General features: G+C 66.6%; 94 protein-coding genes and 3 pseudogenes (2 of these 97 only partly in view). 46 read left to right on the top strand and 51 right to left on the bottom strand.

What is annotated here, in order from left to right; genetic code table 11:
• The 3 genes in view from prsK to prsT are tightly spaced (at most 34 nt apart) and all read left to right on the top strand, a layout consistent with a single transcriptional unit that may run on beyond the window.
• Positions 1-1,138 carry the 3' portion of an XrtA/PEP-CTERM system histidine kinase PrsK gene (prsK, locus tag F791_RS0106240; RefSeq protein WP_018174993.1) on the top strand. Its footprint begins 929 nt before the window's first position, so 1,138 of the gene's 2,067 nt are visible here — the last part of the coding sequence; its start codon lies off the left edge, out of view; it ends in the stop codon at positions 1,136-1,138.
• A gap of 26 nt (positions 1,139-1,164) precedes the next feature.
• A complete protein-coding gene (prsR, locus tag F791_RS0106235; protein WP_018174994.1) occupies positions 1,165-2,502 on the top strand; it encodes a PEP-CTERM-box response regulator transcription factor in 1,338 nt (445 codons plus the stop codon).
• Between the two features lie 34 nt (positions 2,503-2,536).
• Positions 2,537-5,317 carry an XrtA/PEP-CTERM system TPR-repeat protein PrsT gene (gene prsT, locus F791_RS0106230; RefSeq protein ID WP_019592350.1) on the top strand — a complete coding sequence of 927 codons (2,781 nt, stop codon included), beginning with the start codon at positions 2,537-2,539 and terminating at the stop codon, positions 5,315-5,317.
• 90 nt (positions 5,318-5,407) lie between these two features.
• Here the strand turns inward: prsT and F791_RS0106225 are convergent, their stop codons facing one another.
• Positions 5,408-6,076, bottom strand: a complete 669-nt coding sequence (locus F791_RS0106225) for a class I SAM-dependent methyltransferase (protein ID WP_018174996.1) — start codon at positions 6,074-6,076, stop codon at positions 5,408-5,410.
• A 236-nt stretch (positions 6,077-6,312) separates the two neighbouring features.
• Here F791_RS0106225 and pepA point away from each other — a divergent pair, with 236 nt between their 5' ends.
• Positions 6,313-7,143, top strand: coding sequence for a flocculation-associated PEP-CTERM protein PepA (gene pepA, locus F791_RS0106220; RefSeq protein ID WP_019592349.1), 831 nt, complete (start codon positions 6,313-6,315; stop codon positions 7,141-7,143).
• Between the two features lie 123 nt (positions 7,144-7,266).
• On the opposite strand, the gene F791_RS0106215 is transcribed toward pepA, so the two are convergent.
• From F791_RS0106215 to F791_RS0106200, 4 genes are read right to left on the bottom strand one after another with little or no spacing between them, the layout of a single operon-like run.
• The gene (locus tag F791_RS0106215) at positions 7,267-8,142 is read right to left on the bottom strand and encodes a ThiF family adenylyltransferase (RefSeq protein WP_018174998.1); all 876 of its coding nucleotides are present in this window, start codon (positions 8,140-8,142) and stop codon (positions 7,267-7,269) included.
• The gene (locus tag F791_RS0106210; protein WP_018174999.1) at positions 8,142-8,918 is read right to left on the bottom strand and encodes a PEP-CTERM/exosortase system-associated acyltransferase; all 777 of its coding nucleotides are present in this window, start codon (positions 8,916-8,918) and stop codon (positions 8,142-8,144) included. The genes F791_RS0106215 and F791_RS0106210 overlap by 1 nt, the downstream gene beginning before the upstream one ends.
• Positions 8,908-9,726 carry an acyl-homoserine-lactone synthase gene (locus tag F791_RS0106205; protein ID WP_018175000.1) on the bottom strand — a complete coding sequence of 273 codons (819 nt, stop codon included), beginning with the start codon at positions 9,724-9,726 and terminating at the stop codon, positions 8,908-8,910. Before F791_RS0106205 ends, F791_RS0106210 begins: the two co-directional genes overlap by 11 nt.
• Positions 9,727-9,769: 43 nt before the next feature.
• Entirely contained in the window at positions 9,770-10,363 is a 594-nt protein-coding gene (locus F791_RS0106200; protein ID WP_018139497.1) for a PilZ domain-containing protein, read from the bottom strand.
• Positions 10,364-10,717: 354 nt separating this feature from the next.
• Here F791_RS0106200 and F791_RS0106195 point away from each other — a divergent pair, with 354 nt between their 5' ends.
• The 14 genes from F791_RS0106195 (at position 10,718) to F791_RS0106130 (ending at position 28,635) form a co-directional block, all read left to right on the top strand.
• On the top strand, positions 10,718-12,274 hold the full coding sequence (locus tag F791_RS0106195) for an XrtA system polysaccharide chain length determinant (protein ID WP_018139498.1): 1,557 nt from the start codon (positions 10,718-10,720) through the stop codon (positions 12,272-12,274).
• Positions 12,275-12,391: 117 nt separating this feature from the next.
• Positions 12,392-13,285, top strand: coding sequence for an XrtA-associated tyrosine autokinase (locus tag F791_RS0106190; protein WP_018139499.1), 894 nt, complete (start codon positions 12,392-12,394; stop codon positions 13,283-13,285).
• A 73-nt stretch (positions 13,286-13,358) separates the two neighbouring features.
• A complete protein-coding gene (locus tag F791_RS0106185; RefSeq protein WP_018139500.1) occupies positions 13,359-14,816 on the top strand; it encodes a TIGR03016 family PEP-CTERM system-associated outer membrane protein in 1,458 nt (485 codons plus the stop codon).
• A gap of 2 nt (positions 14,817-14,818) precedes the next feature.
• On the top strand, positions 14,819-15,880 hold the full coding sequence (locus tag F791_RS0106180; protein ID WP_019592348.1) for an XrtA/PEP-CTERM system-associated ATPase: 1,062 nt from the start codon (positions 14,819-14,821) through the stop codon (positions 15,878-15,880).
• A gap of 16 nt (positions 15,881-15,896) precedes the next feature.
• The gene (locus tag F791_RS0106175; protein WP_019592347.1) at positions 15,897-16,805 is read left to right on the top strand and encodes an XrtA system polysaccharide deacetylase; all 909 of its coding nucleotides are present in this window, start codon (positions 15,897-15,899) and stop codon (positions 16,803-16,805) included.
• Positions 16,789-17,859, top strand: a complete 1,071-nt coding sequence (locus tag F791_RS0106170) for a FemAB family XrtA/PEP-CTERM system-associated protein (protein ID WP_019592346.1) — start codon at positions 16,789-16,791, stop codon at positions 17,857-17,859. The genes F791_RS0106175 and F791_RS0106170 overlap by 17 nt, the downstream gene beginning before the upstream one ends.
• Positions 17,860-17,949: 90 nt before the next feature.
• Positions 17,950-19,191 (top strand): TIGR03087 family PEP-CTERM/XrtA system glycosyltransferase, encoded by a 1,242-nt coding sequence (locus F791_RS0106165; protein ID WP_019592345.1) that lies wholly within the window; start codon positions 17,950-17,952, stop codon positions 19,189-19,191.
• On the top strand, positions 19,188-20,732 hold the full coding sequence (gene xrtA, locus F791_RS0106160; protein WP_019592344.1) for an exosortase A: 1,545 nt from the start codon (positions 19,188-19,190) through the stop codon (positions 20,730-20,732). Before F791_RS0106165 ends, xrtA begins: the two co-directional genes overlap by 4 nt.
• A complete protein-coding gene (locus F791_RS0106155; protein WP_019592343.1) occupies positions 20,729-21,964 on the top strand; it encodes a TIGR03088 family PEP-CTERM/XrtA system glycosyltransferase in 1,236 nt (411 codons plus the stop codon). The genes xrtA and F791_RS0106155 overlap by 4 nt, the downstream gene beginning before the upstream one ends.
• Before the next feature lies 1 nt (position 21,965).
• Positions 21,966-23,897 (top strand): XrtA/PEP-CTERM system amidotransferase, encoded by a 1,932-nt coding sequence (locus F791_RS0106150; protein WP_019592342.1) that lies wholly within the window; start codon positions 21,966-21,968, stop codon positions 23,895-23,897.
• Positions 23,898-23,899: 2 nt separating this feature from the next.
• Positions 23,900-24,847, top strand: coding sequence for a methyltransferase domain-containing protein (locus F791_RS0106145; protein ID WP_019592341.1), 948 nt, complete (start codon positions 23,900-23,902; stop codon positions 24,845-24,847).
• Positions 24,844-26,061, top strand: coding sequence for a TIGR04063 family PEP-CTERM/XrtA system glycosyltransferase (locus F791_RS0106140; RefSeq protein WP_018175010.1), 1,218 nt, complete (start codon positions 24,844-24,846; stop codon positions 26,059-26,061). The genes F791_RS0106145 and F791_RS0106140 overlap by 4 nt, the downstream gene beginning before the upstream one ends.
• Positions 26,051-27,286, top strand: coding sequence for a glycosyltransferase (locus tag F791_RS0106135; RefSeq protein WP_019592340.1), 1,236 nt, complete (start codon positions 26,051-26,053; stop codon positions 27,284-27,286). The genes F791_RS0106140 and F791_RS0106135 overlap by 11 nt, the downstream gene beginning before the upstream one ends.
• 2 nt (positions 27,287-27,288) lie before the next feature.
• Positions 27,289-28,635, top strand: a complete 1,347-nt coding sequence (locus F791_RS0106130; RefSeq protein WP_019592339.1) for a phenylacetate--CoA ligase family protein — start codon at positions 27,289-27,291, stop codon at positions 28,633-28,635.
• Here the strand turns inward: F791_RS0106130 and F791_RS0106125 are convergent.
• The gene (locus F791_RS0106125; protein ID WP_018994395.1) at positions 28,629-30,341 is read right to left on the bottom strand and encodes an asparagine synthetase B; all 1,713 of its coding nucleotides are present in this window, start codon (positions 30,339-30,341) and stop codon (positions 28,629-28,631) included. The genes F791_RS0106130 and F791_RS0106125 overlap by 7 nt on opposite strands.
• 430 nt (positions 30,342-30,771) lie before the next feature.
• Here F791_RS0106125 and F791_RS0106120 point away from each other — a divergent pair, with 430 nt between their 5' ends.
• From F791_RS0106120 to F791_RS0106105, 4 genes are read left to right on the top strand one after another with little or no spacing between them, the layout of a single operon-like run.
• Positions 30,772-31,023: an acyl carrier protein gene (locus tag F791_RS0106120; protein ID WP_012983883.1), complete on the top strand. Its 252-nt coding sequence runs from the start codon at positions 30,772-30,774 to the stop codon at positions 31,021-31,023.
• Positions 31,024-31,851: a hydrolase 2, exosortase A system-associated gene (locus tag F791_RS0106115; RefSeq protein WP_019592338.1), complete on the top strand. Its 828-nt coding sequence runs from the start codon at positions 31,024-31,026 to the stop codon at positions 31,849-31,851.
• Positions 31,848-32,732, top strand: a complete 885-nt coding sequence (locus tag F791_RS0106110; RefSeq protein WP_019592337.1) for a hydrolase 1, exosortase A system-associated — start codon at positions 31,848-31,850, stop codon at positions 32,730-32,732. The genes F791_RS0106115 and F791_RS0106110 overlap by 4 nt, the downstream gene beginning before the upstream one ends.
• A gap of 8 nt (positions 32,733-32,740) precedes the next feature.
• Positions 32,741-33,742, top strand: coding sequence for a glycosyltransferase (locus F791_RS0106105; protein ID WP_019592336.1), 1,002 nt, complete (start codon positions 32,741-32,743; stop codon positions 33,740-33,742).
• Here the strand turns inward: F791_RS0106105 and F791_RS0106100 are convergent.
• On the bottom strand, positions 33,739-34,440 hold the full coding sequence (locus tag F791_RS0106100; protein ID WP_018139516.1) for a class I SAM-dependent methyltransferase: 702 nt from the start codon (positions 34,438-34,440) through the stop codon (positions 33,739-33,741). The two genes, F791_RS0106105 and F791_RS0106100, sit on opposite strands and share 4 nt — an antisense overlap.
• 43 nt (positions 34,441-34,483) lie before the next feature.
• Positions 34,484-36,091, bottom strand: a complete 1,608-nt coding sequence (locus F791_RS0106095; protein ID WP_019592335.1) for an amino acid adenylation domain-containing protein — start codon at positions 36,089-36,091, stop codon at positions 34,484-34,486.
• 298 nt (positions 36,092-36,389) lie between these two features.
• On the opposite strand from F791_RS0106095, the gene F791_RS0106090 reads away from it, so the two are divergent.
• On the top strand, positions 36,390-38,189 hold the full coding sequence (locus F791_RS0106090) for an ABC transporter ATP-binding protein (RefSeq protein WP_026333007.1): 1,800 nt from the start codon (positions 36,390-36,392) through the stop codon (positions 38,187-38,189).
• 16 nt (positions 38,190-38,205) lie between these two features.
• Here F791_RS0106090 and F791_RS0106085 read toward each other — a convergent pair whose 3' ends face one another.
• Both F791_RS0106085 and F791_RS0106080 read right to left on the bottom strand, forming a co-directional pair.
• Entirely contained in the window at positions 38,206-39,411 is a 1,206-nt protein-coding gene (locus F791_RS0106085; protein WP_019592333.1) for a pyridoxal-dependent decarboxylase, exosortase A system-associated, read from the bottom strand.
• Between the two features lie 41 nt (positions 39,412-39,452).
• Entirely contained in the window at positions 39,453-41,051 is a 1,599-nt protein-coding gene (locus F791_RS0106080; protein WP_018175021.1) for an acyl-CoA ligase (AMP-forming), exosortase A system-associated, read from the bottom strand.
• 181 nt (positions 41,052-41,232) lie between these two features.
• Here F791_RS0106080 and F791_RS0106075 point away from each other — a divergent pair, with 181 nt between their 5' ends.
• A complete protein-coding gene (locus tag F791_RS0106075; RefSeq protein WP_018175022.1) occupies positions 41,233-42,624 on the top strand; it encodes a putative O-glycosylation ligase, exosortase A system-associated in 1,392 nt (463 codons plus the stop codon).
• 30 nt (positions 42,625-42,654) lie between these two features.
• Positions 42,655-44,496 carry a hypothetical protein gene (locus F791_RS0106070; protein WP_019592332.1) on the top strand — a complete coding sequence of 614 codons (1,842 nt, stop codon included), beginning with the start codon at positions 42,655-42,657 and terminating at the stop codon, positions 44,494-44,496.
• A 49-nt stretch (positions 44,497-44,545) separates the two neighbouring features.
• Here F791_RS0106070 and F791_RS0106065 read toward each other — a convergent pair whose 3' ends face one another.
• The 3 genes from F791_RS0106065 to F791_RS0106055 all read right to left on the bottom strand — a co-directional run bounded on the left by F791_RS0106065 (position 44,546) and on the right by F791_RS0106055 (position 49,432).
• Positions 44,546-46,768: a hypothetical protein gene (locus F791_RS0106065; RefSeq protein ID WP_019592331.1), complete on the bottom strand. Its 2,223-nt coding sequence runs from the start codon at positions 46,766-46,768 to the stop codon at positions 44,546-44,548.
• Positions 46,768-48,234 carry an asparagine synthase-related protein gene (locus F791_RS0106060; protein WP_018175025.1) on the bottom strand — a complete coding sequence of 489 codons (1,467 nt, stop codon included), beginning with the start codon at positions 48,232-48,234 and terminating at the stop codon, positions 46,768-46,770. Before F791_RS0106060 ends, F791_RS0106065 begins: the two co-directional genes overlap by 1 nt.
• 82 nt (positions 48,235-48,316) lie before the next feature.
• Positions 48,317-49,432 carry a sugar-transfer associated ATP-grasp domain-containing protein gene (locus F791_RS0106055; protein WP_026333005.1) on the bottom strand — a complete coding sequence of 372 codons (1,116 nt, stop codon included), beginning with the start codon at positions 49,430-49,432 and terminating at the stop codon, positions 48,317-48,319.
• Positions 49,433-49,879: 447 nt separating this feature from the next.
• On the opposite strand from F791_RS0106055, the gene F791_RS0106050 reads away from it, so the two are divergent.
• Both F791_RS0106050 and F791_RS0106045 read left to right on the top strand, forming a co-directional pair.
• Positions 49,880-50,455, top strand: coding sequence for a GNAT family N-acetyltransferase (locus tag F791_RS0106050; protein ID WP_019592329.1), 576 nt, complete (start codon positions 49,880-49,882; stop codon positions 50,453-50,455).
• 11 nt (positions 50,456-50,466) lie between these two features.
• Positions 50,467-51,531 carry an ATP-grasp domain-containing protein gene (locus F791_RS0106045; RefSeq protein ID WP_019592328.1) on the top strand — a complete coding sequence of 355 codons (1,065 nt, stop codon included), beginning with the start codon at positions 50,467-50,469 and terminating at the stop codon, positions 51,529-51,531.
• 18 nt (positions 51,532-51,549) lie between these two features.
• On the opposite strand, the gene F791_RS0106040 is transcribed toward F791_RS0106045, so the two are convergent.
• Genes F791_RS0106040 through wecB form a run of 6 tightly spaced genes read right to left on the bottom strand, consistent with a single transcriptional unit; the run spans position 51,550 to position 57,977 of the window.
• Positions 51,550-52,671, bottom strand: a complete 1,122-nt coding sequence (locus F791_RS0106040) for a sugar-transfer associated ATP-grasp domain-containing protein (protein ID WP_018993318.1) — start codon at positions 52,669-52,671, stop codon at positions 51,550-51,552.
• Positions 52,672-52,710: 39 nt separating this feature from the next.
• Positions 52,711-53,829, bottom strand: coding sequence for a sugar-transfer associated ATP-grasp domain-containing protein (locus tag F791_RS0106035; protein ID WP_018175030.1), 1,119 nt, complete (start codon positions 53,827-53,829; stop codon positions 52,711-52,713).
• Complete coding sequence (locus F791_RS0106030; protein ID WP_026333004.1) at positions 53,826-54,824, bottom strand: GNAT family N-acetyltransferase; 999 nt, start codon at positions 54,822-54,824, stop codon at positions 53,826-53,828. Before F791_RS0106030 ends, F791_RS0106035 begins: the two co-directional genes overlap by 4 nt.
• A complete protein-coding gene (locus tag F791_RS0106025) occupies positions 54,821-55,816 on the bottom strand; it encodes a polysaccharide deacetylase family protein (RefSeq protein ID WP_019592326.1) in 996 nt (331 codons plus the stop codon). Before F791_RS0106025 ends, F791_RS0106030 begins: the two co-directional genes overlap by 4 nt.
• Positions 55,817-55,829: 13 nt before the next feature.
• Positions 55,830-56,777, bottom strand: coding sequence for a polysaccharide deacetylase family protein (locus F791_RS0106020; RefSeq protein WP_019592325.1), 948 nt, complete (start codon positions 56,775-56,777; stop codon positions 55,830-55,832).
• A 57-nt stretch (positions 56,778-56,834) separates the two neighbouring features.
• Complete coding sequence (wecB, locus tag F791_RS0106015) at positions 56,835-57,977, bottom strand: non-hydrolyzing UDP-N-acetylglucosamine 2-epimerase (protein ID WP_018139533.1); 1,143 nt, start codon at positions 57,975-57,977, stop codon at positions 56,835-56,837.
• Between the two features lie 239 nt (positions 57,978-58,216).
• Between wecB and tviB the strand changes: the two genes are divergently transcribed.
• Positions 58,217-59,506 (top strand): Vi polysaccharide biosynthesis UDP-N-acetylglucosamine C-6 dehydrogenase TviB, encoded by a 1,290-nt coding sequence (tviB, locus tag F791_RS0106010; protein WP_018139534.1) that lies wholly within the window; start codon positions 58,217-58,219, stop codon positions 59,504-59,506.
• 12 nt (positions 59,507-59,518) lie between these two features.
• Here the strand turns inward: tviB and F791_RS0106005 are convergent, their stop codons facing one another.
• On the bottom strand, positions 59,519-60,898 hold the full coding sequence (locus tag F791_RS0106005; RefSeq protein ID WP_019592324.1) for a hypothetical protein: 1,380 nt from the start codon (positions 60,896-60,898) through the stop codon (positions 59,519-59,521).
• A 133-nt stretch (positions 60,899-61,031) separates the two neighbouring features.
• Here F791_RS0106005 and F791_RS0106000 point away from each other — a divergent pair, with 133 nt between their 5' ends.
• The 6 genes from F791_RS0106000 (at position 61,032) to F791_RS0105975 (ending at position 66,609) form a co-directional block, all read left to right on the top strand.
• Entirely contained in the window at positions 61,032-62,480 is a 1,449-nt protein-coding gene (locus tag F791_RS0106000; RefSeq protein ID WP_019592323.1) for a VanZ family protein, read from the top strand.
• Positions 62,473-63,213 carry a class I SAM-dependent methyltransferase gene (locus F791_RS0105995; RefSeq protein ID WP_018139537.1) on the top strand — a complete coding sequence of 247 codons (741 nt, stop codon included), beginning with the start codon at positions 62,473-62,475 and terminating at the stop codon, positions 63,211-63,213. The genes F791_RS0106000 and F791_RS0105995 overlap by 8 nt, the downstream gene beginning before the upstream one ends.
• Positions 63,214-63,560: 347 nt before the next feature.
• A complete protein-coding gene (locus F791_RS0105990; RefSeq protein WP_019592322.1) occupies positions 63,561-64,271 on the top strand; it encodes a hypothetical protein in 711 nt (236 codons plus the stop codon).
• Positions 64,272-64,323: 52 nt separating this feature from the next.
• Positions 64,324-64,590, top strand: a complete 267-nt coding sequence (locus F791_RS0105985) for an HPr-rel-A system PqqD family peptide chaperone (protein ID WP_019592321.1) — start codon at positions 64,324-64,326, stop codon at positions 64,588-64,590.
• Positions 64,590-65,501, top strand: a complete 912-nt coding sequence (locus tag F791_RS0105980; RefSeq protein ID WP_019592320.1) for an HprK-related kinase A — start codon at positions 64,590-64,592, stop codon at positions 65,499-65,501. The genes F791_RS0105985 and F791_RS0105980 overlap by 1 nt, the downstream gene beginning before the upstream one ends.
• Entirely contained in the window at positions 65,491-66,609 is a 1,119-nt protein-coding gene (locus F791_RS0105975; protein ID WP_019592319.1) for a nucleotidyltransferase family protein, read from the top strand. Before F791_RS0105980 ends, F791_RS0105975 begins: the two co-directional genes overlap by 11 nt.
• Before the next feature lie 11 nt (positions 66,610-66,620).
• On the opposite strand, the gene F791_RS0105970 is transcribed toward F791_RS0105975, so the two are convergent.
• Both F791_RS0105970 and F791_RS13680 read right to left on the bottom strand, forming a co-directional pair.
• A complete protein-coding gene (locus F791_RS0105970; protein WP_018139542.1) occupies positions 66,621-67,391 on the bottom strand; it encodes a S1C family serine protease in 771 nt (256 codons plus the stop codon).
• A gap of 210 nt (positions 67,392-67,601) precedes the next feature.
• A pseudogene (locus F791_RS13680) lies at positions 67,602-67,700 on the bottom strand (formyltetrahydrofolate deformylase); the annotation flags it as partial.
• Between the two features lie 496 nt (positions 67,701-68,196).
• Between F791_RS13680 and F791_RS0105955 the strand changes: the two are divergent.
• Together F791_RS0105955 and F791_RS0105950 are read left to right on the top strand one after the other, a co-directional pair.
• A complete protein-coding gene (locus tag F791_RS0105955; RefSeq protein WP_019592318.1) occupies positions 68,197-70,494 on the top strand; it encodes a hypothetical protein in 2,298 nt (765 codons plus the stop codon).
• The gene (locus F791_RS0105950) at positions 70,491-71,468 is read left to right on the top strand and encodes a hypothetical protein (RefSeq protein WP_019592317.1); all 978 of its coding nucleotides are present in this window, start codon (positions 70,491-70,493) and stop codon (positions 71,466-71,468) included. The genes F791_RS0105955 and F791_RS0105950 overlap by 4 nt, the downstream gene beginning before the upstream one ends.
• A gap of 773 nt (positions 71,469-72,241) precedes the next feature.
• Here F791_RS0105950 and purU read toward each other — a convergent pair.
• The 22 genes and pseudogenes from purU to F791_RS0105845 form a co-directional block, all read right to left on the bottom strand.
• Complete coding sequence (gene purU / locus F791_RS0105945) at positions 72,242-73,096, bottom strand: formyltetrahydrofolate deformylase (protein WP_018175042.1); 855 nt, start codon at positions 73,094-73,096, stop codon at positions 72,242-72,244.
• Positions 73,097-73,213: 117 nt separating this feature from the next.
• The gene (ispH, locus tag F791_RS0105940; RefSeq protein ID WP_018993332.1) at positions 73,214-74,164 is read right to left on the bottom strand and encodes a 4-hydroxy-3-methylbut-2-enyl diphosphate reductase; all 951 of its coding nucleotides are present in this window, start codon (positions 74,162-74,164) and stop codon (positions 73,214-73,216) included.
• 15 nt (positions 74,165-74,179) lie between these two features.
• Positions 74,180-74,614, bottom strand: coding sequence for a peptidylprolyl isomerase (locus F791_RS0105935; RefSeq protein WP_018139548.1), 435 nt, complete (start codon positions 74,612-74,614; stop codon positions 74,180-74,182).
• Between the two features lie 3 nt (positions 74,615-74,617).
• On the bottom strand, positions 74,618-75,127 hold the full coding sequence (gene lspA / locus F791_RS0105930; protein ID WP_019592315.1) for a signal peptidase II: 510 nt from the start codon (positions 75,125-75,127) through the stop codon (positions 74,618-74,620).
• On the bottom strand, positions 75,127-77,973 hold the full coding sequence (gene ileS, locus F791_RS0105925) for an isoleucine--tRNA ligase (protein ID WP_019592314.1): 2,847 nt from the start codon (positions 77,971-77,973) through the stop codon (positions 75,127-75,129). Before ileS ends, lspA begins: the two co-directional genes overlap by 1 nt.
• A 32-nt stretch (positions 77,974-78,005) precedes the next feature.
• Positions 78,006-78,968, bottom strand: a complete 963-nt coding sequence (locus F791_RS0105920) for a bifunctional riboflavin kinase/FAD synthetase (RefSeq protein WP_018175044.1) — start codon at positions 78,966-78,968, stop codon at positions 78,006-78,008.
• A gap of 54 nt (positions 78,969-79,022) precedes the next feature.
• Entirely contained in the window at positions 79,023-80,591 is a 1,569-nt protein-coding gene (murJ, locus tag F791_RS0105915) for a murein biosynthesis integral membrane protein MurJ (protein WP_026333003.1), read from the bottom strand.
• A gap of 212 nt (positions 80,592-80,803) precedes the next feature.
• Positions 80,804-81,007, bottom strand: coding sequence for a cold-shock protein (locus F791_RS0105910; protein WP_012983920.1), 204 nt, complete (start codon positions 81,005-81,007; stop codon positions 80,804-80,806).
• A 255-nt stretch (positions 81,008-81,262) separates the two neighbouring features.
• Positions 81,263-81,988: an SDR family NAD(P)-dependent oxidoreductase gene (locus F791_RS0105905; RefSeq protein WP_019592312.1), complete on the bottom strand. Its 726-nt coding sequence runs from the start codon at positions 81,986-81,988 to the stop codon at positions 81,263-81,265.
• A 72-nt stretch (positions 81,989-82,060) separates the two neighbouring features.
• The gene (locus F791_RS0105900; protein ID WP_018993336.1) at positions 82,061-83,788 is read right to left on the bottom strand and encodes a SpoIIE family protein phosphatase; all 1,728 of its coding nucleotides are present in this window, start codon (positions 83,786-83,788) and stop codon (positions 82,061-82,063) included.
• A complete protein-coding gene (locus F791_RS0105895; protein WP_018139555.1) occupies positions 83,785-84,090 on the bottom strand; it encodes an STAS domain-containing protein in 306 nt (101 codons plus the stop codon). Before F791_RS0105895 ends, F791_RS0105900 begins: the two co-directional genes overlap by 4 nt.
• 43 nt (positions 84,091-84,133) lie before the next feature.
• Entirely contained in the window at positions 84,134-85,333 is a 1,200-nt protein-coding gene (locus tag F791_RS0105890) for a methyl-accepting chemotaxis protein (protein WP_019592311.1), read from the bottom strand.
• 13 nt (positions 85,334-85,346) lie between these two features.
• Positions 85,347-86,420, bottom strand: coding sequence for a chemotaxis response regulator protein-glutamate methylesterase (locus F791_RS0105885; protein ID WP_019592310.1), 1,074 nt, complete (start codon positions 86,418-86,420; stop codon positions 85,347-85,349).
• Positions 86,421-87,044: a chemoreceptor glutamine deamidase CheD gene (cheD, locus tag F791_RS0105880; protein ID WP_018139558.1), complete on the bottom strand. Its 624-nt coding sequence runs from the start codon at positions 87,042-87,044 to the stop codon at positions 86,421-86,423.
• The gene (locus F791_RS0105875) at positions 87,044-87,865 is read right to left on the bottom strand and encodes a protein-glutamate O-methyltransferase CheR (protein ID WP_019592309.1); all 822 of its coding nucleotides are present in this window, start codon (positions 87,863-87,865) and stop codon (positions 87,044-87,046) included. Before F791_RS0105875 ends, cheD begins: the two co-directional genes overlap by 1 nt.
• 20 nt (positions 87,866-87,885) lie before the next feature.
• On the bottom strand, positions 87,886-90,120 hold the full coding sequence (locus F791_RS0105870) for a methyl-accepting chemotaxis protein (RefSeq protein WP_019592308.1): 2,235 nt from the start codon (positions 90,118-90,120) through the stop codon (positions 87,886-87,888).
• 17 nt (positions 90,121-90,137) lie between these two features.
• Positions 90,138-90,917 carry a ParA family protein gene (locus tag F791_RS0105865; RefSeq protein WP_019592307.1) on the bottom strand — a complete coding sequence of 260 codons (780 nt, stop codon included), beginning with the start codon at positions 90,915-90,917 and terminating at the stop codon, positions 90,138-90,140.
• Between the two features lie 19 nt (positions 90,918-90,936).
• Complete coding sequence (locus F791_RS0105860; protein ID WP_018139562.1) at positions 90,937-91,458, bottom strand: chemotaxis protein CheW; 522 nt, start codon at positions 91,456-91,458, stop codon at positions 90,937-90,939.
• A 20-nt stretch (positions 91,459-91,478) separates the two neighbouring features.
• Positions 91,479-92,690, bottom strand: a pseudogene (locus tag F791_RS13885) (chemotaxis protein CheA); the annotation flags it as partial.
• 92 nt (positions 92,691-92,782) lie between these two features.
• Positions 92,783-93,500, bottom strand: a pseudogene (locus F791_RS13880) (Hpt domain-containing protein); the annotation flags it as partial.
• Between the two features lie 2 nt (positions 93,501-93,502).
• Complete coding sequence (locus F791_RS0105850; RefSeq protein ID WP_018139564.1) at positions 93,503-93,865, bottom strand: response regulator; 363 nt, start codon at positions 93,863-93,865, stop codon at positions 93,503-93,505.
• 11 nt (positions 93,866-93,876) lie between these two features.
• Positions 93,877-94,176 (bottom strand): STAS domain-containing protein, encoded by a 300-nt coding sequence (locus F791_RS0105845; RefSeq protein ID WP_018993343.1) that lies wholly within the window; start codon positions 94,174-94,176, stop codon positions 93,877-93,879.
• A 224-nt stretch (positions 94,177-94,400) separates the two neighbouring features.
• On the opposite strand from F791_RS0105845, the gene F791_RS0105840 reads away from it, so the two are divergent.
• On the top strand, positions 94,401-96,368 hold the full coding sequence (locus tag F791_RS0105840) for a GNAT family N-acetyltransferase (protein ID WP_019592305.1): 1,968 nt from the start codon (positions 94,401-94,403) through the stop codon (positions 96,366-96,368).
• Between the two features lie 11 nt (positions 96,369-96,379).
• Here F791_RS0105840 and F791_RS0105835 read toward each other — a convergent pair whose 3' ends face one another.
• From F791_RS0105835 to F791_RS0105825, 3 genes are all read right to left on the bottom strand, one after another.
• A complete protein-coding gene (locus F791_RS0105835) occupies positions 96,380-98,395 on the bottom strand; it encodes a methyl-accepting chemotaxis protein (protein WP_018139567.1) in 2,016 nt (671 codons plus the stop codon).
• Between the two features lie 167 nt (positions 98,396-98,562).
• The gene (locus tag F791_RS0105830; RefSeq protein WP_019592304.1) at positions 98,563-100,476 is read right to left on the bottom strand and encodes an ATP-binding cassette domain-containing protein; all 1,914 of its coding nucleotides are present in this window, start codon (positions 100,474-100,476) and stop codon (positions 98,563-98,565) included.
• A 104-nt stretch (positions 100,477-100,580) separates the two neighbouring features.
• Positions 100,581-101,429 carry a universal stress protein gene (locus F791_RS0105825; protein ID WP_018175057.1) on the bottom strand — a complete coding sequence of 283 codons (849 nt, stop codon included), beginning with the start codon at positions 101,427-101,429 and terminating at the stop codon, positions 100,581-100,583.
• Positions 101,430-101,679: 250 nt separating this feature from the next.
• On the opposite strand from F791_RS0105825, the gene F791_RS0105820 reads away from it, so the two are divergent.
• The 7 genes from F791_RS0105820 to F791_RS0105790 all read left to right on the top strand — a co-directional run bounded on the left by F791_RS0105820 (position 101,680) and on the right by F791_RS0105790 (position 109,012).
• Complete coding sequence (locus F791_RS0105820; protein ID WP_018137576.1) at positions 101,680-103,518, top strand: SLC13 family permease; 1,839 nt, start codon at positions 101,680-101,682, stop codon at positions 103,516-103,518.
• A gap of 49 nt (positions 103,519-103,567) precedes the next feature.
• Entirely contained in the window at positions 103,568-104,458 is an 891-nt protein-coding gene (locus F791_RS0105815) for a phosphoribulokinase (protein ID WP_018137575.1), read from the top strand.
• Positions 104,459-104,567: 109 nt separating this feature from the next.
• Positions 104,568-105,029 (top strand): hypothetical protein, encoded by a 462-nt coding sequence (locus tag F791_RS0105810; RefSeq protein ID WP_019592303.1) that lies wholly within the window; start codon positions 104,568-104,570, stop codon positions 105,027-105,029.
• Between the two features lie 284 nt (positions 105,030-105,313).
• Positions 105,314-106,441, top strand: a complete 1,128-nt coding sequence (locus tag F791_RS0105805) for an FIST C-terminal domain-containing protein (RefSeq protein WP_019592302.1) — start codon at positions 105,314-105,316, stop codon at positions 106,439-106,441.
• Positions 106,442-106,455: 14 nt separating this feature from the next.
• A complete protein-coding gene (locus F791_RS0105800; protein ID WP_018139718.1) occupies positions 106,456-107,490 on the top strand; it encodes an NADP(H)-dependent aldo-keto reductase in 1,035 nt (344 codons plus the stop codon).
• Between the two features lie 11 nt (positions 107,491-107,501).
• Entirely contained in the window at positions 107,502-108,284 is a 783-nt protein-coding gene (locus F791_RS0105795) for a TatD family hydrolase (protein ID WP_018175060.1), read from the top strand.
• Positions 108,281-109,012 carry a ThiF family adenylyltransferase gene (locus F791_RS0105790; RefSeq protein WP_018139720.1) on the top strand — a complete coding sequence of 244 codons (732 nt, stop codon included), beginning with the start codon at positions 108,281-108,283 and terminating at the stop codon, positions 109,010-109,012. The genes F791_RS0105795 and F791_RS0105790 overlap by 4 nt, the downstream gene beginning before the upstream one ends.
• A 71-nt stretch (positions 109,013-109,083) precedes the next feature.
• Here the strand turns inward: F791_RS0105790 and F791_RS0105785 are convergent, their stop codons facing one another.
• The 4 genes from F791_RS0105785 to glyQ are packed head-to-tail and all read right to left on the bottom strand — an operon-like array spanning position 109,084 to position 113,565.
• Positions 109,084-109,725 (bottom strand): hypothetical protein, encoded by a 642-nt coding sequence (locus F791_RS0105785; RefSeq protein WP_019592301.1) that lies wholly within the window; start codon positions 109,723-109,725, stop codon positions 109,084-109,086.
• Positions 109,715-110,470 (bottom strand): 1-acyl-sn-glycerol-3-phosphate acyltransferase, encoded by a 756-nt coding sequence (locus tag F791_RS0105780; protein WP_018175061.1) that lies wholly within the window; start codon positions 110,468-110,470, stop codon positions 109,715-109,717. Before F791_RS0105780 ends, F791_RS0105785 begins: the two co-directional genes overlap by 11 nt.
• Positions 110,471-110,479: 9 nt before the next feature.
• Entirely contained in the window at positions 110,480-112,561 is a 2,082-nt protein-coding gene (glyS, locus tag F791_RS0105775; protein ID WP_019592300.1) for a glycine--tRNA ligase subunit beta, read from the bottom strand.
• A gap of 59 nt (positions 112,562-112,620) precedes the next feature.
• A complete protein-coding gene (glyQ, locus tag F791_RS0105770; RefSeq protein ID WP_019592299.1) occupies positions 112,621-113,565 on the bottom strand; it encodes a glycine--tRNA ligase subunit alpha in 945 nt (314 codons plus the stop codon).
• An 86-nt stretch (positions 113,566-113,651) separates the two neighbouring features.
• Here glyQ and F791_RS0105765 point away from each other — a divergent pair, with 86 nt between their 5' ends.
• Both F791_RS0105765 and glnA read left to right on the top strand, forming a co-directional pair.
• Complete coding sequence (locus F791_RS0105765) at positions 113,652-114,926, top strand: cation diffusion facilitator family transporter (RefSeq protein WP_019592298.1); 1,275 nt, start codon at positions 113,652-113,654, stop codon at positions 114,924-114,926.
• A gap of 196 nt (positions 114,927-115,122) precedes the next feature.
• Positions 115,123-115,343, top strand: partial view of a glutamate--ammonia ligase gene (gene glnA, locus F791_RS0105760; RefSeq protein ID WP_018139726.1) — the 5' end (the start) only. The gene runs 1,189 nt beyond the window's last position; 221 of the gene's 1,410 nt are visible here — the first part of the coding sequence; the start codon lies at positions 115,123-115,125; its stop codon lies off the right edge, out of view.

Genomic DNA, 115,343 nt, shown 5'->3' with positions numbered 1-115,343 from the left:
GGCCGAGGATGACGAGATCCCGTTCCGCCAACGCGCCATCCAGGCGATCGGCGAACTGGTGGACAGCCCTGGGGGGCTGCTTTGGGTGCGCGACCGCAACGGCCCCTACGCCCTGGAGGGGGTACTGAACCTGGGCGATCCGAGTTATCCCCCGGAGGAGCCCGACGGGGCACTGGTGGAGTTCGTCGCGCGCACCGGCTGGGTGATCGACCTCAACGAATACCGCCGAGACCCCGAGCTGTATCAGGGCCTGCAACTGCCCGAATGGCTGGCGCAGAACACGCGCCTGTGGGTGGTGGTGCCGCTGCTCAAGGGCGAGCGTCTGCAGGGGTTCGTCGTGCTCGCCCAGCCCCGCGCGCCGCGCAAGATCGACTGGGAGGAACGCGACCTCCTGAAGACCGCCGGGCGCCAGCTCGCGGTGTATGTCGCGCTGGTGCAGACCGACGAGGCCCTGCTGGAGGCCCGCCAGTTCGAGGCCTTTCACCGACTGGCGGCGTTTCTGGTGCACGACCTCAAGAACGTCTCGGCCCAGCTGTCCCTGGTGTGCTCCAACGCGGAGCGTCACCTGTCCAACCCGGACTTTGTCCGCGATGCCCTGAACACGGTGAGCAATGCCCGCGACCGGCTGGAGCGGACCCTGGCCCAGTTGCGCCACGCCCAGGCCACGCCCGACACACCGAGCCGCATCATCCCGCTGGATCGGCTTCTCGCCGAGGTCTCCGAGGCCAGCAGCCACCGCTCGCCCCTGCCGCGGCTCGACCTGCGCGAACCCGCGGCCGTCATCGGGGACCAGGAGGGACTTAAAAATGTACTACTCAATCTTGTAAGAAATGCTCAAGAAGCTACGCCGGATGACGGCTCAATCAATCTCAATCTTTACACCGAAGGGGGTTGGGCTATTGTTCAAATTGAAGACACGGGGAGCGGTATGGAGCCGGCTTTTCTAAAAAATCGGCTCTTCAAGCCCTTTCAAACCACCAAGGGAAATGCAGGGATGGGGATTGGTTTATATGAGGCGCGGGATCGAGTTTTGCGCATGGGAGGACGCATCACCGTCGACAGCGAGGCCGGCGTCGGAACGATCTTTACCCTGAAGCTCCCCTTGCAGATGGCACCGGCCATGGCTGAACCGTCATGAAGGCCGCAGGTGATTGCGAGGGTTCCATGCTGAAGCTTCTCATCGTCGAAGACGATCAGGGTCTGCGCAACCAGCTGAGCTGGTGTTTTGAGGGATACGAGATCCTGGAGGCCGAGGACCGCGAAAGCGCCATGTCCAGGATGCGGCGCCATCAGCCGGAGCTGGTGACACTGGACCTGGGCCTTCCGCCAGACCCGGCCAATGCTTCCGAGGGCCTGGCCCTGCTGCAGGACATCCTGGCGATGGACCCGGAGACCAAGGTCATCGTTGTCACCGGGAATGACGATCGCGAGAACGCGCTCAAGGCCGTGGCCCTGGGCGCCTACGACTACTACATCAAGCCGGTCGAATCCGACCTGCTGCGGATGATCGTCGATCGCGCTGCCCACCTGTACGGCCTCGAGGCGGAGAACCGCAAGCTGGCGCGCAAGCCCGGGGCGTCCCTGAGCGGGGTCATCACCGCCGACCCGGGAATGCTGGATGTCTGCCGGGTAGTCGAGCGTGTCGCACCTTCGGACGCCACCGTGCTGCTGCTGGGCGAGAGTGGCACCGGGAAGGAGGTGCTGGCACGCGCGCTGCACGACCTGAGCGGGCGCGCGGATGAACGCTTCGTGGCGATCAACTGCGCGGCGATCCCGGAGAACCTGCTGGAAAGCGAACTGTTCGGGTACGAGAAAGGCGCCTTTACCGGGGCCACACGGCAGACCATCGGGCGCATCGAACACGCCAACAACGGGACCCTGTTCCTGGACGAGATTGGTGACCTGCCGCACAGCCTGCAGGCCAAGCTGCTGCGCTTTTTGCAGGAGCGCAAGATCGAACGCCTCGGCGGTCGCAGCGAGATCCCGGTCAACGTGCGCATCATCGGCGCCACGAACCAGGACCTGAAGGCGCTGATCCAGCAGGGCGAGTTCCGCGAAGACCTGTATTACCGCATCAGCGAGATCTCGGTCTCGATTCCTCCCCTGCGCGAGCGCAAGGGGGATGCAACGCTGATCGCGCACTACCTGCTCGACCGCTTCACCCAGGATCAGCGGCGGCCGCGCCGCGGCTTTACCCAGGACGCCACCCACGCGATCGAGTCCTACGACTGGCCGGGCAACGTGCGCGAGATGGAAAACCTGATCCGCCGCGCCGTGATCATGGCCGACAGCCAGTTGATTACCGCAAAGGACCTGGGCCTGGAGCCGCCCGAGGGCGAGGCCCCGGCGGTACGACTACGCGATATCCGCGACAGCGCAGAACACGAGGCCATCCTGAAGGCGATGGCCCGCAGCAAGAACAACATTGCCCAGGCCGCCGACCAGCTCGGAATCACACGGCCGACGCTCTACAGCCTGCTCGACAAATTTGGCCTGAGGTAAACCCGCCATGAAGACTCCCCGTTCTGTATCCCGTGTGGTGGGCGCGCCCCGCCGCACCCTCCCGCGCCTGGCTCCGTTGCTGATGGCGCTGACCCTGGTCGGTTGCGATGCCCTGGGCACCCCGACCGAGGCCGAGCACCGCGAACGTGCCGAGCGCCACATGGAAGCAGGCGAATATGCCGCGGCCACCATCGAGTATCGCAACGTGCTGCAGCGCAATCCGGACCCCGAGGTGCGCGGCCGCCTGGGCCTCGCCTATCTGCGCGACCAGCAGCCGGAACCGGCCGTGCGCCACCTGCAACGAGCCCTGGAGACGGGCGCGGACCCGAACGAGTACGCCCTGCCCCTGGCGCGGCTGCTGTTCATGCTGGGTGGCAGTGGGGCAATCGCCGAGATCCCCGAGGCCGATGGCCTGGAAGGCGAGGATGCCGCGCGCCTGCTGGCCTATCGGTCGCTGGCGGCCTATCAGGCGGGAGACGCCACTGCCGGATCGGATTATCTTGAGGCCGCCCGCGAGGCGCATGACGATCTGGTCGAGATTCATCTGGCGCGCGCCTACAAGGCGATGTCCGATGGCGACGCCGAGCAGGCCATGAAGATGACCGATGCGGCCCTGGAAACGGACGCCGAATTTTCGCCTGCCTGGTCCCTCAAGGGAGACCTGGAACGGGTGCAGGGCGACCCCGAGGCTGCACTCAAGGCCTTTAGCCGCGCCGTCGAGTTGCGCCCGGATGCGATCGCCGAACGCCTGAAGCGCGGGCTGATGCACGTCGAACTGGGGCAGTTCGACGAGGCCCGGGCCGATGGCAAATTCCTCAAGGATGGCGCACCCAACCACGCCGGCGGCCACTTCCTGATGGGGCTGATCGAGTTCGAGACGGGCGAACCCCTGCAGGCTCGCCCCCACCTGGAAGAGGCGCTGGCGGCCTCGGCCAACTACCGCCTCGCGATGCCCTATCTGGCGGCCATCCAGCTGGAAGAAGGCAACTGGTCCCAGGCGGAACGCCTGCTGGAGCGCCACCATGCGCTGGGCCCGGCCAACGCGATGAGCTATCGGCTGCTGGCCCAGCTGCGCATTGAACAGGGCCGCACCCAGGATGCACGACGGATCCTGGCCGAGGCACTGAGCGAGCGGCCCGACCTGATCGAAGCCCTGGGCGATCAGCTGGCCGCGCTCTATATCGGCGAGGGCGACACTGAAAGCGGGATCGAGGTCCTGCGCGAGGCCCTGGCCAACCGCGCGGACCGCCCGGAACTGCAGGAGATGCTGGGGATTGCCCTGGTGCGGCACGGCGACCACGAGCAAGGCATGGCGCTGCTGCACCGAGTCGCCAGCGAAAGCGCGGATGTACGCCTGGCCGACTACTCGGTGGCCCTGACGCATATCCGGGATGGGCAGTACGAGCAGGCCCTGGAGGCCACCCAGCGTCTGCGCGACAAGGACCCGGAAAACCCGCAGGGCTTCAACCTGATGGGCGCCGCCCTGCTGGGGATGGGCGAAACCCACGAGGCCCGCCTGATCTATCAGGAAGGACTGTCGCTCCATCCGGACAACAGCACCCTGGCCCTGAACCTGAGCTCGCTCGAGGTCCGCCAGGGCAACCTGGAGACGGCCCGCGAGATCCTCGAGGACCTGCAGGAACGCGACCCCGGGCATCCCACCTCGGCGATTCGGCTGGCGACACTGCATTTCCAGCAGGGCGAGATGGAGGCCGGCAAGCGCTGGCTGCAGGACGCAATCGAGGCGCACCGGGATCGGATCGAGCCCTACCTGATGCTGGCACGCGCCCAGAACCAGCAGGAGGATCACGCCGCCGCCCGATCCACCCTGGAAAAAGCCCGTGAACATCACCCCAACGACACCCGAGTGCTGGGCCTGCTGGTCGATCAGCAGGAGCGCGAGGGGGACTTCGCGGGCGCGGCACAGACGCTTGGGCACCTGGCCGTACTGCGGCCGGATGCCGCGGAGCTGCGCTTCCGGCAGGCGCGCAATCTCGCCGCGCTGGGCGAGACCGAGCAGGCCGTCACGGCCCTGCGCGAGACGCTGTCGATCGACTCCAGCCACATGAGCGCGCGCATGGTGCTGACCCGCCACCTGAGTCTGGCCGGCGAGGTCGACGAGGCGCGTCAGGTCTTCGAGCCCGTCGCGGAGCGCGCCCCGGAGGCGGCGCAGGTGATCGCGCAACAGGCCTGGTTCGACGCACAAGCCGGCGAGCTCGACAAGGCGATCGAGGGCTACGAACGCGCCCTTGAGCGTGAGTCCCGACGCGACTGGCTGGTGGAGAAATACCAGGTTCAGCAGCGGGCCGGCCATTCCGACGCGGCCCTGGAGACGCTGCAGGGCTGGCTGCAGGACCACCCCGCTGATCTCGCCTCGCGCCACCTGCTCGGCTCGGCGCAGATCAACGCCGGCCACGAGGCCGAAGCCCTGGAAACCTACGAAACCGTGCTGGAACAGCGGCCCAACGATGTCATCGCGCTGAACAATGCGGCATGGCTGGCCCGCGAGACCGACAACCCCCGCGCCCGCGAGTATGCCCAGCGGGCTGTCGAACTGGCCCCGGATCAGCCCGCGATTCTCGACACCCTGGGCGTGGTCTTGCTGGAGGGCGGCGACACCGAGAACGCGCTGGAGACCCTTCAGCGGGCCTACCGGATGAGCCCGCAGGCACCGGATATCGGGTTCCATCTGGCGCAGGCCTACCAGGCCAGCGGCGAAACCGAACAGGCGCGCGACCTGCTGACGGAGCTGCTGGAGGCCCACGAAGATTTCCCGGAACGCGAACGGGCGCAGTCGCTGCACGAGTCGCTGTAAAACCGGAAAAGCGAAAAAGACCCGCCGAGCTGAAGCCCACGTCCGCGTGGGCTTCAGCTTTTCCGGCCAGCGTCGAAACTGGCGCCAGGACTACTGCGATTTCTTCAACAGCAGGTTGTAGCAATTGCCCGAGATCGAGGAGTCGACCACCTGGAACCCGGCGCTGGTGAAGCGACTCAGGATATCGCGGGCCTCGTACGGGGTATGCAGGATGCCTTTGCGCATGCCCCAGCGGTTGATGCGTTCGGCAATCAATTTGAGTGGCTGCGGCGTGCGCGGATACAGCAGGACGTTCGCGGCCAGGGTGCCCCCCGGCTTGAGCACCCGAAAGGCCTCGTGGATGGCGCCGTCCACATCCGGAAAGCAGTGTACCGAGTTGGCGATGTTGGCCGTATCGAACTCGCCGTCGGCGAACGGCAGCTCCGCGGCGTCGGCGTGTTTGACAGTCACGTGCTCGTCCTTTGCGAAGCGGTGGCGCGCGCCCGCCAGCATGGATTCGGCGTAATCCACGCCAACGATTTCGCTCTCCGGCAGTTTGCGCCGGCGCCGCCACTTGATCGCCATCTCCAGCAACGTCCCCGTACCGCAGCCGATCTCCAGATGCCGGGCCCCCATGTTGCGGCCAAAAAACCGGATCTGGGCGCCCAGGGTGCTGTTGTAGGCAAAGGTCAGGATGAAAAACCCCCGCGCGTCGTACCACCAGGGTGGCGACTTGTAGGCCTCGGCAATCTCGTCGCGGGTCTTGGCACGCTTGGACATGTGGCATCTCCTTCACGGAAAGAACGGCCGAGCCCCCAACTCCGCCGTCCGTTTTTTTTACAAAGCCCTTTTCCAGGACCAAGGAAAAACAAAACAAACGCCTTGAAAATCCGATAGTTAGCACTTTTGGCACGCAGCCTGCTTTACTTCACTCGCAAGACAGGACGACTAGCAAATTGAAGTGGAAGTAAGCGTTAACCCAAACAAATTGATGCTAACTGGTGGAGGATTACAACATGGAAAGGTTCAAGCAAACAGCGCTGGGGGCGGTACTGGCAGTGGCCAGTCTGGGGCTTGCGAGCACCGCACATGCCGGCGTCTTCACGATTGATGATTCGCAGCTCGATCTCTCGACGATCGCGGTCGGCGAACGTCAGGTTGACCGTATTACCGGCGGGTATGAGGAGCTGCTGACCCTCGATACCGACGGTTCCTTCGACGCGGCGGCCTACTGGAACGTAGGTCAGTACTTCCTTGGGGGTACAAGCGTCAGCAATCGTCTGGGCGCCGGCGGGGACGACGGTGATCTGTTCTATGGCCTGTATGCCGTGTTCGAGTCCTCCGGGACTTTCGACGCGGGTTCGGGCGAGTTCACCGGCACCACCGGCTCGATCGCGCTCTACCTGGATCCGAATCTGGATACCACCTTCGGGTTTAACTCGGGCGATGCGGCCGACGGTGTGGCCCTTGGCGGCACGGGTGATGACATCCTCGTAGGCTGGTCCGACATCTTCGAGCGGGGCGCGGGTCGCTTTGAACCCGGCTCGGACGATATCGGCAGCTTCGCGCTCATCTTCAACGAGTGGATGCTGACGGATGAAGGCAAGCAATTCTTCACCAGTCCGGACCCGTTCTACATGAATGTCCGAGTATCGGGCCAGTTCGACTTTATCGAGGGTTTCGAGGAAGTCGATCAGCGCACTACCTTTGATGTGGTCGGCTCGGCCGACGCCCGGTGGTTCGGGGTACCCGAGCCGGGCATGCTGCTTCTGCTGGGAACCGGGCTGGTAATGCTCGGCTTCGTCGCCACGCGACGCCGCCGCCGCGAGACTGGCCTGGCTGCCTAGCAGCCCTTGTGGTTGGGCCTTCTGCTCCCCCCTGGGTGGAAAGCCTCTCCCGGCCCCTCGTCTTCGGACGAGGGGTTTTTTTTATGTCCGAACATACGAAACGCGAGGCTGGATGGCTGCTGTTCAGACCTGAGCCCGGAGACGTGCGAGTCGACGTCGTCCGATCGCCAGCAGCAGGCGCTGCAGGGGATTGCGGTTGCCACCGGGGCGCCAGGTGCGGGCGAGGCGCTGGCGATAGGCATCGAAGTGAACGCCGCGCGGGGCCCAGACGACACGGCCACGCCCCAGCAGGATCTTCAGGGCCTCGGTACCCATCACCCCGGCGCACAGCTCGCAGGCCATCACGGTGGACGGGCCATGCTGCGCCCTCAGGTCGACGGCGGCAGGATCGGCCAGATAGCCCATCTGCATCATCGACGGGGCCAGGCCCATCATGAAACGCAGCGCCAGCTCCTCGTCGGGCAACCCGTCACGCAGGTCGAAGTAGTCATCGAACGACAGACCACCCGGGCGGAAATTGAGCAATGCGGCCCCCATGCCGAGCGGGGCCACGGTGATCGCCGGGATCCCCCGCTCCGCGCACGCGGCGAAGACCTCGCGGCGGACCTGAAACACGAAAAAGTCGAGCCCGTCGACGTAGAGATCCACACCCTGCAGGAAGGCCTCCAGATTGTGCTGGTACACCCCCTCCGGGAATGTGGTGATCTCGAGCTCCGGATTGATGTCCAGCGCCATCTCGCGCAGGACCTCGACCTTGGGTCGGCCCAAACGGGACATGCCGGCCCCCGCCTGGCGGTTCATGTTGTGCAGCTCGAAGCAGTCGAAATCCGCGATATGAAAGCGCCCCACCCCCAGGCGGGCGAGCGTCAGCAGATGGCTCCCGCCGACACCCCCAAGACCGGCGATCGCCACCCGCGCACCGCGCAGGCGTTCCATCTCCGGCCAGGTCACCCAGCCATGGGTGCGCCGGAACGCCGCGTGATAGTCGAATTCAGGCATCAGGCCGCGCTGGCAATCGCGTCCCAGAGAGAGTCGGAGGGATGGGGGTCGGAGAGATTGGCATAGGAGTGTGCATACAGCTGGCTCAGCGACGGTGAACGGTGAATCCCGGCCAGGGCTGTAAGCAGACTAATATGAAACGGCGCGCGGCGACCATGGTAGTTCTGAAGCGTGCCGATCTGCTTCACCTTCAGGCCGTGGCGACGCAGGATGCGCGCCAGCGACGGCTCCATCATGGCGAAGGCATGCGAGCGGCCCTCGATCTCCATCATGGCGACCGCACTCATGAACAGACTCAACGCCAGCAGCGGGAAGGTACGCGCCTGTTCCAGAGGCACATTCAGCAGATGAAGGTCCCCGACAGGAGTGACCGACTCCCCCAGACGTCGCCGGAACAGGCCATTGACGGCCAGTCGGGAGACCTCGCAGATCGCGTCCCGCTCCAGCCGGTCCGGGCGAAATTCGGTCTCGTAAAAGCAGTTATCGCAGTGGCGCTCCATCGGGAGTTCGTGGATCTTCTGACGCGCGTCGACATGCACGACCCGGACGCAGCCCGCGTGGGTACCGCTCACCACATGCTCCAGCAGGCAATGCGTGGACTGGGCGTCATATTCGTCGATCTCGCGCTCGCCCGGGCAGTTCTCCGGAGACTCGTAACGAAACTCTCGGCAGTAGACCTCGTAGCGCAGTCGGTACACCGCCTCCAGCTGCTCCTTGTCCGGCTTCACCAGAGAAAAATAGCGGCAGAATGCCGTGATGAGCGGGTCATCCTGCACAGGGCACTTCCATAGCCCTTGGGGCGTGATACACACGCGGGCGCCAGCAACGCTTGTACCCCGGCGCCGCGCGGTACGGGAACGGTGGGTGCCCGGCCAGCTGCGCATAGTGGGGACGCGCCGGTGCGTCGCCCAGCCCCAGCCGGCGGCGCCAGGCGGACAGCGCCAGGCCGGACTCGGCAGTCAATGCACGAAACGGCAGCCGCAGCCCCCGGTGATCACAGGCCTCGCCACACAGCTCGATGGGGATATGGTGGCGCTGGAGCAGACGCGCGAGGGCTGGTCGAATCATGAACAGCAGAAAGTCATACCCGTGGTCTTCGGCATAGGCCTGGGCGGCCTGGCAAAGGTGATACAGCAAACGCGGCGATCCGCGTTCCGGTGAACCACGAGCAATCAGACGGGAAACCTCGAGCACCCGCGGGGACTCGACCCTGGGCGTCGCGAAGGCATCCTCAAACAGATGCCCGGCGGCCATCGTCGGGAGGAGACCCGCCTCCGGCCGGATCAGACGCATGGCGCCAACCCAGTGCCCGCCGTCGTACAGCCCGCCCATCCGCACCAGAAAATGAGCGGCGTGCTCGTCGTGGATGTCGCGCTCGAAACCTTCCGGGTAACGCTCGGCCGCTTCGAAACCAGTCTCCAGACAGTACACCGCGTAGCGCATCCGATAGTGGATGCGACGCGCCCGGGCGCCCGTGGCGAGATACACCTGATAGGACGGGGAGTGCCCATCCGGCAGGCAACGATCTGAGGTGGGGCGTCCCGGTTCGACGCCAGCATGGGTATACAAACGTTCGTCCTCCATTGCGTAATTCAATACGGATTTCCCCGGCCAGAGGCGCATGCCTTCAAGCCGTCGTGTCGATGCGTTGACCCGGACCATTGCGCCTGAGAAAACGCAGGCCCAGACCCACTCGGCGATCGGATACCACGACGGCATCGAAGGTCCCGGCGGTCGGGAGCATTAGCTGCAAGGCGGTATCCGGCGGCAAATACGGGTACTGCCCGACCAGCGCAATCCGCGCGCCACCCCGCGAAAGATCCATCAGGCGGCACTTGCGCCACTCCTTTCGGATGCCGATCTCGGTCAGCAGGTTGACCGCATACCGAGGCCAGCAGCGCTGCTCGGGCCGGCCGGGTGTCTTGCGGCCGTAGCGCCAGGCGAATGCGGCCGACCAGTGCCTCGGGTTCGGCGAACAGGCGTAGAGATCGGCCTGAGCCGGATCCGTAATCGGGGGTTCCCCGAGCCGGTCGATTACGGCCTCCACCAGCTGTCCGGCCCAGGACTCGTACTCTTCGTCACTGGCACTGAACCGATGGAGCTGTCGGTAGATGTCGTTCATCAGTGCGAGGCGCTCGCTCCAGTTCCGCTTGAGCATGGCGGGATGCCAGAACTCCGCCAGATTCTGCGCGAGACTTCTCTGGCCCAGATCGTCGTGCATTTGAGAATCCCTCCCAACCGCCAGGCCACCCCCCTGCCGCAGCCGTTTCGAGCCTAATCGAACAAAGCCCAGCAAACTGCGTACCAGTTAACGTAAATCCCTGATCCGTTATAAAACCGCGAAAATTTATTAGAAAACTCAGCTTCAAAATTTTTTCAGGTGTAAACATTCTCGACACGTGTAGACAAGGGAAAACAAACGATCTTCAATAGCCCTAGACGTCTCCCGAGGTGGGGCTCAAGCAAGGTGCCAATCGACCTTGCGGGGAACCCTTTTACCGGAGAACTGTTACTCCGTTCGAAGACCCACAAGGCGTCATTGAACGTCAAAGGGTTTAACAGGGGGCAACAAGAAATGGAAAAGATTGTTCAGGATTTTGTTCAGCGGGCGCGCGCCACCTGGCGCCGACGCTGGTGGATTCTGCCGATTGCCTGGATTGTGTGTCTGGGCGGATGGGCTTACATCCAGAGCCTCCCGGATACCTATCAGGCTAATGCGCAGGTATTCGTCAACACTCAGTCCGTCCTGAACCCGCTGCTGCGCGGGATGACGGTGCGCCCGGATACAGAAGAGCGGCTGCGGATGGTGACGCGCACCCTGCTCAGCCGCGACAACCTGGAGACCATCGCCCGGCAAAGCGACCTGGACGTCTACATGGGTAGTGCCGACCTCGACGCGCAGGTCAGCCTGCTGCGCAGCAGGCTGACCCTGGACGGCGAACGGCGCGAAAACATCTTCACTGTGCGTTTTCGCCACAGCAATCCTGATGTGGCCGAGCGCGTGGTCCGCGAGACGGTGAATCTGTTCATGGAGCGCGGCCTGGGCGACTCGCGCCTGGATCTGAGCACCTCGCAGCGATTCATCGAGCGCCAGATCGAGATCTACGAGCGCCAGCTGCAGGCCAGGGAAGCCGAGATCGAAGACTTCAAGCGGCAGAATGCGCGCTTTATCAGCGGCGACGGCAACTTCTATTCGCGCCTGGAACGCGGCCGCGAACAGGTGGCCCAGGCAGAGCTGCAACTGCGCGAGGCCCACAGCCGCCTGGCCGCATTGCAGCGCCGTGCCGAGGAGAGCCGGTCGGGTGGCGGCACGGTGAGGGCGCAGTACCGCAACCCGGAGCTGGACCGCCGGATCAACGACCTGCAGGAAAACATCGATGCCATGCGGCATCGCTACACCGACGACCACCCCGACATCGTCGCCGCAAGGCGCATCCTCTCGGAGCTGGAAGAGCGCCGCTCGCGCGAAGCCGCCGACTACGCGCGCAACCCGGCGGTCGTACCCATTGGGGCTACCGGGGGTGGCGACGCGCTGCAGGCCGCGATCACCGACGCCGAGAGCGAGATCGCGATGCTGGAGACCCGGATCGAAGAGTTCCAAGCGCGGGTCGCGCGGCTGGAACAGGACGTCGACCGCGCTCCGGCCGTGGAGTCGGAGCTGACCGCGCTGACCCGCAACTACGACGTACTGCGCGACTCCTACCGCCAGCTCCAGAGCCGCCGCGAACAGGCGATCATGTCGGGCGCGGTGGAGTCGGAAACCGACTCGGTCGATTTCCGCGTCCTCGAGCCGCCGCGCCGACCGACAGCCCCCTCGGCACCCGACCGCCCACTGATGGCCACCGGCATCTTGCTGGTCGGTCTGGGCGCGGGCACGGGCTTCGCCTTCCTGCTTTCACAGCTGCGGCGGACGGTCAGCAATCGGCGGCAGCTCGCGGAGATCGCCGGTCGCCCGGTTCTGGGCACCATCTCGGCCGTACGCACACCCCAGATACGGCGCCGCCGCAGGCTGGAGCTGTCGGCCTTTTCAATCGCCCTGGCCACCCTCCTTCTGGTGTATGCCGTGGTCATGGGTCTTTACCTCACCGGATCGGCCGGTGTTCTCGACGAACTGCTGAGCCTGTTGCGATGAACGGCCGCGGCCATCGGCCCGGTGTATCGCACGCAACGCATCAGGGACCGGGATGCATTTGTTCCATGGAGGCGCGGGCCCTGCGGGCCGGCGCACGGCAAGGGGAGCCAGACGCTCATGAGCATCATTGAAAAAGCCCTCGACAAGAGCCGGTCGGCTCCCATACAGCCCCTGCCCGCCGACGCAGCATCCGGACACACGGACCGGGAAGCGGGGGGCACGGAGGCCCCGGCATCCGGGCACGGCGAGCACTCGGCGGCAGCTCGCATCGACTTCGGACACCTGCGGCGGCAGGGGCTGATCGTGCCTGGCGACCAGCGCTCCACCCTGGCCGAAGAGATCCGCATGATGAAGCGGCCGCTCTTGAACAACGCGTTCGGGCGCCACTCCGCAATGCGGATACCCCGCGGGCGGCTGATCATGGTGACCAGCTCGCTGCCACGCGAGGGCAAGACCTTTCTGACCACCAACCTGGCGATCAGCATGGCGATGGAGGTCGACCGCACGGTATTGCTGGTCGACGCCGATGTGGCCCAGCCGACCGTTCCGAGGGTCCTCGGGTTCGAGGCCGAGCGCGGGCTGATGGATGTCCTCACGGAGCCGGACCTTGGCATCCCCGATGTCCTGATGCGGACCAACATCGAGAACCTCTCGGTGCTGCCCGCCGGGCGCCCGCACGGGCGATCCACCGAGATCCTGGCCAGTGACGGGATGCGGGCCTTGCTGGACGAACTTCACGATCGCTATCAGGACCGCATCATCCTGTTCGATTCCCCCCCGCTACTGGCCACCAGCGAGCCGGGCGTGCTGGCCGCCGGGATGGGACAGGTCGTGATGGTGGTCGACGCCGAGCGCACCCCGGCCGCCTCCGTGGAGAACGCGATGCAGCAGCTCGCCGGCTGCGATGTGGTCCTGACTGCACTCAACCGAGCGCCCTCCACCCCGGGGCTTGGCTATGGCACGGGCTACTATCACGAGCGCCCGTACGGGGAGGTGAGCCATGAGCACTAACCAGGGACGGGTGCGGGTCACACACCGCAGGGAGGCCCCGGTACGGAACGGCCGGGCGATCTGTCTGATCGCCGTGCTGGGCGGCGGCACGCTGGCGCTGCCCGCCTCGGGCCTGGCCACCGAGTGGGACTTCACCCCGCGAGTCACGGTGGGGGTGGAGGCGACCGACAACGTCCGCCTGGCCCCCCGCGGGCAGGAGGATGCGGACCTGATCGGGCATGCGCGCCCCGGCTTCACCCTGCGCCGGGACGGCGTGCGCAATGACACCCGCGTGGACTACCAGCTCAACCATCGCACCCACCTGTCCGAGTCGAGCGAAGACCGCACGACCCACATGCTGCGCGCCCGCAACCAGACCGAGGTCATCGAGGACACGTTCTTTGTCGACGTGACCGCCTCGCGCCGGGAACAGGCCACCTCGCTGCTGGACCCGGTCGGCATCGGCGGCAGCACGCCACGCAGCAACATCGAGGAGACCTCGTATTACAGCGTGTCGCCCAACCTGCAGAACGAGTTCGGCACCTTTGCCCGCCAGGACATTCGCTACACCTACGACGAGCGGCACTACCACCGCAGCAACCGGGCCAGCAGCACGGGCAACCGCGCGGAATACACCCTGGACAGCGGCCCGGCTTTTGATCGCGTGTTCTGGCAGCTGGCGGGCTTCTACGACCGGCTGAAGTACGAAGACGGGCTGGAGGGCGAGTTCAGCGAGATCAGCGCAACCCTCGGGTACAACATTGGCCGCACCCTGCGCGTATTTGGCGTCGTGGGCGAGGAGTTCAACGACTACGAAACCCTGCGCGACGACGACGATGGCAGCTTCTGGGAGGTCGGTGTCGGCTGGACCCCGACACCGGTGACCTCCGTCGAGGCACGTTATGGCGAACGCTTCTTCGGCACAACACGAGCCCTCAGCGCGACGCACCGCAGCCGCCGCGCCAGCTACGGCGTCAGCTATTCCGAGGGCATCAGCTCGACCCGCGATCGGCGCGAATTCATGTTCCTTGACGTGTCCCAACTGGCCGAACTGGAGGGCATGACGTTCGAGGAGATCTTCGACCAGTACACCTTCGAAGAGCTCCAGTTACTGTTCACGAGCGCGCTGGTTACGCAAGAAGCGCTGATCGAGGGGTTCTATCTGACACGCAGTGCCCGTGCGAACTGGCGCTACGATACCGGGCGCAGCGTGTTCGGGGTTACCGGCTACCAGACCCGACGCGAGGCCGAGTTCGACACCGGTGCCGGCATTTTCGAGGACGACAATCGCCGCACCGGCGTGATCGCCTTCTGGGAGCTGACACTGGGGCCGCGCACCACCACGGAGCTGAGCTCCGGGGTCTCGCGCACGGAGTTTCTGGGCAGCGACCGCGAAGACGACTTCTTCTACTTCCGCGCCAGCCTGAACCGCCAGTTCGCCCCGGACCTGCGGGGCAGCCTGGCCTATCGCTATCAGCAGCGGGATTCGAACAGCCGGGTCAACGAATACCGGGAAAACTCGATCATCGCGCTGATCACCAAGGAGTTCTGAGCATGTACGAGAACTTCTATGGGCTGCAGGGCAAGCCCTTCGCCCTCAGCCCGGACCCGAAATTCTTCTACGCCAGCAAGGGCCATCGGCGGGCCATGGCCTACCTCGAATACGGCGTGCAGCAGCAGGAGGGTTTCATCGTCATCACCGGCGAGGTCGGGGCCGGCAAGACGACCCTGGTGCGCAGCCTGTTCGAGACACTCGGCACCAAGCGGGTACTCGCGGCACAACTGGTCAGCACTCAGCTGGATGCCGAGAACCTGCTGCGCTCGGTGTGCCTGGCCTTCGGCCTGGAAGGAACCGGCGACGACAAGGCCAGCCAGCTGCGCCACATGGAGCGCTTCCTGCTGAACACGCGTTCACGCGGGCAGCGCGCGCTGCTGGTCGTGGACGAGGCGCAGAACCTGAGCATGGATGCGGTGGAAGAGCTGCGCATGCTGTCCAATTTTCAGGGCGTTGACGGGCCGCTGTTGCAGAGCTTCCTGCTGGGCCAGCCCGAATTTCGCGACATCCTGCGCAGCGAAAACATGCAGCAGTTGCGCCAGCGGGTGATCGCCACCTATCACCTGGGCCCGATGGACGAGGACGACACCCGGGCCTACGTCGAGCACCGCCTGTCGCGCGTGGGCTGGGAGGGAACGCCCCACTTCGCCACCGATATCTGGCCCGTGATCCATGAATTCACCGGCGGCATCCCGCGCAAGGTGAACACCCTGTGCGACCGCCTGCTGCTGATGGGCTATCTCGAGGAGCGCTACGACCTCGACGCCGACGAGGCCCGCCGGGTGATCGACGAGATCGAGGAGGACTTTGGCGCGCAGCAGGAGACGGCCGAGCCGACACCCAGGAACGCCGTCAATAGCGTGATCGATACCGAACGCGCCGTTGCCAACGAGCTGACCCTGATCCGTCTGGAGGACAGCTACGAGGCGATGGAAAAACGCCTGGACCGGATCGAGCACGCCCTGGCGATCAACTACCGACAGTCGCAGCGCATCCTCGACGCCCTGGACTCGCTGGACAAGTTTTCGGGCTTCGACCACAAGGAGCTCGCCCGGCACTAGTGCCGGGGAAACCGCCATGCCGTCCGCACCGCCCACCGTAGCCAATGCCCTGACCGTCGATGTCGAAGACTATTTTCAGGTCTCGGCCCTGGCGCCGCATTTCCCGAGCCATTGCTGGGAGAGCCAGGAGTGCCGCGTGGAGTACAACCTCGAGCGGATCCTGGCGCTGTTCGATCATCACCGCGTGCGCGCGACCTTCTTTACCCTTGGCTGGATCGCCGAGCGCTATCCCCAGGCGGTGCGGCGAGTCGTCGACGCCGGGCACGAGCTGGCCAGCCACGGTTACGGGCACCAGCGGGTGACCGAACTGGAGCCTCAGGCATTTCGCGCGGACATCGTCCGCGCCAAGGCCATCCTGGAAGACATCGCCGGTGTCGAGGTGCGCGGCTATCGCGCCCCCAGCTTCTCGATCGGCGAGGGCAACCTGTGGGCGCTCGACCTGCTGGCCGAAACGGGCCACACCTACAGCTCGAGCATCTATCCGGTCCAGCACGATCACTACGGCACGCCGAGCGCGCCGCGCCACCCCTATCGCCCGCGTGGGCCCCAGGGCGTGCTGGAACTGCCCCCGGCCACCCTGCGCGTTGCTGGCCGCAATCTGCCGGCGGCCGGTGGCGGCTACTTTCGGCTGCTGCCCTATGCGGTCTCCCGCCAGGCGTTACGGAGGATCAATAACAAAGACGGTTTGTCCGGGGTGTTCTATTTCCACCCCTGGGAGATCGATCCCGGACAACCGCGTGTCCCCGGCGTGAGCGCCAGGACGCGTTTTCGTCACTACCTCAACCTCGGGCGTACGGAACGTCGACTGCAGCGGCTGCTGCAGGACTTCCGCTGGGGCCGCATGGACCAGGTCTTTGCCCACCTCCTCGCCAGCCCGGCGCCGCCAACCCCGACGACAGCGAACAGCCATGCTCAAGTCCACTGACCAGCGACCCACGACCACGCGCGCGACCGCGTTGCGGGTCCAGGACCTCACGCCTGCCGATGTTGCCCGGTGGGATGCCTTTGTCGAGACCTGCCCGGTGGCGACGTTCTTCCATCGCGCGGGCTGGCAGACGGTTATCGAACAGGCCTTCGGGCACTCGACCCATTTCCTGTTTGCCGAAGGCCCGAACGGGATCGAGGGTGTCCTGCCCCTGGCGCGCGTGCGCAGCTTTCTGTTCGGCCATTCCCTGGTTTCGCTGCCGTTCTGTGTGTACGGCGGCATCGCCGCGCGCACCGAAGAGGCCTTCGTGGCCCTGGACAACCGGGCCCGGGAGCTCGCGCAGCAATACAAGGTGGATTATCTCGAGTACCGCCATATGGCGCCCTACCACCCGGACCGACCGACCAAGCACCTGTATGTGACCTTTCGCAAGGAGATGGCGAAAGAGGTCGAAGAGAACCTGGAGGCGATCCCGCGCAAACAGCGGCGCATGGTGCGCAAGGGCATCAAGGCCGGCCTGGTCAGCGAGATCGACCGGGACATCGAGCGATTCTTCCCGATCTATGCGGCCAACGTGCATCGCATGGGGACGCCCGTGTTCAGCCGGCGCTACTTCCGCATCCTGCGCACCGTGTTCGGCGACGACTGCCGGATCCTGACCGTCACCGACGCGGGGACCCCTGTGGCCAGCGTGCTCAACTTCTACTTCCGCGACCAGGTCCTGCCCTACTACGGCGGCGGCACGCCGCGCGCCCGCGAGGTGGCCGGGTATGACTTCATGTACTGGGAGGTGATGCGCCGGGCCTGCGAGTCGGGTCTGCGCCTCTTCGATTTTGGCCGCAGCAAGCGCGATACCGGGTCATTCAGCTTCAAGAAAAACTGGGGCTTCGAGCCCCAGCCCCTGTACTACGAGTACGACCTGGTGCGTGCCCGGGCCATGCCCGACGTGAACCCGCTCAACCCGAAGTACCGCTACTTCATCCAGGCGTGGCAGCGACTGCCGTTGGGCGTGGCCAACCGCGTGGGGCCCTGGCTGTCCCGCAATCTCGGGTAGTGCTCGTGACCGTTATTCAACACCCCAGCACACCCGGGGACGGGTCGCACTGGGGCTTCCGTTTCGACCGCAGCAGCGGGTGAGCTTGCAATGGATGCCGTACTTTATCTGACCCATCGAATCCCGTGGCCGCCCAACAAGGGCGACAAGATTCGCTCGTACCATATCCTGCGCGATCTGACGCGGCGCTACCGGGTCTACCTCGGTACCTTTATCGACGACCCGGCCGACGCGGCCTACGTCAAAGAGCTGGAGCGCTGCTGCGCGGGCGTCTGCGTGCGCCCGCTCTCGCCGGGACGCGCAAAATGGCGCGCCCTGCGCGGCCTGCTGACACAGGAGCCGCTGACCCTCCCCTGGTATCGCGATTCGGAACTGCAGCGCTGGGTCGACCGGGTACTGGAGCAGCAGGAGATCTCGCGCGCGCTGGTGTTCTCCTCGGCCATGGCGCAATACCTCCCGCCCCGGGCCCGCCTGACGCGGGTGGTGGACTTCGTCGATGTCGACTCCGACAAGTGGACCCAGTACGCCGCCAGCAAGCCCTGGCCGATGAGCGCGATCTACCGCCGCGAAGGACGCCAGCTGTTGCGCTATGAACGACAGGTCGCGGCGCGCAGCGAGGCCAGCCTGTTCGTATCACCGGACGAGGCCGCGGCATTTCGGGCCCTGGCGCCGGAGAGTGCCGAGCGGGTGCATGCACTGAACAACGGCGTCGATGCGGCGTACTTCGACCCGCAGCACCTCCCGAAGAAAGGCCCCTATCCGGACCGGGTCCAGCCGATCGTGTTCAGCGGGGCCATGGACTACTGGCCGAACGTGGAGGCGGTGGTCTGGTTCGCGGAATCCGTCCTGCCACACATTCGCCAGGTTCACCCGGATGTGCGCTTCTATATTGTCGGCAGCCGGCCCGCGCCGGAGGTCCGCGAACTGGAGCGCCAGCCGGGCGTCGAGGTCGTGGGACCAGTGGAAGACATGCGCCCCTGGGTCGGCGGTGCCGCGGTTTCGGTGGCGCCCCTGCGGATCGCGCGCGGAGTCCAGAACAAGGTGCTCGAGGCCATGGCGCTGGCGCGACCGGTCGTGGCCTCCCCGCAGGCGCTCGAGGGGATCACCGCCGTGCGCAACGACGAGGTGATCGAGGCCGCGACCAACCCCGAGGTGTTTGCCCGCGCGGTCCTGCAGTGTCTGGAACAGCCCGATCCCGGGATGGCCGCCCGCGCCCGCCGACGCATCACTACGGACTACGACTGGGGCCGCAACCTCGCGTGCCTGCACGACTATCTCGAGAGCGGGCTGGCGCACGAGGGCGAGGCGATCGTCTCCCGGGGGGATGCATGAGCACGCCGGCCAACGTGATGTCCCAGCCGCTGGTGCAACGGTGGTGGGCGCCCGTACTGGCACTGGCCGCCCTGATTGCGACCACGCTGGTTGTGTTCGCGCCCACATTCGTCTCGATGGTGGATACCTGGGCGCGTTCGGATACCTTCGCGCATGGATTCCTGGTCGTACCGATCGTCCTGTTTCTGGTCTATCTCAAGCGTGACGAGCTGGCGGCTGTATCGCCGCGCCCCTATCCCCTGGCGCTGGTCCCGATCGTGCTGCTGGGGCTCGCCTGGGTCATGGGCGAGCTGGTGGATGTCATCTCGGTGCGCCAGTTCGCCGCAACCCTGATGATCCCCTTCCTGGTGTGGCTGGTCATGGGCACCACAGTCGTGCGCGTCCTGCAGTTCCCGCTGGCCTACCTGCTGTTCGCCGTCCCGCTGGGCGAATTCCTGGTACCTCCGCTGATGGATTTCACCGCGGAGTTCACCGTCGCGGCGGTTCAGCTGTCCGGGATACCGATCTACCGCGACGGCCTGCACTTCGAACTGCCGACCGGACGCTGGTCGGTGATCGAGGCCTGCAGCGGTGTGCGCTATCTGATTGCGTCGGTCGCGCTGGGGACGCTGTACGCCTATCTGATGTACCGCAGCCTCTGGCGGCGGCTGGCCTTTGTCGGTGTCGCGATCATCGTGCCGATCATCGCCAATGGCCTGCGCGCCTACATGATCGTGATGATCGGACACCTGAGCGACATGGAGTATGCCGCGGGCGTCGACCACCTGATCTACGGGTGGGTCTTCTTCGGTGTCGTGATCTTTCTGATGTTCTGGATCGGCGCCTTCTGGCGCGAGGATGGGGCAGCCGGGGAGCCCGCCCGCCGAGTCCCGGCACGAGCCCAGCAAACCGGGGCCATGGGCTTTGCTCATATGGCCGTGATCGCCGCGCTGGTGGTCACACTGGGTCCCGTCTATGCCCACTGGATGGACACCCGGGATCTCGGCCCGATACAGGGCCTGGGCACCGGACCGATCGTTCCTTCCGGCTGGACCGCCGTGCCCGCTCGGGAGCGGCCCGGCTGGCAGCCCGGCTACCAGTTCATGCGTGCGGAGCGCGGGGGCTGGGTCGTAAACGATTCACAGGTGGAGGTCGGCATGCACGTAGGCTTCTACCGCGAACAGGCGCGCCACGGAAACATGCTCGGCTGGCACAACACGCTGGCGGGCCGGGAGCGGGCCGAGTGGAGCCAGGCCCGGCGCGGCCAGGCGGAGGTCGCGGGCTATCCCGATCCGCAGCGGGTCCTGCTGCGCGGGCGCCAGCAGCAGATGGTGGCCTGGCAGTGGTACTGGGCGAACGGGCATCTCACCACCCGGCCCTTCGAGGTCAAGGCCCGCGAGGCCATTAGCCGACTGCTGGGCGGGCGCGACGACGCCGCGCTGATCGTAATCTACGCCGAATACCACGACGAACCGCAGCAGGCCGAGGATGCGATACGCGCCTATGTGGAGGCCGCGATGCCGCAGGTGCTGGAACGGCTGCAGGACGTGAACCAGCGATGAGCGCCCTGGCATCCAAGGGGAGTGCCGCCGACCCGCGCCCATGCGTGGCCCATGTCATCCATCGCCTGGATGTCGGCGGCATGGAGAACGGACTGGTCAACCTGCTCAACCACATGCCCGCCGAGCGCTACCGGCACGCGATCATCTGCATGACCGACTACACGCGGTTCAGCGAGCGCCTGCAGCGGGAGGACATCAGCCTGCATGCCCTGCACAAGCGCGAGGGCAAGGACCTGGGCGTACACCGGCGCCTGTGGCGGCTGCTGCGCGAACTGCGCCCCGCGATCGTCCACACCCGCAATCTGGCAACACTGGAGGGGCAGGTCACCGCCGCCCTGGCCGGCGTGCGCGCCCGGGTACATGGCGAGCACGGCTGGGATATCGCCGACCTCGATGGCTCCCGCGACAAGCATCGATACATGCGACGGTTGGTGCGCCCCCTGGTCGGCCGGTACATCGCCCTGTCGCGCCATCAGATGGACTACCTGCAGCAACGGGTTGGTGTCGGAACCGAGCGGCTGACGCACATCTGTAACGGGGTGGATACCGGGCGCTTCCACCCCTGCGAGGGCACCCGCACAGGCCCCTGGCCCCCGGGCTTTGCCGGCCCGGAGGACATCGTGATCGGGAGTGTGATGCGGATGCAGGCGGTGAAGGCCCCGCTGGACCTGGTGGAGGCGTTCATTGCCTTGCGCGAACACGCGCCGGTGTCCTTCGAGCGTCTTCGCCTGGTGATCGTGGGTGACGGCCCGCTGAGGGAACAGGCCCGCCAGCGCCTGGAGGCCGCCGGAGTCGCGCAACAGGCATGGCTTCCGGGGGCCCGCGAGGACATCCCGCAGTGCCTGCGGGCGATGGACCTCTTTGCTCTCCCCTCGCTGGCCGAGGGGATCTGCAACACCATCCTCGAGGCCATGGCCTCCGGGCTTCCGGTGATCGCGACCGACGTTGGCGGCAATCCTGACCTGGTGACCCCCGGAAACACGGGGGCCCTGGTCCCCGCAGGGGCGCCCGCTGCCCTCGCCGAGGCCATCCGCAATGCACTCGCCAGTCCGGATACCCGCAAGCGCATGGGACAGGCGGCCCGCATTCGCGCCGAGGCCGCATTCAGCATGGACGCCATGGTGGCCGGCTACCTCGGGGTCTACGACAGCCTGCTGGACAGGGCCAACGCCCGAACCCCCTCGGTTCGGGCGGGGCGCCGTCGGCGACAACACGAAACAATGGGACGCTGACATGTGCGGTATCGCCGGTATTTTCGATCTGAACGGACGGCGCCCGATCGATCGCGCCTGCCTGGAAGGCATGAACGCCACTCAGTTCCACCGGGGCCCGGACGAAGGCGGAATCCACCTGGAGCCGGGGGTCGGGCTGGCGCATCGACGCCTGTCCATCATCGATCTCAAAGGTGGCCAGCAGCCGCTGTTCAACGAGGACGGCAGCGTCGTCGTCACCTACAACGGCGAGATCTACAACTTCCCGGAGCTGACCCACGAACTCCAGCGGGCGGGCCATCGCTTTCGTACCCACTGCGATACGGAGGTCATCGTGCACGCCTGGGAGGAATGGGGCGAGGACTGCGTCCAGCGCTTTCGCGGGATGTTCGCCTTCGCCCTCTGGGACCGCCACACCCAGACCCTGTTTCTGGCCCGCGATCGCCTGGGCATCAAGCCGCTTTACTACAGCACGCTGCCGGATGGCCAGCTGATCTTTGGCTCCGAACTCAAGGTCCTGCTGGCCCATCCCGGGCAGACACGCGAGCTCGATCCCTGTGCGGTAGAGGAATACTTCGCCTATGGCTATGTGCCCGAGCCGCGCAGCATTCTGGCCGGCGTCCACAAGCTGCCGCCGGGACATACGCTGACCGTACGGCGCAACCAGCGCTCCGCCGCCAGCCCGCGCGCGTACTGGGATGTCCCCTTTGCGGCAGCCGCCCCCATCGGCATGTCGGCCGCGGCGGAGGAGTTGACCGAACGCCTGCGCGAGGCCGTGCGCATCCGCATGGTCGCCGACGTACCGCTGGGGGCGTTCCTGTCGGGGGGCGTGGATTCCAGCGCAGTGGTGGCGATGATGGCCGGGCTCTCCAACGAGCCCGTGCGCACCTGCTCCATCGGCTTTGCCGATCCCGCATATGACGAGTCGCGCTATGCCCGGGAGGTTGCCGAGCGTTACGCGACAGAGCATCACAACCGCGAGGTCGACCCCGATGACTTTGCGCTGCTGGAACGCCTGGGCGATCTCTACGATGAACCCTTTGCCGACAGCTCGGCCCTGCCGACCTACCGCGTCTGCGAGCAGGCCCGCCGACAGGTCGTGGTCGCGCTGTCCGGTGACGGGGGCGACGAAAACCTGGCGGGCTATCGCCGGTATCGGCACCACCTGGCCGAGGAACGCCTGCGCAACCCGCTGCCCCTGGGCCTGCGGCGCGTGCTGTTTGGCAGCCTGGCCCAGGTCTACCCCAAGGCGGACTGGGCCCCGCGCCCGCTGCGCGCCCGTGCCACCTTCCAGGCACTGGCGCGGGATGCGGTCGAGGGATACTTCCAGGGTGTGTCGGTGCTGCGCGACGAGCAGCGCAGCACCCTGTTCTCATCCGCATTCCGCCGCGAGTTGCAGGGCTACGGGGCGGTCGAGGTGCTGCGCGCCCATGCCGGGCGGGCCCCGACCGATGACCCGCTCTCGCTGGTGCAGTACCTGGACCTCAAGACCTACCTCCCGGGCGACATCCTGACCAAGGTCGACCGCGCCAGCATGGCGCACTCGCTGGAGGTCCGCGTGCCGCTACTGGATCACCCGCTGGTGGAGTGGGCCTCCACGCTCGCACCGGAACTGAAGCTGCGCGACGGCGAAGGCAAGGCGGTCCTGAAAAAGGCGATGGAACCCTACCTGCCCCACTCGATTCTCTATCGGCGCAAACGGGGCTTCGCCGTACCCCTGGCCAACTGGTTCCGGGGGCCATTGCGCGAGGCGATGCACGAACGGGTGCTGGGCGAGCAGATGCGTGATTCCGGTCTGTTCGACGAACGCACCCTCAGGCGTCTGGTCGACGAGCACGGCCGGGGCGCGCGCGATCACAGCGCGGCATTGTGGTCGCTGATGATGTTCCAGACCTTTCTGGACAAGGTGCAACCGACCAGCCCGCGCAGCGGCTGCGTCCTGCCTGGAGCCTAGCCATGTATGGACGCCACCCGGTTGCCGATGCCTCGCGTGCCACTCGTGCCATCCTCAGCAACCTACTGGCCCAGGGAGCTCCGAGGCTCTACGTACGCCTGACCCACGAGACCGGCCGTGGCCGTGGCGCGGAGACGGCGGAATCCGTGGCGCAGTACTTCACCACCTGTTTCTTCGACTACTTCGATCAGCTGGGGGTCCCGCCCGAGGCGATCGAGGACGCCCTTCGCGACAAGCACCTGCTGGAGTACGGGCCCGGCGACGTGCCCGGCGTGGCGCTGCTAATGCTGGCCCATGGCGCGGCCCGGGTAACCTGCGTTGACCGCTTTGCGCTGTCGCAGCGCAGCCCCTTTCAGCTGGAGGTCCTGCAGTGCCTGCTGGACGGCCTGGGCCCCGAGGCCCACGAACGGGCGGCCGCGTGCTTCGAGCGCCCCGGCGATCCGGCCTCGGGGTTTCGCAGCGAGCGGCTGGAATACCGCGTGACCCGGGATGGGCTGTCGGGCCTGAACGCCGAGGTCGACCTGATCTATTCGCGCGCGGTGCTGGAACACGTCAATGACCTGGAAGCGACCTTTCGCGACATGGCGACGGCCCTGAAACCAGGGGCGCTGGCGGTCCATCAGGTGGACCTCAAGAGCCATGGCCTGCACCGCGAAAACCCGCTCGACTTTCTCACCTGGCCGGTGGGCCTGTGGCACTGGATGTATGCCGGCAAGGGTGTCCCGAACCGCTGGCGTCTGGACCGCTACCGGCAGGCAATCAAGCGTGCAGGACTCGTGGTTCGGCATCTCGAGTCCACGGCCGAGGCACTGGACGAGGATGTGGCTGCAGTGGCCCCTTATCTGGCCGAACCATTTCGCGGGCTCGACAAGGCCACGCTGCGCTGCCTGGGATTCTGGCTCGTGGTGACCCGCCCGGCGCCCGACGACGAAACGAGGGCTGCGGCATGAAGATCCTCCACGTCCTCGACCATTCCATCCCGCTGCACAGCGGGTACACCTTCCGCACTGCGGCCATCCTGCGCGAGCAGCGCCGCAGGGGCTGGCAGACCTGTCATCTGACCAGCCCCAAGCATACCGGCGCGAACGCGGACGAGGAGACGATCGACGGCCTGCATTTCTACCGCACGGCCTACAACCCGAGCGCGATCCCGGGGATCGAGCAATGGGGGTTGATGCAAGCACTGACCCAGCGGCTGACCCGCGTCGCCTGCCAGGTCGCGCCCGACATCATCCATGCGCACTCGCCCGCGCTGAATGCCCTGCCGGCCCTGCGTGCCGGTCGCCGGCTGGGCATCCCGGTGGTCTACGAGGTGCGGGCATTCTGGGAGGACGCCGCGGTCGACCATGGCACCGCCCGCGAATATGGCCTGCGCTACCGCCTGACGCGGGAGCTGGAGACCTATGCCCTTAAGCGCGTGGGACATGTCACCACCATCTGCGAGGGACTGCGCCGCGACATCATCGCGCGCGGCATCCCGGCCGAGCGGGTCACCGTGATCCCCAATGCGGTGGACGCGGATGACTTCCACCTGGGCGGCCAGCCCGATCCCGCCCTGAAGGCCGAACTGGGTCTGGGTGACGCCCGTGTGCTCGGCTTTCTCGGGTCTTTTTATGCCTACGAGGGACTGGATACCCTGCTCGAGGCCTTTCCGCTTATCCAGGCCCGGGCGCCCGACGTGCGCATCCTGCTGGTCGGGGGCGGCCCGCAAGCCGAGCGCCTGAAGGCCCAGGCCGAACGCCTCGGCATCCAGGACCGCGTCATCTTCACCGGGCGCGTCCCGCATCACCAGGTGCAGCGCTACTACGACCTGGTCGACCTGCTCGTGTATCCACGCCATTCGATGCGCCTGACCGACCTGGTCACGCCGCTGAAACCACTGGAGGCAATGGCCCAGGGGCGCCTGCTGGTGGCATCGGACGTGGGCGGGCACCGGGAGCTGATCCGGGATGGCGAGACCGGCTGGCTGTTCCCGGCCGACAACCCCGAGGCCCTGGCCACCCGGGTGCTGGAGACGCTCGAGCACCCCGAACACTGGCCACGGGTGCGGGAGAACGGACGGCGTTTCGTGGAACAGGAGCGCACCTGGGCGGCGAGTGTCGCACGCTACCAGTCGGTCTACGACGGGCTGCGGGCCCGGCCGGAGGTGCTGCGTGCCGGATGACGGGCGCCCACGTCTGGTGGTCTTCACGCGCGTGTACCCGAACGCGGCGCAACCCAATCTGGGACTGTTCGTGCGCGAGCGCATGCGCCGTGTCGCCGAACATCTCGACCTGGTCGTCGTGGCCCCGGCGCCCTGGTTCCCGTTCCAGAACTGGCTGGGGCGCCTGCGTCCGCACGCCCGACCACCGCTGCCGGCCTTCGAGAGACAGGGTTCGATTCGCGTCTACCACCCCCGTTTCCTGTGTATCCCGGGCCTGTTCAAGTGGACCGACGGCTTCTTTCAGGCGCTCGGCAGTCTGCGCCTGATGCGTCGGCTGCAGCGCGAGTTCGGCTTCGACGTGATCGATGCCCATTTCATCTATCCCGACGGGGTCGCCGCGCGCTGGCTGTCACGCTGGTTGAACCGCCCCTGCACCATCACCCTGCGCGGCAGCCTGAACCGTTTCCGCGACCGGCCGCTGCACCGGACGCAGATTCGCCGGGCGCTGGAGGATGCGGCGCGGGTGTTCTCGGTGGCCGGCGCGCTGCGCGACGAGGCGCTGGACTGGGGCATCGAGCCCGACCATGTGCAGGTCGTGGGGAACGGGGCCGATCTCGACCGCTTCAAGCCGGAGGACCGGGCCGAGGCCCGGCAGCGCCTGGGCCTGCCCGCCGAGGGGCGGTTCCTGATCTCCGTCGGGGGGCTGTCCGAGCGCAAGGGCTTCCACCGCGTGATCGCGACCCTGCCGGAACTACTGCAACAGCACCCGGATCTGCACCTGGTGATTGCCGGAGGCGGCACCCCCGAGGGCAACAACGAGGCCGAGCTGCGCCAGCAGGTCCAGTCACTGGGGCTGCAGGACCGGGTGTGGTTCCTCGGGCCCGTCCCACCCGACGAGCTGCGGTTTGTGTACTCCGCGGGGGACTTGTTCGTGCTGGCCACGCGCTTTGAAGGCTGGGCGAATGTCTTCCTGGAGGCCTCGGCCTGCGGGCTGCCCATCGTCACCACGGATGTGGGGGGCAACGCCGAGGTCGTCGCCTCGGAGCAGGTGGGGCTGATCGTCCCCTATGGGGACCATGACGCACTGCGCGCGACGATCCACGAGGCCCTGGGTCGCGAATGGGACCGCGCGGCGATCCTGGCCCATGCACGGGCGAATGACTGGCGGGTGCGGATCCCCGAACTGGTCGCGGCCTTCGAGACGATCGCCGGGCCCGTCGGACATCGCCTGCCACGGCGCGCCTGAAGATGGGGCTGTACACCTCGCTGGTCGCGCATGGCGCGTTTCCCGTGCACGAGCGGTTGAAAGGGCACTCGACGGTGCGCCTGCGCAAGGCGCTGGAGGCGACCCAGTGGTGGGCACCCGAGGCACTGGAGAACCTGCAGCTGACCCGCCTGCAGCTCCTGCTCGAACGCGTGGCCCAACAGATACCGTTCTACCGCCAGTGGTTCGCCGACCAGGGCTGGTCACCCCGCGCACTGACGAGCCTTGCGGATCTTGAACGCCTGCCGATCATCGACAAGGCCGTGCTGCGCCAGGCAGGCCATGAGTGGCGAGCGGACGGGGCACAACACCTGGTCGCGCAACGTACCAGCGGTTCGACCGGCGAACCGCTGGCCTTCTGGCTGGGGCGCGAGCGCATTGCGATGGACATCGCCGCCAAGTGGCGCGCGACCCGCTGGTGGGGCGTCGACATTGGCGATCGCGAGCTGGTCCTGTGGGGCGCACCGAACGAGACCGACGTACAGAATCGCCTGCGGTCCTGGCGCGACCGCGTGCTGCGGTCGCGCCTGGTCCCGGCCCGCGACCTCGACCGGGCACGGGTCGATGCCATCATTGACCAGACTCGCGAGTTCCGCCCGCGCATGATCTTCGGCTACCCCTCCGTACTGGCACGGGTCTGCGCACACGCGCGGGAACAGGGCCGGCGCCTGGATGATCTGGGTATTCGGGTGGCCTTTACCACGTCGGAGGTCCTGCGCCCGGAGTGGCGGGCGATCATCACCGACGTACTGGGCTGTGGGGTCGCGAACGAGTATGGCGGCCGGGATGCCGGCCTGATCGCACGCGAGTGCCCGCATGGCGGGCTGCACCTGACGGCCGAGGCGCTGATCGTCGAGATCCTGGACGATGCCGGGCGACCGCTTCCGGCCGGCGAGACCGGGCAGATCGTGGTCACCAACCTGATGGGCCCGGAGTATCCCTTCATCCGCTACCGCACCGGTGATCGTGGCGCGCTGGACCCGGCGCCCTGCCCCTGCGGGCGCGGCCTGCCGCTGCTGCGGGAGATCGAGGGGCGGGCCAACGACGGCCTGATCGCGCTCGATGGCCGCTGGGTGCACGGCAGTCATTTCAACTACTGCCTGCGCGAGATCGCGGGCCTGCGCTCGTACAAGATCATCCAGCACGCGCCGGACCGGGTCGAGCTGTTGCTGGTCCTCGACGAGCCCCTGGCCGAGACCGTGGAGCAGCGCCTGCGGCGTGCCTTCACACAGGCCCTGGGGGAATCCTTGACGGTGGAAATCCGCCAGGTCGAGGCGATCGCCCCGGAAGCCGGCGGCAAGCACCGGCACGTGGTCTGCCGGGTTCAGTAACCGCCCGCCTGGGCGCGCGCTTCGGCTGGCATCTCGCTCGGCGGGGCGTGCAGCCAGAGATCCAGCATCATCAGCACCCACACCATGTCGCCGTAATAGGCCGCGTGTCCGTCGCGGTGCAGCGCTATCAGTTCGTCGATGAACTGCGGCCGCAGAAAGCCCTGCCCCTTGAGCCGCAGCAGGCTGTCATAGGCCAGTTCGCGCAGCGGCGCGTGGTCGTGCATCCACACCCCGAAGGGCAGGCCAAAGCCATGTTTCTTCTTGTCGATGATGGCGTCGGGCAGAAAGCCCTGCATCGCCTCCTTGTAGAAGTGGCGCAGCCGCTGCCCGCGCAGTTTCTGGTCGGACGGGATGCCCAGGGAGAACTCCACCACGTCGTCGTCCAGCATCGGAAAGACGACATCCACGCCGGCCAGCTCGCACATGCGGGTCACCTTGCGCAGATCGTTGTCGGCCAGGGTCTGCTGCCAGTCCAGGTACATCATGCGATTGAGCGGCGAGGCGTGTGCCGGCTGGTCGTGGATCTCGCGCATCAGATCCCACGGGGCCTGGGTATCCACCGCCGAGAGAAAGTCCGGCTCGAACATCGCCGTGGGCGAGAGGTGATACAGGTAGTTGTAGGTCTGCAGCCGATCGGGCAGCGGGATGCGCGCCTGCTCCACGTAGCGGCGCGCCTTGCTCAACCAGCCGGCCCCCTGCGGGATGCGGGTCGCCAGGGGTTCCAGCATGCCCTGGCGCAAGGGGCGTGGCAGGCGCTGCCAGTGCTCGAACAGGCCCTGCTTGGCATAGCGTGCGTTGCCGGCAAACAGCTCGTCGCCACCATCGCCGGCCAGCATCCGTGTCACGCCCGCCTGTGCCGCCATGCGTGCACAGAAATAGGCAGGCAGCGCCGAGGAGTTGCCAAAGGGCTCGTCGTAACTGCCGGCAATCAGGGGGACAGCGGCGACGACATCGTCCGGCGTCACGTAGTACTCGTTCGCCTGGGTCGCAAAGTGCCGGGCCGCGATGCGGGCGTACTCCATCTCGTCGTAACCCGGGGCATCGAAACCGATGCTGAAGGTCGGCGGCGGCTCGGGGGTCGTCTCGGCCAGGAGCCCGGCCACGGTCGAGCTGTCCAGCCCACCGCTGAGAAAGGCCCCCGGCTTCGGCGTCTCCCGCTGCTGCTTGACGGCATTGCGCAGCTGATCCCGCAGGGCCGTCCCCATCTCGGCGGCATCGCCCATGCGCGCCTCGCGGAAATGCGGGAGCCAGTAGGGCTTCACGCGGATTGTGTCCGCCTGACCGTCCAGGTAATGCGCGGCGCGCAGCTTCTCGACGCCCGCGAACACACTGACCGGTGCGGGCAGCATGTGAAAGAAGAGATAGTGATAAAGCCCCGAGGGGGTCGGATCGCGGCTCAGACCGGGATAGCGAACTACACTGCCGGCCGTTGTCCCGAAGGCCACCCCGCCCGGCACCGCCGCCCAGTGCAGCGAGGCCTGCCCCATGCGGTCCACGCCCGCGAGCAGGCGCGGCCGCTGCGGGTCCAGGATCGCCACCACGAAATCCCCCGCCACCTGGCTGAACAGGGCATCGCCGAAACGCCGGTAGGCGTCGAGCAAGGCATGGGCGGGCGACTGCTCCAGCGCCAGGCGCTGCAGGCCGCGCTCCCGCCACCGGGGGTGGCCGGCGATGGCCGCGATCAGCCCATCCGGGGCCTGGGCCACCCAGCCGCCCTGGACCAGACACCCGCCCCGGGGGCCATCGCAGCGCGCGCTGGACTCACGCGGGACCGAAGGGAGCCCCGCCTCCTGCAGGCCGAGGATATCGCCCGCCGCCCCCCTGGGCGCTCCAAACCATCCACATAGTCCCGCCATTGGCCTTCCTGTCGCCTGAAGCGGCGTTCAAGGAAACAGCAGCAAGTGCCCGCCTGTGATGGCTCCCGTGGGCATGCCGATATTCAAGTTTCCGCGTTTACCTTCCAGCAAACCAAAAATGCCGGCAAAAGGTAAAACTCAATGATGGAGGGACTGCCGACCACTTTAAAGTATTGATTATTTGGTACCCGCAAGGTCTCCAGTTGTCGGCCACAAACTTTCACAATAGGGCTTCTGGAAGTATGTGGAATGCGCCACCAGGGAACAGGAGATCTGCATCATGTCGACGCTCGAGCACATCAAGGCCTTGCTTGACAGCGCCCTCGGCCTGAATGGCCGCGCCCAGCACTTTGACCGCTCCACCCCCCTGCTGGGCGGGGTCCCCGAACTGGACTCCATGGCGGTGGTTTCCTTGATCAACGAGATGGAAGAACAGTTCGACATCGTGATCGATGACGATGACGTCAGTGCGGAGACCTTCGAGACCGTCGGCGCCCTGGTCGATTTCGTTGAACACAAGAATGGTGCCTAGATGGACGCCGGTTTCCTGCCGGGCTGCGCCGGACCGATCTTTTATGTCCTGCACCCGGCCGCCCGGGCCCCTGCCCGCGGGCGGGTCCTGTTCGTACCCCCGTTTGCCGAGGAGCTGAACAAGGCCCGGCGCATGGTGGCGCTGCAGGCCCGGCGCATGGCCCGCGAGGGGTACACCGTCCTGCTGCCGGACCTGTACGGCTGCGGCGACAGCGGTGGCGATTTTGGCGATGCGCGCTGGGAGATCTGGCTCGACGACCTCGCGCGCTGCCTGGATCACCTGGAGGCGAAATCCGACGACCAGGGCCCCCTGATCCTCTGGGGACTGCGCGCGGGCGCCCTGCTGATCAGCGAGCTTCTGGCCACACGCGCCCCGTCGGTGGCGGCGACCGTGCTGTGGCAACCGGTCACCAACGGCGAACAGCACCTGACACAATTCCTCCGCCTGCGCATGGCCGCCGCCATGATGGGCGGGGAGAAGGAAAGCACGGGGCAGTTGCGCGGCCGACTGGAGGCGGGAGAAACCATCGAGGTCGCGGGCTATACCCTGGCCCCGGCACTGGCAGAGGCACTGGCAAAGGCCCGCCTGGCACCACCGCCACACGGGCCGGTGTACTGGTTCGAGGTCAGCGACAGCGAGGGCGCTGCTCTATCCCCGGGGAGCACCCGAACGCTGGATGCGTGGCGCGAGCAGGGGGTGGAAGCACACGCCTCCGTTGTCCTCGGCGAACCCTTCTGGAATGCGCCGGACATCCTGGAGGTCCCGGCCCTGCTGGAACACACCATGGATTGCCTGGGACACACCGTATCCCTGGGGCGTGCGGCATGAACGAGCGGGCGGTCGTCTTCCAGCTGGGCGGGGATGAGCTGCTTGGCATCCTCCACCCCGGGGCCGCGGGAGCCACGCGAGGTGTGCTGATCGCCGTGGGTGGCCCGCAGTATCGCGTCGGCAGTCATCGCCAGTTTCTACTGCTGGCGCGCGACCTGGCGGCCCAGGGGATCCCGGTATTCCGTTTCGATTTTCGTGGCATGGGCGACGCGTCCGGCGCCCAGCGCGATTACGAAGAGGTACACGATGACCTGCGCGCGGCGATGGATACCTTCTCGGCCGAGGTACCGGGAATGCGCGAGGTCGTGATCTGGGGTCTGTGCGGTGCGGCCTCCGCCGCTTTGTTCTATGCCTGGCGCGACCCCCGGGTGGCGGGCCTGGTGCTGGCCAACCCGTGGGTCCGCACCGACGAAGGCCTGGCCCGCGCCTACCTGAAGACCTACTACCTCCAGCGGCTTGTTTCGCGCGACTTCTGGTCAGGCGCCCTGAAGGGGCGTTTCAACCCCTGGGCCTCCCTGCGCTCCCTGGGACGAATGGTCGGCACGGTACTGGGCCGTCGTGCCGAGGCTCCCCCGGCTGCGACCGACGAGGGCCGTTTCGATGTCTCGTCGGCACCTCTGCCGAACCGGATGGCCGAGGGCTGGCGCCGTTTTCACGGGCCGATCCTGCTGGTCCTGAGCGGAGAGGACCTGACGGCCGCCGAGTTTCGGGATGTGGCCAGCCATGCACCGGCCTGGGACGGCTTGCTGCGACAGCCTCGCGTGACCCTGCGCGAACTGCCGGACGCGAACCACACCTTTTCCCGCCGCGAATGGCGCGACCAGGTTGCGACATGGACGCATGACTGGCTGCGCCAGGCGCCAGGGCCCAGCCCGGGATGATGCCGCCCATGGAAGCTTCCCTGGCGCACAACGTACTCCCGGCCGAGCCGGAGGGGCTCCCCCGCAAGCCACTGGTGTCGGTGATCATGCCGGCCTTCAACACGGCGGCCTACATTGCCGAATCCGTCGACAGCGTCCTGGATCAGGACTACCCCGGCATCGAGCTTATCGTGGTGGACGACGGCTCGACCGACGGGACGGTCGAGATCCTGCGCGGGTATGGCGATCGTCTGACGCTGCTGACCCAGCAGAACCAGGGGGCGGCCGTAGCCCGCAATACCGGCATCGCGGCTGCCCAGGGCGACTTCATCGCCTTTATCGATTCCGACGATGTCTGGCTGCCCGGCAAGCTGACCGCCCAGGTGCTGTACATGCAGCAGCACCCGGAGATCGGCCTGGTGCACACGGATTTTCTGGCGTGGAAGCCCGATGCCAGCGGACAGTTCGCCCCGCCCCATACCCTGGCCGATCCCCCGGTTCCGGTGACCGAGGTGCCGGAGATTGTCCCGGAGGGTTCGGGCTGGGTGTACAACCAGCTGTTAATGGAATCCCTGCCGCATACGATCACGGTGATGATGCGGCGCGAGCTGGTGGAACAGGTCGGCCCGTTCGACCCGCAGCTCAAGCGCGGCCAGGACTATGACTACTGGATTCGAGCCTCGCGACTGACCGAGTACCGCCAGCTGGACCGGGTCACCGCCCTTTATCGCCTGCACGGGCGTGGCTGCATGACCCGATACCCGGAGGTGAACTACGAGGTCGAAGTGGTCCAGCGGGCGCTGGGTCGCTGGGGTCTGGTGGGGCCCAATGGCGAAAAGACCCCCTGGCCCCGGGTCCGCGAGCGCCTGGGTGATGCCTGTTTCACCTTCGGCTACCACCATTACTGGGAGGGAGACCCACGGATCGCCCGGCGCGCGTTCTTTCAGGCCCTGGTGCGCCGACCGGGACGCATGAAGACCTGGGGGTATCTGGGGGCCAGTACGGTGAAGGCCCTGTTCGCCCGGAGCTAATCTCGGCGGTTTCGATAAACCGCGACACGGCCGATCGGCATCTTTCGCAGCCGCCTGGTGCGGTACTCCCGGTAGGCCACGCGCTCCAGAAATGGGGCCTCGTCCAGCAGCCTTCGCTGGGTCGGGTTCTGGTACACGACCAGCACGTCCCGCTCTCCGTCGGCCTGCAGGGCGCTCTCGAGGTTCGCGAGCACGCGCTCCATGATCGCGGCCTTGAAGGGATTGAACAGGTAGATCAGCAGGTCGCCCGGCGGCAACCCGAACGCGCCGGCGTCGCCACAGACGGTCTCGATCCGGTGCATGCAGCGCTCGGGGTGCCGGTAGATCCGCGCATTCGCAGCGGCGATCGCGTCCAGGCGGGAGTTGTATTCGACCCCGATGATCCGGCGAAACGGATGATGCGATGCGAGCAGCAGCGCCTTTCCCTTGCCCGACCCCAGATCAATGAACGCATAGCGCGCGGGGGCGATGCCCAGGGAGCGGATGATCCTGTGGAACAGACGCGGCGGGGCCCCCTCGTATCCCTCGTGCTCCTGCGGCAGACCCGCGTCGTCCCCGGCCTGGATGCCCGTATTGGTGCCATGCTTGCGGTCGAAGTCCGTCAGCCGGAACAGGACGTTCCGCGGGATGAGGGCCAGGGTGCGCCACCAGCCATGCCGGTGCAGGGAGGAGCGCAACTGAACCAGCGCATCCATCATCTCGCTGCCCTCGCAGTGGCAGGGCCTGAAAGCGCTGGGTTATTCACGCTTCAGCCGCCTGCAGCATCTCGACGAGCACCTTGCGATCGACCTTGCCATTCGCGTTCAGCGGCAGTTCGTCCAGAAGATGGATCTCCCGCGGCACCATTACGGTGGGGAGCCGCTGCCTCAGTCGTTCCCGAATCGCCTCCACGTCCAGGTGTTCGGCGACCACAAAGGCGATGATGCCGGAGGCTCCACTTGCGGTACGCGGCCAGCCGACCGCAACGGCCTGGTCGGTCGCCGCAGCCTCGCGCAGGGCCTGCTCGACTTCTCCCAGCTCGATGCGCACGCCACCGATCTTGATCTGGTGATCGAAGCGCCCGAGGAACTGCAGGGGCTCTCCGGGATACGGGCGCCGCACGAGATCGCCCGTGCGGTAATACAGGGTGCTGTCGTCCCCGAGCCGGATGAATGCGGCCGCGGTGCGCTCCGGGTCCTTCCAGTACCCGGCGCTGACCTGCGGCCCGCTGATCAGGAGCTCGCCCTCGCCCCCTTCCGGCACTTCGTGAAAGTCCTCGTCGACCACGCGAATGCCGACCTGGTTGCCCGGATAGCCGATGGGGGCCATCCCGTGGGTGCACTCGGCAGGCGAACGCGCCGGGTCCCAGCGGTAGAAGCAGGCGTCGACGGTGCACTCGGTGGGTCCGTAGGCATTGTCGATCGTGGCGTTGGGCGCGGCGGCCGCCATGATCCTGGCCAGTTCCGCCGACAGGGCCTCGCCGCCAAAGCGACACAGCCGCAGCTGGGGGAAACGGCCGGGGGCCCAGCCGTTGCGGCGACTCATGCCATGGCCGGCCGACGGCGTGATGTCGATGACGGTCAGGGTCTTGTCGGCGATGTAGCGGTTGGGGTTGAACCACTCGCGGGCGGAGGGGCAGCAAAGGCACGCCCCGTAGGCCCATCCCACGTACAGGTCGAACATCGAGGAGTCGAAGGTAATGTCGTAGAACTGCGAGAAACGATCGTTCTCGCTCAGCCCCAGAGGGTCATAGCGCTCCCGCGACATGGCGACGAACCGGGCCGCATTGCGATGACGCACGGCCACGCCCTTGGGTACACCGGTACTGCCCGAGGTGAAGAACAGACAGGCGAGATCGTCGGGATTGACCCGTGCCGGCGACCACCCCTCGGGGGGCGAGGCCGCGTCCAGGGCATAAAAGGCATGCCCGGGCCAGCGGGACTGAAAGGCATCGCAGTCCTCCCGGGTCGGCAGCCAGATCGCACAGTCGGAATGCTCCGGCCCCAGCCAGCCATCCAGCGACTGCATCCCCGTGGCATCCACGACCAAGGCTCCCAAGCCGGCCAGATCGACCATCCGCCGTGTTCGCTCGGGGGGGAAGGACGGGTTCAGGGGTACCAGCGTGTGCCCGGCCATCAGCACCCCCAGAAGGCCCTGGTACAGGATGCGCGAGCGCTGGGCCAGGACGCCGATCGTCCGCGGCTCGTCGGCGAGCAGGACGGCCTGCAGGCCCGAAGCCAGGCTGGCACTGGCGGCGTAGAGATCCCGGTAGCGGACCTCGCCCCCCTCCACATCCAGCGCCGGGCGGTCCGCGAACTGCCTAGCCGCGCGCAGGAACCCGGCGTGCAAACCGTACTCGTCCATGGCCATCCGACCACTCCTTGAAGTCACAAATGTACGGGATGGAGACCGCGCCTGCTGGCGGCAGTTTTTACTTGAATACTCGCCGAAAGCTGGCTGTCCACCCTCTTCTGGGAGAATCCGGAAACCGGTTAAATCACGCAATCCCGACCGCGGGGGATTTACCTGATATTTCGGATTGGACGGCCGCATGAGTTTTGTAATTAACGGGCCATTCCGCCCCGTCAGGCCTCACTTTCCCGTTTCCACGAGGGTAAAAAAACGCTATACGTCATAGGGGTCCCGATGCTGAAAACCGGTTGATTACATGTTAAGAACCTTGCGCAAGTTGAACGCCCTTTTGCACCCCCGGGATCGGCGCAAGGTCGGGCTGCTGGTGATCCTGATGATCAGCGCGGCATTCATGCAGACCGTAGGGGTCGCCTCGGTGATGCCGTTTCTCGCGGTGCTGTCCGACCCGGACATGGTTCACGGCCACGCGCTGTTAAACGAGGCGTACAACACCCTCGGTTTCGAGTCGACCGGAGAGTTTCTCTACTTTCTGGGGGTAGCGGCGTTTGTGATGTTCATGCTCGGGACGCTCTTGCAGGCGCTGACGCAGTGGTCGATCACCCGCTTCTCGCACATGCAGCAGTACGAGTTGTCACGCCGCCTGATGGCCGACTATCTGCGACGGCCCTATACCTTCTTCCTGCACCGCAATTCGGGCGACCTGGCCAAGACGATCCTGCAGGAGACCACGCACGCGATCAGTGGCGCGGTGATGCCGGCCATGCGCCTGGTCAGCCAGGGTCTGCTGGCGGTCTCGATCATCGCCCTGCTCATCCTGGTCGAGCCGTGGCTCGCGCTCACCGTGGCCCTGGGTCTGGGCAGCGTCTATGCGGCGATCTATGTCGTGGCCCGTATCTGGCTGAACCGGATCGGACAGGACCGGGTGGAGGCCAACCGCGAGCGTTTCACCGCGGCGGCCGAGGCCTTCGCGGGCGCCAAGGAGATCCGCCTGCTGGGGCGCGAACGCGACTACCTGGAGCGCTACCGCCACCCGTCCAGGCGCTATGCCCGGCACCAGGCGAATGCGGTACTCCTGCAGGACACCCCGCAATACGCGATCGAGGCGATCGCCTTTGGTGGCGTACTGCTGCTCGTGCTGTACCTGATGGCCGGCGACGGGGGGCTCGCCCAGGCCCTCCCCCTGCTCGGCCTGTATGCGCTGGCAGGCAAACAACTGATTCCCGCCTTCCAGAAGATCTTCCAGAACGTGGCGGCCCTGCGCTTCAATTTTGCGGCGGTCGACAACATCCTGAAGGATCTGGGCGACCGCGGCGGCGACGTCCTGCCCCCGCGCGGCGAGACCTCTGCTGCACTGGCGCCGCAGCAGGCCATTCGGGTCGAGGGCGTGACCTATCGCTACCCCCAGCATGACCGCGTTGCACTGGATCACCTCTCGCTGGAGATCCCGGCCCGCACGACCATCGGGCTGGTGGGTTCGTCCGGGGCCGGCAAGAGCACGCTGGTGGATGCCCTGCTCGGGCTGCTGGAACCCGACGAGGGAGCGATTCTGGTCGACGGGCAGCCACTCACCGCAGCGAACGTGCGGCAGTGGCAGGCGGCACTCGGCTATGTCCCGCAGCACATCTTCCTGGCCGACCAGAGTGTCGCCGCCAATATCGCCCTGGGCGTACCGGAGGCCGAGATCGATCATGCCGCGGTGGAGCGGGCCGCGCGCCTGGCCAACCTGCACGACTTCGTGATGAACGACCTCCCGCACGGCTACGACACCCTGATCGGGGAACGCGGGACCCGCCTGTCCGGCGGACAGCGTCAGCGCATCGGCATTGCCCGGGCCCTCTACCGCGACCCGGCGGTGCTGTTCTTCGACGAGGCCACCAGCGCCCTGGACAACGCCACCGAACGCGCCGTGATGGACGCCATTCACAACCTGAGCGGCGACAAGACGATCATCCTGGTCGCGCACCGGCTGAGCACCGTCAAACCCTGCGATCAGATCTACGTGCTCGATAGCGGGCGTCTGGTCGACCAGGGCCGCTGGGAGATGCTGGTCGACGGCAGCACGCACTTCCAGCAGCTGGCGGCCGGCCACGCCTGACACCGGACCCCTCGCGTCAGACGAGGATCTCCGCCGGCTCCGGGTGGCTAAGGAACCCCTTGGGGCTGGCCGTGTAGCCATAGGCCCCGGACTGGAAGACCACCACCAGATCGCCAATCTCCGCGCGGGGCAGTTCCATCTGCTGACCCAGGACGTCCAGCGGGGTGCACAGCGGCCCGACGACGTCCACGACTTCGGTGTCGGCCTCTCCCATGCGGTTGCCGATGGCGACCGGGTAGTTCTTGCGGATCACCTGACCAAAGTTGCCCGAGGCCGCCAGGTGATGATGAAGCCCTCCATTGGTGACGAGGAATACCCGGCCGCGCGAGACCTTGCGGTCCAGTATCTCGGCGACGTACACGCCCGCCTCCCCCACCAGATAGCGGCCCAGCTCGAGGATGATCTCGGCCTGCGGCATCCGCGCGCGAACCTCCGGCAGGCGTTTCTCGAGCTGCTCGGCGATGGGGCCCAGGGTCAGCGGTTGATCGCCCGGGAAATAGGGGATGCCGAAACCGCCCCCGATGTTCAGCGTCTCCACCGGCCCCGGGGCATGGTCGGCCAGGCGCAATGCCAGGTCGAGGGTCAGGCCCTGGGCCTCCACCAGCGACTCGGCGCGCAGATTCTGCGAGCCGGCAAAGATGTGAAACCCGCGAAAGTGCAGCCCCAGCTCGCCAATGCGCCCCAGCATCTCGGGCACGCACTCGGCATCCACGCCGAACACCTTGGGGCCGCCACTCATCTTCATGCCCGAGGTCTTCAGCTCGAAGTCGGGGTTCACGCGTACCGCGACGCAGGGCGCCCTGCCGGTACGCTCGGCAATCGCCGCGACCCGCGTCAGTTCGGTATCGGACTCGAGGTGGATGGTGATCCCCGCGGCTACCGCCATCTCCAGCTCTGCCGGGGACTTGCCCGGCCCGGCGAAGCTGATATCGGCCGCGGACACCCCGGCGTCCAGTGCAATCTGCAGTTCGCGCCCGGAGGCGACATCCAGGCCATCGACCAGCGAGGCCATATGGCCCACGACCGCCGGCATCGGGTTCGCCTTGATCGCGTAGTGGATCGACAGGTCCCGCGGCAAGGCCTGGCGCAGGGCCTGGACGCGGCGCGTCATGACCTGTCGGTCATAGGCATAGAACGGGGTCCGGCCCGCGCGGCGGGCGATCTCGGCCAGAGGGATACCGCCGATCAGCAGCGAGTGGTCGCGCACCTCGAAGGCCGCCATCGCCGCATGCCGGGGGGCGGACGTCATGGATACCTCCCGGTTCATGACAGGGCGACCGCCTGGAACAGGCCCTCGAACTCGGCCGCCAGCGCCTTGCGGTCAATCTTGCCATTGCCATTGCGGGGCAGGGACTGCGACCGCAGCTCCAGGTGGCTGGGTACCATGAAGGCCGGCAAGCGCTCGCGCAGCAGCGCCATCAGCTGGTCATGGGTCACCGAGGGTTCGGCGGGCAGCGCGACCAGGACGACCGCCTGGCCCAGCTGCGGATGCGCGATACCCAGCGCCGCCCCCTCGGTCACCAGCCCCGTGGCATAGGCGACCTCCTCGATCTCCACCGGGCTCACCCGGTACCCCGAGGTCTTGATCATCTCGTCGCGCCGGCCGACGAAGTACAGATATCCGTCCTCGTCCATCCGCACCGTGTCACCGGACCACACGGCCATCTCCTGGCCCGGCAGGCCTTCGGGTTGTCCCGGCGCGGGACGGAAGCGCTGGGCCGTGCGCGCGGCATCGTTCCAGTAGCCCATCGCGACCAGGGCCCCGCGATGGACCAGTTCCCCGGGCTCTCCGGGGGCGCAGCGGCTGCCGTCCTCGCGCACGACCATGACCTCGGCATTGGGTATGGCCCGCCCCATGGAGTCGGGGCGGCGATCGACCTCCTCGGGCGGCAGATAGGTCGAACGGAAGGCCTCCGTGAGGCCGTACATCAGATAGACCTGGGTGCGCGGCAGGTGCGCCCGCAGGCGCTTCAGGGTCTTCAGGGGCATCGCGCCGCCCGAGTTCGTGATGTAGCGCAGGGATCGCCGCGCGGCCTCCGGCCACTCCATCTCGGCCAGCTGGATCCACAGCGGTGGCACCGCCGCCAGCCCGGTGATCCCGCCCTGGCTCACCGCCTTCAGAACGTCGCGGGGCAGGAGGTAATTGAGCAGGGTGGCATGGGCCCCGGTCAGGAACGCGGTGGTCAACTGACTGAAGCCGTAATCGAAGCTGAACGGCAGCACGCAGAGGATGCGGTCCTCCGCACGATTGTGCAGATAGTGCGCGACGCTTTGCGCACCGGCCACCAGGTTGCGGTGCGACAGCACCACGCCCTTGGGTCGCCCGGTGCTGCCGGAGGTGTAGAGGATCGCCGCCATGTCCGTGTCGATGACCCGATGGGCCGGCCTGCCCAGCCCGAAATCCGCCGCCGACTGCCAGGCCTCGAGCCGCGGCCCGCCCGATGTTTCGGCGTCAGGCGGTGTGTCCACGAACAGGATGGTGTCCAGTTCCGGACATTGCGCCAGGGCATCGCGCAGCGCGGCATAGCGCACTGCGGACGTGACCAGGATTCGCACCCGGCAGTCCTGAAGGATGTGCGCGACCTGCGAGGCCTTCAGCAGCGGGTTGACGGGGACCATCACCCCTCCCGCCCGCGAGGCCCCGAACATCGCATGGACCGCCTCCGGACATTTGTCCAGATACACCGCAACCCGGTCCTGTCGCTGAAGCCCGGTGGCGAGCAGCCGTCGGGCTGCGTTCTCGATGTCGCTGGCGGCCGCCTCGTATGACTGCGTGACCCCCCGATGGGTGATGGCCGAGGCCATTGGGTTTCGCTCGGCGCTGTGCAAAACGCCTTCGTGCAGCAGGGTGGTGTGACGCATGATCAGAACGGACTCCGTCAAGGTGGATTCGGCACGCAGCCGAGTACGAATCTTTTACAACCCCATACCCACTCGTTCGGTAAATAGGCTACTCTTCGAGTGGGCCGAACACTATCGCCGTTTTCATGTGTCGAAACTCGAATCGACACGCACGTACTGCTGTATAGCGGAATTCTCTGCGATGCGCGACTACCTGCTGTTTTTTATAATAATGGTGTTGATCCCGGTGATCCTGGCAAGGCCCTGGGTCGGCATCCCCGCCTGGTTCTGGGTCGGCCTGATGGCCCCGCATGGCCTCACCTGGTCGTTCATGCGCAGCTTCCCCGTAGCCGCCGTCATTGGCATGACAACGCTGGCCGCGCTGTTTCTGGCCAAGGATCGACGGCCGATGCCGATGACGCGCGAGATGGTGATGTTATGGGTGTTTCTCGGCTACATCACCATGACTTCGTATTTTGCGGTAAATTCCAGCGGTGCATGGGACTTCTGGCAGCACGTTTTTAAGATCCTCTTGATTACATTTATCACACCCATGCTGATATTCGGTCAGCTTCGCATCGTCTGGCTGTTATTAGTTATTACATTCTCCATCGCATTTTTCGGGTTCAAGGGCGGCCTGTTCACGCTGTCCACGGGCGGGCAGTACATGGTGCTGGGCCCTCCGGGCTCCTATCTGTCCGGGAACACGTACATCGGGCTGGCAATGGTGATGGTGCTGCCGCTGATCCTGATCAGCGCGCGGCTGTTCCGCGAGCGCTGGGTGGATCTCGAGATCCCGGGCCTGGAGCGCTTCTACCGGCCGATCAGCTGGGGCGTATACGGCGTGTTCTGGCTGACTGCCATCGCGATCCTCGCGACCTATTCCCGCGGGGCCCTGCTGGGGATCCTGGTGGTCGCGCCGTTCCTGTTCTGGCACATGCGCCACAAGCTGGCGATGGTGATGGCCGGCGTGCTGGTCTTCGGGGTGATTGGAGTGACCGCGCCGGATCGTCTGCTGGATCGCTGGGGCACGATCGAGACCTACGAGGAAGACCGTTCCGCCATGCAACGCATCCAGGCGTGGGGCGTGAACTGGAACATGGCCACCGAGCGACCGCTTACCGGGATGGGCTTTCGCAACCACCACCTCGGCTATGACTGGTGGGTCGGCTACGCGAATTTCGAGGGGGACTGGCGCCACGTGCTGTCGCCGCACAGCATCTATTTCGGCCTGATGGGCGAACATGGCTTTGGTGGACTCGCCACCTTCCTGCTGCTGGTCGGCTTCACGTTCTTTTCGCTGAACCGGATCCGCAAGCGAGCCCGGCTCGAGACGGGGCAGATCTGGCTGGCGGAATACGCCTGGGCCATCCAGGTGGGGTTGCTCGGCTACCTGGCTGCCGGGGCCTTCCTCGACGTGATCTACTTCAACCTGCTGTTCGCGTTCATCGCCCTGGCCGTCATCATGCGCCGCGAACTGGAAGAAGCACCCCGCGTGGCCGAGGCGCCCGTGTCCGCACCAGTCCAGGCGAACACGTTCCCGACGCGAGCCGAACCCGACAGCGCCACCGGGGCGCCCGGCATCTCGCGCTAGGGAAACACGGATTCATGTACACGCACGCTCATGGGTAAGGTCGTCACCTTGGGCGCCTCCACGCTCCAGCCGTGGGCCGAGCGCCTTGCCCAGGCGGTCGCAGCCCATGTGCGACCGGACACCGGGCTCTGGGACCCCATCGAGCAGGCGCCGAGCCCCGCGGACCATTACGGCCAGACCAGTGCGACCCTGGCGCTGTACCTGCAGGGTGGCCCCGAGATGGAACAGTGGGGCTGGCCATTGCGGGCCTGGCTCACGCGCTGTGGCCGCCACGCCGGGCACGCACCGTTCAACCGCCTGTTGCTGCTGTTGTTGCGGGAACGGGTCATCGCGGGGGTACAACCTGTCACGCCCGCACTGGAAACGATGCTCGACGAGGCGCTGCAACGGTGCCATCCGAGTCGACACTATCCGTCGAATAACTGGACCCTGCTGGCCCAGCTTTGCCGTCTGGTTGAGGCCCGGCCCGGCCGCCCACGCGACCATGCGGCGGCTCGGCTGGCCGCATTGCTGGAACGCTGGACGACCGCCAGCGGCGGTTTTATCGACTATCCGGCCCGCCCGGGGCCACGGGGCGTGGCCACCCCGATGGCGTACCACCACAAGGCCTTGCTGATCGCCTCGATTGCGCTGTGTTACGCACCCACGCCCGCGCTGGCAACGCTCACCCAGCGCCTCTATGGCTGGGTCGCGCTGACCTGGGACGGCGGGGAGTACGCGGGAGGTCTTGGCCGCAGCACCCACTCCCTGTTCGGCGACGCCTGCCTGGTGGGCAGCCTGGATCTGCTCGGGCTGGCCGGGGCACAGCAGACGGACGCCCCGGCCGGGCAGATGCTGCGTGGCGTGCTGGCGCGATGGGAGCGGCAACGCAGAGGCGACGGTCTGCTGGGTCTGACGCCCGCGGATCGTGCCTCCACACCCGGGAACCGTCCCGCGGGATGGGACAACTACATGCACCTGTCGGTCTACAACGCCTGGGCCGCTGCGGTCCTGGCATGGGCCGGCGACCGGCGGCGCCGCGAGGGGACGCCGGAGATCGTCGAGGATCTTCAATGGGCAGGAGGGCGGACCGGCGCCTGCCAGCAGGATCTGCAGGCGGGCGTACTGTGCGCCCGGGCCGGGCCGGACCTGTGTGCCCTGATCAGCACCCGCGGGCAAGCGCCACAGGCGTTCAGCCGCGACGTGGCCGAGCTGCGCTATGCCGGTGGTCAGCCCTTTCACATTCGCCACCGCGACCGGATCCTGTGCCCGCCGGCGGTACGGGTCGAGGCCGAAGCGCTGCTGCGCAACCCGGCCCTGGCCGGCTGGGTACCTTTGTTTCGAATCGGCGACCAGTTCTGGGCCCTGGCCGATTTTCGCTCGGTGACGGTGGATACGGCGGGGGCCGCCGTACGGGTACGGCTGGAAGATGGCCACGCGGTCCCCGTGCTGCGGGCAGCGGCCCGCACCCTCTGGAGGCGCGGCCTGGCCGCGCTGGACTGGCGCTGGTTCGGCGGGGCCGTCGGACGCGGGGAGGCCCTGCGGCGCCCGCGCTCGTCCGTCCTGTTCGGCCGCATCACGTTCTGGCTGGACCCCGCCGGGCCCACACTGCGCCAGGAGGTCGCGCTGGAATGCCGAGGCGAGGTCCCGGTCCACTACCTGAACCCGGGCGGCCATGCGCTGGTGGTCGACAACGGCCCGAGTGTGCGGCGCTTTCAGCAGCAGGATCCGGTGACCGGTCAGTGGACCGAAGTGCTCTTTCCCGCATCCGGACGCTCGATCGTCCAGATCCCCCTGCCCTCGACCATCCCCGGCCTGGGCTGCGCACTACCGCCGAAACCGCTGCCCCCGGGCCCCTATGCCCACCGACTGACGCTTGGCTGGAGCGACTGAATACCCGCCCCCGGAACGTGAGGGAGACGCGGGATTCAATCCGCGTCTCCTAGTCGCCTTCGGGCAAGCGCTGCAGGATGATCCCGCGGCGCAGGTCGGACCAGATCAGCACATCCGTCCCGGGCAGTGGGGTGACGCGATGCCAGTTCTCGTAGCGGTCAAACGGGCGGTCGGCAAAGTCCACCTGCTGCCAGTTGTACATCAGCCGCCAGGGTTTGCCGCGGGGCGGATCGCCGATGTACATCTGCCGGGCATTGTTCTGCAGCAGGATGTAGTCCCCGGTCTTCGGGTGATAGGTCAGCCGGCTGCCGCCGGCAACATAGGCCTGTCCGGAGGCCCCGTGCCGCTGGAATCGGCCCTCGCGGTCGATGGTGGCCGTGGCCTCGGCGCCGCGGCGGTGGTTGCCGCCGTACTGGGTCATGCCCCCATAGATCAGCACCTCGCGATGCACCGGGTTGTAGAGCATGGTTCCGCCATACCCGGAGGACTGGGTGCGGCCCTCGGGGCCTCGATAATCCGGGTGATTCCGGGGATAGGTCCACGCCCGATCGCCATGCCCCCAGACACGGACCTGCCCCATCGTGTGGGCCTCGATGCCGTCACCCGGTATAAGGTCGTAGCTGGCGGAGCCCAGCGTATAGAGGACGAATTTCTCGATATCGGGATGCCACACGGTCGAGTGATCGCCGACTGCATGCGCATTGCCCTGGCCGGCACCCAGGCCGACCTCCTCCCAGGCCGTCGGGTCGGTATACGGGGCGCGCACCAGGCGGCCGATATCGGAACGCCGCGGCTCGCTCGGCGAGAAGTACAGGTAGCCATCACCGCCATCCATCAGGCGGTTGTACGGGCGCCGCTCGCCCCCGTCATAATCGAGCCCCGGCGGGGCCACGACGCCGGCCCAGGTCAGATCCGGCTCCAGCCAGGTCACCGAGCGGACGGAATTGTCGCGCATCAGGATATTGAACAACCGCCCGGTCTCCGGATCGAAGATGTGGCGGTCGGTCCACCCCACCCCGAAGGTGCCGCGCTTGTCCGGGTCATGCCACTGGGTGTTGTTCATGCGCGCCATGTCCGGGACTCCGTCCGGCAGCTGGGTCTCCACGCGGCGGAACTCGCCCGGTTCCAGGGTCTCGGCGATGTCGTACAGCTTTGAACGTCGCTCCGGCGCGGGCTGCGATGCCGAAACCTGCAGGAACGCCGCGTGTGATTCGGCCCGTGGTGGCGGGACGGCGGCCGCCCGCTCCTGACCGAACGCCGATTGATGCCGGTGCAGCAGCGGGCCGGCCTGGTTGAGCCAGAGGATCACCCCGAAGTCGTCGATCGGCACCGGCACGATCCCGCCATAGCGATCAAACGGCCAGCGCTGGCCGCTCCAGTCGGCCGCCTTGCGCCATTCGTCCTTGTCCGGGTCGAGCTCCCACAACTCGCGCACCCGCCCGGCCCGCAGCACCAGATAGTTCCCCGTTTGCGGATCGTAGGTCAGGCTCTCGTTCATGATCCCGAACACGAACGGGGCGTCGCCGAGGTCGCGCACGTGGCCGTTGCCATCGAGCAGGGAGACCTTGTTGCGGGACTTGTTGCCACCGATGAACAGCATCTCGTCGCGCACGCGGTTGTACTGGGCGGAGGAGTGATAGCCGTCCACCGCGACCTTGCCGTGTTCGACCCAGCGGCCATCGCGGAGGCCATAGACCTGACCCTCACGGAGGTAGATCAGCTGGTCCAGGGCGTCATGCCACTCGATTGGGTCGGTATGCTCCCAGCCGCCACCGGGACCGGGGAAACTGCGAGTCGCGAGTTCCCAGCGATCCTCCGCAATGGAATAGCGATGCAGGGTGCGCTGCGAGCGGCCGGCGCTGATCTTGTAGTAATGCCCCCGCTCGGGATCGAGTGCCACCCCGCCATAGACATGCGCGAAGGGGGGTGGGCCCTCGGCGGACAGGTGCTGCCACTCATGGCCGTCTTCGCGGTAGGCAATGAATACCGGCCGCGATCCACGGTCGCCATACATGAAGAGCTGGCGCCGCTCGGCATCCCAGTGGGCGCTGTCGTTCCAGGTATCCGGATCGATCGAGTAGGCACGCAGAAAGTCGTGATAGCGCTGGAACCCCTCGGGCAAACCGGCATCGAGGGGGGCCAGTTCCCCCGGCTGCAGGCTCGCCGCCATCCGCCCCAACGCGCTGTCACTGGCCGCTGCCTGGCTGGTCGCAAGCGCCAGCGCGAGGATGGCCGGCAACCAGACGGTGCTTCGACGCGCGAGCCGGCGCATCAGGCAGCCTTTCCGGTTGGGTGGGCAGCCGCCTGGTGGCGGTGAGGGTCGACCCCCAGCTCCTGAACCGCCTGGAGTAGCGGCATCACCTTGACGAAGGTCGGCGAGAGCGGACGGGTACGCCCTGTGCGCAGGGCCTCGAGGGTGTAGCCGACCACACGCTCGGGACGAGTGAACACATTGAACAATGGCCGCGCCAGGTGGGCCGCACTGCGGCTGATACGCGTCCACTCCGCGCGTGGGCGCGGCTCCGTGGGCTTCTGGCTGTACGGGATGTGCGCGGCGTGGGGATAGTGACTCTTGATCACCTCGTCATGGAACGCGCGCATCGCAAACGACTGCCACGGCAGGCTCAGCAGAAACGCCAGCACGTCGGGATCCTGATAGGGCAGGCATACCGCGTGCTGCTGGCCGGCCATGGCGATCGGCAGCAGGGCGATCTCGCGGCGGATCCGGCTCCAGAACAGGAACGACTTGACCGGGTCGGGCGCACCGGCGTGCGCGGACAGCTCGCGGTTGATCGCCTCACGGGCGATCTGTATGCCCCAGCGCTCCTGAAACGGGCGCTTCAGGAACGCGGTATAGCTGCCCCCCGCCAGCAAGCGATTGGTCGCGCCTGCGAGGTCGCCGGCATCCAGACACTCGGCCATGCGCGCGTCGAAATAGTTGCCATTGCTCAGGATATCGCCGGCCAGGCCATCGAAGACCGGGCCGTCCAGATAGGGCAGCAGCTCGAGATACCAGCTGTTTTCATCCGTGGAGTAGTGGTTCAGGCGATTCTTTTGCCATTCTGCGGCGACGCGATCCTGGGACATCTCGATCACCTGACACTCGATGTCCAGGTGCCGGGACACCGCCTGCGCCGCACCAGTCTCGTCCCCACTCTTCGCCTGCAGGACGAGCGTTCGGGGCGGGGGGGTGCCCTGGCGTGCCAGTTCCAGGCAGATATGGCGCGAGTCGCGGCCGCCGGACAAAGGCAGGCGCCCCACGCCTCCAGCGGCGCGTCGTTCGATGGCCCGCGCAAAGAGTTCCGCGAACCGTGTCCGCGCCTCGTGCGGATCTCCGGGAAAAGCGGCCATCAGGGGGATGGCGGAACGCTCGCCGGAGAGCACACCCTCGCGCCACAGCAGGGTCTCTCCCGGCATCAGGACTTTCACGCCCGCCAGCGGAGTCTGATCACCCACCAGATAGCCCAGGGCCATGAAGACCGCGATGGCTTCGTCGTCAAAAGTGGGCGCCGACAAGCGCGCCGCGACCTCCTGCAGGGAATCGGCCACAATCAGGCGACGGCCCTCGCGGGCATAGAACAGCGGGATGAACCCGAGCCGATCCGCCGAAACGGAGAGACTCGCCCCGTCGAATGACCAGCCCGCGACGAGTGTCGGGCCTCCGGCGACCCAGTCGAACTCCAGATGATGGGAAGCCTGCCCCAGGCACTGGCGACCGATAACCTCTACGAACGCCATCGTATGCTCCCCAAGGGATCCCGGTGGACCTGGAGGCCTTTTCGCCGATCCGCGCAATGAGCTGACAGCGAGGGCATGGCGGCTAATGCAGCTGCGAAGACGAAGGAGGGCACGAGAGGCCGCCGGTTTCCAGATAGCGTTTGTCCGCCAGCAGGGCCTGCCGGATACGCTGAATGCCATCGCCAAACCCGACGTGCTGAAAACGCTCGTTCACCTCGATCAGGACCGGACCGTTCGGGGTCAGGGCCACGTCCCAGCCGGCGGTCCGGATCGGCAGGAGGTCCCTTGCCGCGGCCTTGACCAGCTGCAGGGCCTCCACCCAGAACGGGACCTCGAATCCTTCGATCAAGGCACCCGTGGTCGGATGGTGGGTGACCCAGTCATAGCCCAGACCATTGGCGTTGAACGCCCAGGCCGTGCCCAGCCGCCCATCTTCGAGCTGTGGCAGGGCCACCACGTTGGCCGTAAAACGTCCGGTGCACGGGTCACTGATGTTATCGGTGACCGAATCGCCGACAATCAGGCGGAAGTGACAGTCCAGCACCTCCGGCTCCCCTTCCGGGCTGACCCGGGTGAACAGCCTCAATGCCGATATGGACCGGGTTCCGGTTAGTTCAGCGACACGATCATGGCTGCGCAGGCGCTGCTCGAGGATGCGATCCTCGCCATCATCGGCCAGACCGGCGACCTCCTTCGCGAACTCGGGCAGTCCGGCCTCCTCCCGTGAATCCAGCCCCAGCGCGACGATCCCGTGCCCCTGGCGCCCGTGTCTGGGCTTGGCCAGAAAAGATTCGGGTAGCCGACGCACGAAGGCCTCCCATTGCGCGGGCGTGGAGAGCGGCTCTCCCTGGGCATCGCGCGAACCATGACGCGAAACCACCCCGAGCAGGTCGGCCACAGGGAGGTCATGGCTGCGACAGAAGTCGTGGAACATGAGCTTGTCGCGACACATCGCCGCATGCGGCGAGTTCACCGCATGCTGGAGCCCGTGCAGGCGCTCCTCACTGACGTGGGCCAGGTGCTCGTTCATCGGAAGCCGCGGGTCCAGCAGACCCCGGCACAACGACTCACCCGGCAGAAATCGACCGGCGCCGTACAGCCGAAGCGCCTTCCAGGCGATGGCCGGTGTCGAGGAACCGTAGTGGTTGGCGGCCGCCTGAAACTGGCCCCACACATCTGAGCGGCAGAAGTGCCGCACGATGTGATTAGAGCGATAAAGCGCGGATGCCAATAACCCCGAGACTTTACCCACGATGGACTCCACGACTAAAAGTAAACGCCTGAACGCACTTGCTCCCGCTGGCGCAAGAGAATGCCGTTTTCCAGGTCTGAACGAGCAACCACGCCATTCCTGCAAAAGGCCGAATCCGGACGTTTCAGATTAGCAGTTCAAAACGGCGCGAAAAGGCCTGTCGCGTACCAAAAAAACCGTACCGACAGTTGCAACAACGCGATATATGCTAGGGATACGATGATTCAGGATCGCTTTCTGGCGACACATGGGCACGTAGCCGACACCGCCTTTATAGGCAGTTGATTTGAAATCAATCTGCCAACCACGCTTGCGACACTACGTGCGCCGGAACTCAGGAAGGTCTTGCTCGGCAGTCGCCGTCGTCAGCGAAGTCTGCAATGGGGGAAGCGTGTGGCCACCGTCAATGTTTACAGTCCGCGCAGCCTTTTGAAGGAGGCCCTGCACCTGGGGCTGGGCGATTACCAGTACTGGAAGGTCTTTTATATCGACCTCCCGCAGCCCGCGGTCGAACTGCCCGAAGGCATCCGGGTCGGGCCGATCACCCCCGAGGACCTGGACGGCGTGGTGGATGAAGGGATGCTGCAGCGTCGGGAGTTCGGAGGCGAAGGGGCGCAGGGTTTCGGTCTTTTTCGCGACGATGAACTCGTGGCAGTGCAATGGTACTGGTGGGGCGCGCGGTACGAGGCCGAGCGCCAGGGGCGCAGCTGGAGACTTCCCGAGGGGGCGGCGAAATCGACCGGGCTGTACACCCTGCCCCAGCATCGCGGGCAGGGGTATGCGGCCCTGCTGAAAAGGCAGACGGCCTACCTGATGTCGCAGCGGGGCTTCACCCGCCTGTACAGCCGCATCTGGCACAGCCACAAGAGTTCGATCCGGGTGAGCGAAAAAACCGGCTGGCGGGTCGCCGGCTCCTATATCGAGATCTGCCCGTTCTCCCGGCGCATTCAACTTCGCCTGCCGGTATGACCGAGACGCCCATGCCGCAGCGCGTCGCGGTGTTCTCGGACGGGTCGCCGCTTGCCCTGAAGGTGCTGTACTGCCTGCAGCACCTCGGCGCCGAGATCCACCTGCTGGAGCTCAAGTCCCCGGGGGCCGCCCGTCACTCCCGGTACCGCGATCGCTACCAGCGCATGCCCCTGCCGGACACCCAGCCGGAAACCCTGGAAGCCTTTGGCGACCACCTGCGCGACTACTGCACACGACACCGTATCGACGGGATTATCGGGGCCGACATCCTGGGGGCCGGCGTAGTCCACGCGCTTGCACCGCGCCTGCCGGGCGTGACGGCCTTTCCCTCCAGCAGCCTGGAGGTGCTGGGCATGCTGGACGACAAATGGGCCTTTCAGCGTTTCATGGAGACTCACGGAATCCCGTGCCCAAAGGCGCTGCGACTGGAAGGCCCCGGAGACCTGGAGCGCCTGCGGGATGCCGGGATGACATTCCCGCTCGTGGTCAAACCGCTGTACGGCGAATCCAGTCATGGAATCATTCAGGCGAAACGCCTCGAGGATATAGAGGCCCACCTGGAGAAAGGTGGCCGCCATGCTCAGTTCCCGCTGGTGGTGCAGGAATACGCATCCGGATTCGACGCGGACCTGAGCCTGCTGGCCCGGGATGGGGAAGTGGTCTGCCATCTCCTGCAATCGCGCCGGAATCCCTGTTCGCTGGAATTCTTCACCGACGAGCGGCTGCTGGAGATCGGTCGCCGGATCGTCCGGGCGGCGAACTATACCGGCGTGGCGAATATCGACCTGCGCGTGGACGAATCGACCGGGGACGTGCGCGTACTCGAGTGCAATCCGCGCTTTTGGTACACCCTGCAGGCCTCGCTGTGGGCCGGGATCAATTTCGTCGAGGCGGGTTTTGCGCTGGCCGCGGGGAGCCCGGCTGTACGCGCCTCCCCCGCGGCCGGTGCCTACCACCTGCACAGCCACCTGCTGAAACACCTGCTCTGGCAGCCCCGCCAGTGGCGCGGGATCGCCCCGTACAACCTGCGCGGCCTGTGGCAGGCAATGCGCGATCCGCTGCCGTTCCTGCTCTAGCGAAACAAGAGCGAGAAACTACCCGCGAAAGATCTGCTCCATCTCCCGCCTGAACCCGCGCTGATGCGCGATCTGGAGGCTGGCCAGCCCATAGGTCGTGTTGCCCTCGAGGATTAGCGGGCCCTCGGGCGTAATCGCGATGTCCCAGCCGATCGTCTTGACCTCGGGCAGGCTACGCTGGGCTTGCAGCGCGAGAGCCTTGACCTCCTCCCACAGCGGCAGCGGAGTGCCCTCGATAGGCTCGCCGGTATCCGGGTGCTCGGTCACCGGCTGGATGACCGGCCACGCTGGACTGCGCGAGGTATATCCAAGAGACAACCGACCGCTGTCCATATCCACGGCAGCAACCATGTTTCCGTTGGCCGCCAGCCCGAAATTGTCGGTGTCTCCCTCACCCGCGGTCAGCTTGATCTCGGCACAGAACAGGCGGGCCTTACCGTCACGCATGTAGGTCACGATCCGCACACAGCCCACGGCCGTGGGGGACATCAAGCCGCTGAGTTTGTCATGGGGCTGGATGCGCGACTGGGCGATGAAACAGGTCTGGCTCTGGCTGGCACGCGCCCGTACGAAATAGAACAGGTCGCTCAGAGCCGTGACCCGACCGCAGTAATGCCAACGATCATTCCGTCGAGTGGCAGAAAATGCCCCGTCGCCATACGCGCCGTCATCGGGCTTGATGAACAGGTCCTCCTCACCGGCCTGCAACACTTCCAGCCAGCGGCGGGCGCTTGTGACAACCGTCCCCGCCCCCTCGGGACTGCCCTCCACGGGAGGGGTTTCATGGCCAGGGGGGATGATCGCCTGCACCGGCGGGGTTGGCAGCCCATGGCGCACGCAGTGAGCAAAGAACAAGCTCTTTCGACTCACGGTGCTTCGATGACGCTCCGCACTGATTGCACGGAAGTGATCGCCGTACGCCTTGTTGTCGATCACATAGTCCTGCCAGTGCGAAGGGTCCACCGTGGCCAGGCGGAAGAGCGAGTAATGACGCGGTCCGATGCGATGCCGGAATCGGGCTTTGAGGACGCCGTGCATTCGGGTCGTGACGCGCGGGGCATCGGGGGTCGGCTGCGATACCGCCAGGTAGTAGCCCCTGGCACAGGTGTAGGCCTTGCGTAGGTGGCGTTTCAGGATCATTTCTTGATCACCTCCCGATCTTGATCGAGCGGGCGGATGTCACCCACGAAAGATCTGCTCCATCTCCCGCTTGAACCCGCGCTGGTGCGCGATCTGCAGGATATCCAGCCCGTAGGTCGAGTTGCCTTCCAGGATCACGGGCCCGTCCGGGGTAATCGCGATGTCCCAGCCAACCGTCCTGACCTCGGGCAGGCTGCGCTGGGCCTGGAGCGCGAGCGCCTTGACCTCGTCCCACAGCGGCACCGGAGTGCCCTCGATAGGCTCGCCGGTATCCGGATGCTCAGTCACCGGCTGGATGACCGGCCAGGCGGGACTGCGCGAGGCATAGCCAACCGACATCCGACCACTGTCGATATCCACCGCCGCAACCACATTGCCAGTGGTTCCCAGCACGAAGTTGTCGATATCCCCCTCCCCCGCGGTCAGCTTGATCTCGGCGCGAAAGAAATGGACCTCGCCATCCTTCATGTAGGTCACGATCCGCACACAGCCCACGGCCGTGGGCGACATCAGGTGCCGGAGCCCGTGATGGACATGGATGCGCGACTGGGCAATGTAGGGCCTGCGGCTCTGGTCGGCTCGCTCACGGACGAAATGGAACAGGTCGCTGAGGGTCGTGGTCCTGCCGCAGTATTCCCAGCGATCACCCCGCCGAGTGGCAGAAAATGCCCCGTCGCCATACGACCCGTCATCGGTCTTGATGAACAAGTCATCGGTGCCATCGCCAAGGCGCTCCAGCCACCGCTGGACGTTTGGGGTGACCGGCCCGGCAATATCGAGACCATCTCCAGCCGGCTTGGCGGCGCTCGTCGGGATAATGGCCCGCAACGTAGGGGTGGGCAGACCATGGCGCTGGCAGTGCTCAAAAAACAGGCTCTTGTGGTTGAGGATGCGTCGGTACCGCTCGGCGCTGCACGCACGGAAGTGGTCTCGGTAGGCTTCGTTGTCGATCACGTAGTCGTCCCACCGCGCGGATTCGACCGCTGCCAGGCGGAAGAGCGAGTAATAGCGCGGCCCGATGCGATGCTGAAACCGAGCCTTGAGTACGCCGCGCAGCCGGGTGGTGACGCGCGGGGCGTCCGGGGTCGGCTGCGATACCGCCAGGTAGTAGCCCCTGGCGCAGGTGTAGGCCTTGCGGAAATGGCGTTTCAGGATCATTTCTTGATCACCTCCCGATCATGGCCGACGGGGCTGCTGGCCCCGCCGCGGCGCAGGAAACGCTTCAGCGATTGCTTGAGGCCGATCCGGGACAGAGCCGCGGAGACGGCGTCCGAACCCAGCGTGGTAGCGGCATGGGCAAGACCCAGGGCGAGCGGGCGCGGGCGACGCCGCAGGTAATAGACATCCGCACACAGCTGGTGGGCGGAGCCGAACAGGGCCTTGTGCGGGCTGTCGCCCGGGGCGAAATCGAAATAGCGAAACCGGCCCTCCTGGAACAGGGATTCCAGCACCAGCCATTGCAGTACCGTGCCCGGCGACAGGGCGGCCACCTTCGGGTGGTAGCCCAGGTAGGCGTAGACCAGGGCCGAGTCGCGGGCCGGGCAATACAGATAAGCCACCGGCTCGCCGTCCAGGAACAGGAGGTAGGCCCGCACCTGGTCGGCAGCGGCCAGCCGCGCGCTGCGCTCGGCGAACGCGTCATCGTCCGGGAGGCCGGCGTTCAGCAGGCGCTCCTGGTAGGTCAGCCGCGAGACCTCGCGCGCGAGGCTGCGAAAGGTCTCGATCTCCTCCGGTGTGCGATAGGTGCGCCAGTCGATCGTGCCCCCGGAGGCATCGGCGAACTTGCGCACCTTGCGCCGCATCGTCTGGCGGGACTTGGAGGAGAACTTCGCCTGATAACCCTCCCAGCCCATGTCGAGATCGATGTAGTGGCGCATGTACTGGCTGGGGACGTAGCGCAGATAGCCCGCCACCCACGACAGCCGCGGCAACGGCCCCTCGACGGGCTGCGAGCGGGCCAGGTGGCCATCGGCGACGGCATCCCCGGCGTACGGGGCCTGGGCCGCCGGGCGCTGCAGGAAATGGCGGTTGTCGACCGACATTCGCAGCGAGACGTCGCCCAGCGTGATCTCGCCGATGCGCAGGGCGAGACGGACCCGCCCGACCGGATAGCGGGTCACCGAATGTCCGGCCATTGGATGGTCGGCCCTCATCCCCAGAACACCCGCTGACTGGTCCAGTTCTCCAAAGCACGCAGTGCCGCCTGGGCTGCGGGGACGGTGAGCATGGGGGTCGCCTCGCGAGGCGCGGGCGTGGCCAGCACGTCGGCCATGCAGGCCGGGGTGAATCCGGGTTCCGACCGCAGAAACCGGCACAGTCGCTCCAGGCGGCGGCGGGTCAACGGATTGATGCCGGGGGTCGGCTGATCGTCCCGATAGCGCACGAACTCGAACGGGTGCGTCAGCACGACCACATCGCTGAGCCCCTGGCGCCGGGCCTGAAACAGCAGCCTGCGCATCTCCGGCCAGGAGGTGCCGGTAATGGTGAGCGACTTCAGATGGGTCCGCGGCCCCCACTGGAAATCGGTGTAGGTGGTCACCGGGAACTCGAGTACCCCGTCGATCACATGGCAGCCGCCCCGCAACTGCAGCTCCGGCTCGGCCGGCGGATAGATCGCGAGCCCGATATTGGAGGCCCGGGAGAGCCCGGCCTGCCGCATGGCAGCGTAGACCTTCAGGTCGACCTTGAGCCCGCCGGTACGCAGCACGCTGGGGGCATCCAGCCCCCAGCGGCGGAACGTCGCCCTTCCCTGTTCGATCAGGTCGGCCAGTTCCTCGACGCTGCGCCGGGTGACATTGTCGTTCGGCGGGTCGCTTTGCAGCCGCTGAACCCAGTCCGGATGCCCGAAGTACGTCCAGCAGGGGTGCAGGTGGAGCTGGATATCGTGCCCGCGGCCGGCGATCTCGTGGGCGATCTCGCCCATCGGCTCGTCGCCGAAATAAATCGTGTTCAGCGTCTCGACAAAGAAGGTGGCACGAATCGCATACCGGTCGAGGGTGTCCAGCAGATAGCCAAGACCCTCCGAGCGCCCGTTACGATGGCAGTAGACCGACGGCGGCCCGACCGGTTGGTGGGTTTGCGGCTCGCGAAAGGCCCCGGCGATGCTGAACTCGGTATCAACGGTCAAATGGACGCGGGTCGTCATCGTGTTCGCACCTTCAGTGGGCTGAAGCCAGATTGCGCGCCAGCCGCAGGCCAAAGCGCAGAGGTGTTCGATCCCAGGGGGTAAAACGCGGGAGTTGCAGCGGATCCGTGTCGCGGCCGGCGGCACCGGCCATGGTGGATACGGCGGCGTCGAACCCACAGGCACGCACCATCTCGACATGCTCCGGCGCATAGTCCTTGCCGGGACGACCGTTGGGATAGGCAAACAGGCGCACGGGACGCCCCACCAGGGCCTCGAGTTCGGCCTTGCCCTCCGCAATCTCCTGCTGCGCGGTCTCCGCATCGGTCTCCGCCAGAATCGGGTGCAGGACCGTGTGCCCGCCGATCCCCATGCCGGCATCGGCCAGCTCGCGAACCTGGTCATCGGTCATCATCAGATCGCCGGGGGGCGTTATACCGAAACGGGCACCCAGCGCCTCGGCGCGACGGCTGCGTTCGGCCAGCGGCCGATATTTGAGGGCCCCGATCAGGGCGTGGATCGTGGCGCGGCGCTGCGCCATGGACTCCAGTGGACGCGTGCCCAGTCCCTCCGGGGCCAGATCCACTGCCATGGAGGGAATCCGGCGAACCGTTTCGATCAGCATGTCGTTGAACATGCAGCCGCCATTCAGATAGCCGGTGGCGACAAAGAACGTTGCCGGCACCCCCTCCTCGCGCAGGATCGGCAACGCGATCTCCGCGTTGTCGGCATAACCATCGTCGAAGGTGACCGCTACGGCCCGGGCGGGGAGCCGGCCTTCCTGCAGGCGCTCGATGGCCTCGTCCAGCGGCAGCGGGTTCATCTCCCTTGCCAGCAGGCGCATCTGCCAGCGAAAGGTCTCGGCCACCGGGTCTTCCGGTCGCAGCGGGTCGGGGTCCGCCAGCACGCGGTGATAGGCGAGGATCGTCAGGCGTGCGCGCCGGCCTTGCGGCGACAGCATGGACAGCGGTACTCGCAGCATGCGCACGATCTCCTGAACCCGCTCGGGGCGTCGGTCGGGGGAGCGCGAACGTACCGGTCAGGATTTTCTTGCGTGATTCAGCCAGTCAGCCACGACGGCCACGATGCGTTCTGCGGCATTGCCGTCCCAGTACTCCGGGATGCGCCCCTGTTTGCCCCCATGGTCCATGACCTCGCGGAAAGACTCCATCAGTCGTTGCGGATCATTGCCTACTAAAATATTGGTACCTTCATCGATCGTGATCGGGCGTTCCGTATTCTCGCGCAGGGTGATGCAGGGCACCCCGAGGGCGGTGGTCTCCTCCTGCATACCGCCGGAGTCGGTGAGCACGACACGGGCATCCTTCATCAGTCCCAGCATCTCCAGATAGCCGGCCGGCGGCAGCACGGCGATCGGTGCCTCGCGCAGCGCAGACTCCAGCCCGAAACCTTGCAGACGGGCCTGGGTGCGGGGGTGCAGCGGGAATACCAGCGGGAGCTCCCGGGCGATGGTCACCAGGCTGTCGACCAGACGCTCCATCACCGGTGCATGATCGACGTTGGAGGGGCGGTGCAGGGTCAGCACGCCGTAGGCCCCGCTGTCGGAAAACGTATCGGCCTCCATCCCGGCCGCCCGCAGGGTCTCCTGCCACGGTACGGCACGGTCCAGGTTGTACAGCTGGGTATCGATCATCACGTTGCCGACAAAGTGCACCCGATCGGGGGCGATACCCTCGCGCGCCAGGTTGTCGCGGGCGTGGCGTTCGGTGATGAACAGCAGATCCGAGATCTGGTCGGTGAGCACCCGGTTCACCTCCTCCGGCATGCTGCGATCGAAGCTGCGCAACCCCGCCTCCACGTGGATGACCCCGACCCCCTTCTTGGCCGCCACCAGGGCACAGGCAATCGTGGAGTTCACATCGCCCACCACGAGAATGGCGCGAGGCTGCACACGGTCCAGCACGCCCTCGAAACGCATCATCACCTCGGCCGTTTGCACGGCATGCGAGCAGGAACCCACCTCGAGGTTGATATCGGGATACGGGATTTGCAGATCGGTAAAGAAGCGCTCGTTCATCGCCGGGTCGTAATGCTGCCCCGTGTGCACAAGCTGCGCCGGTATCTCGGCTTGCTGCAGGGCCCGCATCACCGGGCCGATCTTCATGAAGTTGGGGCGCGCGCCCACCACGCACAGGATGTCGCATTGCGAATCTGTAGACATATAGAGATCCCGTCGACCCCCCGACACGCCGGTTTGGCTGGGGCATTAGCGCCCAATGTAGTTCGAATTGAGGGAAATGGGCATAGGACGAAAGGACGAAATTTGTGCAGATTTTTCATCATTGTCCCGCCATCCATGTTGTGCCTAAGCTCGCAATACCGTGGCTTCCCAGGCGCAAAAGGCACTGACCTGGTGAGACGCCCTGCCACTCAACTCGCTGCACGGAAGAGCCCTCACTCATGCATGCACTCCCCTCATCGGAAGAGATTCGCCTCGGGGTTATCGGACTGGGTTATGTCGGGCTGCCGCTGGCGGTCGAGTTCGGCCGGGTCTGGCCGACCCTGGGATTCGACATCCAGCCCGGCCGCATCCAGGACCTGAAGAACGGCATCGACCGCACCCGCGAGGTCGAGCCGGAAGATCTCGCTGCCGCGACGCAGCTGGACTACACCACGGAACTCGGGGCGCTGCGCGCGTGCAATGTGTTCGTGGTGACCGTGCCGACGCCGATCGATGCCCACCGCCGACCGGACCTGCGCCCCCTGCTCGGGGCCACCCATACCGTGGGCCAGGTGCTCAAGCGCGGTGACGTGGTGATCTACGAGTCGACGGTCTATCCGGGGGCGACGGAGGAAGACTGCGTCCCGATCCTGGAACGGGAATCCGGGCTGACCCACAACGAGGATTTCTTCACCGGCTACAGCCCCGAGCGGATCAACCCCGGGGACAAGGCGCATCGGGTCACCTCCATCAAGAAGGTCACCTCGGGCTCGCTACCGGAGGTGGCGGACTTCGTCGACGCCCTGTATGCGCGCGTCATCACCGCCGGTACGCACAAGGCCGAGAGCATTCGTGTCGCCGAGGCCGCCAAGGTGATCGAGAACACCCAGCGCGACGTGAACATCGCCCTGATCAACGAGCTGGCGCTGCTGTTCGAGCGCCTGGGCCTCGATACGGAAGCGGTCCTGCAGGCCGCCGGGACCAAATGGAACTTCCTGCCGTTCCGGCCCGGCCTGGTGGGCGGGCACTGCATCGGGGTGGACCCGTACTACCTGACGCACAAGGCCCAGGCCGTCGGACACCACCCGGAGATGATCCTGGCTGGGCGCCGCGTGAATGACGCGATGGGGGCGCACATCGCGGACGCGACCATCCGGGCGCTGGTGCGCAAGGGGATCAATCCGGTGGGGGCGCGCATCCTGCTGATGGGCCTGACCTTCAAGGAAAACTGCCCGGACCTGCGCAATACGCGCGTGATGGACATCTACCATACGCTGAGCGGGTACAACACGGAGGTCGTCGTGTTTGATCCCTGGGTCGACCCGGAGGAGGCCGAGCACGAATACGGCATCACCCCGATCACCGCGCCTCCCGAGGCGGACTCGTTTGACGCCATCATCGTGGCGGTGCCCCACCAGGCGTTCCTGGACATGGGAGTGGAGGCGATCCGTGCACTCGCGCACCCGCAAGCGGTCCTGTTCGATGTGAAATCGGTCTTCCCTCGCGAGGCCAGCGACCTGCGCCTGTGACCGCGCGGGCCGCTACCGGGCTGCCGGCCCGACGCCTTCGCGCCGCCCCGGATTGGCCTCGTAGCCGCCCGCGTAGGCCCCGAATCGGGGCTGACTGCGATCGCGGTCGTTGTAGTCGCGACCCAGACCGGGAGGTAGAGGACTTTGGAACTCGGGCAAACCTTCGTACCCCGGCATCCCTTCCAGCGGGAACAGATCGAGCTCCGCAAGCGGCCCGCGCGGGCGCACCAGGTAGGCCGAAGCCCGTTCGAAGCCGGCCTCGTGGTTGATTTCCGTTTGCGCCGTGCGCGCGGCATCAATCGCGGGGTCGGCGAAGACCGCATTCCCGGCAATGACCTGTTCATAGCGCCGATCGCCGGGAACCAGTCGTATCCCGAACTCTCGTGCGACCACGGTGTTGTGGACGATCAGGACATCCTTCGGGATGTGGTTGTGCGGCTGCACGATCAGGGCACTGCCGGCATCGTTGAAAAACAGGTTGTTGTACAGGGCCAGACGGCCTTCGCCCTGAAAGAGGCGCTGGTGGGGGTTCTGGTAGAAGAGGTTGCCGTAGATCCAGTACCAGTCGTGCTGCCCGGGTCCTTCGGGCGGGAAGTGCCCTACCAGCAGGTTGGGCCGCGCGCGATGGCCGCTGCTCGCGCGCTCCGCCTTGCTGAACACATTGTGACGGATGATGGTGGCATGGGGTTCGGTCGGCATCCCCGCGCGCGGGGCTCGCGGACGCTGGTGCTTGATCTGCATGTTGTAGCCCAGGGTACGGCCAATGAAGTTGTGCTCGATCAGGCCCGCGACAAACGGCCCCGTACCATCCGGCCGACCGAGATACATGCCGGTGCCGACATCGCGAATGTCGTTGTGGCGGATGGTCCAGTTCCAGGCGGCGGCACGGGTGGTGATGCCGCTGTTGCCCTGCGAACGGTCGTAGCCGCGTATGGTCAGGTGCTCCAGCGTGATGTCGTGGGCGTATTCACTGTCGTGCTCGACCACGACCCCGGCAATGTTGTGCCCGCCCCCCTCCAGGGTCAGGTGCCGGATCACCAGGTGCGCGGCATTGATCAGGCGAATGGTATTGCTGCCCGAACGACCGCGGAGGATGGCCGGGTCTCCAGAATCCGGGCCGGTGATCACGATTGGCCGCTCGGCCGTCCCGCTAACGCCTCGCAGCACCAGCGGCTCCGGGTATTCGCCCGGGGCGAGCTGAAGATGATCGCCAGGGCGCAGCTGGCGCACGGCACGGCGCAATCCCTCCGGGTCGGTCTGCAGCACGCGGGTCGCGGCTGCGGGGGCCTCGGACGCCCCGCCCGGTCGTGGCATGTCGGCGCCCGCCGTCATCATGGCCAGCAGCATCACGCCCGCCAGCACCCATGCCCGGGACACAAGCGAGTGGAACATTGACCGCCCTGCCGTCATCACCGCACTCCCTGCCCGGGGCCTGCGAAACCAGCCCGCGCTCTGGCGATTGGAGGGGCCATACTCCGGTGTATGCCCCCTTGTCAGGTTAGACCATGTGCGAGCGCGGCAACCCATGACACGCAGACGCGAACCACTGGCCCTGTGGACCTGTGTCATCGGGGCGTGGCTGTCCCTGGGATTTGCCCTCTACCTGACGTTGCTGCCGTTCGAGTTCGGCGGGATGGGTCTGGAGGAGGCGTGGTCACTCTACCGCGACATGAGCCTGCAGGGACCCGGCGCCAGCGGGCGCGCCCAGTTCATGGCCAATGCCATGATGTTCATGCCGCTGGGCTTTTTCTGGATGGCCTGGCTCACCTATGGCCGCAGTCACCTTGTATGGCACCTGGGTGCCCTCGCGCTGGTCGCCCTTCTGGGGCTGGCGGCCACGGCAACGGTGGAGTTCCTGCAGATCTGGCTGCCCTATCGCTATCCGGCCGGGGCGGACATCGCGGGCAATTTCCTCGGTGCGGTGGTCGGGGCCCTGATGTGGTGGGGACTGCACCGGCCGCTGCTGCGCTGGCGAGGCCAGCTCGCAGGCCCAAACCGTGTCATCGTGCCTGCCGTCCTGATCGCCTATGCGATCCTGTACGTCGCGATCGGCCTGGCCCCATTCGACCTGGTCCTGTCCACCGCCGAGTGGAGTCAGCGCCTCGACTCCGACACCTGGGGCCTGTGGGTCGCAGCCGGGGCCTGTACGTCCGATCTTCGCTGTATCTCCGAGCTGGGCCTGACACTGGTAGCCAGTGTGCCCGTCGGGATCCTGCTCGCGTACGGACTCGGACGGCGCCCGCCCGCGAACGGGGCCGTGCTGGTGACCCTGGCCGCGCTCCTGGCCATCCTGCTGGAGGCCCTGAATCTTGCCACGCTCTCGGGGATCGCGGAGGGCCGATCGGCCGTGCTGCGGGGCGCCGGATTTGTCACAGGCATGCTCCTGTACGAGTACCTCTCGCCGCCGCAGGTGATGCAGACCCTGCGGCGTGCCGCGATCCCGCTCCTGGTCGTTGCGACGCCACTCTACGGGGTCGCGCTGCTCGCCCTGAACCACGACCTGGGCCCCTACCAGTGGGACCGGGCGGCCATCTCGGCGCAATGGGCCCAGCTCAATCTCTGGCCGTTCTATTACCACTACTTCGTCGGCGAGACCGTGGCCCTGCGTAGTGCGGCACTGCATGTGGCCATGTACCTGCCGCTGGGCGCGCTGATATGGCTGGCGCAGATCCGGCGCCCGCTGCATCCGCGCCAGTTGCAGTGGCTGGCCGCCCTCGGCGGGCTGCTCGCGGCTCTGCTGATGGAAGGTGGCAAGCTGCTGGTCGTGGGGCTGCGGCCCGACCCGGCCAGCCTGGTCCTGGCCACATTGGCCGCCTGGGGCATGGCGACCGCGCTGCACTTCCTGACGCGCCTTGCTACCGAAGCCAGTACCACGAGCCACACCCGGGCCCGGCCACCCGGTTCGGCGCCAGTCACGGCCGAGCGGTCTACAGTCATCAGCGAACCATCCAGGCGGGAACACGAGCGTGACTAACTCCAGTTTTGAGCAGCGCTGGCGCCAGCGCTTTACCCAGCGCGGCAGCCAGTGCGACGACGACGCTGCAATCGCGGGCTGGACGCCCACCGGGCTGGCCAGCCGGGTGCGGCAGTTCCAGTCGCTCTGGCAGCAGGCCCGTCCCGAAGGGACGCGATGGCTCGATATCGGCTGCGGTGCCGGCACCTATACCCGGCTGCTGCAGGCCGAAGGGCGCAGCCCGATCGGGCTGGACTACTCCGCCCCGTCGTTGCACAAGGCGCGACAGCGCAGCCCCGCGTCGATCGACTGGCTGGCGGCGGATGTCCACCACCTGCCGTTCGCCGATGGCGAGTTCGATGGCGTGCTCTGTTTCGGGGTAATGCAGGCGCTGGCCGACTCACGCCCAGCACTCGCGGAGATGCATCGCGTGCTGCGCCCCGGCGGCGAGATCTGGGTGGATGCGCTGAACGCCAGGACCTGGCCCACCGTGCTGCAGGAACGCCGACGGGTCCGGGCCGGAAAGGCACCCCATTTGCGCTACGAGGCCACCGACTCGCTGCAGGCAGCCGCGCGGGCCGCCGGCCTGCAGCCTCTGGCGTGTTACTGGCTGCCCCTGGTTCCGGGCCGGCTGCACGGGCTCCAGGGCCCGGCCGAGAGCCGCTGGGCGAGGGCCCTTTGGCAGGCATCGCCGTGGATCGCGGAGCGGTTGTGTCACTCGTTCATCCTGCGTACACGCAAAGGGCAAATGTAAAAGGAGGTGACACTCCTTCATGCCACCGGGCGTGCCGGCATTGGCGAACGACCACAAGTGTCAGCGCCTTTTACAAATCACTTCTCAGAAAAGCCCACGCCGGACCCTTGGTATGAGAAAAAGCCTTCCAAACAGCCGATTACATCGTTGTTGATTTGGGGTATAGATATTGCTCTGTGTTTTGGTTGTCGCGGCGAATACGTGCGGCAATAAAAAATATCGCGACGGAATGCGAGGACCCGGGTAACCCGGACTAGTATCAAACCAGGAGTCTGGATTGTCCGCGTCTCCCTGGACGCGATACCGATCCAACCAACGCCCGGTCCCGAAAATTCTGGAGGGACACGATGGAACAAAACGACAACCAGGACTCAAGCCGGCGCCAGGAGGGGCTGGGTACACACGGCCACAATCGGCGGCGTCTGAGCCGGGCGATGCTCGGGGCCACCCCTCTGCTGATGACCCTGCATGCCTCGCCATTGAAGGCGGCCGGTGCGAACTGCATGCCCTCGGGCTGGGCGTCCGGCAATGTGTCGCGCCACGATGGTCCCCAGGACTGCGGCGGCCACTCCCCCGACTACTGGAGCGGGGGCTATGACCCGACGCACGCCAGTCTTTCACAGAATGTAAGTGGCCAGGGCCGTGGCGGCGGCGGTCAACTGTTCAACAGCGCCTCCTTCCACAGCCATCCGGAATGGCGGCTGGCGGTAGAGTCCGGCGTCCTGTTCGATTCGAACTACGGCTTCCCGGGCGTGAGCCGGGGCTTCCAGGAAGAGGAGGGGGACCTCACCATGATCGGGGCCGTCTCCGCTTCGGTGTTCGTGCTGGATGTGCAGGGGGCAGCCGAACGCGAAGTGATCCGCTACGGGACCGCCGCACTGTTGAATGCCAAGTACACCAACGGGTACCCGCTCTCCGAACGCCTGGTCCGGGACATCGTCACCGACACCCTGGAGCATGGCTACTACGAGACCGATGGCGGCGACCGCCTGTACCCCGAGCAGGTGTATCGGTTCCTGGAGAACACCATGGGCCTCCCGAGCTGGGGGTCCGCCTGAGCCATTCATTCCGTAATGGCCGCCGTGATGGCCGGGACCCAGGGGGAACGATATGTCGCGCCGCAGGTGGCAACGGACTGACGGGCTGCAACAGCGCACCCTGGGGCGGGAGTGCGTCGTTTTTCACCCCGGGGCCGGCACCACCCACCTGCTGACACCCGCCGCCGCCGCGCTGATGGACGGCCTGGCCGAGGGCGTGGCAATGGACGAGGCCACCCTGGCGCGACACCTGGGCCTGTCGGCAGACGACGCTGCAGCCGAACTGGGGCGCTGGCTGTCCAGCCTGCAAACGGCCGATCTGATCCAGGAACGTCCCTGATGCGGATCGCGGATCTGGGACAGGCCCGGCTCCAGCGCAGCCTCGCAGGCCGTGGCCTTTATCTGCGCACTGGCCCCTTCACCAGCCGCATCCAGAGCCCGATCGCCAGCGTGGCCCGGGGTATCGAGTCGCTGTACCGGGACTTCGAAGTAGCCGACCACTCGAGTTTCTACGACTTCCACTGCGAGCTGCGCGCACCGCGTTCCCACCGCCGCTTCTATCGGCCCCAGGTCCTGTTTCTCGCCGACCGTCGCAGCGTCTTCAAGCCCCTGGCCTACCACCAGGCCTATCCGATGCTCGAATGGGGACTGAACTGGTGCATCGCCAACCAGGTGCCGCATCGACTGGTGCTGCACGCGGCCGCCCTGGAACGCGACGGGAAGGCCCTGATCCTGCCCGCGCCGCCGGGCTCCGGGAAAAGCACCCTCTGCGCAGCCCTGGCCCATCACGGATGGCGCCTGCTGACGGACGAGTCCGTACTGGTGGACCTGGCCTCCAGTGAGGTTTCCGGACCCGCGCGGCCGGTCAGCCTGAAAAACGACTCGATCCGCGTAATCCGCGATGCCTGCCCCTCGGCGGTTCTCAGCACACCGATCGCGGACACGCTGAAGGGCGCCGTGGCACACATGCGCCCGCCGACGGATGCCGTGCGCCGCAGTCACGAGACCGCCCGGCCCGGGTGGATCGTGTTCCCGCACTACCAGCCAGGCGCCTCTACCCAGCTGAAACCGCGCACGGCGGGTTCCGGGTTCATGCAGCTGATCGCCAATGCCTTCAATTACGCGGCCCTCGGTGCACGAGGCTTTCACAGCGCCGGACGACTGGTCGAACAGTCCGCATGCTTCGACTTTTCCTACAGCCGTCTGGACGAGGCTATAGAGCAGTTCAACAGGCTGGCCGATGGACGCTGACACCGCACTGCGCCTGGCCCTGGCACGGCCGGAGAGCATGGCCGAGCGCACGACGGCCGAATGGGCCCCGCTACTAGCGGCCGCGCGCGAGAGCGCCCTGCTGGGTACGCTCTGGCACCTCGCGGACGACGCGGGCCTGGCGGACGGCCTGCCGGAACCGGTGGCCAGCCACCTCTGGGGCGCCGCCCTGATCGCCGAGCACCGCTCGCAGGCCCTGGCCTGGGAACTGCGCCGCCTGGACAACGGGCTGCTCTCGCGGATGAGTCCGGGTGTCGCGCTGAAAGGGGCGGCCTACCTGGCCGCCGGGCTGCCGAATGCGCGTGGACGGCTGGCCAACGACATCGACCTGCTCTTTCCCCGCAACGAGGTGGAACGGGCCGAGAAGCTCCTGTTCTTCGAGGGCTGGTCGGGCACGCACCACAATGTCTACGACCAGCGCTACTACCGCGAGTGGATGCACGAACTGCCGCCACTGGTGCACCAGAACCGCGGCACCACGCTGGACCTGCACCACAACATCCTGCCGGAGACCTTCCGCGGCCACCCCGATCCCGCACGCCTGCGGCAGCAAAGCCAGGCGCTCCCGGAACCCTTCCGCTTCCGCATCCTGTGCCCGGCGCACCTGGTACTCCACGCAATCGTGCACCTGTTTTCGGAGACGGAATGGGATCGGGGCCTGCGCGACCTCTACGACATCCATGTGCTGCTCAGCCATTTCAGTGCACGTGACGGCGACGCCTTCTGGGAACACTTCGTCGCGGAAGCCGAGGCCCTGAACATCGCCTGGATGGCGGAACGCGCGCTGTGGGCCACGAACCGACTACTGCTGACCGAGATCCCGCCCGAGCCCGTGAAACGGCTGGCCCGGGCACGCGCGGGCATTGCCCTGCGGGGACTTGGCCGTTGGGCGTTCGTGCACGGGCTGCACACGCGCGCCGGCTCGGTCACCCCGCGCCGCGATGCGGTCGCACGGGCCATGCTGTTTCTGCGTGGGCACTGGCTCAAGATGCCGGCCGGCCTTTTGGCGCGACACCTGTTCCACAAGGCCTTTCTCGCCGAGAAACCGGAGACGGCCACAGCCCAGCCGCAGCCGGAACAGCACGGTTAGGGGTCACTGAATCAATCGCCCGCCCGCGAGCGGTACTGTTCCAGCAGGGGGCGAATACGGTCCGATGGGATGGCGTAGGTGATCCCGCTCGGATTGCGCACGGCCGCTTCCCGCCCGCCCTGGACATAGACCTGGTTGATTACTCCGATCACCTCGCCGGTGTCCTTGCGGTACAGGGGACTGCCGCTGTTGCCCGGGTAGGCCGTGGCATCCAGCTGGAAGACCATTGGCGGGGCATTGCGCAGGGCGCGTATGCGGCTGTCATCCAGCTCCGCGGCACGGCGCGCCGGGATCGCCATCGGGGTCATCGCCGAGATGCCCGCGCGATGCGTGGCCGGGTACAGCCCCAGGATCATGCCAATGGGGTAGCCGGTGAACGCGACCTCTTCTCCGACCCGCACCCGGCTGGAGTTGCCGAGTTGCAGCGCGGGAAGGGAGGGCGCGGCGATGCGCAACAGGACGAGGTCATCGCTCGCGGCACGGGCCACGACCTCGGCATGATGGATCGTGTTGTCCCGACCCTGGCCACTGACCACCACCAGCCTTTCGCGGTTGCCCTGGTCCAGACTCCCGGGCAGGACATGATCGTTGGTGACCACCAGACGGCCATCGTCGATCACAAAGCCGGTCCCGAGGTACTGGGCGCGCGGGCTGCGGGTGGGCTGATAGGTCGCGATACTCACCACCGAGGCCTTCACCCGCTCGGCCGTATCGGGCAGCGGATCGGCGAGCGCGGGGCCCGGCCCAACTACCAGGGCGAGCAGCGCAAGCGGTATCGCCATCCACAACGGGGCCCGCGGGCGCCGGTAACGAACGGGCCATCGAAGGCCCCCAAGAAGGTGTCCCCATCCCCACATGCCGCGCCCTCCAGCCCTGTTGCCAACCCTCTAGAGAATAGCGCGCAGAGCACGGCCCGACGGGCCTTGCGGGCATGCAATAACTCAGCCGTGCGGCGGCAAGAAGGAGGGCCAGACTCAGCCCCGACTAGGCGGTCAGTCGAAGACGACGGTCTTGTTGCCGTGGGTGAGGACGCGGCCCTCGAGGTGATAACGCAGGCCGCGGGCGAGGGCCCAGCGTTCCACGTCGCGGCCCACACCACTGGGTCGTTCGGCGTGGGCCTTACCGGTTGCGGAAGGCTGATGCCGGCAAGCTGGAGTGGTCCGTCTGGTGCTGTCTCCCGTGCCAGGATTTCGATCGCACTGGCCCGGGGCGCCGGTGCCATAAGCGAAGCCAGGTCCGCACCGAGGATGTGCGCCCCGGCTTCCGCTTAGTCGAAGTCTTTGCGATCCAGCAGGCTGGCATGCTCCTCGAACAGACGATCACGATTGGCGGCATCCAGGTGCGTATCCACAGGGAGCGTCCTTTACCGAGGAGGTCCCGTTCTCGGCAAGGATGAACGGGGTTGGCGGGTGTCGGAGCGCCAAGGGCGGTGACACCACGGACGGAAAAGTGATCCCGTTCAAAAGCGCTGAATAAGCCTTGGTTTTGTCGGTGCATTGACACATGGCACTACGAGTACCATTTGGAGCCCGAACCAATATGCCGCAACCCAAGCGGTGCTGAAACGACAACTGAAAGGGACTTCGAATGCAGTACCGTTATGCCCTGCCCGTGCTGTGCGCAGGTCTGCTCGCCGCGTGTAATCCCTTCGATGATGACAAGGTCCGCTTCCAGCCGGATGCCGGCGACGAGCGTACCTTCCAGGTGGTCCAGCTGGTCGAAGCCGACGTCGAGTCACCGTTCGGTAACCAGACTGAGCAGTTAACGACCGAGATGCTGGTGAGATACCGGGTCGAGGAAGGTGGCGCCGGTCTGGTCATCCGCACGATCCCGCTCTACTTCATGGCCGGGGACGGCCGTGGCCCTCTGTTCAGTAGTGTTGAGGTGGGCTCCCGCGACCTGTCGGTGCTTGGGGACATCATGTCTGCAGGCTTCCTGGCGGATCTAGACCCCGAAGAAGGGCGAATGACCGGGTTCCGGGCCGCCGACGGTGAGCTCTGGGCCCAGTTCGAGGAGGAGCATCCCCATATCTCCGAGGTCATGGGTGATCTGGAGGAGCAGCTTGGGCAGCCCGGGCTCCTTACCGCCTTGCCGGCGGAGGAGGGTGCCGAACTCACCATGGACGGATGGGGCGAATGGCCTGAACTGGGCGTCACGGTTGCGGAGGTGTCCGACAGTCACGTCACCGTGTTGGTGGAGGCGGAGCGACAGGGTGACAGGGTCTTTGGCGTGATGGTGCTCGACCGGGAGACCGGATGGATGGAGCGCCTGTTCGCCGTGTCCGAGACGGACATGGAAGAGGACCGGTTCAGCGGACGTGTCAGGCAAAGCCTGGCCATGGTGCCGGAGGGCTGGGAGCATGACTTGCCAGGAATGTTTGACCTGGCCCGACACAATGCCGGCCTCGAGCCGGAGTTGGCAGAGCTATGGGAGCCTTATGGCGCTGCCACAGAGGACGCAGCGGCCAGTGCCGATGAAGTTTGGCCCTCCGATATCGGCGTGCTCGACCGCGACAACGGTCGCGAGCTTCAGCTGAAGCTCGAACACCTGATCAACCCGGAAAGCGTCCAGACGTTCGGTCAGATGCGGGTTTCCGACCTGCGGTTGCTGGACAAGCACGGAGACGAGGTGGATCTGGCGGTTCATTCCTCGCCGCCGACGATGCAGTACGGGTTCGATGATTCTCGGCGAATGAGCACCGTGCATACCCTCCATCCGCTGGGCTGGCAGGATATGACCGACCGGCTTCAGGCGGTCGAGGCAATCCAGGCGGAGGCCGCCTGGCACCCGGTCACGGTACATGAAGTTGAAATAAGCCTTGATGACGAGGCCGAAACCCGCGAGGTCGAGACAGGCGGAGCGCGGTTCAAGGTGACGGCCCTGGATGCCGCCGGCGAGTACCGGGTGGACTACTGGGGTGGGCCGGGGCAGCTCTATCCCTGGTGGATCAGCCCGGCTCCGGGTGCAAGAGGAATGCTGCTGAGGACCGAGCCCGATGCCTTGCCAGAATGGTTCGGGTTCGAGGAGGCTGTGATGCTGGATTCGATACGCCATGAATACCAGCGGGTCAGCTTCCATCTCGCCTTCGACGAACCGCCGGAGCAGCTGACCTTGCCCGTTTACAGCCATGCGGATGAGCCGGCCTTCACCCGTTCGCTGCGTTACATGACCCGGGAGCAGCGCCTGGCAGACCTGGATGTCCCACCCCCCGGCTCCAGGCCTCTCTTCCACCAGACCGAAGAGGACTTCGGTTCGGCAGACGGGCGGCTGTCGGACCCGGGCGGTGAGCCGGTGCCTTTCGGAGAAGAAAGCAATCAGCTGCATGTGGTGCTCAGCGGCGATCAGCAGCTCCGTTGTCGGCTCACCGTGGAGAACGATGCGCAGGTTCAGGGACGCGCCCTGGTCTGGACGCCGGAGAGGAGCACCTGGTGGTCCGGTGATGAGGGCGTGCAGTTGCCGCACAGGCAGCGTTACACCCTGCGCACCGAAGATGGACATCACCAGTACTTCTACGACCTGGAGGTCGAGTCGCGGTTGCGTTGCCGCGGCGGCGACGAATGGGTGCCTGTCCGGCACGCTCTGGATGACCGCCCCTGGATGGTGGACCTGCGCGCGCTTCTTGGTGACGAGTTCGATGAGGATCTCGCCATGCGCACACTCCTCACCGATTACCGTTTCCTGGACGCCCAGGGGGAGGCCCTGGGGGTGTTGCCCAATGGCCGGGAAGAGCTGGCAGGCGGATTGGCAGAGGCCAGCCTGTCAGCCTACCTGGAGGAGGAGCATTACATCAGGGTGATGGGAGAGGCCGTGGGTGTCGAACAGCGCGTGGCCCGCGATGAAACCCTCGACCGTCGTTGGACCAGCGAGCTGCCGCCGCTTCCGTGAACAAGCAGGCGAAGGGAACCCTGATCATGAAACATGGCATCCAAACCCGGCTGGGCGCCGTCCTGCTTGCCGCCGTCCTTCTTGCCGGTGCCCCGTCCCTCGCCGTTGCCGATGACCAGCCCGCAGCTCAAAACGAGGGTCACCACCATGAGGCCGAGCGCCTGCCCCAGAGCCATTATCAGGCGAGAGACAGGGAGGGCAAGCACCAGCGTTTCCATGACAATGGCGTACTCGCCGAGGAGGGGCAGTACGAGGCGGACCAACGTGTAGGTGAGTGGCGAAGCTATAACGAAGACGGTGACAAGGTGGCCTTCCGGCTTTACGACCAGGGCCGTCTTGTGGTGGAGCGCCGTTATGACGATAGCGGTGAATTGACCCGTAAGGTGGAACCCTGGGATACGCCCCATGGCCCGGGCAGCCGCATTCGCCGGTTTAGCGAGCAGGAACTGGTGGAAGAGGTGATCGAGACCTACACCGGCAACTGGGCTTCGATCAGGCTGTTCGATGACGAAGGAGCCGTTAAAACCCGGGGAGAGCGGCTGGACGGACAGCGGGTGGGGACCTGGCAGAAGCCGAAAGAAGGGGGCGTGTTGACCCGCCGCTACGACGATCAGGGGCATCGGCATGGCCAGTGGGTTCTCGAAAGCAAATCGGGCGAACGCCTGCAGTGGGGGGCCTACGATCGCGGTGTTTCGGTGGGCGAGTGGCGCTACAGAGACGGTTGGGCCCAGGAGCTTAGCGAGGGTCGGTTTGATGATGCGGGTAACCGGGTTGGTGAATGGCGGGTCTTGAACGAGCACGGTTACGTTCGGCGAAAAGAGTCCTATCGGGAGGGTCGCATTGAGGGTCGGCGGTATCACTTCCGTGACGATGGCAGCCTGGAGCGATATGCGGACTACTCGGGCGGCGAGCAGGTCGGGCCATACACCCACTTCGAACCGGGTGATCGCGATGGCCGTAAGGGCTACTGGTGATCATCCTGGCCGAAGGTCAGTGCTCAGTGGCAATAGCGACCGATGCTGTCGGAATTGAAACAGTCTTCTTTCGATCCATAATGCTATGAGCATTGAGCCGCATTTCGCCGAGCCGGCCGGCGGGGCTCTCTTTTGCAGCGCTTCAATTTGACTATACGCGGGGGCAAGTAGACCACCTTCATGGCCGGTTTACCTCGCGACCAAGGGCGGTTCTCATGTGCTGTTAAGGAGGTGCAGCGGTTGATCGGTTCCGATGTGCCCCGGGCCGGGACACCCAGTTGCGTAACGAACCGACCCTGACGGCGGGCGCCGAGCAGATCGGGCGCTTTTGGGAGATGCGCCGCCAACGTTGAACGCGATCGCCGCACCCGCGAAGCGCCGCTGAATGCCGGCTGGGGGATCCTCTTGCTCTGGGAGTGCGGGCTCAAGGGCCGGACAGTCGAGCACGACCTTCAGTGGGTTGCCGGACTGGATACGGCTTGCCGGGCGCTATTGTGCATGACCAGCCTCCGCGCGGGACGCCGGCGACCATGCTTCCAGGCCCTCCGGCCCGGCTCCCTGATGAGCATGGTGCCAAGTTTTGCAGTGCTTCCGGGCCGTTTCGGTCGGTGGGAAGGCCCGCACGGCTTCCGGCCGCGCGCGAGGTTTCCACCCGGCGTCGCGCCGGGGGCGCTGCGGTGCAGAGGACGGCGTTGGGTCTGTTCAATCTTCGTGAACAAGCCGCTGGATTGAACAGCCGGATACCGGCACAGGAAGGGTCCGGCCGGCGGTCGTCAGTCGAAGACGACGGTCTTGTTGCCGTGGGTGAGGACGCGGCCCTCGAGGTGATAACGCAGGCCGCGCGCGAGGACCCAGCGTTCGACGTCGCGTCCCTTGCGGATCAGATCCTGCACACCGTCGTCGTGGCGGATGCGGGTGACGTCCTGCTCGATGATGGGGCCGGCGTCCAGCTCGTCGGTCACATAGTGGCAGGTCGCGCCGATCAGCTTGACCCCGCGGGCGAAGGCCTGGTGATAGGGGCGGGCGCCGACGAACGAGGGCAGGAAGCTGTGGTGGATGTTGAGGATGCGCTCGGGGTATTCCGCGCACAGTCCCGGCGGGAGGATCTGCATATAGCGGGCGAGCACGATGGTCTCCGGTGCCAGGGCCGCCAGGCGTTCCTGGAGCGTAGCGAAGGCGGCCTCGCGATCGACCTTCGGCACCGGGATGTGCTCGAACGGGATACCGTGGCAGGCGGCCAGCGGCTCCAGGTCGCGGTGGTTGGAGAGGATCGCGGGGATCTCCATCTCCAGTTCGCCGGCGCTCCAGCGCGCGAGCAGGTCGCTCAGGCAATGCGGCTCGCGCGAGGCCAGCAGCACGACTCGTGGACGGGTGTCGGCGTTGTTCAGCCACCAGTCCATGCGCAGCTCGGGTGCCAGGGAGGCCAGCCGCTGCTCGAGCAGGGCCTCGCCTTCGGCCGGCAGCGAGAATACCCAGCGCATGAAGAACCAGCCCGCCTCGTCGTCGGTGTGCTGGGCAGCCTCGGTGATCCAGCCATCGGTATCGGCAATGGCCGCCGCGATGCGCGAGACGATCCCGTGCTGGTCAGGACAGCGAATGCTGAGGCGAAAGCGGGGGCGTTCCATCATGCGTGTCTCGGGATCACGAAGGGTAGCGGGGTGCAGCGCCGAGCATAGCCGATCCGGCACTGGGGCCCCATGCGGAAATCGCCACGGCGCGGCACGCCCCGCGATAACGGTCCCGGGTCAGGCGGATTCGCGGCGCAGGGCGGAGGGAATGGAGAAGGTGACGGTCTCCTCGCGACCGGACAGCTCGGAGACCGCCTCGACCCCCTGGGCACGCAGGAAGTCCAGCACCTCGTTGACCAGGACCTCGGGGGCGGAGGCGCCGGCGGTCACGCCGATACGCTGCTTGCCCTGAAGCCAGTCGGTGTCGATGTCCGACGCGCCGTCGACCAGATAGGATTCGATGCCGAGGCGGGCACCGATTTCGGCCAGGCGATTGGAGTTCGAACTGTTCTTCGAGCCGACGACCAGCAACAGGTCGCACTGTTTCGCCAAATCCTTCACGGCATCCTGGCGGTTCTGGGTCGCGTAGCAGATGTCCATCTTGCGCGGACCCTCGATCTTCGGGAAGCGCGCGGTCAGGGCGTCGATAATCTCGGCGGTGTCGTCCATCGACAGCGTGGTCTGGCTGACGAAGGCGAGGCGGTCGGGGTGGGCGACCTCGAGGCTGGCGACATCCTTGACGGTCTCGACCAGCATCATGCGCCCGCCCTGGGAGTCATCGAACTGGCCGAGCGTCCCCTCGACCTCGGGGTGGCCGGCGTGGCCGATCAGCACCACTTCTCGACCCTCGCGGGCATAGCGCGCCACCTCGAGGTGGACCTTGGTCACCAGCGGGCAGGTCGCGTCGAACACCGTCAGGCCGCGGTTTTCCGCCTCCTGCTGCACGCGCTTGGGCACGCCGTGGGCGGAGAAAATCACCACCTGGCCGTCAGGGACCTCGTCCAGCTCCTCGACGAACTTCACGCCGGCCCCTTCCAGGCGCCCGACCACATGGCGGTTGTGCACCACCTCGTGACGGACATAGAGCGGGGCGCCGTAGATCTCCAGCGCGCGTTCGACGATCTCGATGGCGCGCTCGACCCCGGCGCAGAAACCGCGCGGATTGGCGAGCTGGACCTGCATACTCATAGTGGCTCCCGCGAACTATTGAGGTTCGCTAACCGATACCACATCCACCTCGAAGGTGAACGACTGCCCGGCCAGGGGGTGATTGAAGTCCACGGTGACGCTCTCGTCGCCGACCTCTTCGATGCGGCCCGGGACCGCATCCCCCGACGGGCTGGTGAATTCGTAAATGTAGTCTTTCTGCAGCGGCATGTCCGCCGGAAACTGTGAACGGGGCATCGTCTGCACCGCCGCATTGTCCCGCAACGGGAACATGGCCCCGGCCTCGATCGCAAATTCCCGGTGATCGCCAGGCTCCAGACCCACCAGCAGGTCCTCCAGCCCCGGCAGGATCTCGCCCGCCCCGACCTCGAGGCGGATGGTCTCTTCGTCGGTGCCATCCACGACAAAGCCGCTGTCCAGGATCAGGCGGTAGTGCATCTCCACCGTCGCGCCCTTGGTTACCGTTGTCATGCCTTACCCCCGCGAATCCGTCGGCGAGCCGCTGTGGTCGCCTTCAATAAAAGTTGCCACGATCAGAGTGATCGCGCCGACGACGATGGCCATATCGGCCACATTGAACGCCGGCCAGTGATAACCGGCCCAGTGGAAATCGAGAAAATCAATCACCCGGCCATGGGCGATGCGATCGATCAGGTTGCCGACCGCGCCGCCCAGCACCAGCCCCAGGGCGGTGACCGACCAGCGCGCCTGGCGCGGCAGCCGTGCCAGCCACCAGAGGATCAGCAACCCGATCACGACCGCCACGCCGGACAGGAACCAGCGCCCCCAGCCCCCTGCACCGGCCAGGAAACTGAACGCAGCGCCCGGGTTATAGACCAGGGAGAGATTGAAAAACGAGGTCACCTCGACCGGCGCGTACAGGGTCAGGGCATTCTCCGCCCACCACTTGGTGACCTGGTCCAGCAGCGCAACCACGACCGCAATCAACAGCCCCGGTCGCAGACCCGATTGCGCCAGCCCCATCAGGCGAAGCGCCGGGTCTCGCCCGGGCCCTCCACATTGGTTACACAGCGCCCGCACAACTCGGGGTGGGCGTCATGCTGGCCGACGTCCGGCCGGCGGTGCCAGCAGCGTACGCACTTGGCGTGTTCGCTCTTGTGGGCGACCACGCCAATCGCGGTGCCATCCTCCAGCTCGGCGGTATGCGCCCCCTCGGGGGCGGCTCCGTCCACCAGCCGGGCCTCGGAGGTGATCAGCACAAAGCGCAGTTCGTCCTCCAGACGCGCGAGGCGCCCATGGGCGGCGGAACCCGCCGGCAGGTAGACCTCGATCGCGGCATTCAGCGAGGCCCCGATGCCGTGCTCGTTGCGCGCAATCTCCAGCGCGCGGGCGACATGCGTGCGCACCTCGAGGATGCCGTCCCAGTCCGCGCTGGAGAACTCGGCACCCTCTGGCAACGGGGCGAGGCCCTCGTACCAGGTGGCGAACAGCACGCTGTCCGGACGCTCGCCCGGCAGCAGCTGCCAGATCTCCTCGGCGGTGAAGGTGAGGATCGGGGCGACCCAGCGGGTCAGGGCCTCGGCCACGTGGTACAGCGCGGTCTGCGCGGAGCGCCGCGCGCGCGAGTCCGCCTGCGTGGTGTACTGGCGGTCCTTGATCACGTCCAGGTAGAACGACCCCAGCTCCACCGAGCAGAAGTTGTGCACGCGCTGGTAGATCTGGTGGAACAGGTAGTCGTCGTAGGCCTTCGTCACCTGCTCCTGCACCTGCAGGGCCCGCGCGACGATCCAGCGATCCAGCGGCAGTAGCTCGTCCAGCTCCAGCGCATGCTCGGCGGGATCGAAGCCGTTCAGGTTGCCCAGCAGGAAGCGCGTGGTGTTGCGGATACGGCGGTAGGCGTCGGCCGTGCGGTCGAGGATGTCCTTGGAGATCGCCATCTCGCCGGAGAAGTCGGTCGCGGCGACCCACAAGCGCAGGATGTCCGCGCCCAGGGTGGAGACGACCTCCTGCGGCGCGACCACATTGCCGCGCGACTTGGACATCTTCTCGCCCTTCTCGTCCACGGTGAAGCCGTGGGTGAGCACTGCCCGGTACGGGGCCTCGCCACGCATCGCGACACTGGTCAGCAGGCTCGACTGGAACCAGCCGCGGTGCTGATCCGAGCCCTCCAGGAACAGGTCCACCGGCAACCCGCCCAGTTCCGGGCGCTTCTCCACCACCGTGCTGTGCAGCACACCGGAGTCGAACCAGACATCCAGGGTGTCGTTCAGCTTGATGTAGTCATCGGCCTTGTCGCCCAGGAGCTCCTTCGGATCGAGCTGGAACCAGGCCTCGATACCCGCCTGTTCGATGCGCTGCGCCACCATCTCGATCAGTTCCGGGGTGTGCGGGTGGAGCCGTCCGGTCTCGCGGTGAACGAAAAACGGGATCGGCACACCCCAGTTGCGCTGGCGCGAGATGCACCAGTCCGGACGGTTCACCACCATGCCGTGGATGCGGGCCTCGCCCCAGTTCGGCATCCATCGGGTCTCGGCGATCGCCTTCAGCGCGTCCGCGCGCAGCTCGGCGCGCTCCATGCTGATGAACCACTGCGGGGTGGCACGAAAGATGATCGGCGTCTTGTGCCGCCAGCAGTGCGGATAGCTGTGCTCGAACTTCACCGCCACGACCAGCGCGCCGTGCTCTTTCAGCACGTCAATCACATGGCCGTTCGCCTGGTGCACGTTCTCGCCGGCGAACAGCGGGGTATCCGGCAGGAAGCGGCCATCCGGACCGACCGGGTTGTGCACGGGCAGGCTGTACTTCAGGCCGACCGCGTAGTCCTCCTGGCCGTGTCCGGGGGCGGTGTGCACCGCGCCCGTACCCGTCTCGGTGGTTACGTGGTCACCCAGGATCAGCGGCACCTCGCGCTCCAGGAACGGGTGCTGCAGCATCAGGCCCTCCAGGGCCTGACCCTTGACCCGCGCGACCACGGCCCCCTCGCCCAGCGAGTAGCGCGCCAGGCAGTCCTCGACCAGGGCCTCGGCCAGCAACAGGCGCTCGTTGTCCAGCTGTACCAGCGCGTAGTCCAGCTCCGGGTGCAGGGCCACGGCCTGGTTGGCCGGCAGCGTCCAGGGCGTGGTGGTCCAGATGACCACGCTGATCGGGCCGCGCGAGTCCTTGGCCCCCTCGAAGCGGCGCAGGAAGTCGATGTCGTCGACCACGCGGAAGCGCACATCGATCGCCTGCGAGATCTTGTCCTCGTACTCCACCTCGGCCTCGGCCAGGGCCGAGCCGCAGTCCACGCACCAGTGCACCGGCTTCTCGCCCATCTGCACATGGCCGCGCTTGAAGATGCGACCCAGCGCGCGGACGGTGTCCGCCTCGACCTGGTAATCCATCGTCAGGTAGGGATGGTCCCAGTCGCCCAGCACGCCGAGGCGCTGGAAGTCCGTGCTCTGGCCGTCGACCTGCTCCTGCGCATACTCGCGGCAGGCCTTGCGGAAGGTCGCGGCGTCCACGTCGCGGCCGGCCTTGCCCAGATTCTGCTCGACCTTCAGCTCGATCGGCAGGCCGTGGCAGTCCCAGCCCGGCACGTAGGGGGCGTCGAAGCCCGACAGGGTGCGGCTCTTGACGATAATGTCCTTGAGGACCTTGTTGACCGCGTGACCGACATGGATCGAACCGTTCGCATAGGGCGGGCCATCGGCCAGCACGAAGCGGGGGCGCCCGGCGCAGTGCTCGCGCAGACGGTGGTAGCGATCCTCCGCCTTCCACGCCTCCAGCCACTCCGGCTCGCGCTGGGCGAGGCCGGCGCGCATCGGAAAGGCGGTCTCGGGCAGGTTGAGGGTGTCCTTGTAGGGATTCGGCGGTGCCGGTTTGCGTGCCATGATGTTTTCCGGATCGGCCCTGCGGGCCGGTTTCAGTCGTGTTCGGAGAGTTGCGCGCGGGCGGTCTCGACATCGAGTGCGATCTGCGCGCACAGGGCGTCCAGCCCCTCGAAGCGCTGTTCGCCGCGGACCCGCGCGATCGGTTCGAAGCACACGGCCTCGCCGTAGAGGTCGGGGCTGCCCTCAAGCACATGCGCCTCCAGACGCTGCTCGGTGCCCGCCACCGTCGGACGCCAGCCAATATTGGCGACCGCCGGCAGGGCCTCGCCCGAGGCACGGCGCAGCCAGCCGGAGTAGACCCCGCGCAGCGCCAGAGGCCAGGGCCCCATGCGCAGGTTCGCGGTGGGGAAACCGATCGTGCGGCCGCGCTTGTCGCCATGTGCGACCCGCCCGTGCAACCGGTAGGGCCGCCCCAGCAGTTCGGCCATGCGCGCGAAGTCGCCGTCCAGCGCCGCCGCGCGTACCCGGGTGCTGCTGATCCGGCCCTCGGCATCCGCGACCGTCGGGGTGCCCTCGACACTGAAGCCGAGGCGCTCGCCCTCGCGGCGCAGCAGGGCCTGGTCCCCCTCGCGGCCGCGGCCGAAGCGAAAGTCGTCCCCAACGAGTACATGCTGCGCGCCGAGGCGCTGGTGCAGCACCTCCTCGATGAAGGCGGTCGCCGACAGGCCGGCCAGTTTCGCATCGAAGCGCAGGATCCAGACGGCCTCGAGCGCGGTATCCCCCAGCGTGATCAGGCGGTCGCGCAGGCGCTGCAGGCGCCCGGGCGGGTCCGGGGCCTCGGGCCGGCTGCCGAAGTACTCGCGCGGCAGCGGCTCGAAGGTCATCAGGACTGACGGCGCCTGGCGATCCTGCGCCGCCTCGAGCAGGCGCCCCAGAACAGCCTGATGGCCACGATGCAGACCATCAAAGTTGCCAATGGTCACCACCGCGCCATGCACGGCCGCTGCCGTGGAAGCCCTGCTGTCGGACGGCCCCAGGCCGCGAATCAGCCGCATCGCCCCGATCCCGAGCAAAACCGCAAGTATAACCCGCCAGGCAAAGTCCCGGCATCATTCGCTCGCCTCCCGTAACAGGAAGTGTCGGGGCCGAAGCCCTGCGGCCAGCAGCGTCAGGATCAGCGCGCCGGCCCCGGCGGTGATCAAGCCGGTCAGTGCGAACAGGCGCGTGCCCACCGTCCAGTCCGTCCACTGCCCGAATGATGGCGAGAGAACAGCCAGCACCAGGACCATCACCCCGAGCGCGACGGGCAGCCCCGCACGCAGACGCCTCAGCGCGGGCCCCGGCTGATAGATCCCCTCGCGGATCAACCCGCGATAGAGCAGACCCGCATTAATGTAGGCGGAGGCCGAGGTAGCCAGCGCCAGTCCGGCGTGCGCGCCCGGGATACCGGACAGGTACCAGGGCAGCACAAATGCACCGTTGAGGACGATGTTGGCGAGCATCGCGATGATCGCGATCTTCACCGGGGTCTTGGTGTCCTGGCGGGCGAAGAACCCCGGGGCGAGCACCTTGATCAGGATGAAGCCCGGCAGACCCAGCGCATACGCGGCCAGCGCCATCGCGGCCATGTAGGTGTCCCACTGGGTAAAGGCCTGATACTGGATCAAGGTGGCCAGGATCGGGACGGCGAGCACGATCAGGCCGACCATCGAGGGCAGGGCCACCAGCATCGCCAGGCGCAGCGCCCAGTCCAGCGTGCGCCCGAACGCGGCCGGATCGGCCTGGTTGTACTGCCGCGCCAGGCGCGGAAGGATCACGGTACCGATCGCGATGCCGAACAGCGCGAGCGGCAGCTCCACGAAGCGGTCGCCGAAATACAGCCAGGAGATCGACCCGGCCACCAGGAACGAGGCCACCAGGGTGTCCACCAGCAGGTTGATCTGCACGACCGAGGTCCCGAGGATGGCCGGCAGCATCAGCTTGACGATGCGCCGCACCCCCTCGTGTGCACGACGGAAACGCGGCCGCGGCAACAGCCCCGCGCGCAAAAGGAACGGGATCTGGAAGGCGAGCTGCAAGGCACCCGCGATGAACACGCCCCAGGCCAGCGCGACGATCGGCTCCGCGAACATCGGCGCCAGCCACAGTGCGGCGACAATCAGCGCCAGGTTCAGGAACACCGGGGTAAAGGCGGGGACCGCGAAGCGCCCGATGCTGTTCAGGATCCCCGCAGCCATCGCGGTCAGCGATATAAACAGCAGGTAGGGGAAGGTGATGCGAAGCATCTGCCCGGCGAGATCCTGGCGCCCCTCTTCCTGCGTGGCGAGCCCCGGGGCGAACACCCAGATGAGCAGCGGCGCGGCCAGGATGCCGATCAGCGTGACCACCGAAACCACAGCCATCAGCGTGCCGGCGGTGTGATCCAGCAAGTCGCGCAGGGCCTCGCGACCGCGCTTCTCGCGAAACTCCGCGAACACCGGTACAAAGGCCTGGTTGAACGCGCCTTCCGCGAACAGCCGGCGCAGGAAGTTGGGGATGCGGAAGGCGACGAAGAAGGCGTCGGTCGCGGCCCCGGCGCCGAAGGTAACCGCCAGCACCATGTCGCGCAGATAGCCCATGATCCGCGAGATCATGGTCATGCCACTGACAACGGCGGTGGAGCGGAACAGGCGGTTCATCGCGGGCAGCGCGGGTCCATGCACAAAGGCCGGCAGTGTACTGCACATCGAATACGCCCGGCCGTGCGCAGCGTTCAAAAGGGCGTGCGCCGGCCCTGTTTGGGAGTTATTCGACGCCTCGCAATAACGGAAACGCAGACACAAAAAAGGCCGCCCGGAGGCGACCTTTCCTGGACGACCCGCGAGGGGTCGTCAGCCTTGGGAAGTGCGCCTTACAGGGCGGTCACTTCACCGGCGGCCAGGCCCTTGGCGGTTTCCTGGATTTCGAAGGAGACCTTCTGGCCTTCGGCCAGGGTCTTGAAACCCGAACCGCTGATCGCGGAGAAGTGCACAAACACGTCCTTGCCGCCATCATCGGGGGTGATGAAACCGAAACCCTTGCTCTCGTTGAACCACTTAACAACACCAGTATTCACAACTTGTAACCTCTTAAATGTAACTAACAAATGTGGTCGCGGGATGCTGCCAACAGATCAACGGGAGCACTGGTTCAGAAACTAGAAACTTCCTAGTGTTGCCGTTCATCCGCAGACCACGATCACGACTATACGCCTGCATTCCGGCAAAAGCCAACCACCCTCCGAGAAATTTACGTGACATTCAGGAGGTTCGGCTGGAATACCTCCTGCGAGGGAGACGCTGACTGAACCGCGCACGGCGTTGCGGCTACCTCAGTCCAGCTGCCGGATGTCCACAAAACTCCCGCGCGTCGTCTGGCGCAGGCGCGGCAGCACCGCCAGCACGGCCCCGGCGGCCTTCTCCGGCGTTGGCATGGTCTCGGTGCCACGCGCTGCCTTCAACCGCTGGAGCACCGGGAAGGCTTCGCGGTCGGCCTCATCGCATAGATAGTCCTGCATCGCGGTGTCGATCAGCCCGGGGGCCAGAGCGTTGATCGCGGTGTCCTCGGGAAACTCGTGGACGTACAACTGCATCATCATGTTCAGCGCGGCCTTGGACAGCGAGTAGCCGCTCCAACCCGCGTGGCCCGACACCGAGGCCCCGGACGAGATTGCCACGATCTGCCCCACGCGCACGTTGCGACGCAGCAGGGCGTCCAGAATGATCTTGTTGGCGAACGTGTTCACATCCATCAGCAGGCGCAGCTCGTCCATCGAGGCGTCCTGCATGCGCTGCATATGGCCGAGCAACCCGGCGTTCAGGATCACCAGATCCAGCTCGTCGACCCCTTCGAGCAGACGCTCCATCGCAGCGGCGGTGGCATCGAAATCGGCCAGATCCGCTCGCTCGTCAGCCGCCACACCCGATTCCGGACATCCCCTGCGGCTCATCCCGCGCACGCTCGCGCCGCGCTGCATCAGGACACGCGTCAGGCCAAGACCAAAACCACTGGAATTACCGGTGATCAGGGCGGATCGAATGGGGTTGGTCTCGTTCATGCTCCCGTCTCCTCGAATACGCTGCAGGGCAGTCCCGTGTGGATGCCGACGGGACCGAAAACGGCCCGAAGATTACCAGCAGTATTCGGCCTCGACGAGGTTGCCGCGGCCAACGTGCCGCACGCGGGTGCAGAGCCGGTGCACGAGATTCAGGCCGCGGCCCCACAGCCGCTCGGCCCCCGCGCCCTCGATCGCGGCGCGAACGGCCTCGTGGTCGAAGCCCGCACCGCTGTCGCGGACGCGGATACGCATGCAGTGGGCATCGCCCCGCCGACGATAATGCAGCGAAATCCCGATCCGGCCACGCGGGCAGGCCAGGCCCTCGCTGCGGGCACGGTAATAGGCCTCGAAGCCCTCCACGGTGGTCTTCATCGAGGAATCCAGGCCCAGCACACCATGCTCGAACGCGTTGTTGCACAACTCCGCGATCACCGTATGCAGGGCTTCGGCGTGTTCGCCCAGATCCGGGAACCAGTGCCGCAACTGGTTCCGGGCCTCCTGGGTCAGGTCGGCCCGAGCGAGCTGTGGACCGCCGAGCTCGAGCGACCAGCGCAGGTTTCCGGTGTTCTCGGCACCCGTTGTGACCGGGCTGTCGAGCAGAACCTCCGAGGTACAAGGGATGCAGACGAGGGTCATGTCGTCATCCGGCGTGGTGCCCTCGGCATGCCGTTGCACGACACCCCAGACGGTGTCGTATATCGAATCGGCGCGCTGGCCGCAGCAGGCCCGGTCGAGGGCCTCGTCACCCAGCGCCTCGCCCGCGGCATTCACCGCCTCGATCACCCCGTCGCTGCTGGCGATGATGGTGTCGTCCGGCCCGACAGCATGTTCCTCCGGCAGCAGCCCGCGCTCCAGACGCGGCAGGATCCCGAGCGGCATGGCCTGAGAGGCCACGTGGCGCACCTCCCGAGCGGAACAAATACGCACATCCGGCATGCCTCCATTCCAGATGCGCGCCTGGCGTCCATCCGGGCTGAAGCCGATCAGCACCGCCCCCATGAACATGGTCGGCGGCAGAAAGGTATGCAGGGTGTGGTTCAGCTGATGGATCAGCTCGGCGTCTGCGGCGCCCTCCCGGGTCAGGGTGTGAAAGGTCTCGCTGACCGGATAGGCGCCGATCGCGGCCGACAGCCCGTGGCCGGTGAAATCCCCGAGCAGGACGCGCAGACTGCCCTCCGGGGTGTAGTCCGACAGCACGACGTCACCGCTGAAGGTGGCCGCGGACAGGTGGCCAACCCCCAGGCGCTCGTGCCCGCGATTGCGGCGTGTAATGGCCCGCGAGAACAGGCTTTCGGCGGTCTCCTCTTCCCAGGCCTGACGCGCCGAAGCGCGTAGCAGCTGGTCGTTGCGGCTTCGCAGGTCGGCCTGCAGATCGCGCAGGCGCTCCATGGCGTGGATCTTGGCCTTGAGTACGGAAAGATTGAGTGGCTTGGCAAGAAAGTCGTCGCCCCCGGCGGCGATGGCCCGCAGCAGCGTGTGCTCGTCGTCCAGGGCCGTCAGGAAGATGACCGGGACAAACCGCCCGTCGCAGTCGGCCTTGATGCGGCGAGTCGCCTCCAGGCCATCCATCTCCGGCATCATCACGTCCATCAAGATCAGATCCGGTGGATCGTCCCGACAGATCGCGATGGCCTCGAGGCCATTCTCCGCCTCTACGGTGGTATAGCCGCAGCCTTCCAGCATCATGTGCAGCAGACGGCGATTGTGCTTGTCATCATCGACAACCAGCACGCGGCCCTCGCCGCTGAGGGGATCTTCAGCCGCCTCCTGCCGCGAGAATGCGTCGGAGGCGTACGTCACTGGATGGTGAACAGGCGGCCGAAGTTTGCGATATCCAGCACCTTGCGCACGCCCTCGGACGGGCCGGCAATCGTTACTTCGGCAAACTCGCCCCCGGCGTGTTCGCGCAGCAGGAGCAGCATTCCAAGGGCGGAGCTGTCCATATATTCCGTCTGCGAAAGGTCGACTACGTAGCGAATACCCGTGCCGGGCGTATTGCGATAGGCCGCGCGGAATTCCTGATGGGACTCGAAATCGAAACGGCCGCGGACGCGAATGCGAACTTCCTTGCCGTCGGCGCTGGAGTGGGATTCGATACTCATGCGTTCCTCGCTGTTTGTTGTCGGGGAATGGGTCTTCGACGGTTCAGAACAGTTCCACCTCGCCGGCACTCAGCCCCTCCTGGCTGACCGCGCGGTGATGCGTATTCTGCCGCTCCTCGCGCCACGCCCGCACCCGCCCGGCCATCGCATGGGCATCGTCGGTAGCTCGCGCCTCCTGCAGGATGCCCTGCAGCTCGTGCAGGTGAGCGAGGGCATCCTCGGCCGTGCCGAGGGACTGCCGGGCGATATCCTCGAACTGCAGTGAGCGCACGGCGGTGGCCACCGCCTGGTGCATGCGCTCGCTGAGTTCCGCCTCCTCCTGCATGCGCATGTCCAGTTCGTCGGTGGCGCGCTGCACGTAGCCGAACAGCTCCTGGATGCGCTCCTTCTCCTCCAGGCTCTGGTTCATGTCGCGCGAGGCCATGTCGTGCACGGTGCCCGTGACCTTGGCGATCGCCTCACGGGCGGCATCGATCTGGCCGCGAATGTCCTCGTGGAAGGTCGCCGAACGCTGCGACAGGGCGCGCACCTCGTCGGCGACGACGGAAAACCCGCGCCCGGCCTCGCCGGCCCGCGCCGCCTCGATGCTGGCATTCAGCGCGAGCAGATTGGTCTGGCCGGCGATCGCCCCGGCCGAGTCGAGCAGCTTGAACACCCCGTCCATGTGCTGGCCCATGTCTTCCATGTGGTGCGCACTCTCGACACTCTGGCGCGAGATCTCCACCAGGGTGTCAATGAACATCTGCAGGGTCTCGTCGGAGCGCCGCGTAAGCTCCGCGATGATCTGGGTCTGGCTCATGCCTTCGTCGCCACCTTCCGCCTGCAGGTTGCTGTTCATCAGCTGCATCTGGCGCTCGGTGATCTGGTGCATGCTGGCAAAACTGTCGTTGAGGTCCCCGACCGCATCCGCGATCAGTCCCTTTTGTCGCGTCAGTTCTTCTTCCAGCTGCCCGAGCTCGAACTGCATGGCCTGATCGAGCTCCTCGGAGAATTCGGCGCCCCCGGTCACCTGGGGAGCATGGGAGTCAGTCCCCGATGGTTCACCGGAAGTCGCGGCCTCGCGCAGGCCAAAGCCAACGACGAGGAGCCCAGCCAGCACCAGGGGCAGCACCATCAGCGCGGCCTGGCCAGGATGTCCGCTGGCCGCGATCGCGAGGGTCAGAAGGAACAATACGCCGACCAGGGCCAACGCCAGCCCCCGCAGCGTGCCACTACGCACAATCCAGTCCTTGAGAGTTTGCATGACGACCTCCTGTTCAGATTCCCGTTGCGGCGGATTCGCGGTGGTCGCGGATCAGGGCGGCGGCGATACGGCTCAGTGGCAATACCTGCACGGCTGCATCCCGCTTCACGGCCTCCCCGGGCATGCCCCAGACGAGGCTGGTGGCCTCGTCCTGGGCAACGGTGTGGGCGCCCGCCTCGCGCAGGGCCAGCAGACCCTCGGCGCCATCATCCCCCATTCCGGTCAGCAGGGCGGCGACCACGTTGGCCCCCGCCTGTTCGGCGGCCGAGCGGAACAGCACATCCACACTCGGCCGGTGCCGGTTGACCGGCGCCGAGGTGTCGAGGCGGCAGACATAGCGGGCACCGTCGCGAGCAAGGCGCAGATGGTAGTCGGTGCCCGGGGCGACATAGGCGTGACCGGACATCACGACATCGCCATCGGCGGCCTCCTTCACGCTGAGCGCGGTGTTGCGGTCCATGCGCTCGGCGAAGGCCTTGCTGAAGCCCGCCGGGATATGCTGGGTAATCAGGATGCCGGGGGCGTCCGGCGGCAGCGCGGTCAGGACCTCGCGCAGGGCCTCGGTGCCCCCGGTAGAGGCCCCCAGCACGATGACCCGATCCGTGGTCTTCAGGCGACCGCCCACGGCGGCCAGCCGCTGCGGGGCTGGCGTGGCGGCACTGCGGGCCTGCAGGCGCATCCGCGCGGCCGCGCGCACCTTCTCGGCCAGCACGTCGCTGTAGGCCTGCAGCTCGTGCGACACATCGACCTTCGGCTTGGTGACAAAGTCCACCGCGCCAATCTCCAGCGCCTCCAGGGTCACCTCGGCCCCGGCCTCGGTCAGCGAGGAGACCATCACCACCGGCATCGGGCGCAAGCGCATCAGGTTGCGCAGGAAGGTGATGCCATCCATCTTCGGCATCTCCACGTCCAGGGTCAGCACGTCCGGTTCCAGCTGCTTGATCTTCTCGCGGGCATCATAGGGGTCAGTCGCGGCACCCACGACCTCGATCCCGTCCTGCGCGCCGAGGATCTCGGTCAGCAGCTTGCGGATCAGGGCCGAGTCATCGACGACCAGGACGCGAACGGGCTTGGCGGTGGCGGGCATCTAGAACAGCTCCACGTCGCCCCGCAGGGGATCGTCCTGCAGCCGGCGGCGGTAGTCCTGCTCGCGCTCGAGCAGGGTGTTGTTGTGCAGGGACACGAGCTTCTTGATGCGCACGCGCCCGGTGGCGGGGAAGAACACGACCTTGCGCGGCCAGTGTCCGCCGACGTCCTCGGCGACCAGGTCCAGGTTCTCCTCGCGCAGGAAGCGGCGCAGGAAGGTGATGTTGCCGGCGCCGACATCGGTCATCCCGGCCATTACGCGGCCGCCGCCGAACATCTTTACGCGCAGGTCGGTTCGCTCCGCGCCCAGCTTCAGCAGTTCGTTGATCAGGAACTCCATCGCATGGGTGCCGTAGCGCGTGGCATTGGAGACCGCCGGTCCCCAACCGCTGTCACGGGCGCCGTCCGGCAGCATGAAGTGGTTCATGCCGCCAACGCCGGCCGTGGGCGACCACACGCAGGCGGACACGCAGGAGCCCAGCACCGTGGTGATCAGTTCGGTCGGCGAGACCGATACGTAGCACTCCCCCGGCAGCAGCTTCGCGGCCGGGCAGGCGTGCACCCGGTCCCAGTAGCGGTTGATGTGCGCGAAGGCCCCATCGTGCAGCTGCGGCAGGGCGGACATCAGGCCGCTCTCCGGTACAGCGTCTGCTCCAGCAGCCGGAAGTCCTCGGTCACGCGGAACAGCGACTCGGAATGCCCGATGAACAGGTAGCCCTCCGGGCGCAGCAGGCGCGCAAAGCGTTCCACCAGCTGCTTCTGCGTCGGCTTGTCGAAATAGATCAGCGTGTTGCGGCAGAAGATCACGTCCAGCGGGCCCTTCATGGGCCACGGGTCGAACAGGTTCAGCTGGCGGAAGTTCAGCATGGCGCGCAGCTCGTCGCGGATCTTGACCCGGCCCTCGTTGGCGCCGGTCCCGCGCAGCAGCCAGCGCTTCTGGCGCGCCTGCGGGATGCCGGTGACGCGCTTGGCGTCATACACCCCGGCATCGGCATGGGCGACCACGCGCGAGTCGATATCGGTGGCGAGGATGCGCACATCCTCCGGCGACGGCAGGGCCTCGGCCAGCGTCATCGCGATGGAGTAGGGCTCCTCGCCGGTGGAGCATCCGGCCGACCAGACCTTAAGCGGGCCGGTCGGGTTAGCCCGCCGGAGCTCCTCCAGCACCGGACCGCCCAGCATCTCGAAGTGGTGCGGTTCGCGGAAGAACGCGGTCAGGTTGGTCGTCAGCGCATTGATGAACTCCTCCAGCTCGCCCTCGTCGCCGCCCTCGACCCGGTCCAGGTAGGTGTCGAAGGCATCCAGGCCGAGCACGCGCAGCCGCCGCGAGAGCCGGCTGAAGACCAGCTCCTTCTTGCTCTCGTTGAGCATGATCCCGGTGCGTTCCTGCGTCAGGCGCACCACGCGCCGGAAGTCGCGTTCGCTCAGGCGATCGGAGGCGGCCATCTAGCATCGAGCCCCCATCCTCAGAACTCCTCCCATTCTTCGGAGGCCTCCTGGCGCGACGGGGCCGGGGTCCGGCGCTTGCTGCCGGCGTTGCCACTGGCAGAGGCCGGCCGCTTCAGCGCAGAGGCGCCGCTCTGGGCGCGGGCGCCCGCCGGGGCCGAACGGGCACTCGGTTGCCTCATAGCCTGCCCGGCGGCCGCGGCCTGCTCGCCCTTGAAGAAGCTCATCAGGTCCAGCAGCTCGCGCGACTGGTCGTCCAGCGATTCGCTGGCGGCCGCGGCCTCCTCGACCAGGGCGGCGTTCTGCTGGGTGACCTCGTCGAGCTGGGTCACGGCCTTGTTGATCTCGTCGAGGCCGGTGGACTGCTCCTCGCTGGCCGCGGCGATCTCGGCGATGATGTCGGAAACCTTCTTCACCGAGTCGACGATGTCCTCCAGGGCCTTGCCGGAGTTGTCGACCAGCTTGCTGCCCTCGCCGATGCGCTCCACCGAGTCGTTGATCAGGGTCTTGATCTCCTTGGCGGCCTGAGCGCTGCGCTGCGCCAGGTTGCGTACCTCGGTGGCGACCACCGCGAAGCCGCGGCCCTGTTCGCCGGCCCGCGCCGCCTCGACCGCCGCGTTCAGTGCCAGCAGGTTGGTCTGGAACGCGATCTCGTCGATCACGCCGATGATGTCGGCGATCTTCTTCGAGGACTGGTTGATCTCGCCCATCGCGGTCACGGCCTTGTCGACCACCTCGCCGCCTTCCTGGGCCTTGTCGCGGGCGGCGCTGGCGAGCTGATTGGCTTGCTTTGCGTTGTCCGCGTTGGACTTGACCGTGGAGGTCATCTCTTCCATTGACGAGGCGGTCTCCTCCAGCGAGGAGGCCTGTTCCTCGGTGCGCTGGGACAGGTCGGTATTGCCCTGGGCGATCTCGGCCGAGGCCGAGCGCACGTTGCCGGCGCCCTCGAGGATCTGCCCGACCAGCTGATCGAGGTTCTCCAGCGAGGTGTGGATGGCGTCGCGGAACTCGGCGAATTCGCCCCGGAACTCGCCCTGCATGCGCACGCTCAGATCACCCTCGGCCATGGCCTGCATCACCCGCGAGCCCTCGCGCACCGGCGGGACGACGGCGTCGAGCAGCTCGTTCAGGCTCTCGGCGATACTTTGGGTGAATCCGCTGTAGCGCTCGGTCTCCAGGCGTTCGCCCAGATTGCCGCTCGCCGCGTCGCGGATCAGGGCATCGATCTCGGCCTCGGCGGTCCGCATCTCCGTGACATCCCGCCACTCCAGCATGTTGCCGGCATAATTGCCTTCGTCGTCGATGATCGCGGTCGCGTTAATCCAGAAGCGCAGGTCGCCCAGGCTGATTTCGGTTTCGTACGGCAGCCTGGACGGGTCCTTCAGGATCGAATGCTGATGCGACGGAACCGAGTGAAACTGGTCGATGGACTGACCGACCAGGTTATGGGGGTTGAAGCCCGGGAAGGCCTGGGTGAAGGCCGCAAGATGCTTCTGGAACATGGCCGTCAGCGATGTGTTGGCGAAGGTGATGGTCATGTTCTCGTCGCACATCATGAGCGGGGTGGTCGCGCCATCAATCGCGGCCTTGAAGCGTGCGCGCTCGCGCTCCAGCGTGTTGACCTCGGTGATGTCCTGCCACTCGACCATGTTGCCGATAATCTGACCGCTGTCGTCCGTGACGCCGGAGGCCAGCAGCCTGAACTCGATGCCGCCGACCTCGATCTCCGCGGTGTAAGGCAGCATGGCGGGGTTGCTCAGGATCACGCGCTGGTGCGACGGATCCTTGTGGAACTGGTCGATGGACTGGCCGATCAGGTTTTCCGGATCGAAGTTCGGAAATACCCGGCGGATTGCATCGCGCCGCTCGCGCAGGAAGGACAGCACGGACGGGTTGGCATAGATGATGTTCATGTCCGCGTCGCACATCATCACGGCCATCTTCGAGCCTTCGCAGGCGGCCTGCATGAAGCGGTTGTCCATCAGTTCGTCCGGGGCAGTGCCGGCAACGTTCGGTTTCGGATTGGCGGCCATTGCTGTGTCCTCGCTTGGCGTGTTCGTCTGTCGCGCAGCCGGTTTCCGGCGGCGCGTGGATTGGCGTGTCTTCTGTGTCGGAACCGGTTCCGGGCCGGGTTCGGGCGCGGCAGTCGCGACCTCGGTGGCGCTGTCGTCGGGACTCGCGTCGGACGCTGAGGCAGCGGTGTCCATCCAGCCCAGCGGGTCGGTGCCCAGCTTGTTGCGCTTGCGTGTGGTCATGGTCCGTTCTCCCCGGCTCAGGCGTGTGCCGCCGGTGGGCGGGTCGTCGGTTGTGCCCCGGCCGCGACCAGGTCGGCGGCCAGCTGCTGGAAATCCCTGGCCGCGCGATGGCGCGGCTGGTACTCGAAGATCGTCTGCCCGAAGCTCGGGCTCTCGGCCAGCACCACCGTTTCGCGGATGGTGGTGGGCAGCAGGGCAGCGGCGAAGTGTTCGCGTATGCGCTCGCGCACCTCGCGGGCGTGACGGCGCTGCTCGACAAAGCGCGACAGCACGATCCACTTGGTGCGCGCCCGGCCCAGGCGCTGTTCGATGCCCTGCAGGATGCGCATCAGCCGCGACAGCCCGTTCAAGGCCAGGAAGTCGCCGGCGACCGGGATCAGCAATTCGTCGGCGGCAATGATCGCGTTCATCCCCAGCAACCCGGCCGAGGGCGGGCAGTCGATCAATACGAAATCGAACGGTTCCGGCAAATCGTCGAGCGCACGCTTGAGGCGCCAGCCCCGCTCGGCCCCTCCCGCGTTCAGGTTTTCCACCTCCTGCAGCTGCTCCCCGGCGGCGACGATCTGCAGGCCGTTGCCGGCCTCGCTGAAAGCGTCCGCCAGGCGCGCCCCGCCGTGCAGGACGTGGTCCAGCCCGGCGGGGTCCTCCAGGCCGAAGGCCATGGACAGGTGACCCTGCGGATCGGCGTCGATCGCCAGCACGCGATACCCGGCCAGCGCCAGGGCATGCGACAGGTTCAGGGTCACGGTCGTCTTGCCGACCCCGCCCTTCTGGTTGATCACCGCGATCGTCCGCATCGTCCTTGTCGGGCCGGCCTCAGGCCGTGGCCCCCGCTTCGATGGCATCGGCGCTGGCGATCAGGCCGGCGCCGAGCAGGGTGTCGATATCCAGCATCAGGATCATCTTTTCGTCCAGCGTCGCCAGGCCACGCACGAAGTCGACTCCGATACGGGTGTTGAAGTCCGGCGCCGGCTGCAGGTCCTCGGCGCCGACGTTGTAGACCTCGGAGACGGCGTCGACCACCACCCCCATCACGCGCTCGCGGTCCTCGTTGATCGCGCGCAGCATGATCACCACGGTGGTGGGACCGTAGTCCAGCGGTTCCATGCCGAAACGCAGGCGCAGGTCGATGATCGGAACGATCATTCCGCGCACGTTGATCACGCCACGGATGTAGTCGGGCGTGTTCGGCAGGGGTGTGGGGCGTTCCCAGCCCTTGATCTCCTGCACCCGCAGGATGTCCACGCCGTATTCCTCCTCGGCGAGGATGAAGGTCAGGTACTGGTCTTCGCCGGCCGTGGCCGGGTCGTGGATGGACTGGGTTGCGTCGTTCGCCATGATGCTTGGCTCCTTGTAGGTCAGGCCGCGCGGGTATCGCGCCCGGCGGCCATTCGCGCGATGCCCGCCGCATCCAGAATCAGGGCGACCTGACCATCCCCGAGGATGGTGGCGCCAGCGGTACCGGGGACCTTGCGGAAGTTGGTTTCCAGTGTCTTGATCACGACCTGCTGCTGGCCGAGCAGGTCATCCACCCGCAAGGCCACGCGCTGGTCGTCGGCCTCGGCTACCACCAGCAGGGCCGGGTCCGGCAGCGGGCTGGGCTCGGCGCGCCCGAACAGGGCGGCCAGGTCCACGATCGGGATGTACTCGTCGCGCAGCCGGTAGAGCGGCAGCTTGCCGAAGGCCTGCTGCACGCTGCCGGCCTGCGTCTGCAGCGACTCGACAATCGCGATCAGGGGGATCACGAAGGTCTCCTCGCCCACCTTCAGTAGCTGGCCGTCCATGATTGAGAGCGTCAGCGGCAGGCGGATGGTCAGGCGCGAGCCCTTACCGGGTTGAGACTCCAGCTCCACGTTGCCGCCGAGCCCGCGGATGTTCTTGCGGACCACGTCCATGCCAACGCCGCGCCCGGAGAGGTCGCTCACCTGGTCGGCAGTGGACAACCCGGGCTCGAAGATCAACTGCAGGACCTCGTGGCGTTCCAACTGCTGATTCGGGCCGACCAGGCCGGCATCGCGCGCCTTGGCGAGGATGCGTTCGGCATCCATGCCCTTGCCATCGTCGCGGATCTCGATGATCACGTTGCCGCCGCGATGGTAGGCCTCCAGCGTGACCTGGCCGGTCTCCGGCTTCCCGGCCGCGCGACGGGCCTCGGGCAGCTCGATGCCGTGGTCCACCGCATTGCGCACCAGGTGGACCAGCGGGTCGCCCAGGTGCTCCATCACGGTCTTGTCGATCTCGGTGTATTCACCCTTGAGCGTCAGCTCGATCTGCTTGCCGAGCTTGCCGGAGATGTCGTGCACCAGCCGCGGAAAGCGATTGAAGATCTGCGCGATCGGCACCATGCGGATGCCCATCACGCTCTCCTGCAACTCGCGGGTGTTGCGCTCCAGGTCGGCCAGGCCGGTGCGCAGGCGTTCGATCTGTGCCTCCACCTGCGACGGGTCGTCCTCCAGCTGCTCGCTGATATCGGTCAGCATGGACTGGGTGATCACCAGTTCGCCGACCATGTCGATCAGGGCGTCGATCTTGCCGGTATTGACGCGCATGGAGCTGGACTCGGCCCCCCGACTGGCGGCGGGCTGACGGGCGCCACCTTCGGCGGGCTCTCGCTCCCCGGTTGAGCTTTCCTCCACAACCGGCACGTCCTGGTCGCTGGGCGCGGAGGGGGATGGCAGCGGCTCAATGCTCAGGTCGCACTCATCCTCGACCCACTCGAAGACCTCGCGCAGCTGATCCTCGGTCGCGTCACCCTCCAATTCCAGGGTCCAGGCAAGGTAGCAGTCCTCCGGGTCGAAGCCGGCGGCGGTATCCGGCAGATCACCGGTCTCGCAGGTCACCCGCAGCTCGCCGAGCTCCTCCAGCACCTCGAACATACGCAGCGGGTCATTGCCGGTACGCATCAGGTCGCGGTGCGGCCGGAAGTGGATGCGCCAGCCCGAGCCGGCGCGCGACTCCCCACCGGCACTCCCGGGTGCCGGCTCGGCCGATGACGGCTCGCCCAGATGGGCCTCGATCAGGGTGCGCACCTCGGCCACCTCGGCCGGGTCCGCCTCGCCGCCGTCGCGCGCGGCCTCCAGCTGCGCGCGCAGGATGTCCACCGCGCGCAAAAGCAGGTTGACCGTGTCGCGGTCGGCGGCCTGTTCGCCATTACGCAGGCGGTCGAGCAGGGTCTCCACGCCATGGGTGAATTCGGAGATCGCGGCAAAGCCGAAGGTCCCGGCCCCGCCCTTGATGGAGTGCGCGGAACGAAAGATGGTATTCAACGTCTCCGGATCGCCACCGCCCTCGAGCGCCAGCAGCTCGGTCTCCATGCGCTCCAGCCCCTCGAAGCTCTCCTCGAGAAAGGCGTCGACGAACTGGGACATGTCGATGGACATGACTAGCGCAGCACCCGGTTCACGGTGTTCATCAGCTGGTCCGGGTCGAACGGCTTGACCAGCCAGCCGGTCGCGCCGGCCGCCTTGCCTTCCTGCTTCTTCTCCGGGCCGGCCTCGGTAGTCAGCACCAGGATCGGGGTGAACTTGTAGTCGCCGAGCTTGCGCAGCTCGCGCGTCATCTGCAGGCCGTCCATACCCGGCATGTTCACGTCGGTGATCACGAGATCCGCCTTCTGGCCCTGGGCCTTGCTCAGCCCATCATTGCCGTCGCGGCCCTCGGTGACCTCGTGGCCCGCCTGCTTGAGCGTGAATGCGACCATCTGGCGCATCGAGGCCGAGTCGTCCACCACCAGTACCTTCGCCATACGTTATGTCCTCAAATCGGGTCGTGAGTGGCAGGCGCGGCCTGCATCCGGGCATGCAGTTCAGCCAGACCCAGTGCGGCCAGCGCCTGTTCAAGGGTGTTGTTGCAGGACTCGTAGACCAGGGCCTGACCCTGGTGGCGAGCGGCCTGTTCTGCCATCAGCAGCATCTGGGCGCCCGCAGCGTCGACATCCCGCACACCCGCTGCCTCCAGCGCGACCGGCTGGCCTGCCTCGATCGCCCCTCGCAGGCTCTCCCAGCATTCGCCCACCGTGTCGATGCGCAGCCTTTCCGGCAGCGGAACCTTGTTCATGTGCAGTACCCTTTGTGAGTGACGAAGCGACGGATCCCCATGCTCCGAACTCTTTTGTACAGGATCTGTACAAGAAAATACAGGGTCCCTGTAGAATACTTGTACGGCCTCCGAGTCGAAAACTTGAGAACCCGTTCTCAACAATCTGCTGGCAGCGTGGGGCCGCGCGGGCCTCTGCACGATTACCCGGATATTTTGCCGGGCACGCCGAAAGGCGAATGGGGATGGCGGTGAACACCCTTTTTCGGCGCGTGCTCGCGCTCCGCGGGTCGAACCAGGGTCGGGACCAGGCGACGCGCTGGCTGGCGCGCATGCCGGACAACTGCCAACCGCTCTGGGTGGGCAGCCATCCACCAGAAGGCGTGCCCCGTACCCGGCCGGCCCAGGCCGGCCACTGGCTGGGCCACGAGTGTGATGCAGTGGTGTTCGAGGCCACCACACCCCTTCCCGGTGATGCCCTTGCGATCGCCGCCGGGCTCCTGCGCGGTGGTGGGATTCTGCTGTTGCTGGTGGACGAACCCGGCCACGGGGCCTGGTCCAGGCGCTGGCGCACAGCGCTGCGGGCGCCACTGGTGGAATGGGTCCAGGAAGGACCGGATCGCTGGCCACTCCCGCGTAGCGAGAGAACACCCTTTGAGTGGACGCCGGACCAGCAGGCGGCCCGCAGACTGCTGGATGCACTGGCACCCGGCGAATGCGGCGTCCTGACCGCAGCCCGCGGCCGCGGCAAATCGACCCTGCTGGGGGACTGGATGGCCGGATCCTCTCCGACCCCCACGCCCAGGGGCATGGCCCTGACAGCCCCGACCGAGGCGGCTGTCCAGGCGGTACACAAGGCCATACAAGTGCACCTGGGCCGTGTCCCCGAAGAGCTGCGCTACCACGCCCCTGCCGCGCTGGAGGCGGCGGCCGCCCAATCGGAAACCCTGGTGGTGGACGAGGCCGCCGCACTCCCGGTCGACCACCTCCTGCGGCTGGCACGGCGGGGGCAACGACTGGTGCTGGCGACTACGACGGGTGGCTTCGAGGGGAGCGGGCAGGGCTTTCGGCTGCGCGCCTTGCCCGCACTGGAACAGGCGGGTCTTCGCGTGCGGCACGCGCGCCTGGAAACGCCAGTGCGCTGGGAACCCGGCGACCCGCTGGAGCGCTGGATCGATGACCTGTTCCTGTTGGGGGCCCGCAGTGCCGCGCCAGAGCCGCAGGCAGTGCGATGGCACTGGAGTCAGGCATCCGAACTGGCAGCGCGGCCCGGGCGACTGGAGGCCGTGGCCGGCCTGCTAGCCGATGCGCACTACCGCACCCGGCCCTCGGATCTGCAGCGCTGGCTGGACGACGCCGCCATCCACCTGCTGACGCTCGAGGGCATCCGCGACGGGGCCCTGTTCGGCGTGGTGCTGGTGGGCGTGGAGCCGGGACTGGACGCCAGCATGGCCGAAGCGGTCTGGGCAGGAGAGCGCCGACCCCAGGGGCATTTTCTGCCCTGCGTGCTGGCAGCCCAGGGGGCGTTCGACCTGGCCCGGCACCCGGTCTGGCGCATCCAGCGCATCGCGGTGCATCCGCACTGGCAGGGTCGCGGGCTGGGACAGCGGCTGCTGCACCAGATCACCGAACGCGCTCGGGCCGAGGGTATCGGCATGGTCGGGGCCAGCTTTGGCCTGGATCCCGACCTGCTCGGGCTGTGGAAACGCGGGGGCTTCGACCTGCTACGTGCCGGCCTGCGCCCGGATCCCTACAGCGGCCGCCCAGGGGGTGTAGTCCTGAAGGCGGTCGATGACGCGCTCGCCGGGCCGATACGATGCCTGGCAGCCGCACAGGCCCGGGACTGGCCCGCATGGCGGGATCGTCTGTGGCCCTGGCACGAAACGGCCCTGGCACGGGCGCTGGAAGCCCTTTTTCCGGAGGCCGGACCTGATCCGGCGATGACAAAGGACTTGGCGGAGCTCAAGGCCTTCGCCGAGCGCGCCCGGCCACTGGAATGGGTACTCCCGGCCCTGGTCCGCCAACTACGCGCGCAGCCGCCGACCGATACAGAAGGAACGGTGCTGGCCACCGCCCTGGAGCCACCGATCGACTGGGACGACCTGGCTGTCCGTCTGGGGGTCTCCGGACGCCGCGGCGTGGTACGGCGTTTGCGTCAGGCCGCGCAGGCCTGGCGCACCCGGGTCGAGTCCGGGGGGCAGCCCCCGGGCTGATCCAGCCGTCATCAGAGCCGGAACTGGGCCAGCGCCTGCTGGATCTCGCGCTCGACCTGCTTGAGCTCGTCGGAGGCCGCGCTGACCCGATCGGCGGTGTTGGCAGACTGATCGGCCCCGTCGGAGATCTGCACGATGTTGCGGTTGATGTCCTCGACCACGGTGCTCTGCTGACGCGCGGCAACCGCGATCTGATCGGTCATCTCCACGATCGTGGTCACCGACTGGCGGATCTGCTGCAGGGCGCCGTTCACCTCGGCGGTGTGCTCCATGGTGGTCTCGGCCTCTTCCTGGCCGTGCTGCATCGCCTTCACCGCAGAGCCTGTGGCGGTCTGCAGACGCGAGATCATGCTCTCGATCTCGTCGGTGGACTCCTGCGTGCGGGTCGCCAGCTTGCGTACCTCGTCGGCCACCACGGCAAACCCGCGGCCATGTTCCCCGGCACGGGCGGCCTCGATCGCCGCGTTGAGGGCCAGCAGATTGGTCTGCTCGGCTACGCCGCGGATGACTTCAAGGATGGTGCCGATCTGTTTCGAGTCTTCACCCAGCTTGGCAACAGTGCCGGCGGCCTGCTCGACCGTGCCCAGCAGGGAGGACATGGACTCGATGTTCTTCTCCATCACGTCGGCGCCGTTGTTCACCGCACCGCTGGCCTCCTGTCCGGCCTGGGAGGTGGCATCGGTATTACGCGCGATCTCCTCGGCGCTGCTTTGCAGCTCGTTGATCGCCGTGGCGACGCGCTCGGTCTCGTCGCGCTGACGCGAGACCACCTCGCGGGCCTGATAGGCCTCCTGATTCAGGTTCTCAGTCGCACGGTTCAGGGTCTCGGTACCGCTACGGGCGTTGCCAATCGCCTGCGCAATCTTGTCGGTAAAGCGGTTGAACGCACGCCCCAGCTGGGCCGTCTCCATCAGACCGTTTTCGTCCAAACGGCGGCTGAGGTCGCCATCGCCGTCGGCGATCTCTTCCAGCGCCTCGGTCGAGTGAGCCAGCGCACGGCGCACCACCAGGATGATGAAGACCGCGCCGACCACTCCCAGGATCACGCCAATCAGCGCCAGGACGCCCTGCGTCACCTGGGTATTGCGCATGGTCGCGGTCAGCTCGGCGGCGGACACTTCAGCACGGCCGGTGATGCGCTCGGACAACTGCTGCAGTTCATTACGTGCCTCGAAGATCACCGGGCCGACCTCGGTACGGATCAGGAAGGCGTCCTGCAGGGCCTCCTCGCTGCCGTGGATGCGAACGATGTCCTGGATCGCGCTATCCAGCTCGTTCAGGAGCCCTTCGAAGTCCTCGACCGCGATCTGCTGCTCGAAATCGAGCTCGTCGTACTGTTCCAGCAACCGCGCCAGCACGTCGTGTGTCTGGCCAAGGTACAGACGCAGGTTCTGCTCGAAGGAGTCATCACGAAACGCGATGAAACCGCGCAGGTTCGAGGTGATCTGCAGAAGGTTGGTGCGCAGGCTGTAGAAATCGCCGAGACGCTCGAACGAGCGCTGGAAGCGTGCCCGCGCCATCTCCTCGTCGATCATGGTGCTGGTCAACTGGGTCATCTGCATGGTCGCCGGGTTGGCGCGCGAGTTGGCGACACCCTGGGCCGGCATGTTCTGGGCCACGTCCTCGGCCACCTCGATCAGGCGCTCACGGTGCGCGGCGAAGCCGTCAATGTTCGCGCGCACCTGTTCCGCGGAGGCAGTCAGATCATCCGAGCCCTGCACGACCGGATCGTTGACCAGGGCATCCATGGCGACGTCCAGCTCGTCCATCGCATTCAGCCAGGCGTCGCGGTGTTCGTCCTCCTCGCTCATCAGGTAGAAGCCTAGGAAGGCGGCGCTCTCCTGCAACAGCTGCTCCACGTCGTTGACGCGTGCCACCGCCGGATAATCGGACTGGGTCAGTTCAGCCACGCCCTGTCCACCCACATTCAGGGCACGCAGTGCCAGCAGCGAATTGATGATCAGGATCGCGACGACCAGCCCGAAGCCGGCGATCAGCAGCCCCCGAATGGAGAGTTTGTCCAGCATGGTGTTGACTCCTTCCTCAGCGCCTTCTGCCGGGCGCATGCCATCACGTGCAAACGGATCATTCCGCTGCCTGTAGAGACGATTCATCCCCTGTTACGGCCGCCTTCCCCTGAAGTTGAGCCCTGGCCGTTTTGAGAATCACATCACACCGAATGACGCGGAAAGAGTCAGGGTGATTCCAGCGCCTCCCAGCGCTCGTAAGCCACCGCCAGGTCTCGTTCGACCTGTTCGAGCCGGGCCTGCAACTCGCGCACGCGCTCCCCATCGCGCAATACCTCTGGATCCGACAGGGCCTCGGCCAGCGACTGGTGCTCGTTTTCCAGCGCCTCGATCTGGCCTGGCAGGGCCTCCAGCTCGCGAGCCTCCTTGTAGGAGAGTTTGCGGGCGCGGGGCGGCGGTTCCGCGACCGCGGACGTCGGCTCGGAGCGGGCCTCGGGTGCGGCGGGCGCCTCCTGGGCCCCGGTATCCGCTTCGCGCGTGAGCAGGCGTTGCGTGACGCGTGCGGGCAGGTCCGACCAACCGCCGACGAATTCCTCGACCGTGCCATCGCCGGGCAGCACCAGCGTGCTGGTCGCAACGTTGTCGAGGAACGCGCGGTCGTGGCTGACCACGATCACCGTGCCGGTGTACTCGATCAGAAGCTGTTCCAGCAGCTCGAGGGTCTCGACATCCAGGTCGTTGGTGGGCTCGTCGAGTACCAGCAAATTGGCCGGGCGCAGAAACAGCTTGGCCAGCAGCAACCGGTTGCGCTCGCCACCGGACAGGGCCGATACGGGCTGGCGCGCGCGTTCCGGCGGGAACAGGAAATCCCCGAGATAGCTCAGCACATGTCGGGTCTCGCCATTCACGGTGACGCGGTCACGGCCCTCGCCGACCGCATCCTGCACGGTGGTCGTCTCGTCGAGACGCGCCCGTGCCTGGTCGAAATAGGCGATCTCGAGCTGGGTGCCCAGCTTGACCGTTCCGGAAAGTGGCTCCACCTGGCCCAGCAGCCCGCGCAGCAGCGTGGTCTTGCCGGCGCCATTGGGGCCGATGATGCCCAGGGCGTCGCCACGCTGGAGCAGCAGGTTCACGTCGCGCACCACCGGCGTGTCGCCGTAGCCGAAGTCCGCATGCTCCGCCTCGATCACCAAACGGCCGGAACGCTGCTCGGGGGACAGCTGCATGCGTACCTGTCCCCCCAGCTCGCGTCGTTCGGCGCGCTTCTTGCGCAGGGCCTGCAGGGCGCGCACCCGCCCCTCGTTGCGGGTACGCCGGGCCTTGATGCCCTGGCGGATCCAGGTCTCCTCCTGCGCCAGCTTGCGATCGAACTCGGCGCGCTGACGCGCCTCGACCTCCAGGCGCTCGGCCTGGCGCGTGCGGAAGGCCTCGATCGAGGGCGGGTGTTCGTACACCTGGCCACGATCCAGCTCCAGGATGCGAGTGGCGACCTGTTCCATGAACTGGCGGTCATGGCTGATGAACACCACCGTGAGCCCGCTCCCGCGCAGGAACTCCTCCAGCCAGCGGATCGCAGCCACATCCAGGTGGTTGGTCGGCTCGTCCAGCAGCAACAGCTGCGGCTCGCGCACCAGCTCGCGCGCCAGCCAGACGCGACGCTTGAGCCCGCCGGAGAGCGCAGCGAATCCGGCCTCGGGGTCGAGCTCCAGGCGCGAAAGCGTCGTTTCGACCCGGTTTTGCAGGCTCCAGCCGTCGATCGCCTCCAGCCGGGCCTGGACCGGGCCCATCTTCTCCAGGGCCTCGGCGTCACCACTGGCGGCGGCCTGGCTCAGGTGATGGAAACGCTCCAGCAGTTGCCCGGCCTCGCCCAGCCCCTCGGCGACCACATCGAACACCGTGCCCTCGACCCCGGGCGGCAGCTCCTGGGTCAGGTATGCGGTCGCCAGGCCGTCCTGGCGGACCACCTCGCCCGAGTCCGGCTGGATTGCACCCGCAATCACCTTGAGCAAGGTCGACTTGCCCTCGCCGTTACGCCCGGCTACCGCCACGCGTTCGCCGGGCTCCAGGCTCAGATTCAGGCCATCCAGCAACGGCGCCATGCCATAGGCCAGGTGGATATCGCGCAGGGTCAGCAGAGCCATCGAGATCGAGAGGAATCCAGTTGGGGAACCCGGCAAACGCCGGGCAGAAGGGGTTCAGGGGGAATCGTGAACCAGGGAGTGCGACCAGGGAAACAAATGTTTCCCTAGACGTTCAGGCCCTTGACCACCAGCACCGGGCAGTCAGCACCGCCAATCACGCGCTCGGACACCGAACCCATCAGCAGACGCTTGAGGCCGGTACGTCCGTGGCTGCCCACGACGATCAGGTCGCGATTGTCGCGCCGCGCCACGTCAATCAGGGTGACCTCGGCGCGGCCTTCCTCGAAGGTCGCGTCCGCCTGAAGGCCCTGCTCCCGGGCCTCGCCCTGCAGGCGCTGGATCGCATCGACGCCCTCCTGGCGGCGTTCGTCACTCTGGCCGGGCACGGCGACCGAGGCGATGGTGATCGGCAGCTGACAATAGCCGGCCAGTTCGATCGCCGCACGCGCCGCCTGATCGCCCAGTTCGGAGCCATCGGTCCCGACCAGCAGCCCCCGGTGCGGCGCCTGCGCGCCACGCGGAACGACCATGACGTTACACGGCGCCGTGCCCACCACCTTGCGCGTCGCGTCGCCGACCATCAGACGCGCGAGATCGTTGCGGTCGCGGCGCCCGATCACGATCAGGCCGGCCTTGTACTCCTCGGCGATCTTGACGATCTCCTGATGCCGGTCCACTCCGTGGCGCAGGATGGGCAGGGCATCGAGGCCCTGCTCGCGCGCCTTTTTCTCGAGCACGTCCAGGTCGCCCTGCGCGGTCACGCTCGCATCGTGGCTGCGCCGGGGCGACAGTGCGTCGTGCTGCGTATCGGTAGGAATGATACGCGCGAGGATGAGCCGGGCCCCGCAACGCTGGGCCAGATCCAGGCCGACAGCCTCGGCCGACTCGCTGAACTCGGAGCCGTCAGTCGCGAGCACGATCGTCTCGAAACGGCAAAGCGGGGCATCGGACATGGGGCGTCTCCCTGACAGTTTTCGACCAGCATAACCGACCGGCCGGCGCACGACAGCCAACGTCTCGCGAAAGGTCCGAACGGCCCGCTTTTTGCGTCCAACCGCCCGGGATGAAATAATCGCGCGCTTTCAAGGGGAAGCACCGGCGACGCCTCCCACGCCACTGGCCACCGGCCAGGGCCACTCGCCAGCCCCCTCAGCCCCGGCTCTGCACCGTCCGGTGCGGGTCTTCAGGATACGAAATCGATACATGGAAAACCTTACGCTGACCACCGAGATGATCGTGGTGCTCGCGCTACTGGCGTTCACCATCTTCCTGTTTGTGACGGAGGTCATCCGTGTGGACCTGGCTGCCATCTCGGTGATGGTGCTGCTCGGCCTGCTGACGCTGGTGCCCGGGCTCGGGCTGCTGGTCGCGCAGGACGAACTGTTCAGCGGTTTTGCCTCCAATGCGGTGATCGCGATCATCGCGGTGATGATCATCGGCGCCGGTCTCGACAAGACCGGCGTGATGCACAAGGTGGCCGCCTTCATCATGCGCGTGGGCGGCACCACCGAGAAGAGCATCATCCCGACGGTCTCCGGCACCGTCGGCGTCATCTCGAGCTTCATGCAGAACATCGGCGCCGCCGCGCTGTTCATGCCGGTGATGAGCCGGATCTCCAGCCGCCTCGGGATCCCGCTGTCGCGCCTGCTGATGCCGATGGGCTTCGCCGCGATCGTCGGCGGCACCATCACCCTGGTCGGTTCCAGCCCGCTGATCCTGCTGAATGACCTGCTGCCGTCGAACATGGAGCCCTTCCAGCTGTTCGACGTCACCCCGATCGGCCTCGCGCTGCTGGCCACTACCATCGTCTACTTCGTGGTGCTGGGCCGTTTCGTACTGCCTTCGGTCAAGTCCAAGTCCGCGCAGCGCGAGAGTGCACAGGAGTATTTCCAGCGGGTATACGGCCTGTCCTACGAGATCCACGAAGTATTCGTTCCCGAGAAGGACCCGCTGGTGGGCCGCACCGTGGCCGAGATCGAACGCGAGACCGGGATCGCCATCGTCGGCACCTACGTGCGCGACGAGCTGCGCATGGCCCCCTGGACCGGCTACGAGATCCAGGCCAACTCGCACCTGGCGGTGCTCGCCAGCCCCGCGCGCATGGAAAAGCTGTGCGAGGGCACGCGCAAGCGCCCCACCACGCGCCTGGACGTGTTTGCGAACGCGCTGGACACCAGCCGCTCGGGGGTCGCCGAGGTCGCCATCGCGCCTGGCTCCAACCTCGCCGGCAAGACCGTGACCGAACTGGCCATGCGCCAGACCTACGGCCTGTCGGTGATGCGCATCCAGCGCGGCAGCGAGACCTTCGGCGAGGGCCTGCGTGACATCCCGCTGGAGATCGGCGACATCCTGGTTGTGCACTGCACCTGGGAGTCGCTGGCGCGCCTGGACAAGGATCGCGACTTTGTCGTGATTACCTCCGACTACCCGCGCGAGGAGCTGCGCCCCTCCAAGGTCCCGCATGCGCTGTTCTTCCTGGCGCTGACGGTGGGCTTGATCCTGTTCACCGACCTGATGCTGTCGGTCGCGCTGCTGACCGGCGCGCTGGGCATGATCCTGACCGGCGTGATCAGCCTCGACGACGCCTATCGCTCGGTGAGCTGGAAGACGGTGTTCCTGCTGGCCTCACTAATACCGCTGGGGATGGCGGTGGAGAACACGGGCACCGCCGCGTGGATTGCGCAGAACACGCTGGAACTGCTGGGGACCGTCCCGCCCTGGGTGCTGCAGGCGACGATCTTCGCGCTGGCCACGTTCTTTACGCTGGTCATGTCCAATGTCGGTGCGACCGTGCTGCTGGTGCCGCTGGCGATCAACTTCGCGATCGCCGCCCAGGCCGCGGGGATGGACGCCGACCCGCGCGTGTTCGCGCTGACCGTGGCGATCGCCACCTCGAATTCCTTCCTGATCCCGACCCACCAGGTGAACGCCCTGATCATGGGCCCCGGCGGCTACCGGGTGAAGGACTACATGAAGGCCGGCGGCATCATGACGCTGCTGTTCGGTATCGTGGCCATGCTGATGCTCAATCTCATTTTCTAAACTCGTCCGTACACTATTCGTCGCAAGAAGCTATGCAAGGAGAAACCCCATGTCGCAAAAACATCCCGTGATCGCGGTCACCGGCTCCTCGGGAGCCGGCACCTCCACCGTGAAGCGCTCGTTCGAGTCGATCTTCCGCCGCGAGCAGATCAACCCGGTCGTCATCGAGGGCGACAGCTTCCATCGCTATGACCGCAAGGCGATGAAGGAGGCCATGCAGAAGGCCGCCGACGAAGGCAATCAGCACTTCTCCCATTTCGGCCCCGAGGCCAACCTGTTCGATCGCATCGAGGATCTGTTCAAGACCTACGGCGAGACCGGCCAGGGCCAGAAGCGCTACTACCTGCACTCCGACGAGGAAGCCGCCGCTCACAACGAGCGTCTCGGCACCAACCTCGGCCCGGGCGAGTTCACCCCCTGGGAAGAGATCCAGCCGGGCACCGATCTGATGTTCTACGAAGGCCTGCACGGCCTGGTCGTGAACGGTGAAGTAAATGCCGCGCAGCACGTGGACCTGGGCATCGGCGTGGTGCCGATCGTAAACCTCGAGTGGATCCAGAAGATCTTCCGCGACAATGCCGAGCGTGGTTATTCCGCCGAGGCGATTGTGGACACGATCCTGCGCCGCATGCCGGATTACGTGAACTACATCACCCCGCAGTTTGGCCACACCGACATCAACTTCCAGCGCGTGCCGACGGTGGACACCTCCAACCCGTTCATCGCCCGGGACATCCCCACCCCCGACGAGAGCATGGTGGTCATCCGCTTCAGGGAGCCGAAGAAGTTCGGTGTGGACTTCCCCTACCTGCTGAACATGCTGCCCGACTCCTTCATGTCCCGGCCGAACACCATCGTGGTGCCCGGCGGCAAGATGAGCTTCGCGATGGAGGTCATCCTCGCGCCGATCATCCACGACATGCTGTCGCGTCGCGGCTGAGCGCAAGCGCTCCGGAAGTTCCCCTAGCCCCGCTCCGGCGGGGCTTTTTTGTGGCGACAGGTGTTTGGGCTAGCATTCCGGCGATCCCACCTGGACTCATGGAGTTGCCGTGTTCGGACTGTTCGGGCCACGCCCTGCGCAACAGATGGAATGCTTTCGCAGCCGCTATACCGGCCGCTCGCTGATCGTGCACCAGGGCTTCGAGGGCGACTGGCTGGAGGAACTGCTGAAGCAGCCCGGCGGCGGCGGGCACTTCCGTATCGACAGCCGCCGTCTGCCGACGCGGCGCCCCACGCCGATCGAGTGGCTGGTACAGACCCATGTGCTGCCCCTGGCGCTGCCCCAGCCGCTTTACCTGGACATCCGCGAGGATGCGATCCTCGCGCGGCACCTGATGCGGGGCGAACGGGCGGTCCACCCCTCCGAGATCGCCTGGTTCCTGGAGGAGCTGGACACCCGCCACCATGCCCGCCTGGAGTTCACAGAAAACGACCAGATGACCATCCGGCGCGGCATCCCCGAAACCGACAACGAGGCCCTCAGCATGCTGGAACAGCTAGGGAAGCACTGATCAATGTACACACTCGCGTTGGTACCCCAGGTTTTCCGAGACAAGGCGCGCCGTGCAGCGGGTAGTGGTTCTACCCGCAAGCGGCGCAACGCAGAATCGGGGAACCTGGGGTGCCAACCCCGAAGGGGCTCGGCCGCTTTTGCATGCGCACGGCGTTGCGACTCCCTTGTGCAGAATGACTGCACGGCAGTCACCGCGCCTTGTTCGCACGCAAAAGCGACTCGAGCGCGAGCGTGTACATTGATCAGTGTTTCCCTGGGGCTGTAATGGAGTCCTGAACGTTGATGGAACGCTTTGTCAGTACCGCCGCCAGCGGCAATGATCCGCGCACCCTCGCCGCCGAACTGATCCAGGGGCTGGGCACGCTGCCGCCCCGGGATCCGGAGACCGTGCGCGTGGGCTTTATCTACGTGTCGGATGCGCTGAGCCGCAATGCTCGCCTGGTCATGGACACGCTGCGCAAGGCACTAGGGGTGGACCATTTCGTCGGCGGCATGGGCATGGCCGTGATCGGGCCAGAACGGGAATTCTACGAAGACCCGGCGATTACCCTGATGATCGGCGACCTGCCGACCGGTTCCGCGCGCGTGATTCAGCGTCCGGTCCACAGCCTGGACGAGCTGAAGCAGGCCCTGGACGGTTTCCTCGACCCCGCCACCCCGGGCCGGTTGCTGCTGAACGCCGATCCACGCACGGAGGGTGTCGAGGCCGTGCTGACCGAGATCGGCGACCAGACCGCCTGGTTCGCCACCGGCGGCATACACTCCGGCGAGAATGGGGCCGGGCAGATCGCCGATGGCGTGGTCGCCTCGGGCATCACCGGGCTCGCGCTGCGCGACGATGTCGCGATCGCCGCACGCCACAGCCAGGGCTGCACCCCGCTGCCCGGCCAGCACGAGCTGACCGAGACCTGGCGCAACATCATCGTGCAGCTGGATGGTCAGCGAGCACTGCCGGCATTCAAGGGCATCATCGGCGACGTCCTGTCGCGCGACCTGGAGCGGGCGCTGGGCTACATCCTGGTCGGCTTCCCGATCGCCGGCTCGGACACCGGCGACTACCGGGTCCGCAATATCATCGGCGTGGACCTCGATCAGCAGGTGCTCGCGGTCGGCGAACTACTGGAGCCCGGGCAGAAGATCCTGTTCGTACGCCGCGACGGCCAGGCCGCTCGCGACGACCTCGAGCGCATGCTGGAGCAGATTCGCGCCCAGGCCCCGAACGGGATCCGCGGGGCGATCTATGTCTCCTGCATCGGACGCGGGCGCCACCAGTTCGGCCAGGAGGGCGCGGAACTGGCAATCGTGCAGCAGGGTCTGGGGGATGTACCCCTGATCGGCTTTTTCGCCAATGGCGAGATCTTCGCCAACCGCCTGTACGGCTACACCGGGGTCCTTACCCTATTCACCTGAACCAAGGGACTGGCATGCAATACCGCAAACTGGGACGCACCGATATCGAGGTCAGCCTGATCGGCCTGGGCACCATGACCTGGGGCGAGCAGAACACCGAGGCCGAGGCACACGAGCAGCTGGACTACGCGCTCGACCAGGGCGTGAACCTGATCGATGCGGCCGAGATGTACCCGGTCCCGCCGCGCGAGGAGACTCAGGGGCTGACCGAGACCTACATCGGCAACTGGCTGGCGAAGCGCGGCAACCGCGACCGCGTGGTGCTGGCCAGCAAGGTCGCCGGCCCCGGGATGATCGATTACCTGCGCGGTGGCCCGCAGCTGAACCGCGAACACATCGAGCAGGCCCTGAACGACAGCCTCCGGCGCCTGCAGACCGACTACCTGGACCTCTACCAGGTCCACTGGCCGGCGCGCGCCACCAACTTCTTTGGCCAGCTCGGCTACGTTCACAAGCCGGACGAGAGCGCGACCTCGATCGAAGAGACCGCGGCGGCGCTGAAGGCCGTGGTCGAGAGCGGCCGCGTGCGCGCCATCGGCATCTCCAACGAGACCCCGTGGGGGTTCATGGAGTGGATACGCGCCCATGACCGCGGCCTGTCCGAGCGCATCGTCTCCATCCAGAACCCCTACAACCTGCTCAACCGCAGCTTCGAGGCGGGGCTGGCGGAGATGGCCATCCGCGAGGACGCCGGCCTGCTGGCCTATTCGCCGCTGGCCTTCGGCATGCTCTCCGGCAAGTACCTGGACGGGGCAAAGCCCGCGGGGGCGCGCCTGACGCTGTTCGAGCGCTTCCAGCGCTACAGCAACGAATCCGGCCTGGCCGCGACCGCGGAGTACGCGCGCCTGGCCCGCGAACACGGCCTGACCCCGTCACAGCTGGCGCTGGCCTTCATCAACCAGCAGCCCTTCGTGACCAGCAACCTGATCGGGGCAACCACGATGGAGCAGCTGCGCGAGAACATCGCCACCGTCAACATCACCCTGTCCGATGCCGTGCTGGAGGCCATCGAGGCCATCCACGCCCGCTATACCTACCCCTGTCCGTAGGACCACCGCCGGTGCACCTGATCGATACGCATGTCCACCTGGACCTGGACGCGTTCGATCCGGATCGCCCGGCGGTGCTGGACCGCGCCCGCGCCGCCGGGGTTCAGGAACTCGTCCTGCCCGGCGTCACCCGCGCACGCTGGCCGGACCTCGACGCCTTGTACCGCCAGCACGCGGGTCTGCATGTCGCCTACGGCCTGCACCCGATCTTTCTGCAGGCGCATGCGGACGCGGACCTTGACGCCCTGGAGGCCTGGCTGGATACGCACCCGGAGACCATCGCGGTCGGCGAGATCGGGCTCGATGGCTATCAAGAGGGGCTCGACTGGGACCGCCAGTGGCGCTTCTACACGCGGCAGCTGGCCATCGCGCGGGAGCGCGACCTGCCGGTGATCATCCACAGCCGGCGCGCGCTGGACGCAGTGCTGAAAGGCCTGCGCCAGCAGCCCGGCGTGACCGGGATCCTGCATGCCTTTATCGGCTCGCCGCAGCAGGCCCGACAAGCGGCGGATCTCGGCTGCTGTCTGGGCATCGGCGGGCCGGTGACCTACGAACGGGCGAAACGACTGCACCGCGTGGTGCGCGAGGCCCCGCTGGAGGCGCTGGTCGTGGAGACCGATGCCCCGGACCAGCCACTGGCCGGGCACCAGGGCGAGCGCAACGAACCGATGATGACCGCCGAGGTGAACCGCCATCTGGCCCGCCTGCGGGACATCGACCCGGCCGAGATGGCTATAATCACGTCACAAAATGCACGCCGGGTCCTCCGGCTCCCGAACGACCCGGATCCATGAGCACGCCCCACAATCCCTACAGCGAACGCACCGACCTCCTGCTGGGTCCCGACGTCACCGCCGGCCTGCGCGACCGGCATGTATTCATCGCCGGGCTGGGCGGGGTCGGGAGTTTTGCCGCCGAGGCGATCGCACGCGCCGGGGTCGGACGCATGACGCTGGTGGATCACGATGTGGTCGCCGCCTCCAACCTGAACCGCCAGCTGGTCGCACTGCGCTCCACCGTGGACCAGCCCAAGACCGCGGTGATGGAGGCACGCATCCGCGATATCGACCCGGAGATCGAACTGAACATCCAGCGCGAGTTCCTGCGTCCGGACAGCATTGCCGACCTGGTGCCGGAAGACGCCGACTTCGTGCTCGACGCAATCGACTCCATTGCTTGCAAGGCGGCGCTGGTCGCCGGGGCCCAGCGCCGCGGCCAGGCGGTGATCTCGAGCATGGGGGCCGGCGGGCGCATCGACCCCACGGCCGTACGGGTCGGCCCGCTGGAGTCCACCCGCGTCTGCCCGCTGGCGCGGCAGATGCGCAAGAACCTGCGCCGCATGGACGCGCGGCTCGACTACCCCGTGGTGTTCTCGATCGAGCAGCCGCGCAAGGGCACCGAACACCGGCCGGTCGAGGGCGGCCGGCCACGCTCGGTCAACGGCACGATCTCCTACCTGCCCGCGATCTTCGGCCTGACCGCCGCCGGCCACGTGATCCAGACCCTGATCGCCCGCGCCTGACTCGCCCAGCCCCGTCATTGCGAGGCGCAAAGCGCCGCGGCAATCGCCGAGGAGCTCCCCCAGCGGTCCTGCTATTCGTCGAACACGGCCTCGATGCGGGCCTGGATGTGCTGGTCGGCGTCGGGGCCGTACTGCGTGCCGGCCGGGTCGAAGCGGTCGCAGAAGGCGTAGGCGAACTTCAGGTCCTTCACGCCCAGGGCGCCGAACAGGCGCGCCTCGAAGGAATGATCGTCCGGCGTCTGGATCAGCGTGGGCCAGCCATCCGCCCCCGGCGCCAGCGCGGGCCCGAAGAACACGACGCCCGGCAGGTTCTTCAGCCGCAGGGCACAGGTGCCCTCGGTCACCCCGGCCATCGGCAGGAAATCGATGGTGCGCGACAGGCGCTGCTTGCGGTTGAAGGCGATGTCGATCTCGCCGCCGGCCGCACGGATTGCCGGTGCCTCGGCCTCGAACGCCAGGGTCTCCAGCCCAGCCGCCCGCCAGGCATCCAGGTCCTGCGCGCCATGGCGACTGGGCAAAAACAGGTAGGCGGGCTTTGTGATCGCCCGAATCGCCTCCAGCAGGGATTCGGAATACACCGGGGCGTTGACCAGCACGCCCCCCAGCTCGCGGTCGTCGATCAGCCAGACGGTCGGGTCCGAGGCGCCCACGCGGTAGATGCTGCGGTCACGCAATTCGACCAGTGGGGCACTGATCAGCGGTTCACTGCCCATGCGGCTCCTCCGACGGCGATTTCGCGGGACGCGGCTCGATCTCGGCCATAGTGGTCTCGATCCATTCTTCGGCTTCGCTTAGTACCTCGACGGGCTTGCGCCCGGCGGTCTCGACTGGCGGGCCGACCACCACCTCGATGGTGCCGGGGTAGCGCCGGAGGCCCTTTTTCGGCCAGAAGCTCCCGCTGTTCAGCGCCACCGGCAGCACCGGGTATCCGGTGCGTGCCGCCAGTATTGCGCCGCCCTGGCGGTAGCGCCCGTGCTCGCCCGGTGCCACGCGCGTCCCCTCGGGAAAGACGATCACCCAGCGGCCCTGGTCCAGGCGCTGCTGACCCTCCGCGACCAGGTTCTCCAGCGCCTGACGCCCGGCCTCGCGGTCGATCGGGACCGGGTCCAGCATGGACAGGGTCCAGCCGAACAGGGGGATGCGCATCAGCTCGCGCTTGAGCACCCAGGTCTGCATCGGAAAGATCGCCACATAGGCGACCGTCTCCCACGCGGACTGGTGCTTGGAGAGCACCACATGCGGCCGCGAGGGGTCAATGTGCTCGGCACCGCGCACCCGGTAGTCCAGCCCGCAGGTGATGCGCAGCCACCAGACGTTGAAGCGCCCCCACTGGGTCAGGACGCGATAGCGCGCCGGGCGCGAAAGCGGCCAGATCAGCGGCGGGACCAGCAGGCCGAACACCAGCGTGGAGCCGATAAACCCCAGTTGGAACAGGAGGCCTCGGATCAGGGGGAGCATGCGGCGGCGCTATCCCGTGGCCAGGCGGCCGATGTCGGCCACGGTCTCGAACGCGCGGCGCAGTTCGCGCAGCAGCGCCAGGCGGTTGCGCCGCTCGGCGGCATCTTCGGCCATCACCATCACCTGGTCGAAGAAGGTGTCGACACGATCACGCAGGCCCGCCAGCTCGCCCAGTGCGTGCAGGTAGTCGCCATCGGCCACCGCCTGCTCGACGCCGGGACGCACCGCCTGCAGACCCTGGTAGAGCTGGCGCTCCTCGTCCAGCGCCAGGGCGTCGGGGTCGAGGTCGGCCTCGGCCTCCTCGCCGGCCTTGCGCAGCAGGTTGTGGATGCGCTTGTTCGCCGCGGCCAGGGCCTCGGCCTCCGGGCGCTCGCGGAACAGGCTGACCGCGCGCACGCGGCGGACGAAGTCCAGCGGGGTATCGGGCACGACCGCGGCCACCGCCTCGATGGTCTCGTGCGTCTGGCCCTGCTCCAGCAGGTAGCCGCGCAGGCGCTCTAGGATGTACTCGCGCACCGGTTCCACCGCCTGGTCGGCCTCCGGCACCCGTTCGCGGATCGGCTCGGCCGCGGCTTGCAGCAGCGGGGTCAGGGCCAGCGGCAGTTCGCGCTCGACCAGGATGCGCACCAGCCCCAGCGCGGCGCGGCGCAGGGCGAACGGGTCCTTGGTACCGGTGGGCTGCTTGCCGATCGCGAAGATCCCGACCAGCGTATCCAGCCGATCCGCCAGCGCCAGTGCCTGGGCCAGCGGGACATCCGGCAGCTCGGAGCCGGACTGGCGCGGCCAGTAGTGCTGTTCGATCGCGGCCGCGACCGCTTCGTCCTCGCGGTCGTGCAGGGCGTAGTAGCGGCCCATCGTGCCCTGCAGCTCGGTGAACTCGAACACCATCTGAGTCACGAGATCGCACTTGGCCAGGCGCGCGGCGCGCGCGGCCAGCCCGGCATCCAGCCCCATCAGGTCGGCCAGGCGCTGCATCAGGGCCTCCAGGCGCGCGGACTTGTCGCGCAGCGTGCCCAGGCGCTTCTCGAATACGACCGAATCCAGCGCCTCCAGCCGCTCCTCCAGGCGCTTCTTGCGGTCCTGCTGCCAGAAGAACTCGGCATCGGCGAAGCGCGGGCGCAGCACGCGCTCGTTGCCGTCGCGCACCGCGTGCGGGTCGCGCGACTCGATGTTGCTGATCACGATGAAGTGCGGCTGCATGCGCCCGGCCTCGTCGACCACCGGGAAGTATTTCTGGTTGTCCTGCATGGTGGAGATCAGCGCCTCCTGCGGGACATCCAGGAAACGCGGGTCGAAGCCGCCGGTCAGGGCCACCGGCCACTCCACCAGCGCGGCCACCTCGTCCAGCAGGTCGGCATCGACCAGCGCGCGCCCGCCCAGGGCCTTGGCCTGCTCGTGCACCTGGGCCAGGATGTTCTCGCGCCGCGCCTCGAACGACGGCTCGACAAAGCCGGGGCTGCGCAGCCGTTCGGCATAGTCGTTGCCGCGCTTCAGCTCCAGCGCGCCGGGCTGGTGGAAGCGGTGGCCGTGGGTGGCCCGCCCGGCGGCCTGTTCCAGCACCGTCATCTCCAGCACCTCGGTCCCGTGCAGGACCACCAGCCAGTGCGCGGGGCGCACGAATTCGGTGCGGCTGCTGCCCCAGCGCATGCGCTTGGGCGTGGGCAGGGCTTCGAGCGCGGCCTCCAGCATCTCCGGCAGCAGCTCGCCCAGGGCGCGCCCGGGCTGCATCTGGCGGAAGATCAGGTATTCGCCCTTGTCGGTGGTCTCGCGTTCCAGGCGCTCGACCTCCACTCCGCAGGAGCGGGCAAAGCCCAGCACCGCCTTGGTCGGCTCGCCGGCGGCGTCGAAGGCGGCGGCCACGGCCGGGCCGCGGCGCTCCTGGAGCTGGTCCGGCTGGCGCGCGGGCACATCGGGGAACAGCACGGCCAGCCGCCGCGGGGTGGCGAAGGCCTCGGGCGCGCCCGGTTCCAGCCCGGCCTCGCACAGGCGCGTGGCCAGGCCCTCGGCCAGGGCGTCACGCAGGCGCGGCAGGGCGGTGGGGGGCAGCTCCTCGGTGCCCAGTTCGATCAGGAGTTCGCGGGCTTCAGCCATGTCGGGTCCGTGTCGGGTCCATCGCAACCGCGCGCCAGGGCGCGGTCTGGAAATTGGGTTCAGGCGGCGTCGGGCTTGTTCGTATCGTCGTCGGCGCACAGCGGGAAGCCCAGGGCCTCGCGCGACTCGTAGTACTTCTGGGCGACGTGTCGCGACAGCTCGCGCACGCGCAGGATGTAGCGCTGGCGCTCGGTGACCGAGATTGCGCCGCGGGCATCCAGCAGGTTGAAGCTGTGTGACGCGCGCAGCATCTGTTCGTAGGCCGGCAGCGGCAGGCCCAGCTCGATCATGCGATCGCTCTCGTTTGCGTGCTGGTCGAAGGCGGCGAACAGGGCATCGCGATCGGCATGCTCGAAGTTGTAGGTGGACTGCTCCACCTCGTTCTGGTGATAGACGTCGCCATAGGTCACCGGGCGGCCGTCCGGGCCGACGGTCCAGACCAGGTCGAACACGCTCTCCACCCCCTGCAGGTACATCGCCAGGCGCTCCAGCCCGTAGGTGATCTCGCCGGACACCGGGTGGCAGTCCAGCCCGCCCACCTGCTGGAAGTAGGTGAACTGGGTGACCTCCATGCCGTTCAGCCAGACCTCCCAGCCCAGGCCCCAGGCGCCGAGGGTCGGGGACTCCCAGTTGTCCTCGACGAAGCGCACATCATGGGTGAGCGTGTCGAAGCCCAGGGCCTCCAGGGAGCCCAGGTAGAGGTCCTGGATGTCCGGCGGCGACGGCTTCAGCAACACCTGGAACTGGTAGTAGTGCTGCAGGCGGTTGGGATTGTCGCCATAGCGCCCGTCGGTGGGTCGGCGGCTGGGCTGCACATAGGCCGCGCGCCACGGCTCCGGCCCGATCGAACGCAGGAAGGTCGCCGGATGGAAGGTACCGGCCCCCATCTCCATGTCGTAGGGCTGCAGGACCACGCAACCGTGGTCGTTCCAGTAGTCCTGCAACCGGCGGATCAGGTCCTGGAAGGTGGGGCTGCTGCTGGACGGGGTGCGTTCGTGCGCCATGCGGGATCCCGGGTCAGGGCAAAGCGGACAGTATATCGGCCGGGCTCCGGCTGCGGCCACCGCTGAAGGCAGTGCAAGCGTCTTGCATGTGGCGGAGGCACGCCCATACTGAGGGCCTGCCCCTGTTCGGGAGGGATGTCCTGAGCGACCCCCGCGCCAACTCCGAGGCCACGATCTCGCCCGAAAACGGCCGGCGCTACCGTGCCACGCGCCGGGTAACGGTCGTGGGCGCGGTGGTGAATGCCTTTCTTACCCTGGCACAGCTGCTGAGCGGATGGCTGCTGAACTCGCAGGCGCTGATCGCCGACGGCGTGCACACCCTGTCGGACCTGATCACCGATGGTGTGGTGCTGTTCGCCGCTGGCAAGGCCGCGGCCTCGCCCGATCATGACCACCCCTACGGACACGGGCGTATCGAGACCCTGGCCACCGTGGTCGTCGGTGTGTTCCTCGCACTGGCCGGCCTCGGGATCGCCTGGGCCGCCGGACAGCGGCTGATGGATACCAACGCCGCGACCGCGGGGCCGGCACCGGCCGCGCTCGCCTTTGCGGTGCTGACGCTGGTGGCCAAGGAGGGGCTCTATCAGTACACCCACCGTGTGGCGAAACGGATCGGCTCGCGGATGCTGGATGCGAACGCCTGGCATCACCGCACGGATGCGATCTCCTCGCTGTTCGTGCTGGTCGGGGTCGGGGCCGCGGTGGCGGGCTTCCCGTGGGCGGATGCCCTGGCGGCGCTGATCGTTGCCCTGTTCATCCTGCATATCGCCGGGCGCCTGATCGTGCGCAGCGCGGCCGAACTGATTGACACGGCACTGGATCCGGAGGAGGTCGCGCGCATCCACCGCACGATCATGGAAGTGCCCGGGGTGAAGGATGCGCACATGCTGCGCACGCGGCGGCATGGGAGCGACGTGGTCGCCGATGTGCATATCCAGGTCGCCCCGATGATTTCGGTTTCCGAGGGACACCGGATTGCCGATGCGGTGTACGGGGCCGTCACCCAGCGCCACGAGCGGCTGCGCGATTTTACGGTCCATGTAGATCCGGAAAACGACGAAGATCAGGCTCGAAGCTCGAACCTGCCCCTGCGTCCGGAGATCGCCGAAGCGGTGCGCGAGGCCTGGGCCGACACCCCGGAACTGGATCGCCTGGAGCAGCTTTCCATGCACTATCTGAACGGGCGCATCCACCTGACCCTGACGCTGCGCCTTGACGGGGCATGCACGCCCGTGGACCTGAACGCGCGGGGCGAGGGCCTGTCACAGTCGCTGCAGGGCCATCCGCGCCTGAAGGACCGGCTGGGTGAGGTGAAGATCCTCTATCGCCCATGCACCACTGGCGTGCAACAAAAGACTTGATGCACTACTGTGGTGCCGATGGCGCACGGATATTGTGCAGCCCGCCGCGTGGTACGGGCCTGATGAGTCCTGAACGACCGTCACAGGGCCAATCGAACGAACTGGCATGATGCCTGCATAGAACCGATTCAACGCCGGCCGGGCTCGAATCGGCGCGGCGAACCCAAAGACCAAGAGCAAACCTAAGGAGACTCCCATGTCCGCAGCCGACGTGCTGAAGCAGATCCAGGAAAAGGAAGTCCGCTTTGTCGACTTCCGTTTCACCGACTCCAAGGGCAAGGAACAGCATGTAACCGTTCCAGCCCATGACCTCGACGAAGAGTCGTTCGAGGAAGGCAAGATGTTCGACGGGTCGTCGATCTCCGGCTGGAAGGGCATCAACGAGTCCGACATGATCCTGATGCCGGATGCGGAGTC

The organism is Thioalkalivibrio sp. ALRh, from assembly GCF_000381425.1.
Lineage (GTDB): Bacteria > Pseudomonadota > Gammaproteobacteria > Ectothiorhodospirales > Ectothiorhodospiraceae > Thioalkalivibrio.
Note: the sequence above shows the minus strand (reverse complement) of the source record. Positions and strands in the feature narration are given on the sequence as shown.

Coding starts and splice junctions, on each gene's coding strand:
- F791_RS0105765 (WP_019592298.1), top strand. CDS start 113,652: ATGTGGCGGAGGCACGCCCATACTGAGGGCCTGCCCCTGTTCGGGAGG.
- F791_RS0106040 (WP_018993318.1), bottom strand. CDS start 52,671: ATGATCCTGAAACGCCACCTACGCAAGGCCTACACCTGTGCCAGGGGC.
- F791_RS0106195 (WP_018139498.1), top strand. CDS start 10,718: ATGGAAAAGATTGTTCAGGATTTTGTTCAGCGGGCGCGCGCCACCTGG.
- F791_RS0105830 (WP_019592304.1), bottom strand. CDS start 100,476: ATGGCTCTGCTGACCCTGCGCGATATCCACCTGGCCTATGGCATGGCG.
- F791_RS0106030 (WP_026333004.1), bottom strand. CDS start 54,824: ATGAGGGCCGACCATCCAATGGCCGGACATTCGGTGACCCGCTATCCG.
- F791_RS0106180 (WP_019592348.1), top strand. CDS start 14,819: ATGTACGAGAACTTCTATGGGCTGCAGGGCAAGCCCTTCGCCCTCAGC.
- F791_RS0106190 (WP_018139499.1), top strand. CDS start 12,392: ATGAGCATCATTGAAAAAGCCCTCGACAAGAGCCGGTCGGCTCCCATA.
- F791_RS0105850 (WP_018139564.1), bottom strand. CDS start 93,865: ATGGCGAAGGTACTGGTGGTGGACGACTCGGCCTCGATGCGCCAGATG.
- pepA (WP_019592349.1), top strand. CDS start 6,313: ATGGAAAGGTTCAAGCAAACAGCGCTGGGGGCGGTACTGGCAGTGGCC.
- F791_RS0106060 (WP_018175025.1), bottom strand. CDS start 48,234: ATGGCGTTCGTAGAGGTTATCGGTCGCCAGTGCCTGGGGCAGGCTTCC.
- F791_RS0105800 (WP_018139718.1), top strand. CDS start 106,456: ATGCAATACCGCAAACTGGGACGCACCGATATCGAGGTCAGCCTGATC.
- F791_RS0105780 (WP_018175061.1), bottom strand. CDS start 110,470: ATGCTCCCCCTGATCCGAGGCCTCCTGTTCCAACTGGGGTTTATCGGC.
- F791_RS0105935 (WP_018139548.1), bottom strand. CDS start 74,614: ATGACAACGGTAACCAAGGGCGCGACGGTGGAGATGCACTACCGCCTG.
- murJ (WP_026333003.1), bottom strand. CDS start 80,591: ATGAACCGCCTGTTCCGCTCCACCGCCGTTGTCAGTGGCATGACCATG.
- F791_RS0106130 (WP_019592339.1), top strand. CDS start 27,289: ATGGGGCTGTACACCTCGCTGGTCGCGCATGGCGCGTTTCCCGTGCAC.
- F791_RS0106140 (WP_018175010.1), top strand. CDS start 24,844: ATGAAGATCCTCCACGTCCTCGACCATTCCATCCCGCTGCACAGCGGG.
- wecB (WP_018139533.1), bottom strand. CDS start 57,977: ATGTCTACAGATTCGCAATGCGACATCCTGTGCGTGGTGGGCGCGCGC.
- F791_RS0105920 (WP_018175044.1), bottom strand. CDS start 78,968: ATGCGGCTGATTCGCGGCCTGGGGCCGTCCGACAGCAGGGCTTCCACG.
- F791_RS0105985 (WP_019592321.1), top strand. CDS start 64,324: ATGTCGCGCCGCAGGTGGCAACGGACTGACGGGCTGCAACAGCGCACC.
- F791_RS0106070 (WP_019592332.1), top strand. CDS start 42,655: ATGGGTAAGGTCGTCACCTTGGGCGCCTCCACGCTCCAGCCGTGGGCC.
- tviB (WP_018139534.1), top strand. CDS start 58,217: ATGCATGCACTCCCCTCATCGGAAGAGATTCGCCTCGGGGTTATCGGA.
- xrtA (WP_019592344.1), top strand. CDS start 19,188: ATGAGCACGCCGGCCAACGTGATGTCCCAGCCGCTGGTGCAACGGTGG.
- cheD (WP_018139558.1), bottom strand. CDS start 87,044: ATGTCCGCCCTGCCGCAGCTGCACGATGGGGCCTTCGCGCACATCAAC.
- F791_RS0105875 (WP_019592309.1), bottom strand. CDS start 87,865: ATGGCCGCCTCCGATCGCCTGAGCGAACGCGACTTCCGGCGCGTGGTG.
- F791_RS0105990 (WP_019592322.1), top strand. CDS start 63,561: ATGGAACAAAACGACAACCAGGACTCAAGCCGGCGCCAGGAGGGGCTG.
- F791_RS0106205 (WP_018175000.1), bottom strand. CDS start 9,726: ATGGAGGACGAACGTTTGTATACCCATGCTGGCGTCGAACCGGGACGC.
- F791_RS0105815 (WP_018137575.1), top strand. CDS start 103,568: ATGTCGCAAAAACATCCCGTGATCGCGGTCACCGGCTCCTCGGGAGCC.
- F791_RS0106035 (WP_018175030.1), bottom strand. CDS start 53,829: ATGATCCTGAAACGCCATTTCCGCAAGGCCTACACCTGCGCCAGGGGC.
- F791_RS0106110 (WP_019592337.1), top strand. CDS start 31,848: ATGAACGAGCGGGCGGTCGTCTTCCAGCTGGGCGGGGATGAGCTGCTT.
- F791_RS0105840 (WP_019592305.1), top strand. CDS start 94,401: ATGGCGGTGAACACCCTTTTTCGGCGCGTGCTCGCGCTCCGCGGGTCG.
- F791_RS0105825 (WP_018175057.1), bottom strand. CDS start 101,429: ATGTCCGATGCCCCGCTTTGCCGTTTCGAGACGATCGTGCTCGCGACT.
- F791_RS0106065 (WP_019592331.1), bottom strand. CDS start 46,768: ATGCGCCGGCTCGCGCGTCGAAGCACCGTCTGGTTGCCGGCCATCCTC.
- F791_RS0106005 (WP_019592324.1), bottom strand. CDS start 60,898: ATGTTCCACTCGCTTGTGTCCCGGGCATGGGTGCTGGCGGGCGTGATG.
- lspA (WP_019592315.1), bottom strand. CDS start 75,127: ATGGGGCTGGCGCAATCGGGTCTGCGACCGGGGCTGTTGATTGCGGTC.
- F791_RS0106165 (WP_019592345.1), top strand. CDS start 17,950: ATGGATGCCGTACTTTATCTGACCCATCGAATCCCGTGGCCGCCCAAC.
- F791_RS0105845 (WP_018993343.1), bottom strand. CDS start 94,176: ATGAACAAGGTTCCGCTGCCGGAAAGGCTGCGCATCGACACGGTGGGC.
- F791_RS0105865 (WP_019592307.1), bottom strand. CDS start 90,917: ATGCGGACGATCGCGGTGATCAACCAGAAGGGCGGGGTCGGCAAGACG.
- F791_RS0106020 (WP_019592325.1), bottom strand. CDS start 56,777: ATGCTGCGAGTACCGCTGTCCATGCTGTCGCCGCAAGGCCGGCGCGCA.
- F791_RS0106155 (WP_019592343.1), top strand. CDS start 20,729: ATGAGCGCCCTGGCATCCAAGGGGAGTGCCGCCGACCCGCGCCCATGC.
- F791_RS0105835 (WP_018139567.1), bottom strand. CDS start 98,395: ATGCTGGACAAACTCTCCATTCGGGGGCTGCTGATCGCCGGCTTCGGG.
- F791_RS0105785 (WP_019592301.1), bottom strand. CDS start 109,725: ATGGGCAGTGAACCGCTGATCAGTGCCCCACTGGTCGAATTGCGTGAC.
- F791_RS0106215 (WP_018174998.1), bottom strand. CDS start 8,142: ATGCCTGAATTCGACTATCACGCGGCGTTCCGGCGCACCCATGGCTGG.
- F791_RS0105860 (WP_018139562.1), bottom strand. CDS start 91,458: ATGGCGAACGACGCAACCCAGTCCATCCACGACCCGGCCACGGCCGGC.
- glyQ (WP_019592299.1), bottom strand. CDS start 113,565: ATGGCGCACGAACGCACCCCGTCCAGCAGCAGCCCCACCTTCCAGGAC.
- F791_RS0105885 (WP_019592310.1), bottom strand. CDS start 86,420: ATGCCCGCCACCGCCAAGCCCGTTCGCGTCCTGGTCGTCGATGACTCG.
- F791_RS0105970 (WP_018139542.1), bottom strand. CDS start 67,391: ATGGCGATACCGCTTGCGCTGCTCGCCCTGGTAGTTGGGCCGGGCCCC.
- F791_RS0106025 (WP_019592326.1), bottom strand. CDS start 55,816: ATGACGACCCGCGTCCATTTGACCGTTGATACCGAGTTCAGCATCGCC.
- F791_RS0106170 (WP_019592346.1), top strand. CDS start 16,789: ATGCTCAAGTCCACTGACCAGCGACCCACGACCACGCGCGCGACCGCG.
- F791_RS0105955 (WP_019592318.1), top strand. CDS start 68,197: ATGCAGTACCGTTATGCCCTGCCCGTGCTGTGCGCAGGTCTGCTCGCC.
- F791_RS0106000 (WP_019592323.1), top strand. CDS start 61,032: ATGACACGCAGACGCGAACCACTGGCCCTGTGGACCTGTGTCATCGGG.
- F791_RS0106095 (WP_019592335.1), bottom strand. CDS start 36,091: ATGGCCATGGACGAGTACGGTTTGCACGCCGGGTTCCTGCGCGCGGCT.
- ileS (WP_019592314.1), bottom strand. CDS start 77,973: ATGGCACGCAAACCGGCACCGCCGAATCCCTACAAGGACACCCTCAAC.
- glyS (WP_019592300.1), bottom strand. CDS start 112,561: ATGGCTGAAGCCCGCGAACTCCTGATCGAACTGGGCACCGAGGAGCTG.
- prsR (WP_018174994.1), top strand. CDS start 1,165: ATGCTGAAGCTTCTCATCGTCGAAGACGATCAGGGTCTGCGCAACCAG.
- F791_RS0106145 (WP_019592341.1), top strand. CDS start 23,900: ATGTATGGACGCCACCCGGTTGCCGATGCCTCGCGTGCCACTCGTGCC.
- F791_RS0105805 (WP_019592302.1), top strand. CDS start 105,314: ATGGAACGCTTTGTCAGTACCGCCGCCAGCGGCAATGATCCGCGCACC.
- F791_RS0105905 (WP_019592312.1), bottom strand. CDS start 81,988: ATGAACGAGACCAACCCCATTCGATCCGCCCTGATCACCGGTAATTCC.
- F791_RS0106105 (WP_019592336.1), top strand. CDS start 32,741: ATGGAAGCTTCCCTGGCGCACAACGTACTCCCGGCCGAGCCGGAGGGG.
- F791_RS0106100 (WP_018139516.1), bottom strand. CDS start 34,440: ATGATGGATGCGCTGGTTCAGTTGCGCTCCTCCCTGCACCGGCATGGC.
- F791_RS0106225 (WP_018174996.1), bottom strand. CDS start 6,076: ATGTCCAAGCGTGCCAAGACCCGCGACGAGATTGCCGAGGCCTACAAG.
- F791_RS0106150 (WP_019592342.1), top strand. CDS start 21,966: ATGTGCGGTATCGCCGGTATTTTCGATCTGAACGGACGGCGCCCGATC.
- ispH (WP_018993332.1), bottom strand. CDS start 74,164: ATGAGTATGCAGGTCCAGCTCGCCAATCCGCGCGGTTTCTGCGCCGGG.
- F791_RS0105790 (WP_018139720.1), top strand. CDS start 108,281: ATGAGCACGCCCCACAATCCCTACAGCGAACGCACCGACCTCCTGCTG.
- F791_RS0106175 (WP_019592347.1), top strand. CDS start 15,897: ATGCCGTCCGCACCGCCCACCGTAGCCAATGCCCTGACCGTCGATGTC.
- F791_RS0105820 (WP_018137576.1), top strand. CDS start 101,680: ATGGAAAACCTTACGCTGACCACCGAGATGATCGTGGTGCTCGCGCTA.
- F791_RS0106115 (WP_019592338.1), top strand. CDS start 31,024: ATGGACGCCGGTTTCCTGCCGGGCTGCGCCGGACCGATCTTTTATGTC.
- purU (WP_018175042.1), bottom strand. CDS start 73,096: ATGATGGAACGCCCCCGCTTTCGCCTCAGCATTCGCTGTCCTGACCAG.
- F791_RS0106080 (WP_018175021.1), bottom strand. CDS start 41,051: ATGCGTCACACCACCCTGCTGCACGAAGGCGTTTTGCACAGCGCCGAG.
- F791_RS0106120 (WP_012983883.1), top strand. CDS start 30,772: ATGTCGACGCTCGAGCACATCAAGGCCTTGCTTGACAGCGCCCTCGGC.
- F791_RS0106200 (WP_018139497.1), bottom strand. CDS start 10,363: ATGCACGACGATCTGGGCCAGAGAAGTCTCGCGCAGAATCTGGCGGAG.
- F791_RS0105975 (WP_019592319.1), top strand. CDS start 65,491: ATGGACGCTGACACCGCACTGCGCCTGGCCCTGGCACGGCCGGAGAGC.
- F791_RS0106085 (WP_019592333.1), bottom strand. CDS start 39,411: ATGGCGGCCTTCGAGGTGCGCGACCACTCGCTGCTGATCGGCGGTATC.
- F791_RS0105890 (WP_019592311.1), bottom strand. CDS start 85,333: ATGCAAACTCTCAAGGACTGGATTGTGCGTAGTGGCACGCTGCGGGGG.
- F791_RS0105980 (WP_019592320.1), top strand. CDS start 64,590: ATGCGGATCGCGGATCTGGGACAGGCCCGGCTCCAGCGCAGCCTCGCA.
- F791_RS0106045 (WP_019592328.1), top strand. CDS start 50,467: ATGCCGCAGCGCGTCGCGGTGTTCTCGGACGGGTCGCCGCTTGCCCTG.
- F791_RS0105895 (WP_018139555.1), bottom strand. CDS start 84,090: ATGAGTATCGAATCCCACTCCAGCGCCGACGGCAAGGAAGTTCGCATT.
- F791_RS0105870 (WP_019592308.1), bottom strand. CDS start 90,120: ATGACCACACGCAAGCGCAACAAGCTGGGCACCGACCCGCTGGGCTGG.
- F791_RS0106090 (WP_026333007.1), top strand. CDS start 36,390: ATGTTAAGAACCTTGCGCAAGTTGAACGCCCTTTTGCACCCCCGGGAT.
- F791_RS0106075 (WP_018175022.1), top strand. CDS start 41,233: ATGCGCGACTACCTGCTGTTTTTTATAATAATGGTGTTGATCCCGGTG.